General features: G+C 35.9%; 113 protein-coding genes and 1 pseudogene (2 of these 114 cut by a window edge). 16 read left to right on the top strand and 98 right to left on the bottom strand.

Annotated features, from left to right (window positions below):
* Both C1724_RS05685 and C1724_RS05680 read right to left on the bottom strand, forming a co-directional pair.
* Positions 1–904: the 5' portion of a MerR family transcriptional regulator gene (locus C1724_RS05685; RefSeq protein ID WP_102345744.1), read on the bottom strand. It extends 29 nt beyond the left edge of the window; only the first 904 of its 933 coding nucleotides appear in the window; it begins with the start codon at positions 902–904; its stop codon lies beyond the left edge, outside the window.
* A 49-nt stretch (positions 905–953) separates the two neighbouring features.
* Entirely contained in the window at positions 954–1,355 is a 402-nt protein-coding gene (locus C1724_RS05680) for a hypothetical protein (protein WP_102345743.1), read from the bottom strand.
* Between the two features lie 203 nt (positions 1,356–1,558).
* Between C1724_RS05680 and C1724_RS05675 the strand changes: the two genes are divergently transcribed.
* From C1724_RS05675 to cotJC, 3 genes are read left to right on the top strand one after another with little or no spacing between them, the layout of a single operon-like run.
* Positions 1,559–1,795, top strand: a complete 237-nt coding sequence (locus tag C1724_RS05675) for a spore coat associated protein CotJA (protein WP_102345742.1) — start codon at positions 1,559–1,561, stop codon at positions 1,793–1,795.
* Positions 1,788–2,051, top strand: coding sequence for a spore coat protein CotJB (locus C1724_RS05670; RefSeq protein ID WP_102345741.1), 264 nt, complete (start codon positions 1,788–1,790; stop codon positions 2,049–2,051). Before C1724_RS05675 ends, C1724_RS05670 begins: the two co-directional genes overlap by 8 nt.
* A gap of 48 nt (positions 2,052–2,099) precedes the next feature.
* A complete protein-coding gene (gene cotJC, locus C1724_RS05665) occupies positions 2,100–2,669 on the top strand; it encodes a spore coat protein CotJC (RefSeq protein ID WP_102345740.1) in 570 nt (189 codons plus the stop codon).
* A 49-nt stretch (positions 2,670–2,718) separates the two neighbouring features.
* Here cotJC and C1724_RS05660 read toward each other — a convergent pair whose 3' ends face one another.
* The 5 genes from C1724_RS05660 to C1724_RS05640 all read right to left on the bottom strand — a co-directional run bounded on the left by C1724_RS05660 (position 2,719) and on the right by C1724_RS05640 (position 7,183).
* Entirely contained in the window at positions 2,719–3,156 is a 438-nt protein-coding gene (locus C1724_RS05660; protein ID WP_102345739.1) for a DUF2663 family protein, read from the bottom strand.
* Positions 3,157–3,281: 125 nt separating this feature from the next.
* The gene (locus C1724_RS05655; RefSeq protein WP_102345738.1) at positions 3,282–3,992 is read right to left on the bottom strand and encodes a LysM peptidoglycan-binding domain-containing protein; all 711 of its coding nucleotides are present in this window, start codon (positions 3,990–3,992) and stop codon (positions 3,282–3,284) included.
* 5 nt (positions 3,993–3,997) lie between these two features.
* Positions 3,998–4,594 (bottom strand): CPBP family intramembrane glutamic endopeptidase, encoded by a 597-nt coding sequence (locus C1724_RS05650; RefSeq protein ID WP_102345737.1) that lies wholly within the window; start codon positions 4,592–4,594, stop codon positions 3,998–4,000.
* Positions 4,587–6,134 (bottom strand): RecQ family ATP-dependent DNA helicase, encoded by a 1,548-nt coding sequence (locus C1724_RS05645; RefSeq protein ID WP_102345736.1) that lies wholly within the window; start codon positions 6,132–6,134, stop codon positions 4,587–4,589. The genes C1724_RS05650 and C1724_RS05645 overlap by 8 nt, the downstream gene beginning before the upstream one ends.
* Complete coding sequence (locus C1724_RS05640) at positions 6,134–7,183, bottom strand: helix-turn-helix domain-containing protein (RefSeq protein ID WP_102345735.1); 1,050 nt, start codon at positions 7,181–7,183, stop codon at positions 6,134–6,136. The genes C1724_RS05645 and C1724_RS05640 overlap by 1 nt, the downstream gene beginning before the upstream one ends.
* A 219-nt stretch (positions 7,184–7,402) precedes the next feature.
* Here C1724_RS05640 and C1724_RS05635 point away from each other — a divergent pair, with 219 nt between their 5' ends.
* A complete protein-coding gene (locus tag C1724_RS05635) occupies positions 7,403–7,651 on the top strand; it encodes a ferredoxin (RefSeq protein WP_102345734.1) in 249 nt (82 codons plus the stop codon).
* Positions 7,652–8,052: 401 nt separating this feature from the next.
* On the opposite strand, the gene C1724_RS05630 is transcribed toward C1724_RS05635, so the two are convergent.
* The 17 genes from C1724_RS05630 to C1724_RS05550 all read right to left on the bottom strand — a co-directional run bounded on the left by C1724_RS05630 (position 8,053) and on the right by C1724_RS05550 (position 23,608).
* Positions 8,053–9,282 (bottom strand): GerMN domain-containing protein, encoded by a 1,230-nt coding sequence (locus tag C1724_RS05630; protein ID WP_102345733.1) that lies wholly within the window; start codon positions 9,280–9,282, stop codon positions 8,053–8,055.
* Positions 9,275–9,808, bottom strand: coding sequence for an RNA polymerase sigma factor SigX (gene sigX / locus C1724_RS05625; RefSeq protein WP_102345732.1), 534 nt, complete (start codon positions 9,806–9,808; stop codon positions 9,275–9,277). Before sigX ends, C1724_RS05630 begins: the two co-directional genes overlap by 8 nt.
* A gap of 231 nt (positions 9,809–10,039) precedes the next feature.
* The gene (locus C1724_RS05620; RefSeq protein ID WP_374703441.1) at positions 10,040–11,821 is read right to left on the bottom strand and encodes an ATP-binding protein; all 1,782 of its coding nucleotides are present in this window, start codon (positions 11,819–11,821) and stop codon (positions 10,040–10,042) included.
* Positions 11,822–11,823: 2 nt separating this feature from the next.
* Positions 11,824–12,543 (bottom strand): response regulator, encoded by a 720-nt coding sequence (locus C1724_RS05615; protein ID WP_102345730.1) that lies wholly within the window; start codon positions 12,541–12,543, stop codon positions 11,824–11,826.
* 74 nt (positions 12,544–12,617) lie between these two features.
* Complete coding sequence (ccsA, locus tag C1724_RS05610) at positions 12,618–13,802, bottom strand: cytochrome c biogenesis protein CcsA (protein ID WP_102345729.1); 1,185 nt, start codon at positions 13,800–13,802, stop codon at positions 12,618–12,620.
* A gap of 15 nt (positions 13,803–13,817) precedes the next feature.
* Positions 13,818–15,407 carry a cytochrome c biogenesis protein ResB gene (gene resB / locus C1724_RS05605; protein ID WP_102345728.1) on the bottom strand — a complete coding sequence of 530 codons (1,590 nt, stop codon included), beginning with the start codon at positions 15,405–15,407 and terminating at the stop codon, positions 13,818–13,820.
* Positions 15,408–15,423: 16 nt separating this feature from the next.
* Complete coding sequence (gene resA, locus C1724_RS05600; RefSeq protein WP_102345727.1) at positions 15,424–15,945, bottom strand: thiol-disulfide oxidoreductase ResA; 522 nt, start codon at positions 15,943–15,945, stop codon at positions 15,424–15,426.
* A 60-nt stretch (positions 15,946–16,005) separates the two neighbouring features.
* A complete protein-coding gene (locus C1724_RS05595; RefSeq protein ID WP_102345726.1) occupies positions 16,006–16,740 on the bottom strand; it encodes a pseudouridine synthase in 735 nt (244 codons plus the stop codon).
* 138 nt (positions 16,741–16,878) lie between these two features.
* Entirely contained in the window at positions 16,879–17,409 is a 531-nt protein-coding gene (locus tag C1724_RS05590; RefSeq protein ID WP_102345725.1) for a spore maturation protein, read from the bottom strand.
* The gene (locus C1724_RS05585; protein WP_102345724.1) at positions 17,406–18,005 is read right to left on the bottom strand and encodes a nucleoside recognition domain-containing protein; all 600 of its coding nucleotides are present in this window, start codon (positions 18,003–18,005) and stop codon (positions 17,406–17,408) included. Before C1724_RS05585 ends, C1724_RS05590 begins: the two co-directional genes overlap by 4 nt.
* Entirely contained in the window at positions 17,998–19,149 is a 1,152-nt protein-coding gene (locus C1724_RS05580) for a D-alanyl-D-alanine carboxypeptidase family protein (protein WP_102345723.1), read from the bottom strand. The genes C1724_RS05585 and C1724_RS05580 overlap by 8 nt, the downstream gene beginning before the upstream one ends.
* A 161-nt stretch (positions 19,150–19,310) precedes the next feature.
* Positions 19,311–20,207: a superoxide dismutase gene (locus C1724_RS05575; RefSeq protein WP_102345722.1), complete on the bottom strand. Its 897-nt coding sequence runs from the start codon at positions 20,205–20,207 to the stop codon at positions 19,311–19,313.
* Positions 20,208–20,320: 113 nt separating this feature from the next.
* Positions 20,321–20,812 (bottom strand): DUF3907 family protein, encoded by a 492-nt coding sequence (locus C1724_RS05570; RefSeq protein WP_102345721.1) that lies wholly within the window; start codon positions 20,810–20,812, stop codon positions 20,321–20,323.
* A gap of 157 nt (positions 20,813–20,969) precedes the next feature.
* Entirely contained in the window at positions 20,970–21,383 is a 414-nt protein-coding gene (locus tag C1724_RS05565; RefSeq protein ID WP_102345720.1) for a hypothetical protein, read from the bottom strand.
* Between the two features lie 90 nt (positions 21,384–21,473).
* On the bottom strand, positions 21,474–22,061 hold the full coding sequence (scpB, locus tag C1724_RS05560) for an SMC-Scp complex subunit ScpB (RefSeq protein ID WP_102345719.1): 588 nt from the start codon (positions 22,059–22,061) through the stop codon (positions 21,474–21,476).
* Positions 22,051–22,818 (bottom strand): segregation/condensation protein A, encoded by a 768-nt coding sequence (locus C1724_RS05555; RefSeq protein ID WP_180994126.1) that lies wholly within the window; start codon positions 22,816–22,818, stop codon positions 22,051–22,053. The genes scpB and C1724_RS05555 overlap by 11 nt, the downstream gene beginning before the upstream one ends.
* 91 nt (positions 22,819–22,909) lie before the next feature.
* Positions 22,910–23,608: a nucleotidyltransferase domain-containing protein gene (locus C1724_RS05550; RefSeq protein ID WP_102345717.1), complete on the bottom strand. Its 699-nt coding sequence runs from the start codon at positions 23,606–23,608 to the stop codon at positions 22,910–22,912.
* Positions 23,609–23,755: 147 nt separating this feature from the next.
* On the opposite strand from C1724_RS05550, the gene C1724_RS05545 reads away from it, so the two are divergent.
* Both C1724_RS05545 and C1724_RS05540 read left to right on the top strand, forming a co-directional pair.
* Positions 23,756–23,851, top strand: a complete 96-nt coding sequence (locus C1724_RS05545) for a YjcZ family sporulation protein (protein WP_102345716.1) — start codon at positions 23,756–23,758, stop codon at positions 23,849–23,851.
* A gap of 153 nt (positions 23,852–24,004) precedes the next feature.
* Positions 24,005–24,523, top strand: a complete 519-nt coding sequence (locus tag C1724_RS05540) for a DUF309 domain-containing protein (protein WP_102345715.1) — start codon at positions 24,005–24,007, stop codon at positions 24,521–24,523.
* 94 nt (positions 24,524–24,617) lie between these two features.
* Here the strand turns inward: C1724_RS05540 and C1724_RS05535 are convergent, their stop codons facing one another.
* From C1724_RS05535 to C1724_RS05430, 22 genes are all read right to left on the bottom strand, one after another.
* Entirely contained in the window at positions 24,618–24,959 is a 342-nt protein-coding gene (locus C1724_RS05535) for a GNAT family N-acetyltransferase (protein WP_102345714.1), read from the bottom strand.
* Positions 24,960–25,152: 193 nt separating this feature from the next.
* A complete protein-coding gene (locus C1724_RS05530) occupies positions 25,153–26,073 on the bottom strand; it encodes an S-layer homology domain-containing protein (protein ID WP_102345713.1) in 921 nt (306 codons plus the stop codon).
* Between the two features lie 156 nt (positions 26,074–26,229).
* On the bottom strand, positions 26,230–26,664 hold the full coding sequence (locus tag C1724_RS05525; RefSeq protein ID WP_102345712.1) for a peptidylprolyl isomerase: 435 nt from the start codon (positions 26,662–26,664) through the stop codon (positions 26,230–26,232).
* A gap of 136 nt (positions 26,665–26,800) precedes the next feature.
* Positions 26,801–27,259 carry a C40 family peptidase gene (locus C1724_RS05520; protein ID WP_258000281.1) on the bottom strand — a complete coding sequence of 153 codons (459 nt, stop codon included), beginning with the start codon at positions 27,257–27,259 and terminating at the stop codon, positions 26,801–26,803.
* 191 nt (positions 27,260–27,450) lie between these two features.
* Positions 27,451–29,106, bottom strand: coding sequence for a glutamine--tRNA ligase/YqeY domain fusion protein (locus C1724_RS05515; RefSeq protein WP_102345711.1), 1,656 nt, complete (start codon positions 29,104–29,106; stop codon positions 27,451–27,453).
* 177 nt (positions 29,107–29,283) lie between these two features.
* The gene (gene lysA, locus C1724_RS05510; RefSeq protein ID WP_102345710.1) at positions 29,284–30,603 is read right to left on the bottom strand and encodes a diaminopimelate decarboxylase; all 1,320 of its coding nucleotides are present in this window, start codon (positions 30,601–30,603) and stop codon (positions 29,284–29,286) included.
* A gap of 244 nt (positions 30,604–30,847) precedes the next feature.
* Positions 30,848–32,350, bottom strand: coding sequence for a spore germination protein (locus tag C1724_RS05505; protein WP_102345709.1), 1,503 nt, complete (start codon positions 32,348–32,350; stop codon positions 30,848–30,850).
* Positions 32,331–32,906, bottom strand: a complete 576-nt coding sequence (locus C1724_RS05500; protein ID WP_102345708.1) for a stage V sporulation protein AE — start codon at positions 32,904–32,906, stop codon at positions 32,331–32,333. Before C1724_RS05500 ends, C1724_RS05505 begins: the two co-directional genes overlap by 20 nt.
* Before the next feature lie 12 nt (positions 32,907–32,918).
* Positions 32,919–33,269, bottom strand: coding sequence for a stage V sporulation protein AE (spoVAE, locus tag C1724_RS05495; RefSeq protein WP_102345707.1), 351 nt, complete (start codon positions 33,267–33,269; stop codon positions 32,919–32,921).
* A gap of 2 nt (positions 33,270–33,271) precedes the next feature.
* Entirely contained in the window at positions 33,272–34,279 is a 1,008-nt protein-coding gene (gene spoVAD, locus C1724_RS05490) for a stage V sporulation protein AD (protein WP_102345706.1), read from the bottom strand.
* A 13-nt stretch (positions 34,280–34,292) separates the two neighbouring features.
* The gene (gene spoVAC, locus C1724_RS05485; RefSeq protein WP_102345705.1) at positions 34,293–34,751 is read right to left on the bottom strand and encodes a stage V sporulation protein AC; all 459 of its coding nucleotides are present in this window, start codon (positions 34,749–34,751) and stop codon (positions 34,293–34,295) included.
* A gap of 21 nt (positions 34,752–34,772) precedes the next feature.
* Complete coding sequence (locus C1724_RS05480; protein ID WP_374703440.1) at positions 34,773–35,186, bottom strand: stage V sporulation protein AB; 414 nt, start codon at positions 35,184–35,186, stop codon at positions 34,773–34,775.
* Positions 35,187–35,190: 4 nt separating this feature from the next.
* Entirely contained in the window at positions 35,191–35,814 is a 624-nt protein-coding gene (locus tag C1724_RS05475; protein WP_102345703.1) for a stage V sporulation protein AA, read from the bottom strand.
* A 175-nt stretch (positions 35,815–35,989) separates the two neighbouring features.
* On the bottom strand, positions 35,990–36,745 hold the full coding sequence (gene sigF, locus C1724_RS05470) for an RNA polymerase sporulation sigma factor SigF (protein WP_102345702.1): 756 nt from the start codon (positions 36,743–36,745) through the stop codon (positions 35,990–35,992).
* Between the two features lie 12 nt (positions 36,746–36,757).
* Positions 36,758–37,198: an anti-sigma F factor gene (gene spoIIAB, locus C1724_RS05465; RefSeq protein ID WP_102345701.1), complete on the bottom strand. Its 441-nt coding sequence runs from the start codon at positions 37,196–37,198 to the stop codon at positions 36,758–36,760.
* The gene (spoIIAA, locus tag C1724_RS05460; RefSeq protein WP_102345700.1) at positions 37,199–37,549 is read right to left on the bottom strand and encodes an anti-sigma F factor antagonist; all 351 of its coding nucleotides are present in this window, start codon (positions 37,547–37,549) and stop codon (positions 37,199–37,201) included.
* Between the two features lie 105 nt (positions 37,550–37,654).
* On the bottom strand, positions 37,655–38,821 hold the full coding sequence (locus tag C1724_RS05455) for a D-alanyl-D-alanine carboxypeptidase family protein (protein WP_102345699.1): 1,167 nt from the start codon (positions 38,819–38,821) through the stop codon (positions 37,655–37,657).
* A gap of 460 nt (positions 38,822–39,281) precedes the next feature.
* The gene (locus C1724_RS05450) at positions 39,282–40,583 is read right to left on the bottom strand and encodes a pyrimidine-nucleoside phosphorylase (protein ID WP_102345698.1); all 1,302 of its coding nucleotides are present in this window, start codon (positions 40,581–40,583) and stop codon (positions 39,282–39,284) included.
* A gap of 109 nt (positions 40,584–40,692) precedes the next feature.
* The gene (locus C1724_RS05445) at positions 40,693–41,511 is read right to left on the bottom strand and encodes a purine-nucleoside phosphorylase (RefSeq protein ID WP_102345697.1); all 819 of its coding nucleotides are present in this window, start codon (positions 41,509–41,511) and stop codon (positions 40,693–40,695) included.
* 16 nt (positions 41,512–41,527) lie between these two features.
* Positions 41,528–42,712, bottom strand: coding sequence for a phosphopentomutase (deoB, locus tag C1724_RS05440; protein ID WP_102345696.1), 1,185 nt, complete (start codon positions 42,710–42,712; stop codon positions 41,528–41,530).
* A gap of 138 nt (positions 42,713–42,850) precedes the next feature.
* A complete protein-coding gene (xerD, locus tag C1724_RS05435; protein ID WP_102345695.1) occupies positions 42,851–43,741 on the bottom strand; it encodes a site-specific tyrosine recombinase XerD in 891 nt (296 codons plus the stop codon).
* 50 nt (positions 43,742–43,791) lie between these two features.
* Complete coding sequence (locus C1724_RS05430; protein WP_102345694.1) at positions 43,792–44,019, bottom strand: YqzK family protein; 228 nt, start codon at positions 44,017–44,019, stop codon at positions 43,792–43,794.
* 232 nt (positions 44,020–44,251) lie between these two features.
* Here C1724_RS05430 and C1724_RS05425 point away from each other — a divergent pair, with 232 nt between their 5' ends.
* The gene (locus C1724_RS05425; RefSeq protein WP_102345693.1) at positions 44,252–45,604 is read left to right on the top strand and encodes a hypothetical protein; all 1,353 of its coding nucleotides are present in this window, start codon (positions 44,252–44,254) and stop codon (positions 45,602–45,604) included.
* A 109-nt stretch (positions 45,605–45,713) separates the two neighbouring features.
* Here the strand turns inward: C1724_RS05425 and C1724_RS05420 are convergent, their stop codons facing one another.
* From C1724_RS05420 to C1724_RS05395, 6 genes are all read right to left on the bottom strand, one after another.
* The gene (locus C1724_RS05420) at positions 45,714–47,102 is read right to left on the bottom strand and encodes a glycine--tRNA ligase (protein WP_102345692.1); all 1,389 of its coding nucleotides are present in this window, start codon (positions 47,100–47,102) and stop codon (positions 45,714–45,716) included.
* A gap of 498 nt (positions 47,103–47,600) precedes the next feature.
* On the bottom strand, positions 47,601–49,751 hold the full coding sequence (locus tag C1724_RS05415) for a peptidoglycan D,D-transpeptidase FtsI family protein (protein WP_102345691.1): 2,151 nt from the start codon (positions 49,749–49,751) through the stop codon (positions 47,601–47,603).
* Between the two features lie 165 nt (positions 49,752–49,916).
* On the bottom strand, positions 49,917–50,381 hold the full coding sequence (fur, locus tag C1724_RS05410; RefSeq protein WP_102345690.1) for a ferric iron uptake transcriptional regulator: 465 nt from the start codon (positions 50,379–50,381) through the stop codon (positions 49,917–49,919).
* Positions 50,382–50,479: 98 nt separating this feature from the next.
* Positions 50,480–51,121 (bottom strand): stage II sporulation protein M, encoded by a 642-nt coding sequence (spoIIM, locus tag C1724_RS05405; RefSeq protein ID WP_102345689.1) that lies wholly within the window; start codon positions 51,119–51,121, stop codon positions 50,480–50,482.
* A gap of 184 nt (positions 51,122–51,305) precedes the next feature.
* Entirely contained in the window at positions 51,306–52,502 is a 1,197-nt protein-coding gene (locus C1724_RS05400) for an endonuclease Q family protein (RefSeq protein ID WP_102345688.1), read from the bottom strand.
* Positions 52,499–53,053 carry an NUDIX hydrolase gene (locus tag C1724_RS05395; RefSeq protein WP_102345687.1) on the bottom strand — a complete coding sequence of 185 codons (555 nt, stop codon included), beginning with the start codon at positions 53,051–53,053 and terminating at the stop codon, positions 52,499–52,501. Before C1724_RS05395 ends, C1724_RS05400 begins: the two co-directional genes overlap by 4 nt.
* Positions 53,054–53,155: 102 nt before the next feature.
* Here C1724_RS05395 and mciZ point away from each other — a divergent pair, with 102 nt between their 5' ends.
* The 3 genes from mciZ to C1724_RS05385 all read left to right on the top strand — a co-directional run bounded on the left by mciZ (position 53,156) and on the right by C1724_RS05385 (position 54,639).
* Complete coding sequence (gene mciZ / locus C1724_RS05390) at positions 53,156–53,416, top strand: Z-ring formation inhibitor MciZ (protein WP_102345686.1); 261 nt, start codon at positions 53,156–53,158, stop codon at positions 53,414–53,416.
* 73 nt (positions 53,417–53,489) lie between these two features.
* The gene (locus tag C1724_RS25445; protein ID WP_180994125.1) at positions 53,490–53,645 is read left to right on the top strand and encodes a hypothetical protein; all 156 of its coding nucleotides are present in this window, start codon (positions 53,490–53,492) and stop codon (positions 53,643–53,645) included.
* Positions 53,646–53,718: 73 nt separating this feature from the next.
* On the top strand, positions 53,719–54,639 hold the full coding sequence (locus C1724_RS05385; protein WP_102345685.1) for an aldo/keto reductase: 921 nt from the start codon (positions 53,719–53,721) through the stop codon (positions 54,637–54,639).
* A 48-nt stretch (positions 54,640–54,687) separates the two neighbouring features.
* Here the strand turns inward: C1724_RS05385 and C1724_RS05380 are convergent, their stop codons facing one another.
* From C1724_RS05380 to C1724_RS05345, 9 genes and pseudogenes are all read right to left on the bottom strand, one after another.
* Positions 54,688–55,878: a M14 family metallopeptidase gene (locus tag C1724_RS05380; protein ID WP_102345684.1), complete on the bottom strand. Its 1,191-nt coding sequence runs from the start codon at positions 55,876–55,878 to the stop codon at positions 54,688–54,690.
* Between the two features lie 93 nt (positions 55,879–55,971).
* Positions 55,972–56,232, bottom strand: coding sequence for a DUF3886 domain-containing protein (locus tag C1724_RS05375; protein WP_102345683.1), 261 nt, complete (start codon positions 56,230–56,232; stop codon positions 55,972–55,974).
* A 101-nt stretch (positions 56,233–56,333) separates the two neighbouring features.
* The gene (locus C1724_RS05370) at positions 56,334–57,524 is read right to left on the bottom strand and encodes an acetyl-CoA C-acetyltransferase (RefSeq protein ID WP_102345682.1); all 1,191 of its coding nucleotides are present in this window, start codon (positions 57,522–57,524) and stop codon (positions 56,334–56,336) included.
* A 243-nt stretch (positions 57,525–57,767) separates the two neighbouring features.
* On the bottom strand, positions 57,768–59,027 hold the full coding sequence (locus C1724_RS05365; protein WP_102345681.1) for a Y-family DNA polymerase: 1,260 nt from the start codon (positions 59,025–59,027) through the stop codon (positions 57,768–57,770).
* A gap of 203 nt (positions 59,028–59,230) precedes the next feature.
* Positions 59,231–59,971 (bottom strand): 3-oxoacyl-ACP reductase FabG, encoded by a 741-nt coding sequence (gene fabG, locus C1724_RS05360; protein ID WP_102345680.1) that lies wholly within the window; start codon positions 59,969–59,971, stop codon positions 59,231–59,233.
* Between the two features lie 114 nt (positions 59,972–60,085).
* Positions 60,086–60,706: a methyl-accepting chemotaxis protein gene (locus C1724_RS26315; protein WP_374703439.1), complete on the bottom strand. Its 621-nt coding sequence runs from the start codon at positions 60,704–60,706 to the stop codon at positions 60,086–60,088.
* 477 nt (positions 60,707–61,183) lie between these two features.
* A pseudogene (locus C1724_RS26310) lies at positions 61,184–62,374 on the bottom strand (ammonium transporter); the annotation flags it as partial.
* Between the two features lie 159 nt (positions 62,375–62,533).
* Positions 62,534–63,331 (bottom strand): SDR family NAD(P)-dependent oxidoreductase, encoded by a 798-nt coding sequence (locus tag C1724_RS05350; protein WP_102346745.1) that lies wholly within the window; start codon positions 63,329–63,331, stop codon positions 62,534–62,536.
* 23 nt (positions 63,332–63,354) lie between these two features.
* Positions 63,355–64,335: an MBL fold metallo-hydrolase gene (locus C1724_RS05345; RefSeq protein WP_102345678.1), complete on the bottom strand. Its 981-nt coding sequence runs from the start codon at positions 64,333–64,335 to the stop codon at positions 63,355–63,357.
* Between the two features lie 348 nt (positions 64,336–64,683).
* On the opposite strand from C1724_RS05345, the gene proI reads away from it, so the two are divergent.
* Both proI and C1724_RS05335 read left to right on the top strand, forming a co-directional pair.
* The gene (gene proI / locus C1724_RS05340) at positions 64,684–65,529 is read left to right on the top strand and encodes a pyrroline-5-carboxylate reductase ProI (RefSeq protein WP_102345677.1); all 846 of its coding nucleotides are present in this window, start codon (positions 64,684–64,686) and stop codon (positions 65,527–65,529) included.
* A 136-nt stretch (positions 65,530–65,665) separates the two neighbouring features.
* Entirely contained in the window at positions 65,666–66,805 is a 1,140-nt protein-coding gene (locus C1724_RS05335; protein ID WP_102345676.1) for a glycosyltransferase, read from the top strand.
* Positions 66,806–66,879: 74 nt separating this feature from the next.
* Here C1724_RS05335 and namA read toward each other — a convergent pair whose 3' ends face one another.
* Positions 66,880–67,896: an NADPH dehydrogenase NamA gene (gene namA / locus C1724_RS05330; protein ID WP_102345675.1), complete on the bottom strand. Its 1,017-nt coding sequence runs from the start codon at positions 67,894–67,896 to the stop codon at positions 66,880–66,882.
* A gap of 712 nt (positions 67,897–68,608) precedes the next feature.
* On the opposite strand from namA, the gene C1724_RS05325 reads away from it, so the two are divergent.
* Together C1724_RS05325 and C1724_RS05320 are read left to right on the top strand one after the other, a co-directional pair.
* Entirely contained in the window at positions 68,609–69,622 is a 1,014-nt protein-coding gene (locus C1724_RS05325; protein WP_102345674.1) for a 2-oxoacid:acceptor oxidoreductase family protein, read from the top strand.
* Between the two features lies 1 nt (position 69,623).
* Positions 69,624–71,918: a thiamine pyrophosphate-dependent enzyme gene (locus C1724_RS05320; RefSeq protein WP_102345673.1), complete on the top strand. Its 2,295-nt coding sequence runs from the start codon at positions 69,624–69,626 to the stop codon at positions 71,916–71,918.
* Between the two features lie 1,035 nt (positions 71,919–72,953).
* Here C1724_RS05320 and rnz read toward each other — a convergent pair.
* The 5 genes from rnz to mce all read right to left on the bottom strand — a co-directional run bounded on the left by rnz (position 72,954) and on the right by mce (position 78,546).
* Positions 72,954–73,877: a ribonuclease Z gene (gene rnz, locus C1724_RS05315; RefSeq protein WP_102345672.1), complete on the bottom strand. Its 924-nt coding sequence runs from the start codon at positions 73,875–73,877 to the stop codon at positions 72,954–72,956.
* Between the two features lie 2 nt (positions 73,878–73,879).
* Positions 73,880–75,163 (bottom strand): DNA polymerase IV, encoded by a 1,284-nt coding sequence (locus tag C1724_RS05310; protein ID WP_102345671.1) that lies wholly within the window; start codon positions 75,161–75,163, stop codon positions 73,880–73,882.
* Positions 75,164–75,324: 161 nt separating this feature from the next.
* Positions 75,325–76,443 carry a M20/M25/M40 family metallo-hydrolase gene (locus C1724_RS05305; RefSeq protein ID WP_102346744.1) on the bottom strand — a complete coding sequence of 373 codons (1,119 nt, stop codon included), beginning with the start codon at positions 76,441–76,443 and terminating at the stop codon, positions 75,325–75,327.
* A 130-nt stretch (positions 76,444–76,573) separates the two neighbouring features.
* Complete coding sequence (locus C1724_RS05300) at positions 76,574–78,124, bottom strand: acyl-CoA carboxylase subunit beta (protein WP_102345670.1); 1,551 nt, start codon at positions 78,122–78,124, stop codon at positions 76,574–76,576.
* 5 nt (positions 78,125–78,129) lie between these two features.
* Positions 78,130–78,546 carry a methylmalonyl-CoA epimerase gene (gene mce, locus C1724_RS05295; RefSeq protein WP_102345669.1) on the bottom strand — a complete coding sequence of 139 codons (417 nt, stop codon included), beginning with the start codon at positions 78,544–78,546 and terminating at the stop codon, positions 78,130–78,132.
* A 238-nt stretch (positions 78,547–78,784) separates the two neighbouring features.
* On the opposite strand from mce, the gene prli42 reads away from it, so the two are divergent.
* Entirely contained in the window at positions 78,785–78,877 is a 93-nt protein-coding gene (prli42, locus tag C1724_RS25440) for a stressosome-associated protein Prli42 (protein ID WP_180994124.1), read from the top strand.
* A gap of 75 nt (positions 78,878–78,952) precedes the next feature.
* Here the strand turns inward: prli42 and C1724_RS05290 are convergent, their stop codons facing one another.
* The 13 genes from C1724_RS05290 to C1724_RS05230 all read right to left on the bottom strand — a co-directional run bounded on the left by C1724_RS05290 (position 78,953) and on the right by C1724_RS05230 (position 96,835).
* Positions 78,953–79,462: a L,D-transpeptidase gene (locus C1724_RS05290; protein ID WP_102345668.1), complete on the bottom strand. Its 510-nt coding sequence runs from the start codon at positions 79,460–79,462 to the stop codon at positions 78,953–78,955.
* 51 nt (positions 79,463–79,513) lie between these two features.
* Complete coding sequence (locus tag C1724_RS05285; protein WP_102345667.1) at positions 79,514–80,470, bottom strand: aromatic acid exporter family protein; 957 nt, start codon at positions 80,468–80,470, stop codon at positions 79,514–79,516.
* A gap of 144 nt (positions 80,471–80,614) precedes the next feature.
* A complete protein-coding gene (locus C1724_RS05280) occupies positions 80,615–81,046 on the bottom strand; it encodes a BrxA/BrxB family bacilliredoxin (RefSeq protein WP_102345666.1) in 432 nt (143 codons plus the stop codon).
* 318 nt (positions 81,047–81,364) lie between these two features.
* Complete coding sequence (gene meaB / locus C1724_RS05275) at positions 81,365–82,486, bottom strand: methylmalonyl Co-A mutase-associated GTPase MeaB (protein ID WP_102345665.1); 1,122 nt, start codon at positions 82,484–82,486, stop codon at positions 81,365–81,367.
* 4 nt (positions 82,487–82,490) lie between these two features.
* Positions 82,491–84,686: a methylmalonyl-CoA mutase gene (gene scpA / locus C1724_RS05270; RefSeq protein ID WP_102345664.1), complete on the bottom strand. Its 2,196-nt coding sequence runs from the start codon at positions 84,684–84,686 to the stop codon at positions 82,491–82,493.
* A complete protein-coding gene (locus C1724_RS05265) occupies positions 84,686–86,827 on the bottom strand; it encodes a methylmalonyl-CoA mutase family protein (protein WP_102345663.1) in 2,142 nt (713 codons plus the stop codon). The genes scpA and C1724_RS05265 overlap by 1 nt, the downstream gene beginning before the upstream one ends.
* Positions 86,828–87,071: 244 nt before the next feature.
* Positions 87,072–88,358, bottom strand: coding sequence for a dihydrolipoamide acetyltransferase family protein (locus tag C1724_RS05260; RefSeq protein WP_102345662.1), 1,287 nt, complete (start codon positions 88,356–88,358; stop codon positions 87,072–87,074).
* A gap of 59 nt (positions 88,359–88,417) precedes the next feature.
* A complete protein-coding gene (locus C1724_RS05255) occupies positions 88,418–89,401 on the bottom strand; it encodes an alpha-ketoacid dehydrogenase subunit beta (RefSeq protein WP_102345661.1) in 984 nt (327 codons plus the stop codon).
* 12 nt (positions 89,402–89,413) lie between these two features.
* Entirely contained in the window at positions 89,414–90,406 is a 993-nt protein-coding gene (locus C1724_RS05250; RefSeq protein ID WP_102345660.1) for a thiamine pyrophosphate-dependent dehydrogenase E1 component subunit alpha, read from the bottom strand.
* A 42-nt stretch (positions 90,407–90,448) separates the two neighbouring features.
* A complete protein-coding gene (gene lpdA / locus C1724_RS05245; RefSeq protein ID WP_102345659.1) occupies positions 90,449–91,870 on the bottom strand; it encodes a dihydrolipoyl dehydrogenase in 1,422 nt (473 codons plus the stop codon).
* A 32-nt stretch (positions 91,871–91,902) separates the two neighbouring features.
* Positions 91,903–92,997: a butyrate kinase gene (gene buk, locus C1724_RS05240; RefSeq protein ID WP_374703422.1), complete on the bottom strand. Its 1,095-nt coding sequence runs from the start codon at positions 92,995–92,997 to the stop codon at positions 91,903–91,905.
* A gap of 26 nt (positions 92,998–93,023) precedes the next feature.
* Positions 93,024–94,124: a branched-chain amino acid dehydrogenase gene (gene bcd / locus C1724_RS05235; protein WP_102345657.1), complete on the bottom strand. Its 1,101-nt coding sequence runs from the start codon at positions 94,122–94,124 to the stop codon at positions 93,024–93,026.
* A 638-nt stretch (positions 94,125–94,762) separates the two neighbouring features.
* Positions 94,763–96,835, bottom strand: coding sequence for a sigma-54 interaction domain-containing protein (locus C1724_RS05230; RefSeq protein ID WP_102345656.1), 2,073 nt, complete (start codon positions 96,833–96,835; stop codon positions 94,763–94,765).
* 155 nt (positions 96,836–96,990) lie between these two features.
* Between C1724_RS05230 and C1724_RS05225 the strand changes: the two genes are divergently transcribed.
* Entirely contained in the window at positions 96,991–97,224 is a 234-nt protein-coding gene (locus C1724_RS05225; RefSeq protein ID WP_102345655.1) for a DUF2627 domain-containing protein, read from the top strand.
* A 100-nt stretch (positions 97,225–97,324) separates the two neighbouring features.
* Here C1724_RS05225 and C1724_RS05220 read toward each other — a convergent pair whose 3' ends face one another.
* From C1724_RS05220 to C1724_RS05135, 18 genes are all read right to left on the bottom strand, one after another.
* Entirely contained in the window at positions 97,325–98,719 is a 1,395-nt protein-coding gene (locus tag C1724_RS05220; protein WP_102345654.1) for an aspartate kinase, read from the bottom strand.
* Positions 98,720–98,851: 132 nt separating this feature from the next.
* The gene (locus C1724_RS05215) at positions 98,852–99,313 is read right to left on the bottom strand and encodes an SRPBCC family protein (protein ID WP_102345653.1); all 462 of its coding nucleotides are present in this window, start codon (positions 99,311–99,313) and stop codon (positions 98,852–98,854) included.
* Positions 99,314–99,470: 157 nt separating this feature from the next.
* Positions 99,471–100,265, bottom strand: coding sequence for a sporulation transcription factor Spo0A (spo0A, locus tag C1724_RS05210; RefSeq protein ID WP_142386519.1), 795 nt, complete (start codon positions 100,263–100,265; stop codon positions 99,471–99,473).
* Between the two features lie 285 nt (positions 100,266–100,550).
* Positions 100,551–101,849, bottom strand: coding sequence for a SpoIVB peptidase (gene spoIVB / locus C1724_RS05205; protein WP_102345651.1), 1,299 nt, complete (start codon positions 101,847–101,849; stop codon positions 100,551–100,553).
* 141 nt (positions 101,850–101,990) lie between these two features.
* Entirely contained in the window at positions 101,991–103,730 is a 1,740-nt protein-coding gene (gene recN / locus C1724_RS05200) for a DNA repair protein RecN (RefSeq protein ID WP_102345650.1), read from the bottom strand.
* Between the two features lie 16 nt (positions 103,731–103,746).
* On the bottom strand, positions 103,747–104,196 hold the full coding sequence (ahrC, locus tag C1724_RS05195) for a transcriptional regulator AhrC/ArgR (protein ID WP_102345649.1): 450 nt from the start codon (positions 104,194–104,196) through the stop codon (positions 103,747–103,749).
* A gap of 264 nt (positions 104,197–104,460) precedes the next feature.
* Entirely contained in the window at positions 104,461–105,276 is an 816-nt protein-coding gene (locus C1724_RS05190) for a TlyA family RNA methyltransferase (protein WP_102345648.1), read from the bottom strand.
* Positions 105,277–105,280: 4 nt separating this feature from the next.
* On the bottom strand, positions 105,281–107,185 hold the full coding sequence (gene dxs, locus C1724_RS05185) for a 1-deoxy-D-xylulose-5-phosphate synthase (protein WP_102345647.1): 1,905 nt from the start codon (positions 107,183–107,185) through the stop codon (positions 105,281–105,283).
* A gap of 29 nt (positions 107,186–107,214) precedes the next feature.
* A complete protein-coding gene (locus tag C1724_RS05180) occupies positions 107,215–107,814 on the bottom strand; it encodes a hypothetical protein (protein WP_102345646.1) in 600 nt (199 codons plus the stop codon).
* A 760-nt stretch (positions 107,815–108,574) separates the two neighbouring features.
* The gene (locus C1724_RS05175) at positions 108,575–109,459 is read right to left on the bottom strand and encodes a polyprenyl synthetase family protein (RefSeq protein WP_102345645.1); all 885 of its coding nucleotides are present in this window, start codon (positions 109,457–109,459) and stop codon (positions 108,575–108,577) included.
* Positions 109,459–109,698 (bottom strand): exodeoxyribonuclease VII small subunit, encoded by a 240-nt coding sequence (locus C1724_RS05170; RefSeq protein WP_102345644.1) that lies wholly within the window; start codon positions 109,696–109,698, stop codon positions 109,459–109,461. Before C1724_RS05170 ends, C1724_RS05175 begins: the two co-directional genes overlap by 1 nt.
* A complete protein-coding gene (gene xseA / locus C1724_RS05165) occupies positions 109,695–111,047 on the bottom strand; it encodes an exodeoxyribonuclease VII large subunit (RefSeq protein ID WP_102345643.1) in 1,353 nt (450 codons plus the stop codon). Before xseA ends, C1724_RS05170 begins: the two co-directional genes overlap by 4 nt.
* Complete coding sequence (folD, locus tag C1724_RS05160) at positions 111,044–111,907, bottom strand: bifunctional methylenetetrahydrofolate dehydrogenase/methenyltetrahydrofolate cyclohydrolase FolD (RefSeq protein ID WP_102345642.1); 864 nt, start codon at positions 111,905–111,907, stop codon at positions 111,044–111,046. The genes xseA and folD overlap by 4 nt, the downstream gene beginning before the upstream one ends.
* The gene (gene nusB, locus C1724_RS05155; RefSeq protein ID WP_102345641.1) at positions 111,907–112,314 is read right to left on the bottom strand and encodes a transcription antitermination factor NusB; all 408 of its coding nucleotides are present in this window, start codon (positions 112,312–112,314) and stop codon (positions 111,907–111,909) included. Before nusB ends, folD begins: the two co-directional genes overlap by 1 nt.
* A 320-nt stretch (positions 112,315–112,634) precedes the next feature.
* On the bottom strand, positions 112,635–113,036 hold the full coding sequence (locus C1724_RS05150; protein WP_102345640.1) for an Asp23/Gls24 family envelope stress response protein: 402 nt from the start codon (positions 113,034–113,036) through the stop codon (positions 112,635–112,637).
* Positions 113,037–113,077: 41 nt separating this feature from the next.
* Positions 113,078–114,439 carry an acetyl-CoA carboxylase biotin carboxylase subunit gene (gene accC / locus C1724_RS05145; RefSeq protein ID WP_102345639.1) on the bottom strand — a complete coding sequence of 454 codons (1,362 nt, stop codon included), beginning with the start codon at positions 114,437–114,439 and terminating at the stop codon, positions 113,078–113,080.
* A gap of 13 nt (positions 114,440–114,452) precedes the next feature.
* Complete coding sequence (accB, locus tag C1724_RS05140) at positions 114,453–114,968, bottom strand: acetyl-CoA carboxylase biotin carboxyl carrier protein (RefSeq protein ID WP_102345638.1); 516 nt, start codon at positions 114,966–114,968, stop codon at positions 114,453–114,455.
* A gap of 325 nt (positions 114,969–115,293) precedes the next feature.
* Positions 115,294–115,343, bottom strand: partial view of a SpoIIIAH-like family protein gene (locus tag C1724_RS05135; protein ID WP_102345637.1) — the final stretch only. The gene runs 520 nt beyond the window's last position; the window shows 50 of its 570 coding nt (coding positions 521–570); its start codon lies off the right edge, out of view — the gene reads right to left on this strand; the stop codon is at positions 115,294–115,296.

Raw genomic sequence — 115,343 nt, 5'->3', positions numbered from 1 at the left:
GAGACCAATTTTCCCATTCATCTATAGAATAACCAATTTTTTCACAACTGTAATTATAATATGTTTGTTCATCATGGTTATTAAAAAGATGACTTACAACTGCTACGTTAAGTGGCGCATCCACTCTATCTTTTTGAATTGTTGAAGTAAAACTTAAACTTTCTTTAATGTTGTGATTCTTCATACAGATGATAAACAAAAAATTAGGATTAACTTCCTCCAAAACTAAATGTAAATCACCACTAGTAATATGGGCTCCTAAATTGATTACATTATAACCTTTCTTTTTTAAAAAAACAGAAAGGATTAATAATCCATTTTCATCCTCTTCTCCAGGCCCACATACGGTTATTATTTTAGGTGCATCTTTTTCGTTTGTATATGCATGACCTATAGTACCTATTCGTGATCTTAATATTGTCGAAACAAAATTACCATGTGCTGTTGTGATTTCCCTTTTGGCTTGTTGATCCCAAATATCTCTTAATGTTTTAAATATAATATCAATCAAAACGGTTTCAACCGTATATAAACAAAAAGCCTGATTTAAAAGCCGATTGGCTTCGAATTCATTAAAGTCTAACATCATATTTAATAAATCTCTCTGTAAAGCACTAAGCGGATGGTCTTTATTTATAGGGTTTATTAATTGACTGTTTATTTGTTCAATTGTGTTATTTTCAAGTATAGTAACCGCTTGACCGACCGTAAATCCTTCCTCAATTTTTTTTGTAAGCCATTTTAATATTTTAATGTGTTGGTCGGTATATACCCGATGTCCTGCTTCATTTCTTTTTGGTGCTATGATATTATATCTCCGTTCCCACGCTCTTAAAGTACCTGGCTGAATTCCAACCAATTTAGAAACAGCCTTCATATTATATTTTTCGTCTTCAAGTGTCATTGAATTAACTCCAATCTTCTGCCTTTCTGTTTAGTTGGTGAGATATTTATTAATCTCCATCCCCACCACTTTTCAAATATTTATCGACACGATTTAATTCAACTGAAATCATACCATATAATAATGAAATTAATAATATTTCTGTTGTAATCCAAAAGGATTTACTATACATGAAAGCAATACAGAGGAGACTACTATAATTCACAATTAGTTTATATGTTGGTTTCTCTTTCTTTGTAATCCAATCATATGTTTGTTTAATGATTCCTCTAATAAAAGAAGAAAAACCAATAATTGAAATGAAAAAGCAAAATGTTCCGATAAAAAATGCTATCGGATTAATAATTATACTTGAAAAAAAGTAAGCTAGACTTTGATAATCTAGAGATTGTAAGGTTGTTATACTAGCTAATCCACAACCAAAGCTTATTAACCATTTTAGAATCAACATCTACACCCCTCCTTATATCGGTGTATGAATTTCGTGGGCAAAAGATGTTTGTCTAGCTAACTTTTATAAAACAAATTCATCTATAAAAAAATGTCATAAGACAACTCCGGCTATCCATAAAATTAAATGACCTTACATGTCAATCGCATTATCCTTATATGAGACAAGACATGTTAAGCAGATCAATAAAGGGAGGAACTTAAATGTTTACTCTACGGAAAAATTGGTATCCTTATGTTGGTCCTTTTGACCCTTGTCGACCTATAACTGTAAAACAGTATGCTACACCACCTCAACTATATATAGGCTTTCAACCTCCTGGTTTACAGCAATTTTCACCAAGAGAAGCACTTTTTGCCGGAACGTTATGGCCTGCGTTCTACGATCCTTATTTTAATCCGTATGAACAAAAAATGAGGGAGGGTAACAAAGATGCATAAACAACTTCCACAACAATACTATACTTTGTTAGAAGAACTACAAGCTGTGGATTTTGTCCTAGTAGAATTAACGCTTTATCTAGATACGCACCCCCAAGATCTTCAAGCAATTGAACAATTCAACCAATGCGCACATCAACGAAAACAAATTGCTAAGCAATTTGAAATGCAATTTGGACCACTTCTCCAATTTGGACACAGTTATACAAACTGTCCATGGACGTGGAATGATTCACCATGGCCTTGGCAGGTTTAACTTAGCTCTATATCCGTTAGTAAAAAAGTATGAAGGAGGCGCCAACAGATGTGGATTTATGAGAAAAAACTTCAATATCCCGTTAAGGTCAGTACTTGTAATCCTACGCTTGCAAAATACTTAATTGAACAGTACGGTGGAGCAGATGGAGAACTTGCGGCAGCGTTACGCTATTTGAACCAACGCTACACGATACCAGATAAGGTCATTGGATTATTAACAGATATTGGTACTGAGGAATTTGCACATCTTGAAATGATTGCAACAATGGTTTATAAACTAACAAAAGATGCGACACCAGAACAAATGAAAGCAGCTGGACTAGGAGCACATTATGCGGATCATGACAGCGCCTTATTCTATCATAATGCAGCTGGAGTTCCTTTTACTGCTACGTATATTCAAGCTAAGGGAGATCCGATAACCGATCTTTATGAGGATATTGCTGCGGAAGAAAAAGCGCGCGCCACTTATCAATGGTTAATTAATATGTCTGATGACCCTGATATTAATGATTCACTCCGTTTCTTACGCGAACGGGAAGTCATCCATTCACAACGATTTAGAGAAGCTGTTGAAATACTTAAGGAAGAACGCGATAAAAAGAAATTCTTTTAAAGTTCATTTTAACAGCATAGTAGCAGTCCGAGCTGCTTGCTATGCTGCTTTAATTTTCATAATATAAATTAATATCGAATTTTTCTTTAATTTCTTTAATAAAAAGATGTCGTTGCTCCCAACCATATTCTTTAGGCCAAAGTTCTTCTAATCTTCGAATCACTTCACACCGAAGGTTATTATATTCTTTTTCAGCTTTGTCTGTTTCTTTTTTCACAAATTTTAAACGCTGATATATAGTAACAATAATAACAATAAAAAAATAATGGTAGCTGTTATTAATTAAGTTAGATACCATCAAATTATATTGATTCCAATAAGGAATAAAAGTATAGATGGTTAAGTAACCAAGAAATCCAACTGCAATACAAAAATAAATCCAGTTGTATATCAACACGTCCTTTTCACGTTTGTCAAGTTTTCTTCTAAGGTCTTTTAATTCATCGATAATAACCATCCCAACAGAATCTAAATAATAACCTTTCATATAGCCACCTTCTTATACAGTCAGTCCTATTATCACACCTATATATATTCACTTGTCCATAACAATAGAACACAAAATCTGTCTATACCAAAAAGAGCTTAAGGTGCTGAACCTTAAGCTCTACATTATTTTGAGTTAGTTGGAATTTTCAGACGTTGGCCTGAATATACCGTACCATCTGAATTTAACTTATTAACTTTTTTTATGATTTGCTCACCAGATCTGCTCTTAAAGTATTTCATTGAAATTCGATACAATGTTTCATCAGGTTGTACAACATGAATGATATACTGAGGTTCACTTGGCTTTTTATCTTTTATAACCTGTTCCACATTAGCTATATTTTGATTTTCATTGCTTTCTGGTCCTTCTAAAGTTTTCACAGAAGATGTGTCGACTTGCGTTTCTTGTTTTATTGGATTATCTTCGATCGTGTTAGGCTCAGCATTACCCTCCACATTAGGCTTTTCTAAAATAAATTCATCCACTACTCTATGTGGTTGATTTTCACCTTCGTTCTTAAATTCAATGATGTCAATAGTTTCGTTTTTAACTTGACTAACTTGATTTGTTGGCTGAACTGTACCTTTCCAATAATGATAACCTGGAACCAATACAACTATTAATAAAAAAATAAAAGCGAGCAGGCGAACGATTGGAAATCTAATTTTAAACTTCGTTTTTTTATCATTTTTTTTCCGATGAATCTCGCGGCGTGGTGGGAGTTTAGGAGAACTTGTCTTTTCTTCCGTTATTTCTTGTTTTATTATTTGTTCTTTCTTCATTTGCTTTCTTAACTTACCCGCTTGGTCACTTGAACCTTTTTTTGATAACATTGGGATCACCTCGATATGGAAACATCTCGTAAATATTGAATTCTAATTATTAATGCAAATACAAAATCAATCAAAAAGTGTGCAAAAATAGTAACCCAAAGATTATTTGTTACTATATAAATCCACCCAATAAAAAAACTGAGCCCCACTACAATAGTAAACAACAACCATTTATATAAATAACGAATGTGTAAAATTGCAAAAATAATACTTGCTGTTATGTATCCAAAATGAGTTTGGATAACACCACGGAAAAAAATTTCTTCAGTGAAAGCTACAACTAAAGAAATAATAAATATACTCCAAACCGGTCGCTGTTGAAATACTTTCTCATTAATACCGCCATCATCATACATATTTTTAGGAACAAATTTCATTAATGTATAGTCTATTATAATTACTATAATAGCACTTCCTCCACCATATAGGAGAATTTCTTTTATATCCCATTTCCATATTTGTTGAAATGCATGTAAATCTTCAAATAGAAAATATCCCATTATGCCTGCTAAAACAAGAATTATTGCTTGGGTTAAATAAAGGTGTACAAGTACTTCGGTATCTTTCATATTCTTAATAAGATCTGATTGTTTCCTAACCATGATACCTTTCCTCACTTTTTCTAAAGATTAATTTAAGCTCTTTTTCCCAAGTGCTAAATTCAATCTTTTTTTGCTGCATACCTTTATGCGGAGATATTCCGTATAGTTCAATTTGAATTCCGCAATTATCACAGCATTGAGTTTGTTTTGTTTTAAGCTTTTGATTAAAATATTCCAATAGAGAGGCTCTACGACAGTTCTCGGTTACGATCCAGTGTCTGAAAGCTAGTAAGTCCTGTTCCTTTGAGCGAATTCTGTCCATGATATTATGAATTAATTTGTTTTTAATGTGTTGGAAGTTACAGTTTTTATTTATCTGGTCGTTAATAATTACTTTTCTCTCTTCCAACTGATATTTTATATACCTACTTTTTATTTCTGAAATTCCAAACAATTGCATTAAGTCTTGTTCGAAAGATTTACAATTATATGTTTTTTGCTGGTCAGCCAGTTGTTTTAAGAAATCGAAAACAATATTTATTTCATTTTCCTTGGGTAAATCTATATCAATGAGATTCCTAGCCATTTCATGATCTTCGGTACAATATAACAGCAGTGCTATACTGGCGTTCCCATCTCTACCCGCTCTCCCTATTTCCTGAATATAGGACTCCAGATGTGAAGGATAATGGAAGTGCACTACATAGCGAACATTCGCTTTGTTTATACCCATTCCAAACGCATTCGTACAACAAATAACATCTAGTTGACCTTCGATAAATTGCTGTTGAATTAATAGTCTATTCTCATTCTCTAAGCCCCCATGATAATATGCCACCCGTTGGATACCTTGTTCCTGTAACAAATGGCTCATTTTTTCCGCCCATAAACGGCTTGAAAAATAAATAATACCCGGCCCTTGTAAGGTTTTAACATAATGTATCGTTTGGCTTATTTTCTGATCGAAAGTTTCTACTTGTTCAACATGTAGAGCTATATTAGGACGGTCAATTGAAAAAATATGTTCTTGAACTTCCTCAAGCCTTAATTGTGCAATAATGTCATCCAAAACCGCCCTCGTCGCTGTAGCTGTTAATGCTAGGCACGGTGGATTCCCTAGCCTATTTTTAACTTCATATAGTTTTAAATAATCTGTTCTAAATTCATGTCCCCACTGGGATATACAATGTGCTTCATCTATTACAAACAAACTTACCTTAATTGCTTGAAGTGCTAAAATAACCTCATGTGATTGCAGTATTTCCGGTGAGACATAGATGTAACGATACTTACCAAGAGTTTTTAACACCTGGCCTCTTCTTTGAAAGGACAAAAAACTGTTCAAACCTACAACTCTCTTTTCACCAAGTGATTTAAGCTGCTGCACTTGATCCTCCATTAACGATAATAAAGGAGAAACAATTATAACCGAACCTTCCACTACCATACCCGGGAGCTGATAACAAATTGATTTCCCAGCACCGGTTGGTAACAGTGCTACTACATTGTGTCCAGCTAGGATATCCTGAATAATTTCTTCTTGTCCTTCTCTAAAAGAGGAATAACCGAATTTTTGAAGTAGAACTTGTTGTAGATTCATTAAAAATTCCCCCTTGCTAAAGTTAAACGAATTTGAAAATAACTAGCCCGATGGTTTAACGCGTCCTTTATTGGTTTCAGTCTCTTTGTATTTAATTCCTGTATTTTATTAATAATTTCTTCTTGCAAATTAGGATCGACATACTGGTCAATACTAAAATTTCCAATTTCAGAGGCAATCTCAACCAAATGGTCTTCAATGGTGCTTAGTTTCAATTGCCTAATTGTCATAATGTCCGATAAAGATTTACCCTGTAGCAATAGTTGATAAGTCTTTTGTGATGAATGAGTTAACACAGTATAAGATTTTTCCTGCTCAGTAAATTTGTATAGTTCAGGAAACATAGTAGGAGTTTCTTCTATTCGACCTAAGATATAATGAATTGCTGATTGAAATAGAATCCATGCATAATCCTCATCAATGCTATACTGAGAGCTGATTTGATCAAAAGTATATCCTACTCTATGTGCCCCTGTTAAATGCAATACAAAAATAGTAGAAACCATCGATGGGAGACTTTTTAAAATGGTCTCTGTTTCATTGTAAAGAATGACTGATTGCTGTATCCGGTCCTCTCTCTTTTTTAAATAGCGTTTCACCCACTCTTGAATTTCTTCATCATTAATAATCGGTATAAATGACTTCTTTTCATGTAATAGGCAAGAGAGAGATTGTATTGTTAATGAATATCGTTTCCAAAACTGAAAAGATGCCCTGCTATATTTCCAACCGTTTAAATAGTCAGGTATCGAAAAAAGTTCATGGTTTTCTTCAAGATATTGGTAACCGGTTTCTGTCAAAACATATGTATCTTTATTAATAGCTATAATCAATCCCATAGCAACAAGTTGTTCAGCTACACTGGTAATATCTTCTTTTGATAAATATTGCATAGATTGAAAAAGATAACTTATGTTGAATAGCTTTGCGTCTTGAATAGTTTGAGACGATCTCTTTCCTTGAAGTAGGTGGTAAATCCCAAAGATTGACCTTTCTCCCTGTATTTGTGAAATACATTTAAGTATAATATATTGCCGAAAACGTTTCATGTTTTCGTTTCCTTTCTTTCAGTCTGATTTTATTTTATCAAAATAATTGACAACCTGATGTTTATTTTTAAAATTTAAGGGTATGAAATAATTGTAACACCTATTAAAAGGGTTTAACTTTGTATTTTTCTATTGAAAAGTTAGACAAAGCGATTTACAATGTTTATGAGTTCTTTAAAATATAACCAAAAGGTTATAAATTTCCGGGAGGTAATTTTCATGGCAAAATATACTATTGTTGACAAAGAAACTTGTATCGCATGTGGTGCATGTGGAGCAGCAGCACCTGATATTTATGATTACGACGATGAAGGTATTGCGTTTGTAACACTTGATGACAACAAAGGAATTGTTGAAATTCCAGACGTATTAGAAGATGATATGATGGATGCTTTTGAAGGCTGTCCAACAGATTCAATCAAAGTTGCTGATGAGCCATTTGATGGTGACGCAAATAAATTCGAATAATACTATTACATAAACCTCTCAAAATGCTTGAGAGGTTTTTTTTATACAATAAAGTAAAATGCCAAACACTGTCCATTTATTAAAGTTATCAAGATAGTACGTTTTTAAGGGGCTTTAGAAATCATATATCCTTTGTAATTCGGTTGAATAAGCCTTTTGTGATTATTTAGTATAGTCGAGAACACTTTCTATGGTCAGCACCTTAAAAGCTCCGTATAAGGCTTATACAGGTATTTAGAAACCCTTTACCTAATAGATCATGACAGGATTGCTTAAACGTATATTTCTTAAAAAAAACAAAAATAATACGCTTTTTTTCTCAGATATTAAATAACGAAAAAAAGCCTCTTTTAATAGTAATTACACTAATAAGAGGCTTTTTTACTATATTGATTACATACTTATCTTACGTATGGCATCGGATTCACAGCTAGTGGTACTTGAATTGGCTCGGTTAATAAATACGGTCCGATACTATCTGCTGGTGAATTTTTAAATTCTACATTCGTATATCCGTACTCTTTTGCTGTCATTAATATTGCTTCAATCATCAAAATGTCATTTACATCATTTTTTAACTGACTACCAGATGAAAATTCTACTGTTGCAGTATTTGTTGAATCATCCGTTTCGACATTCTCGAAATTGATATCATCTGAAATCGCTGGTCTTAATTGTGAATCGATTTCAACTGGAACTTTCATTGTTTCAATCGCTTGCTTAAAATTATCTACTGTTTGTTTTAGCGGAACAAGATATATATAATTAGATTCAAATGGCTGATAAATAAAGTAAGCATCCTTTTCTTCTTCATTATCGATCTGTAATTCCTTTATTTCCCCATAGTTACCAAGCATAATGCCCGGTTGACCTGCTGTCCGTAACTCCACCAAATCATAGTCAAGTTGACTAAAGGTTTCCTTTATCGTAGCTAAGAATATGTTTTCCATAGCGGAGCCATTGCCATATGGATGATCTGCAGGTACATCAAGAATAACTTTTTTAATTCCCCCCGATACCTCTTCTTCTGCAAGTGAAGTATTAGTAAGAATATAAGAAGACAGCCCCCATTCGTCTTCGTGAAGATATTCATAAATGTTTTCAACCTTACTCAGTCTAGATGTATCATCTTTAGGAATTTGAAAACTAATCGGAACTACAAATTGCGCGTTTTTGTCTGGTAATGCAATTGTTATTACCTCTTCATTATCATTAGCAACATTTATAACTCGTGATTCAGGCGGTGCCATTCTTAGCATACCCATGTTTTCTTCGGCTGACATTATTCCAAACTGTTCTTGCGGTAAATCAGGTTCTACTGTACTTTGAGAAGCGGTATCATTATTACGTTCTATACCTGTCTTTTCCATCGAACTTTCTTGATTGTAAAGAAAAGACGGTGAAACGAGCGCAATTAATATTATAGCAGCAATTGATGCTATCACCGGAAGAATCCATGGCTTTCTTTTAGTTAAGGTTTTTTTAGATTTAACTTCGTCTGCCAATTCTTCTTCTTGTAAGCGTGAGGATATACGTGCAAATAATTCATCAGGATCTTGGCGATCAGTGATCCTAGGCATATTTTTGAGTAGTTCTTCGAGCTGTTTTTCATCAAATGTAGATTTACCCATGGAAAATACCCTCCTTTGCATATATTTCCTCCATCAGCGATTTCAATACTTTTAGACCGCGATGCTGTGTCGTCTTTACCTTACTTTCCGTCCATCCTAAAACTTCTGCCGTTTCAGCTATCGAGAAGGATTGTATATAACGAAGGATTAGGACTAATTTTTGGTCAACGCTACATTTTTCTATACACTTATACATGATATGAATTTGCTCATTTTGAATAGCGACATCTTCTGGTAATGGTGAGTGATCCTTTAGAATGTGCTGAACTGTGTCTTCATCAATTGCATGTCCATGTGCCGTTCGTTTTTGTTTTCGAAACCAATCTATAGCAACATGTCTTGCGATTGAAAATAACCATGTTTTTTCACTACTTCTTCCCTCGAACCGATCGTATGATTGAAGAACCTTTATATATACTTCTTGAACGAGATCCTCTGCTTGTTCTCTACTTTTTACCATATAAAAAAGAAACTGAAAAAGGTCATGATGATACTGATCATAAAACCTTCGAAAAAGATCTTGCATAACGGTTTTACCCCTCCCGTTCTATTTTTAGTCGTTTTTAAATAAAAAAAAGTTACAAAACCAAAATTGCATATAATTCCCAGCATAAAAGATTTTACTATACAATACGTAATAACAAAAGTGAAAACTAAAAAACTATTATAAACTAAAGTACAATAGAAAAAGCTCATCCTGTAGATGAGCTAAATAAATAAGTTGTTTCCAAAAAAATTCTCGCTACTTTTCATAGTTTTAAGATCTAGGAATGAAGAATGTAAAACTTGTACCTTCACTATACTTGCTATGAACAGCAATATGTCCATGATGGGCTTCAATAATATTTTTTACTATCGCTAAGCCTAGGCCAGTACCAGCCCGCCCTCTAGTTCTAGCTTTATCTGCCTTATAAAAACGTTCAAATACAAAAGGTAAATCCTCTTCAGGAATACCAGAACCAGTATCTTGGACAGTTATTTGCACACCATCATTTAATGATTCTACAATTATAGAGACGGATCCATTCTTATTAGAATGACGAATTGCATTATCAATTAAATTCGTCAAAACCTGTTCAATCCGGTCTACATCCATAGAAACCATATCCTCTTTATTGGAGATCTCAAGTATAAGATCAACACCTTCATCTTTAGCCACACCTTGAAACTTGCGAATAATTCTTTCAAAATATTCAAGGACTGAAACATTTTCTATTTGAAGCTCAATATGCCCTGATTCCATTCTTGCTAAATCAAGAAGTTCGTTTACTAAACGTCCCATTCTTAAGGACTCATCTAATATGATCTGTGCTATTTCTCGTTTCTCTTCTTCACTGCTTGCGATATCATCCACAATCGCCTCACTATATCCTTGCAACATAGAAATCGGTGTTCGCAGTTCATGAGAGACATTGGCGATAAAATCTTCACGTAGTTTATCAAGTCTTCTTTCCTCTGTCATATCACGAAGCACGGCTACTGCCCCTCTTACAGCTTGTTGATCATATAATGGGGTCATTAAAATCACCCAACTGCGCCCTTGGGCGCTAATTTCAACAACCTGTTCTCTTTCGGTTAAGATAACTTTTTCTAAAATCCCCTTCATTTCATGTGGCAAGGTTTGACTTTCTACTATTTTCATATTTAGTTCATAATAGAACGCTTCAAGCATCCGTTTAGCGGGAGGATTTGAAATAAGAATATCACCATTCCTATTCATTGTGAGCACACCATCAGCCATACTGCTTAAAATACTTGATAACTGTTCTTTTTCCTGATTTAGTGCAAGTATATGATATTCCAATTGTCTTCCCATTCGATTAAAAGCAAGTGCAAGCTCACCAATTTCATCATGGGTTAGTATAGGAACTTTCGAATTAAATTTTCCCTTCGCCATTTGAAAAGCTGCTTCGCGCATCGTTCTTAATGGCGCTGTGATTCTAGTGGAAAGAAAAAATGCAAATATAGTAGTTAAAATGATAGCAATCCCTGCACTTAGCAGTATAATTTTTGTCGTTTGTTTTGATGTTTGACTTACCACATCTAATGATTGGTATATATAGACTGCACCGGTTTTATCTATAGCTCTACTCATCGGAACACCTACGATGATGATTTCGTTGTAAATCTCATCATCCTGTACCATAACATTAGGTGGGTAACCCATTTTACTAACCGTCCGTCTCTCAGATATAACCTGAGATAAAGTTTCATCCTCAAGAAGAAAATCAATAGGTAAATCAGCCAACTTTTGATCGTTAGATGAAAACCAATAATCACCTTGTTCATCTATAATCAATACCTTTGTAGATGGATCAATTATTTCAGAAACGATTGAAAAGGCTAATTCACGCTCTTCATATTCTTCCATAATAGCTGAAATTTTCGTAGCTGCCTGTGTGAGTTGTTGTTCTGCATTACTAACATTCAAAGTTTCAAAAAACTCGAGTAGAAGAACCGTCAAAATGAATAAAACTAAAGATACTAATAATAGAATAGTAATCCATAACTTACCAACTACACTTCTCAAAAACCACAGCATTATTCAGGAACAACCTCAAATTTATAGCCGACACCCCAAACAGTAACAATCATTTTTGCAGCATTTACAGAAACTTTATTTAGTTTCTCTCTTAATCGTTTGACATGCGTATCAACGGTACGCAGATCTCCGAAAAACTCATAATGCCAGACTTCCTTTAATAATTGTTCACGGTCAAATACTTTATCTGGAGCTTTTGCTAAGAAATATAATAATTCATACTCTTTTGGCGTTAAACTAACATCTTTACCATCTGCCGTTACCCTATGTGCATCATTATCGATAGAGAGGTGTGGGAAGACGATAATATCCTTAGTAGATGTTTCTGTTTGTAAAAATTTAGTTGGGGAGGATCTCCGTAGTAAAGCCTTCACACGTAATACTACTTCGCGAGGACTAAATGGTTTCACGATATAATCATCAGTTCCTACCTCAAAACCTTGGACACGGTTCGTTTCTTCACCTTTCGCAGTCAACATAATAATAGGCGTAGCTTTTTTTTCTCGTAGTTGCCTACAAACTTCAATCCCATCCAATCCCGGCATCATAAGATCTAGCAGAATTAAATCATAATCCTCGGAGATCGCTTTTGCAAGTGCCTGTTCTCCATTCTCCGCTTCTTCAATAATATACTCTTCTCTTTCTAGGTACATTTTCAATAGGCGTCTGATTCTCTCCTCGTCATCTACTACTAAAATCTTTGAACTCGTATTTTCCATCTAAAACTCCCCCTAAGATGTAAATAATTACAAACCTATACTCAACAATATTATGACATAAAATATAAATATTATTAAGATGCATATGAATGAAGGCCGGCAATTACTAAGTTAACAGCTACTAAGTTAAACATAATAATGGCAAAACCCACAACCGCTAACCATGCCGATTTTTCACCATGCCAGCCTTTTGAAAGACGTAAGTGTAAAAACGCAGCATAAAAGAGCCATGTTATCAGTGCCCAGACTTCTTTAGGATCCCAACCCCAAAACCTTGTCCAGGCTACTTGTGCCCATATCATCGCAAATATCAAAGCTCCTAACGAGAATATCGGAAACCCGATCGTAACAGACCTGTAGCTTATCTCGTCTACTAATTCAGGATTGACACCCTTTAGTAACGGTTGAATCGCTGCAGCTATTCTTTTCCTTAGTAATAATCGCACTAAGCCATAAAGGATTAATCCGGAAAACAATGACCATACTAATGTATTAAACTTCTTTGGAGCATTCGCTCCATTCATCCAAGATGGCGTTTCAAACACAGGACCAAATCCTTCAGACAGCATCTCTCCATCCATAGGACCTGCTATTGCTGGCATATTATAGACAATTTCAGCTTCACTACCTGTTTCATTTATCCACTTAAACGAAACCTCATAATCTGCACCCTTAAATGCAGTTGTAACAATCACAAACCCAATGACGCTTAATATTCCATATAAGATGCATTCCAGCCAGAATGTCTTTCTAGTTGCTTTTGTTTGGTCAACTTGATGAATTAAATAAATCAACCCAGCAACAAAACTTATAGCTAATACAGCTTCACCCAGCGCTGCTGTTGTAACATGAATATATAACCAATGACTTTGCAATGCTGGAATAAGCGGTGAAATTTCACGTGAAAACATACTTGCATAAGCGATAATTAACACTGCTACTGGCATCGCAAAAACACCGATTAATGTGTTTTTATATAAGAAATAAATTAAAATATAGGAAAGAACAAGCATCATTCCAAAGAAAGTAGTGTATTCAAATAGATTACTAACTGGGGCATGTCCACCTGCAATCCATCTTATGATAAAATACCCTACTTGTGCTATAAAACCGATAATGGTAACAGTAATTCCAAGCTTTTCCCACTTATTCGTGTTTGATTTTGACTGTTTATCACGAATAGAAGCAGCGAAAAAGACAGTTGCTACCAAGTACAAAACAAAGGCAGTATATAATAAATTACTACTTAATTGCACCAACCTAGTTCATCCTCCTTACTTTCCTTTTTCATTTTCTTCAATTGATTTTAGTAGCGTCGTCCCTTCAAAAATAGTAGCTAGATCTTTTTTTAGACCAAACCAATTTTTATTGGTATGACCTGCCACCCAGATCTCATTATTTACTTTTTGAATCCAGATACGACGGTGATTCCAGTACATTCCTTGAATCACACCAATCATAAAGATAATTCCACCGACTACGATAATCCCTAAAGTACGATCTAATCTGACTGTTAATCCAGTTGCATTTCGTGTTTCCATAGCTTTAAAGGCCATTTTATACTTGTTTTCCCCAAATGGCTCTGCTGTATTTCGAATGCCAACAAAGCTGACTTCACCTTCAGGTATGGATGGTGAAAACATTTTAAAAATAAAAGCTGGATTGTTTGGTAATCTATTTCGTGTTGCCGGATTTCCTTCTTCATCAAAATAGAAGTTTGGAAAATAACTCATAATCTCTACCTTATATCCTTTACCTATATCGTATACAGATTCAGGGTCTTCAAGATTAATATCAACATCTCCAACAGCTTTATTTGTTTCTTTTTCAGTAAGACTAAAGCTCATTCGAAAAAACTCGTTTAACTTATAATCCACTTGATACAAAGCAAAATCATCAAACTTGATTGGTTCGTTGACTCGTATTTTATGTTCTTTTACTTCTTTTAGCTCAGGAGTTGTACCTGGTATTGGTTCATCAATCCGTTCATATAGAACTGCATTCGTTTGGTAGTTTTTCGGCATTCCCATTCCGACATTAACATTATCCTTTTCGTCATACACTTCCATAATAAATTCTTCATTTTTCAGATAGTACTTTCCCTCTGTACCTGGCACCGGCTTAGTTTCTCCCTCACGCAGCCATAAAACGTCATCAATATACATACCAGGAAAGAAACGGAGCATAGCTCCAATTAAAAAGATGATCAAGCCGATATGATTGACATAGGGTCCCCATCTAGAAAAACGGCCCTTCTCTGCAAGAATATTGCCATTTTCTTCACGAACATTATATCTCTTCTTTTTTAGTTCCTCGACCCATTGCTTAGGTGCCTCTTCACCAATTGAGAGGGTTGCAAATAAGCGCTGTCTTTTTAAGAAGTTCGGGTGTCTAGTAACACCTTGTTTTTTTAGTGCTCTATATAGCGGAATAACCCGATCAAGTGAACAGATCACAAGGGAAATGGCGATGGATGCTACCATAATCATAAACCACCAAGAACCATATAAGTTATGGAAGCCAAGCTGATAATATAGTTTACCTAAGATTCCATACTCTTGTTCATAAAATACATCCGGTGTTATAGTTGGTGGTATGTACATTTCTTGTGGAAACAGCGTTCCAAGGGCTGATGCTAATAATGTTATTACGATCAGCCATACACCAACCTTAACGGAAGAAAAGAAATTCCAAATACTATCAACGAAAGTTTTTTTATAAGTTTGGGAACGTCTAGCACTTCCCTCATATCTCATATCTAATAAGCTTTCATTCTCATTATTATCAAATGATTTCCCACATGATTCGCAGAAAACCGTTCCATGTGGATTTACATGTCCACACTCACATTTTACCTTATTCATGATGAGCCCCCATACCCTATGGTTTAATTCTTTCCATATGATTCATAATGGCTTCTTCTGTCAGAGAACCTGTGATAATATCTATAATTTCCCCATTCTTATCAACCAAAAGGGTTGTTGGTAATGGGTTTATACCATACGTCTCCAATACCTCCGTATTAGAATCCATTAAAACTGGGAAACTTAATCCTTTTCGATTCACAAAATTTTCGACTGCAAGATTAGATTCCCCAACATTAACCGCCAGAATCTCTACCCCTTTGTCTTTATATTGATGGTACATGTTTTCCATATATGGCATTTCTTCCTCACAAGGTGGACACCATGTAGCCCAAAAGTTTAGAAACACGCCTTTACCGCGAAGACTATCGAACTCTATCGGCTCTCCAGATAAATCATTTAGTATAAAATTCGGAGCCTGATCCCCTATGCCAACCAACTCTTTTTCAGTAAAAAAGTTAGTATATAGTGTAAATCCTAGTGCACCAAGTAAGATGAGTAGAATAACCGAACGAATAACAGATCGATTTTTTTTCATATAACCCTCTCCCCGTTGAATCTATTGTTAAGTATAACACTTAACATTATTTACATAGTGTTATATATGTGAATGTTGTGTGACAGCTAAATTTCTTAATTGTTTTACTTCATGTGGTGTTAATTCCCGAGAATCCCCCGGAGATAGACCGCTTAGATCTAGAAAGCCATATCGTTCTCTTTTTAATTTTTGGACTTTAAATCCTATAGCTTCAAACATTCTTCGAACTTGCCGATTTCTTCCTTCATGAATCGTAATTTGAACAATAGATGTACTTTTCTTTTTGTCCACCGAAAGGATTTTCACTTTCGCAGGAGCTGTTTTTCCGTCTTCTAAATGAACTCCCTTTTCTAGCTTTCGAAGTTGTTCACGAGTAGGAATTCCATTGACTTTTGCTACATAGAGCTTGTCTATATTATATTTAGGATGCATTAGAATATTAGCAAACTCTCCATCATTCGTAAGCAATAGTAGACCGGATGTATGATAATCTAATCTGCCAATTGGAAAAATACGTCTCTTTTCTTCTGGAAAAAACTCTGTTACAACCTTTCTATTTTTATCATCTGTAACAGCAGAAATGACTTCCCTCGGTTTATAGAATAAATAATACACAGGTTCTTCCCTTGTAATTGGTATTCCTTCAACTTCAACTCTGTCCTTGGAAGATACTTTTGTACCAAGCTCCTTCACAACTTTTCCATTTACCGTTACTTTACCTTCAATGATTAATTGTTCTGCTTTTCTTCTAGATGTTACCCCAGATTGCGCAATTACTTTTTGTAAACGTTCCATTTTTTCACCTCAGAATCCATCTTACTTCTATCATACCCAATTCTCAAGCTACAAGTTCAATATTATTCATAAAAGAGAATTGTTTATCTTTTTGTAATTTTTCAAAAATAAAAACGTTGTGAATTATTTTCACAACGTTTATCCAAATACTAAAGTTACTACAATAATTGAAGCAATGAAAGCTACAAAGTCAGCTAGCAATCCTACCTTCAAAGCATCACCCATTTTTCGAATTCCAACTGCTCCGAAGTAGACTGTCAGTACGTATAAAGTCGTATCAGTACTTCCTTGCATTGTTGATGCTAATCGTCCAATGAAAGAATCCGGTCCATGAGTAGCTATTAAATCAGATGTCATTCCCAAAGCTGCATTACCTGAGATAGAACGAATTATTGCTAACGGTACTACATCTGCAGGTACTCCTAAACTTAATAGTGCCGGACGAATAAGATCAATGAAAAAGTCCAATGCACCTGAAGCGCGGAATACAGTTATCGCTACTAGCATCCCTACTAAATAAGGAATAATTGAAAAAGCAATCTGAATCCCTTCTTTCCCACCTTCAACAAACATTTCGTAAGTAGGAACCCTTTTTAAAGTGCCATATACTAATATAAACCCGATCAAAACAGGAATCAACCAAAGTGAAATTAATGATATAACTGTCATCTTCGGTTTCCTCCTTTCTTAACTCTTCGATAATACAGATACCTGTCTATTAAAATAGCCCCTGTTGTAGAAATCAATGTAGCTACCAAAGTTGTTCCAACAATATCGGTTGGGTTTTGAGAGCCATAATTCATGCGAATAGCAATAATTGTCGTTGGAATTAATGTTAAGCTCGATGTATTTATCGCAAGAAAGGTGATCATGGATCGGCTAGCTGTATTTTTATCGCCATTTAACTTCTTTAATTGTTCCATAGCCTTAATTCCCATAGGTGTCGCAGCATTTCCTAAACCAAATAAGTTCGAAATCATATTTGATAATATATATCCCATAGCTGGATGATCCTTTGGCACCTCCGGAAAAAGTCTTACTACTAGCGGTTGAAAAATCCGTGCCAATTTTGTTAGCAAACCTGCCTCTTGAGCTATTCTCATTAGGCCTAACCAAAAAACTAAAATACTTATTAAGCCTATACAAATTGTGACGGCTTCTTTTGCACCTTCAAAGATTGCGGCATTAACTTCTTCAATCGTACCATTTATAATCGCGAAAATAATACCAATAACGGTCATAGATACCCAAATGACATTAACCATTTAATCGTACTCCAATCATAGAGAGAAAAAAGTCTTTAATGGTCGAAAACCACGTTTCTTCGTTAACACGTCCATTTTCATCATAATAAATCGGTAGTACTCCTATTTCTTTATTTTTCAAGGAGATGCTTACTTTACCAACAGGGCTTGGAATATCTTCTACCTCTCTCCAATTTGAATTCGGTTTTATTAACGAGATTTCTACCTTTACTAAGTTTTTTTCATCACTTTTCAAAGGAAATAAGAAATCCCGTTTAACCACTAACTTCCCTTTATAAAAATCATCTTTTATTGAATGGAGTAACCCTTTAGGCATGAGCTTTACCATTTCATATTCCGCAAATCCCCATTCAAACATTGCGATATGATCATTCCAATCATCAGGTCCATTCAGTGTGACCGCTATCAGTTTTTGATCATCTTTTTCAGCTGTTGATACTAATGTTCGCTTCGCGCGTTTCGTATAACCGGTCTTCCCACCTGTAGAATATTCATAAAGACTTGTTAGGAGTTTGTTTTTGTTTTTCCATACGCGATCCCATTTCTCCCCTGGATTTGGAGCACGATGAACTTTTGTTCCTGATATTTTTTGATATAGTTCGCTTTCCATTGCATATTTCGTTAACAATGCCATATCATATGCAGTTGAGTAGTGGTTTTCATGGTCGTCCAACCCATGGGGATTAGCAAAATTAGTATTCCTCATACCTATTTCCCGCGCTTTTTGATTCATTAAGAATACAAATCCGTCCACACTACCACCCACATATTCTGCAATAGCGACAGCGGCATCATTACCTGAACGTAACATTAAACCATATACTAAATCTTCTAATTTAATTTTCTCATTTTCTTTTAAATATATTGAAGATCCCTCTGTATACACCGCATTTTTACTAACCCGAACAATTTCGTCCATTTTTCCTGATTCAATCGCTAAGATTGCTGTCATGATCTTAGTAATACTTGCTATTCTCATCACTTTATTACCCGACTTTTCATATAAAACTCGACCTGTTTCCTGGTCCATTAAAATGGCAGTTTGCGAGGAAACTTGTGAAAAAGCAGATCCCTGTATCGGAAAATTCGTCAGACATAAAACAAGTATAATATGTAAAAGGATTACCTTTTTCAATGCAAGCATTTCAACTTCACGTCCCTTACTTGTTGTTAGTACAAGTTTATGCAGGACATGGTTGGTTATGACAAAGAAACTAAAGAGGACATCGCATTACATACAGTAATCAAAGAAGGGTTATTTCAACCTATCCGATAGAGGGATCTCATAGAGATCCCTCAATTGGTTTAATACGGTTCCCACTTTAGTTTTCTAGCATTCTGAAACCGGTAATAAACGTGGTCCCAATTCACAACATTCCACCAGTTTTCAATGTATTTGCTACGCTCGTTTTGATATTGTAAATAATAAGCATGCTCCCATACATCAAGAACTAACAATGGAATAGTATCCCATTGGGTATAATGTTGATGTTTCTCGGATTGTAATATTTCTAATCTTCTTGATCTTGGTGACCATACTAAAATAGCCCAACCTACTCCTTCCACCTTATTGGCAGCTTCACTAAAGTGAGTTTTAAAGTCATCGAAACTACCAAAATCCACATTAATTTGTTTTAATAATGAACCCTGTGGACTACCACCACCATTCGGGCTCATATTCTTCCAAAATATGGTATGCAGATAATGACCAGAGCCATTAAATGCTGCTTCACGTTCCCAATGTTTAATTAGATCATAATTCCCTTTATCTCTTGCTTCTTTCATCTTTTTTTCGGCTTTATTTAATCCATCAACATAGCTTTGGTGATGTTTATCATGGTGAAGTCTCATAATTTCTTCAGAAATATAAGGCTCTAGCGCATCGTATGAATATGGTAATGGTGGTAACGTATGTCCACCTGGCTTGACTTTTTGGTCAGCCAGACGATTTTCTTGATGTAGATAACGTTGTTGTAGATCCTCGTAAATTGTTCTTGTCTGTTCTTGAATTTCTGTCATTTTCTCTTCATCAAGCATAGATTGGTCTTGCAAATTTTCTAACTCGAAGATTAATTGATCAATTTGTTGTTTCCAGTTTAAAAATGATTCATCTTTTATATTATTTTCTTTTAATAATTGGTCAACCACACTAGACCATTCTTTAACATCCATAAGGTATTTATGATGTTCATTTATTGCCATTTTTAGACTCCTTCCAGGTTTAATCGGTTTATATTATGATTAATATTTGGAATTGTTAATAACTAATAAATAAAAAAGCACAATGGTAAGCCATTGCGCTTTTTTATTTAAGATTATTTACTTTGAACGATTTTAGTTTTATAGTCTGTTTCATAATACTCTAATTCTTCACGAATTTCTTGAAAACTTTTTTCTAGAGATCTAATTAAATCCTGGATAGATTCCGGTACAACTTCACGAAATTTAATCGAGTTTTTACCTGTATATGCACTTCTACTATCCTCATACCATTTATCTAAACGAGGTGAATAAAACTCTTGGATGCAATGATGGTGCACCCAATATAACATTTTTTCAGCAGCGCCATTGCGAAATGTTTCACTGTTTAATATAACTTTACTACCGTCTAGGCCTTCTTCACAGAACACACAAAGCCTTCGGAGGCTAGAAAGTAATGCAGTGTAATATTCTTCGGTTCCCTCAGGCTTTTCTGTCTTTAATGTATCTAAAGTAGTATTATTTAGGAAACCTCCAATTTTACTTACGGCTTCCTCTAAAAAGTCTTGTACTTTTCTACTCTGAGATTGAACTAAACTATTACTCATGACATTCCTCCACTATGAGTTTTAGAAATAAATTCATTTTCTAATATCCAAATAATGATTTCTGATTTTTCTAATTATACTATAAAATAATAGTACGCAAAGGGGAATTTGTTTTTTTTTATCAATTAATTACTTTAATTAATATTTGTATGTAATTTTACGGTTGTTTGATAAATTGCAGCGGAGAGCGCAACTCATATCCTCCGTTTTTTATAGCTTTGAGAACTTCTGGTAACTTCTCATAGTCGATTCCATCACACAACTTTAAGAGCTCAATCTTATCATTAATATAAACTCTTTTTCGATTTCTAAAATCAGGATTTTTGAGCATACATACAAGACCTATTATATCCTTAAAGAAAATTTCCTTGCCTTCCACTTTAAAAAGTGGATCTTCTAAGAATGGAACAAACTCCGAAAAGGTTTCATCAAAATAACGAAGGTAAAGAAGATGGAAAGTCTTCTCGATTCCGTTCTCTTCAAAAGTAACATCTGAACGATTAAAAAAATCTTCTGACGTATTTGGCTGTGCTTTTTCTAGTTCATATCCAACCACTTCTTTTATAATCATCCTCGCACACTCACCTCATCAATTAACACCTTTAATAATTTAAGACCAATATTAGTTTAACATATTAACAATAGAAATCCCACGTTGATATTACTCATCTTGAAAAGTTTCTTGGAATTTTTCATAAAACAGGTCCGCTTCCTCTTGAACCTCAGTTTCGTCAATTTTTTCAGGCAATGGTGGCAGTTCTTGCAATGCCTTTAGACCAAAATATTCTAAAAAAGATTTTGTAGTTCCATAGAGGATTGCTCTTCCAGTCCCTTCAGCCCGCCCAACCTCTCTTATCAAAGATTTAGATAATAAAGTTGCTAAAGGGCGGTCAGTCTTAACACCTCTAATTTCTTCTATTTCAGCTCTTGTTATTGGTTGTTTATAGGCTATAATTGCTAATGTTTCTAATGCAGCTTGTGACAACGTTGAGGTAGTAGGTGACTCAACCAACCGCTGAAAGTAAGGAGCATGTTCTCGTTTAGTAGTGAGTTGATATACACCAGCTACCTCAACAATATCAATTCCCCGATCAGAATTAGAGTATGTTCTTTTTAATTCTTCTAACAACTCGACTGCAACTAATTCACTTATTTGCAGGACATCTGCTAGCTGTGATATTTCTATTCCTTCGTCACCTACTACGAATAATAATCCTTCGGCCACAGCCTTCATTTGATCAAGATTCATAATTCACTGCCCTTTCATTGCTGTAAATAAAAATATCTTCAAAATTCTTTTCCTGTTCGCACTTGATTGCATTTTTTTTCATTAATTCCAGGATGGCTAGAAACGAAACAACAATGTGGCTACGGTCATTAATCGGAAACAACGAATAAAAATTCATCCTTCCATTTGCCTGATCCAACTCTTTTAGTATTTCCTCCATCCTTTGCCTAATTGGAATTTCTTGTCGTTGTATTTTAGTCATTTTAGGCTCTTTTAATTTCTTCTTTTTCAACAAATGTTGTAAAGCACTTAACATATCATATAATGAAACATCAGATATGGGGTTTTCGCTTTGATCAGAAATGTAGGGAGCTAAATTACCAGGCGGTCTCGTGTATAGCTGACTCCGTTCTTTTTCATATTCCTTTAGTTGTATCGCCGCTTCTTTATATTTTCTATACTCTAAAAGTCTGCGCATTAACTCATCTCTAGGATCTTCTTCTAGCTCTTCAGAGTCATAACCCAATTCCTCCGCAATCGTATCTTCAGACTTTGGTAATAACATCTTACTCTTAATTGCCAAAAGAGTTGCAGCCATGACAAGATACTCACTTGCGATATCAAGTTGTAGCTCTTGCATGGCATGTATATAAAGTAAGTATTGCTCGGTTATTTGTGCCATTGGGATATCATAAATATCTATTTCATAGCGATTAATTAAATGTAAAAGTAAGTCTAAAGGTCCTTCAAACGCATCTATCTTTACGTTATATTCCATCTGCATCCCACCAACAAATATTCTCTATAGCAAATTTCAAACTAAATTTATAATAGCAAAAAATGAGCAATTTCTATAGGTGGAAAAAAATTCATTGTCGATAACCGTTGAAAAGTCTGCCACCATATGGTTTTAGAATCATATCAATATATTCAATTAATAAGTGTTTCTTTCTACCTTTATAGTACTCATTAAATCGATTGAAAAATTCAGTTGCCTGCTGTTCATCATATTGCCTAAAGGCTCGAGCAAGCCATTTTCCCTGTCCTGTCCATTTTTGATTTGTCCGCAAAATAAATTCATGAACCAATTCTGCTAGCTTATTTGTAATAAAAAGCGATTCCGTTTCATCCTCCGAACCAATTAAATCTTCCAAGGAATCTGTAATCATATAACGTGAATAATTAATTTGATCTTCAGTCCAAGGTAACGGTCCATCTATAAGCCTTAATTTCGCTTCAGCTTGGAGCTGTCTCGCCATTTCTCCACCTTTAAGAATGATACCTTCAGCGCACATTCGTGGTAGTATGGGATTTCCGAGTAAGCAATCTCCTTCATAAAAAGTATAAAAGCTTTCTATATTATAAACAAATGTTTCGATTGGCCACCCGAATTTTTCAAAACAATTCCTGCTCATAGTATTTTCAGTTTCATCAATAATTAGAATATCAAGGTCAGAACTAGAAGTAGATTGTTCCCTAACTACGCTGCCTGCTAATATCACAATTGAACTGTTTGGATAAATTTCTTCTATAAAACGGTTAGCAGCATCTAATGGTTTTAATTTCATTAAAACTCCTCCCTCCATTGGATAATTTATGTAAATCGCCTAATTTGGTGAATTTTTAGTAATTCCCTGATACCTGCCTATACAGGAACTATTAATTTTCATATGTTAATACCGTAAGCTATAAAAACATGAAGGAGGATGTTATAAATGAGTGGAACTGCAGGTTTTGGATATGGCGGAGGTTTCGCGTTAATTGTTGTATTGTTCATTTTGTTAATTATCGTTGGAGCTGCTTGGTTTTAAAATGTGAAAAGTAATGAAGAAGTGCCTATTTCGGGCACTTCTTCTATTTTATTTATGTTTTAAAAGTAGAATTTTTGCACATTACCCTATTTTCCACTATCATGGTTTTATATTTAACAAATGAGAACAGGGAAAAAGGAGTGGAATATAGCTATGTATCCAAAAGCATATATAGACTATCTCGTTTTTTTTCATGGACCACGTGATTATTTCGAATGTCATGAAGTCCTTGAAGAATATTGGAAACAAGATGGAAACCAAATTCGCAACTCATTTTGGGTTGGCCTTATCCAAGTGGCCGTTGCACTTTACCACCAAAGAAACGGAAATATGAACGGAGCCCAAAGAACCTTGACTAAAGCTATCTCGATCTTAAATAGAAATATTAACATACTTAATGAATATGGAATCAACAAGCAGTTTATTAATAAATTGGAAAAAAGGCTTTATGAAATTAAAAGCCATACAGCTTATTACAGTTTTAATATTCCAATAGATGACCAAGTACTTCTTAATACATGTCAGAAAATTTGCGAGGAATTAGGTTATAAGTGGGGAAGTGCAAGTGATTTGTACAACGAATCATTAGTGCACAAACACCGTCTCCGCGATCGCACAGAAATAATAAAAGAACGGGAAAAACAAAAGAAATTACGGGAAGAAAAACAGTAAACGGGGAAATAAATAATTCTTTTACTTTGATTGGCCAGGAAGAAACAACAGAACCCATAAAATTACGAGTGGGTTCGTTGTTGGTTTTAATTATTTATTTACATTTATTGAAAAAGTGTATGGTGTATTCATCTGGAATAATATCTACTTCATTTCCCAAAAGTTCACGTAATTCTGTTAACATTTTTTTACCTTTTCCTTGGCCGCGATAAGACGGATTAACACTCACATGTTTAAGGGTAGCAGTTTGTTCTTCTAACCTAATTCCGACTATACCAATAATATCCTCTTCTTTATATAGAAATAGCTGCCAATTCTCCCCATTTTCATATAATTTTATTGTTTGTTGAAGATTTTTGATATCTTTTTCAGCAGGCATGAAAGAGAGTAAGCCCATGGCAAGTTTTTCATAACTCTTTTTATAACGTATCAACATATGAATCCCTCATTATTAATTGATCATTACAGCATATGAAATAATACTATTATTGCTAACCAAAATTTTACCCGATTCAACAATTGTAATCAATGGTTAATTTTTATCTTGATCACATCTACATACTAAACATTATTATAAAAACAGCTAAGCAAATGGCTTAGCTGTTTGTTTTAAAACTTTTTTAATGATTTTAAGTGGCAGGTGTTGTTGCAGTGTCATCTGCTGCTTCTGTTCCACCTGTTGTATCTTCAGCCGCTGTGTCGTCTGCTGCTTCCGTTCCACCTGTTGTATCTTCAGCCGCTGTGTCGTCTGCTGTTTCCGTTCCACCTGTTGTATCTTCAGTCGCTGTGTCGTCTGCTGCTTCTGTTCCACCTGTTGTATCTTCAGCTGTTTCTACTACTATATAGCCCTGTCTAATTAACTTCATGAGTGTGGCCGCTACTTCAGCGCGAGTTATTCCACGGTCAGGTTCGAATTTACCACCACCCACACCAGTCATCATTCCATAATCTCGGATAGCTTTGATATCATCTGCAGCCCAGTTACCTTCGATATCAGTGAAATCTGTTTGATTTCCTGCTAATCCTGTTTCTTGCTCTTGACTTAAATTACCTTCCTCAGCTGCTTGTTCAGCATCTTCTGCAGCTTCCTCTGCATCTTCAGCCGCTTCTTCTGCATCTTCTGCAGCTTGTTGTGCCTCTTCTACTGCATCAGTATCTTCTGTTGTATCTGTTCCTGTTGTATCTGTTCCCGTTGTATCTGTTCCTGTTGTATCTGTTCCTGTTGTATCTGTTCCCGTTGTATCTGTTCCCGTTGTATCTGTTCCCGTTGTATCTGTTCCCGTTGTATCTGTTCCTGTTGTATCTGTTCCTGTTGTATCTGTTCCCGTTGTATCTGTTCCTGTTGTATCTGTTCCTGTTGTATCTGTTCCTGTTGTATCATCTGCAGTATTTACTCTCAACAAGCCAAAGTTATTGTCGTTATTTTCATATCCTACAGGACTTATACCATTGTTAGTATCTCTACCAGCCTCATCATTTGCTGCCCCACATCCTGCTAAACCACCTGCTACGATTACTGTTGAAACTATAGTGAGTAATTTCTTGTTCAATTTTAATTCCCCCTTTCACTAACTATAATTTGATTTTTAGTGCATTTATATAACTGTCAGTTATAGTTAAAAAAATAGTTAAATCTTCTTTAAAAGGGAAATATATTAAGGTAAAAAAAAACTCTTATCATAAAAATGATAAGAGTTTAAAGTGATTTATTCTTCCCAAACCTTTACTTCCTTCATCACGTCACCTTGACGGATTCTTAACACAGTATCCATACCTTCAATAACTTGTCCAAAAACTGTATGAACCCCATCTAAGTGTGGTTGTGATTCATGGACAATAAAAAATTGGCTGCCGCCTGTATCTTTTCCTGCGTGGGCCATTGATAATGCACCAGCTACATGCTTATGAGGATTTCCTTCAGTTTCACATTTGATTGTATAGCCAGGACCACCAGTTCCGTTTCCAACTGGACAACCACCTTGCGCAACAAAACCTTGAATTACACGATGGAAAGTTAGACCGTCATAGTATCCTTCCTTAGCGAGTTTTTCAAAATTTTCTACAGTTCCTGGTGCCTCATTTGGAAAAAGTTCGATAACGATTTTTTCCCCATTTTCAAATTCAATTGACGCTTTTTTCATTGTATGTATACCTCCTAAATGTATTCCATTCTATTCTACACTATTTATCATAAAAATAAAAAAATGGAATGTTCATTTCCATAGATCGACATTTTACGGAAAACTAAAGTAGAGCTTTTGCCCTACTTTTTATGTATTATTCAAGAATTCGTTTTGCACCGATATAGCGGGAACCCCAATAATACGGATCATTTATACTAGAAATCATAACACCTTTAGAAGAAGATGCGTGGATGAACTCGTTATTCCCTGTATAAATACCTACATGAGAGATCCTAGAACCTGATGTATTAAAAAAAACTAAATCTCCTTTTTTTAACTCCGCCTTTTCTACACTGGTACCTTGCTTATAGAGAGTTGCAGCTTGTCGTTCAGTATTGATACCGTTTTCAGTTTCAAAGACATAATTCACAAAGCCTGAACAATCAAATCCACTTGGTGAGCTCCCTGCTGTTTTATAAGGCACTCCTATGTATGTTTTAGCACTTTCTATTACCTCTTCGACCATATTGGTTTCTTCTTTTGCCGCCATAGCTGTTGTACTAAAAACACTAGTAAGAATTAAGATTACAAATGTAGCTAGGACTTTCTTCACTATTTCACCTCCCGTAGTTATGACTAATTTTTTTCAATAATCATATATTTCTACAAAAGCTCGAAAATTCCTGTCGATAAATTTACAAAAATGATTTTTTAATCGTTTTGTAACATTTTTGTAAATAAAATGGAAAAACAAAATGACCACTGACATTTCTTGTCAGTGGTCATCGCTTATTATCAGTTATTTTACAATTTAAATGAGCTTTTTAATGAAACAATTTCGTTAAATACGAGCTTTTCATCAGTTGTATACTTCGGATCAACATTAAAATAGCCATGTCTAAAAAATTGAAATTTATCATGTGGCTTAGCATCAGACATGTTAGGTTCAACAAAACCATTAAGTATTTGGAGTGAATTAGGATTTACATAATCCAAAAATGTTTTATCCTCTTCTTGCTCTTCATCCAAAATAAATGGCTCATATATTCTAAATTCCGCGGCTTTAGCATGAGTTGCATCAACCCAATGAAGCGTTCCCTTTACTTTACGACCAGTAAACCCAGTCCCACTCTTCGTTTCAGGATCATATGTACAATGAATCTCAATAACGTTACCATTTTCATCTTTAATGAAATCATGGCATTTAATAAAATAAGCATGCTTTAAGCGTACTTCGTTGTCCGGAAATAATCGGAAATACTTTTTCGGTGGATTTTCCATAAAATCCTCTTGCTCAATATATATTTCTCTCGAAAAAGGAATTTTCCGAAAGCCCATTTCAGGATTTTCAGGATTTATCTCAGCATTTAACCATTCTACCTGTCCTTCAGGATAATTAGTTATAATAACTTTTAATGGTCGAATGACTCCCATTGTTCTAGGAGCTTTTAGTTTCAAATCTTCGCGAACAAAGTGTTCAAGCATTTGAGCATCAACCGTACTATAGCTCCGTGCAACCCCAATTTCGCGACAAAATGCTCGAATTGATTCAGGCGTATATCCTTTTCTTCTTAGCCCTGAGATTGTAGGCATTCGTGGATCATCCCATCCATCCGCATAGCCTTGATCAACTAACAGTTTTAATTTACGTTTGCTCATTACCGTATTAGTTATGTTTAACCGTGCAAACTCAATTTGTTTTGGAACCTTTTCCATTTCACATTCAGCGACAACCCAATCATATAATGGCCGATGATCTTCAAACTCTAATGTACAAATAGAATGTGTAACACCTTCAATCGCATCTTCAAGTGGATGAGCAAAGTCATACATCGGGTAAATACACCACTTATCTCCTGTGTTATGATGTGATGAATGGCTAATCCGATATAGTACCGGATCTCTCAAATTAATATTTGGGGAGGACATATCAATTTTTGCCCGAAGAACTTTTTCCCCATCTTTAAATTCACCATTTCTCATTCTTTGAAATAAGTCTAGGTTTTCTTCTACAGTTCGATTACGATACTTGCTTTCTGTACCTGGTTCTTTAAGCGTACCACGCATTTGACGGATTTCTTCTGGTGAAGAATCATCCACATATGCCTTTCCTTTTTTAATAAGAATGATTGCTCGTTCAAACATCTCTTCAAAATAATCCGATGCAAAAAATAAATTGTCCCAATCATAACCTAACCACTTGACATCCTCTTTAATGGACTCTACATATTCTGTATCTTCCTTTAATGGATTAGTGTCGTCAAACCGCAAATTAGTTTTCCCTTTAAATTCGTCTGCTAATTCAAAATTTAATACAATGGATTTAGCATGACCGATATGTAAATAACCGTTTGGCTCAGGTGGAAATCGTGTAATGATTCCATCATAATTCCCGCCTTTAAGATCCTCAATCACTATATTTTTGATGAAGTTTGATGAGGTTTGTTTATTTTCTTCCATTATACTCAACCTTTCTAAACCCTATATGATGTTATTATTTATAACATAAATTTTCATGCTTTTCCATGTTTAATCATATTAGTCAATAATTTAGTATAAAACAGTTGACAATACTCTATACAAAAATATGAACATTATTTCCAAATAAAAACGGCTGCTACTGCAGCCGTCTGCTAATTAATTATTAACTTTCGTTTTTAAAGGAAGATCTAATCGAATTATATCTTCATATGTCTCCCGTTTAACTACTAATTGCACTTCTCCGTTTTCAACAAACACTACTGCAGGTCTTGCAATTCGATTGTAATTGTTAGCCATGGAATAACCGTAAGCACCTGTACATGATACAGCTAACAAATCTCCTGGCATCGCTTTTGGCAGCGGCAAATCCCAAATTAGCATATCTCCTGATTCACAGCATTTTCCTGCAATTGAAACAGTTTCTTCAACCGGATCATTTGCACGGTTTGCTAACATTGCCTCATATTTCGCTTGATACAAAGCAGGTCTCAGATTATCACTCATTCCACCATCAACAGCTAAATATTTTCTAACATTCGGAATATCTTTATTTGACCCCACTGAATAAAGAGTTGTTCCTGCATCAGCCACAATAGAACGACCAGGTTCGATCCAAATCTCAGGCATTTCAATCTTAAGATTATTAACATGCGATTTTACCTTATCAATAATTGCAGATACATACTGTTCAGGCTGGATAGGATCATCCTCTTCTGTATAACGAATTCCGAAACCACCGCCTAAGTTTAATACTTTTGGAACATAATTTAGCTCACTAAACCATTTCTCTATAGCAGAAAAAATTTTATCAACTGCCAGAATAAAGCCGGTTGTTTCAAAAATTTGCGAACCAATATGGCTATGAATACCTAAAAGTTCTATATGTGGGGATTTTCTTGCTATCTCAATTGCTTTCTCAACTTGACCACTTGTTAAATCAAAACCAAATTTAGAATCTTCTTGTCCTGTCATTATATAATCATGGGTATGGGCTTCAATTCCTGGAGAAATTCTCAATAATACCGATACCGTTTTTCCGAACTCTTTACCTACTTGTTCTAACAAAGTAAGTTCATAAAAGTTATCCGCTACAAAACAACCAATTCCAGCTTGTACGCCCATCCTAATTTCTTCAATACTTTTATTATTTCCATGAAAATGAATACGTTCACTAGGAAAGTTGGCAGCTAAAGCAGTAAATAATTCCCCACCAGAGACAACATCTAAACTTAGCCCTTCTTCTTCCACGAGCTGTATCATTGCAATTGTTGAAAAAGCTTTACTTGCGTATGCTACTTGAGCCTTAACCTCATGTCTTTCAAAGGTTTGTTTAAATGCTCTAGCTCTCTTTTTCATTAATTCTACATCATATATAAATAAGGGCGTACCATATTCTTTAGCTAAATATACTGTGTCTATTCCACCGATTTCTAGATGTCCTTGATCATTTATGCGACTAGTTCCATGCAAATACATATTTTCCCCTCATTTCAAAATATTAGAAAAACTTGACTGATTACGTTTGTTCTTCTTATACCTTAGTCTCTTTTAAGTTTATAAAGTATAAAATACGACATTTGCCAGCTAGCAAATGTCGTATTTTATTACATGAAAATGTAGTTTGATCCTTAAATTATGTTCAATACTGTTTATACTAGTTACATTAAATTTATCATAGGACATCTATTGTTGCAATAGACATATCAACTACTAGTACGGATTAGTTTAATACAGGCTTTCTTGAAGGCTGTTTTTTCTTGTTCCGAGGATGCGTAATTTGCGGTCTAGTTCTATTTACAGGTACTGATACTCGGAAAAGAATCTGTATTACAGCATGAAGATCAAATGGCAAAAATGGCCATAGATAAGGTGTATTTAATGAGCGAATAGAAACTAAGAACAGGATATAAAGGGTTAATCCAATTACAAATCCTGGAACCCCAAATAAAAATACTGCCAAAAGTAAAAATAGGTTTGCCTGTTTATTAGCGACACTAAGCTCATAACTTGGCGTAGCAAACGAACCTATCGCTGCAACAGCTACATATAAAATGACTTCTGCTGAGAATAAACCGACATCAATGGCGATTTGACCTATTAACGCTGCAGCAATTAAACCCATTGCAGTTGACAATGGTGTAGGTGTATGAATGGCAGCCATCCGGAGCATATCGATCCCTAAGTTTGCGATAATAATTTGCAAAATTAGCGGAACATTATAATCATCCTCATTTGGGCCAATAAAATTTAATGCATCTGGCAATAGACCTTGATTCTGCACAAACAAATACCATAAAGGAACAAGGAAGAGCGAAGCAATAATGCCGAAAAATCGAACCCATCTTAAAAACATCCCAACGGCAGGTGTTTGTCGATATTCCTCAGCATGCTGTACATGATGAAATAATGTAGTTGGCGTAATGATTACACTTGGAGAAGTGTCTACCATGATAATCACATGCCCCTCCAAAATATGAGTGGCAGCTACATCTGGTCTTTCTGTATAACGTACCAGAGGATATGGATTCCAGCCTTGCTTTACTAAAAATTCCTCAATTGTTTTATCTGCCATTGGAATTCCATCAATTTCAATGGCTTTTATTTCTTTTTTAATGATTTCAATTAGTTCAGGATTGGCTACATCTTGTAAATAAGCGATACATATATCTGTTTTAGAACGTTCTCCGACTTGGAAAATTTCGTGGCGGAGCCTTTCATCACGGATGCGTCTACGTGTCAATGCAGTGTTTTCTATGATATTCTCTGTATATCCGTCTCTAGCACCTCTAATAACTTTTTCAGTATCTGGCTCCTGTGGAGATCGACCTGGATAACTCCTAACATCAACAATAAAACAGGTATTCTCACCTTCAACCATAATAATTATTAAGCCTGATAATAATTGGTCAACTACCTTGTCCATATCCTTGCCTATTTCAACTTGTTGATGAATTAATCTATTTTCAATTACATCTTTAGCATTTGACTCATAACTTTTTTCTTTATCATTGATTTCAACAATTTCTTTAAGCAATTGAATAATAAAGGACGTATCACATAGTCCATTTAAAAAATATATATGAACATTCTTTTTTAAGACCTTTATTTTCCGAACACCTAAATCAAAACTTGTTCCAATACCTATTCGATCTTTTAGGTATTCTTCATTTTCGACTACGATTGGTGAAATACACCTTTTATCTTTATTCACTTGAGTTGTCATTAAAACCACTCCTCTCTAATATCAACTCAACAGCTTGCAATGTTATAGGACATCCTTTCTCGAGTGAATCATATCTTGACATTTTTCCGATATCACCCACACCGATAACTATCGGTATATTTAGTTGATCTAGCACATAGACGGTATCGCCGTTTATTCGTCCAATTTCAATATCAGGCAATCCACTTTTATCAACCCCGAATTCGGTAAGGTTACCGTCGCGATCTATGGAAACATCTACACGTGTCCATTCCGCATACCTTGTTTTAGATGCAACTGCAATGACACCTAACACTTCAATATCTGGATGTGTTGCAACATATTTTAAAGCCCTTTCACCACTTCCTTCCCCAGTTAAACCACTGTCATCGAACATCAAAAATACAGGTTCGTCAATTGTTTTCTTCGCAAGTCTAACCATTTCACTGCCACTCATCGTTGTTGGATTGCCTGCCGATTGGGAAATACAATGTCCCCCTACTTTTTTCGCGGCATTTAATACAGCATGATGTGCATATTCATCTCCATCTGTAACTAAAATAACTTTTCTTTTCATTTGATATCACCTTTATCCCTTAGGTTGGAAGATGAGCGCTACTAAATAGGCAAATAAAATGGCTGAAGAAATACCAGCAGAAGTTAATTGAAAAATACCCATGCCGATCCCAATAAATCCGTGTTCTTCCGCCGATGCCATTGCACCATGTAATAATGAATGGCCAAAGCTAGAAATTGGAATGGTGGCACCTGCACCCGCAAAGTCGATTAATTTATCATATAAACCAAATCCATCTAATATTGCACCTGCTACTACAAATGAGGTCATTACGTGTGCAGGAGTTAGTTTGAATTTGTCTAATAATAACTGGCCAATTAAACAAATTAATCCACCAACAATAAAAGCAATGATATAATCCACTTTTACTCAACCCTTTCAAGCACAACACCGTGGGCTATCGTTGGAATAGTCTCTTTCTGCTGAATCATAATCGGGCTTAAAAGCGCACCCGTTGCAATCACTAAAACACGTTTTAAATGCCCTTCTTTAAGTTGTTGAATGATGTGCCCATACGTAACCACTGCTGAGCAAGCACACCCACTTCCTCCCGCAAATACTTCCTGATCAGATCTATATACCATTAATCCACAGTCGTTATAGTTTTTATGAATATCAAATCCTTCACGAAACATCATTTCCTTTAAAATAGGTGCTCCTACCCCAGATAAGTCACCAGTAACAATTAGATCATAATCTCTAGGGGTTTTACCTAAATCACGGAAATGACTTATCATGGTATCAGCTGCAGCCGGTGCCATTGCTGATCCCATATCAAACGGATTACCAATTCCGTAGTCAGTTACTCTTCCGATCGTTGCTGCAGTTATTTTAACCGGTCCTTTTTCTTTGCCGATTAATATTGCACCCGCACCAGTCACTGTAAATGTAGCTGTATTAGGCTTTTGACCCCCATATTCTGTTGGGTATCTAAATTGGCGTTCAGCTGTCGCGTTGTGGCTACTAACCGCGGCTAAAGCTCTATTTGCAAAACCTCCATCAATAAGTGTAGAGGCCACGGCTAATGTTTCCATTGATGTTGAACAGGCACCAAACATACATAAAAACGGTATTTTATTCTCTCTTGCAACATAATTGGAGGTAACATTTTGATTTAATAAATCACCAGCCAGAAAAAAATCAACATCTGTTGCACTAAGATTTACTTTTTCTAAACATAACCGAATCGAGTCTTCCATTAATTTTCGCTCAGCTCGTTCCCAATTTTTTTCACCACAATGCAAATCATCATACTTCACATCAAAGGTATGTGCTAATGGCCCCTCCGATTCTTTTGGACCAACTGCGGTTCCTGTGGAATACACATAGATTTCATTTTGAAACAACCAAGATTGTTTTCCAATTAACCTCATTTTCAATCATCCTTTATGATAGTAAAAGTTTTATTGAATAACGAAGAAAGCCAATCAAAGTTGCAGCTACTACCCCGTAGACAATGACAGATCCCGCTAACTTAAACATGTTCGTTGCAATCCCTAATACTAGACCTTCACTTTTGTGTTCAAGTGCAGCACTAGTCATAGAATTAGCAAATCCAGTGACTGGAACCAATGATCCTGCACCTGCGAATTGACCGATTTTATCATAGACTCCAAGTCCAGTTAATAAAGAAGCAATAATAATTAGCGTAGCTACTGTTGGGTTGCCAGCACTTTTTTCGGTAAAATCAAAAAATGTCATATAGAAATTCTGAATACCTTGACCTAGCATACAAATAAAACCACCAACTAAAAACGCTTTTAGACCATTTTGCAAGTATGGAGTCGCAGGCTGGAAAGGCTTAATTTGCGATTTATAATTCTCTTTGGATATTTTTTCATTCACCTTTTTATGCCTCCCTTAAAGTTAATCTAAAAGATCGACAAAATAAATCCAGTGAAACATTGATCCTAAAATCTTCCCAAAAACAATAGCCATAATAAGAACAACTATTTTATCCTGAACCCCAATTCTTTTGGCTAATATCGGAAATACATTGACGACTTCGGTAATCGCAGCTGCTAGCATGCCTACGAAGATACCATCTACTAAACCAATCGGCATGACGAGCATTGGTGAAAATCTAAAAATAATTTCATCTAAACTAAGCCAACTAAAAAACGCTGCTCCTACTACTACACTCCACTCATAGGAACGAATATATTTCATTGTCTTTGTTAATTGCATTAACCTTGGTATAATTCCAAGCACCGTTAGAAAAGCTACAAATCCTGATCCAACAGCTATCCCACCTGCGAATCCTACTGAGATAACCAACAAAATTTCAACGGTCGGGCTCAATTTTTTTCATACTTTCTTTGTTTTCTTTGATCATTACATATTGATCAAGGTCCATCTGGTACTTAAACATTTCTACTTCTAACGGACTCGGCTCTTCATTAAGTCGTTTTCGGAATAAATGATTAAAAAAAAGAATCATTCCTATTCCTAAGCCTAATGAATATGGAATTTGTAAAAGCAGAGGTTTTTCTACTTTCGTACCAGTTATAATGTAGTATAGTTCTTGATGTACCTCCTGCATGGAAACATCTTCATGAAAGTTCATAATGGTCATACCAGCACCGATAAAAAGCAATATCCATACAGATGCAAGTAATCCAATTGTAAACTGTCTTGGTTTATACATAACTTCTACAATTGACTGCGTTGGACCTATTGACTGGACATCTATTGATTCATTATAGTTTTGAATAGCTTGTATTACTCTCATAACATCAATAACAACTATATTTTGATCACTTTTACAGATTAAATGGATTGGCAATGCAGATATTTCTTTCTTTAATTGTTCAGATGTAACGATTTGTGCTAAATCACCAAGCTTTACTAAAGAATCCGGAGGAGCCTGTACACGTTGACGCATTCGGATATAGACAACTTCTTCCATTTACTACACCTCGCATTACTCAAACCAAATCCTTGTACATCTAGTATGGTTATGGCACTGTCTCCTCATGCGAATAAGAACCAACCAATAAATGGAATAAAGGAACCACAAGTCAAAGTTTTAACAATAAAAAAACACGTAATTTCTTTACTTAAGAAAATTACGTGTTTTACCATTAACCCATATGATCTTTCATTTGTTGCAGGATTTTCTTTTCTAGTCGGGAGACTTGAACTTGGGATATACCTAACCTGCCTGCTACCTCAGACTGTGTTTGATCTTTATAATATCGTAAATAAACAATCAACCGTTCTCGTTCATCTAAATCTCTAATCGCCTCTTGAAGAGCAATTTTATCAAACCATCTTGTTTCAGAATGATCAGCAATTTGGTCAAGAAGAGTAATTGGATCCCCATCATTTTCATATACTGTTTCATGAATAGAAGATGGGGTACGGCTTGCCTCTTGTGCAAGTACAACATCCTCGGGTGAAATTTCCAACTCTTCCGCTATTTCTACAACAGTGGGAGTTCGTCCAAGTTTTTTTGTTAATTCATCTTTTAACTTTCTAATTTTATTTCCTGTTTCTTTCAATGAACGACTTACTTTAACAGTTCCGTCATCCCTGATAAAACGTTGAATTTCACCAATAATCATCGGGACGGCATATGTTGAAAATTTAACATCATATGATAAATCAAATTTATCAACAGACTTAAGAAGACCAATACAACCAATTTGAAATAGGTCATCTGGTTCATAACCACGGTTAATAAACCGTTGGACAACCGACCAAACGAGACGCATGTTTTTTTGAACTATTAAGTCACGAGCAGCTTGATCTCCATCTTGGCTTTTACGAATTAGATCTTTTACCTCATGATCCTTTAAATACGTTTCTTCTTTTTGCTTTTTGACCTCCACATCCATTGGCAAATCTCCTTAATTACACAAAGCTTTGCTTTTTGCTAGATATTTGGTTAAATGAATGGTTGTACCATTATTAAATTGAGATTCAATAACCATTTCATCCATAAAGTTTTCCATAATTGTGAAACCCATCCCTGACCGTTCTAGTTCTGGTTTTGTCGTATATAAAGGCTGTCTAGCTTCATCTAAATTAGTAATACCAATACCTTGATCTTTAATGGTTATATGAACTGCTCCTTCATCTAGTGTAACTGCAATATATACCTCTCCATTTGGATCATTTTCATAACCATGAATAATTGCATTTGTAACTGCTTCCGAAACAACTGTTTTAATCTCGGTTAACTCGTCCAAAGTTGGATCTAATTGTGCAATAAATGCTGCAACAGTTACACGTGCAAAAGATTCATTTTGGCTTAATGCTGAAAATTTTAATTCCATACTATTCTTCACTTAGGCCACCCCCAATGTTTCTAGAGCATATTTCTCATCATCTACCAAACGAATGATTTTAAATAACCCAGACATTTCAAAAAGCCTTTTAACAGCTGGTGAGATAGAACAAACAAGCATCTCTCCACCTTGGCTTTGGATTTGTTTATAGCGGCCTAAGATGACACCAAGCCCAGAGCTATCCATAAAGGTTAACTCTTCTAAATTTAAAACTATATGAACGATCTTATTCTTTTCTATAGCATTTGTTACTTTTGTTCGTAATTCCTCTGCGGTGTGGTGGTCAAGTTCTCCTGTTAGTCGGATGAGCAGCACATTATTTTTAGTCTCTAAATGGATGTTCAGACTCACTTTTCATTTCCTCCTCATTGATAGTCTTAAGTGAGTCATTTCTATATCGTTTTTGCAAATTCCTGCTACATGACAAAACTAGTGTTTATTCGTTAAAATTCTTCATCAGTTTGAGTATTTAGCGAATTGTCCAATTGTTCGTTTAAACAAATTCCACCATGATGCAGCAGATACTTCTTCTGCAGCCAATAACGGGCTTTCTACAAGAACTTTATCGCCTTTTTTTAGGATAAGGACTCCTAATTCATCACCTTTAGCAATCGGTGCCTTGATATCTTTATTAATTTCAATTTCCTGTTCAATATCGTCAATGCTCTCACCCTTTTTGGTTAAAATAGAAATAGGTTCAGAGGTCACTGCATCAAGTTTACTTAGTTGGCCTTTTGAAACCTGTACTTTTGTTAACGCTTGATTTCGCTCATACATTGGGTGTGTTTGATATTGACTAAAACCATAATCTAACATTTTCGTTATTTGCGCATTTCGATCTTTAGGGGTAGGTGCCCCCATAACAACAGCAATGACACGCATTCCATTTTTCTTTGCAGTCGCTGTTAAACAATACTTTGCTTCACTTGTGTAACCAGTTTTAAGTCCGTCAACACCCGGATAAAATTTCACTAATCGATTTGTATTAACAAGCCAAAATTTCTTTTCACTATCCTGCCGTAAATAGTCTTCATAAAGACTTGTGTAGTTGGTAATACGGTCGTATTTCAACAGTTCTTTTGCAATAAGAGCCATATCTCTAGCAGTACTATAATGTTCTTCAGCAGGTAATCCTGTAGAATTTTTAAAACTAGTATTTTTTAATCCTAGCTCTTTTGCTTTATCATTCATCATTCTAATGAACTCATCAGCAGATCCAGCTAGATGTTCAGCCATAGCAACAGATGCATCATTTCCAGAAGCAATTGCGATGCCCTTTAACATTTCATCGACAGTCATTTCTTCTCCCGGTTCAAGGAAGATTTGAGATCCACCCATTGACGCTGCATATTCACTGGTCCTTACTTTGTCCTCTAATTTTATTTTACCTTGATCAAGCGCTTCCATAATAAGCAACATCGTCATAATTTTGGTCATACTTGCAGGTGGCAGTTTTTCATCTGCAGCTTTTTCATAAAGAACAGTTCCTGTATCTCTCTCAATTAAAATGGCTGAAGAAGCATTTTCAGCTAGCTGGACTTTTGATTCTTCTGCGAATCCTGTACCCACAAACATAGTAAACAGGAGTATAAAGCTAAAAACTACTTTTAATAAACGAAACATAAAATCTCCCTCCATTCATTTCTCATCCAACTGTCACCTATCATTAAAGAATCGCATTAGAAAAACACGGAATTTGCACTTTGGCCAATTACGATGCGTCTCATCTAACTCTTATTATTTTTTAAGAGACAGTAAGGTAAAGTTCATACTCGACATTTTTTCCAATTATTTCTGTTTTATACCATTTTTTCCGTTTATTTAATCTTTGGCTATAAACTTTTTAATTAAGAAAAGCGTAAGTGCATTAAATCTTGCCTAAGAGCAGCAACATCCTGCAAGAAAAGGTAAACTCATCGCCATCCTAGCTCTTATTCGGACAGGGAGCACCGGCTAATATTGCCACGTCCTTTGGCATTAGGTGAACCCGAGGGAGGTGAAAAGATATGGACAAAATTATTAACTATCAATTCTTTAAAACAAAAAAAACGGACAACCCAATTTGGGTTGTCCATCTGCTTGATTATGAAATACTACCATAAATTAATGGTGGAGCTTTGACCTTTTCAGCGGTTATTGTATAGCTATTGGTAAGGAGTTCTTTAACCTTATCAACATTTTCGTAATTGCTATAAATGGTAACAAGAGATTCACCTTTTTTTACTTCGTCGCCAATTTTTTTTCTTAATAATAGTCCAACGGCTAAATCAATTCTGTCTTCCTTGGTTGCTCTTCCTGCACCTAATAACATTGCTGCAATTCCTACCTGATCTGCAATAATTGTTGACACTGTTCCAGTTTTCTCCGCTTTTAAATCAATTTTAAACTTGGCTAGAGGAAGTTTTTGCGTATCCTCGGTAATGGATGGGTCTCCCCCTTGAGCGGCAATAAATGTTTTAAATTTTTCCAATGCAGCACCTGTTTGGATTGCTTGTTGCAGTAATTCTCTTGCCTCGTCAAGCGAATTTGCTTTCTCTGCTAAATACACCATACGGCTGCCAAGTTCGAGACATAGTTCCTCCAAATCTTTCGGACCTTTACCTTTCAATGTATCAATAGCTTCTTTTACTTCTAAAGCGTTTCCAATTGCCAAGCCAAGCGGTTGACTCATATCAGAAATGACAGCCATCGTTTTCCGCCCTACTTTTTTCCCAATCTCAACCATAGCTGTCGCAAGTTCCTTTGCAGACTCTCTTTCTTTCATAAATGCCCCAGAACCCGTTTTTACATCAAGTAAAATGGCATCTGCTCCTGCAGCGATTTTTTTACTCATAATTGAGCTAGCTATAAGTGGGATAGAATTGACAGTCGCTGTCACATCCCTAAGTCCATATAACTTTTTATCTGCCGGTGTTAAATTACCACTTTGCCCAATAACCGCGATTTTATTTTTATTGACTAGCTCTATGAACTGCTGATTACTTATTTCAACATGAAACCCTGGTACAGATTCTAATTTATCAATCGTTCCACCAGTATGTCCTAACCCACGACCTGACATTTTAGCAACCGGGACACCGACTGCGGCCACCAATGGTGCTAACACCAATGTTGTCGTATCACCGACACCTCCTGTCGAGTGCTTATCGACTTTGATCCCTTCAATTGCAGATAAGTCAATTTTATCCCCAGAATCAACGATTGCCATTGTTAATTCTGCTCGCTCATTTTCAGTCATATCTTCAAAATAGATAGCCATTGCTAAAGCGCTCATTTGATAATCAGGAATAGTCCCAGCCGTATACCCTTCAATTATGTAGCGAATTTCCTCTTGGTTTAGTTCTTTTCCATCCCGTTTTTTTTGAATCAAGTCGACCATTCTCATTTCGATAACTCCTTAATCCCCAAAATATTTTATATTGTTGCTGATTCTTATTTAACCTATGTACCTTCGCTAACTTCTTTAACATATTTTTTATAGGCCTTAATTGCATTTATATTACCTTGACTGTTTCTTTTATTAATGTTAGAAACTGCTCTTTTACTAACTCCGTTGTTTCCATTACTTCCTCGTGTGTAAGTGGTTGATCTAAAATGCCAGCGGCCATGTTTGAAATACAAGAAATCCCTAACACTTTTAGACCAGAATGCCGTGCTACAATTACCTCCGGAACCGTAGACATTCCTACTGCATCTCCCCCTAGATTTCGTAACATCCGAACTTCTGCAGGTGTTTCATAGCTGGGTCCAGTATTGGCAATATATACTCCTTCTTTTAAAGCAATGCCCAAGGATTCACCCACCTTTTTGACCTTTTGCTGCAACTCCCAATCATATGCTGAAGACATATCTGGAAATCGCACTCCCAATGCCGCTTCATTATGACCTATTAACGGGTTTTGTCCCATATTATTAATATGATCGCTAATAATCATTAAATCTCCTGGCTTAAAATCAGTATTTATACCACCTGCAGCATTAGTCACAATTAATGTTTTAACACCAATAGCTTTCATTACCCGTACAGGGAACGTTACTTTTTCAAGTGAGTATCCTTCATAAAAATGAAAACGACCTTGCATTGCAATAACTTGTATCCCTTGCAATTTACCGATTACTAATTGCCCTTTATGCCCTTCAACTGTAGAAAGTGGAAAGTTCGGGATGTCACGATATGGAATCTTAACTGGATCGTCGATTTCATCAGCTAGTACACCTAACCCTGAACCCAATATTAAACCAATTGTAGGGGGATTGTTCTTAATTTTAGTTTGAACATATTCTGCCGCTATTTTAATATGTTGTACGTTCACTGTTTCTCACCTCGTGTTATAGCCTATCTAAGAAACTGCTACCAAATTCAGGTTTCTTTACTTGAAAAATATCAGCTATAGTTGCACCAACATCTGCAAAAGTTTTACATACTGGTAATTGCTCTCCAACTTCAATTTCGTTATGGTATACAAGTAAAGGCACAAACTCTCTAGTATGATCAGTACCATGATGAACGGGATCATTTCCATGATCGGCTGTAATCATCAATAGGTCATCCTCTTTCATTGCTGCAAGTACCTCAGTTAATCGTTGGTCAAATTCCTGTAAGGCAATACCATACCCCTTTGGATCACGTCTGTGTCCATACTTAGCGTCAAAATCTACCAAATTTAAAAAACTTAAGCCCTCAAAATCCATCGCAAATGTATCCATTAAACGATCCATTCCGTCCATATTGGATACAGTTCTTAATGATTTTGTTACACCTTCACCATCAAAAATATCAGAAATTTTACCAACAGCAATAACATCAAGATTATTATCTTTTAATTCGTTCATAACCGTACGAGCAAAAGGCTTTAACGCATAGTCATGACGATTAGAAGTTCGTTCAAATTTACCTGGGGTTCCTATGAATGGACGAGCAATAATTCTTCCAACCATGTACTTCTCATCTAATGTCAACTTCCGAGCTATTTCACAAATTTTATATAACTCGTCTAATGGAACAATTTCCTCATGTGCAGCAATTTGCAATACTGAGTCTGCAGAGGTATATACAATAATATCTCCGGTTTGCATATGCTGCTCACCAAGTTCAACTAAAATTTCTGTACCTGATGCTGGCTTATTTCCTATTACTTTTCTGCCCGTTTGCTTTTCTATTTCAGCAATTAATTCTCTTGGAAATCCTTCAGGGAAAGTTCTAAATGGTTTATCAATATACAGACCCATAAGCTCCCAATGCCCAGTCATTGTGTCTTTCCCAACAGATGCTTCCTGCATCTTTGTAAAATGGGCTAGAGGTTGTTCAGCTTTTGAAATGCCTTTAATTTCTCTGATATTACTTAGGCCAAGCTTTGCCATATTAGGCATGGTTAAACCATTCATATGTTCTGCGATATGTCCAAGCGTATCCGCCCCTTTATCACCGAATTGCTCTGCATCAGGTGACTCACCGATACCAACAGAATCCATTACAATTAGAAAAACTCGTTTAAAGCGTTTGCGTTTATTCATATACTTTCAAAACCTCCTAAACTTTACAGTCGACCTATGATTACTATTCCCTTCATATACTTATAATAACGATTTTTTAATATTCGTCTGATGTCAGACCTTATTGGTTTCTAACGATGATGAATAATACCTATATAATTATGCACGCGGATGAAAACTTTTATATATATCTGTTAATCTAGTATTTGTAACCGAGGTATAAATTTCAGTTGATGCAATATTCACATGCCCTAACATTTCCTGAACGGATTTTAAATCCGCACCATTTTGCAAGAGATGTATTGCGAACGAGTGCCTTAAGGTATGTGGAGTTAATTCAGAACTAATACCAGCCACCTTAGCCAAACGTTTTAGAATTTTCCAAAAACCTTGTCTTGTTAATCTTTTTCCATGATGATTTACAAACAAAGCATTAAGCATATCTTCTTTGACTAGTTCCTGTCTAGCTGTTTCAAGATATAGGGTTAAAGCCTCACTTGCCATTCTGCCTAAAGGAATAATTCGCTCTTTATTCCCTTTTCCATTACAGCGAACATAGCCCATATTTAAATGTACATCTTCAATATTTAATGAAATAAGCTCTGTTACTCGAATCCCTGTTGCGTATAATAATTCAAGCATGGCTTTATCACGAATACTAAAAAAATCCGTACTTTTAGTAGCATTCAGTAGTTGATCCACTTCCTCTATCGTTAGAACTTGCGGTAACTTTCGCTTAACTTTTGGTGTATTCACCTGAACTGTTGGATCATGACTTGTGACTTTTTCACGAAGTAAAAATTGATGCAATGCCCGAATTGAAGAAATATTCCTTGATATCGTCGTTGTAGCTCGTCCTTTTTCTTTTAAAAAAGACAGATAATTGATGACGTGAAATTTTACTACATCGTTAATTGAAGTTTTATGTTCAATTTCTTTCAAATAATTTACATATTGAGTTAAATCTCTTCGATACGATTCAATCGTATTATTTGATAATCCCCGTTCTTCCTTTAAATAATGAAAAAAAGATTCAATATGACCGTCCATTTTATGACTCCTTGTCCGAAATAAGCAATATAAATGTTAATAAGAGTTTACTATTCTCCATTTTGATAAAAATAAATGAGTCGATCTACCCAAGATTCCTTCTGAACATATACTTCACCAGATACTTTCAAAGCGCCACCCTGCGGCTCATCGTAGCGATGATATTGTTCATATTCCTCGTTAATCCATAATATCCCATAATAAAAAATCAAAGTACAACCAGTAAAAAGAACGAAGACCTTTACTGTATCAAAAACAACCTTAATAAAAGAGCTCATTTCTCATTCCTCCAACATCTCTATATTTAAAGATATGTCAAGAACAAGAAATTTTATACATTATTACCTTAAAGTTATCTAATTTATTGGAATTTGTAAACTAGATTGAAATTTAAAAGTTTCATAGTTTTATATAATTCTTTATTATGATATGGTTTATAGGTATTCTAAAAGCTCTTTTTAAAATAGCTGTTTTTGAATAATCCTATTAAAAGAATTGGAGTTCCGAGCTATGTTATTGATGCTATACTGTATCCTTTTTTTAGCTTATTTTAGTTCACTTTTTTATGATTCATTTTATTTACAATATGGGATTGGAATACTAGCCATCCTATCATGGATTTTTTCCTTTAAAAATTCTTATAAATTATTCAGAATTATTTCGATTATCTTTATGGTAATTGGATTGGTATTCTTTGTATTAAAAGACATTAGCCTTATGCGTATACCACTATTTATGACTTCAACAATAACTATGCTTGCTATTTTATTTGTTCTGCCATTTATTAATAGCGTAATAATTATTGGTCGATATGATCGTAATGTTAATAAGCTATTAAATAGTCGCGTGAAATCTCTTAGTGAACTTTATTTTCGAAGCTCACTTGTAAGTTTTTTATTAGGTTCAATCCTTAATTTAGCTACCATACCACTAATTGATTCGGTACTGAAAAAAAATCTAAAAGATTATCCAATTAAGCTAAGAAATAAATTTATTTCTAGTTCTTTACTGCGGGGCTATGCTTTGTGTCTAATTTGGAGCCCCATGGAGATTTTGGTGGCCATTAGTATTGAAACAACTGAAACCACTTATTTAGAAATCTTACCTTGGTTATTGTTTTGTGCGTTTACACTGTTAATGATTGATTGGTTTTCTGGACAACGCTTTAATGAATATAAATTAGATGATCAGAGCAATCAAATTATTCAAATTGATTCTAAAATCTATCGAAAAATCATCCAGCTTATTATTTATCTAATTGCGTTTATTACAGTTATTATCTTTGCAAATAAATACTTAAATCTTGGTTTTTTGGCAACAGTTTCTATCGTGATCCTTCCATACTCTTTAATATGGGCACTCTCAATTAAACGGTTTAAATCTTATATTAAATATACAATCCCGATGTGGAAAGCAAGGACGTTAGGGTTAAATAGTTATATCGTATTATTTATTTCCGTTGGTTTTTTCACAACTACATTAAGCTATACCGGTTATTTAGCTTATGTTCAGAAACCAATTGAGTTATTATCTAATATTCCAATTGCATTATTTTTTACGATTCAATTCTTATTTTTAGGCTTTGCTATGATTGGTTTTCATCCTTTAGTTACGATAAGCCTATTAGCTGTTATTCTTGAAGGCATACCTACCGAAATAATTAGCCCTGTTAGTTTAGCAATAGTCCTTATTACTTCAGGTTTATCCACGGTAATGGCTGGGCCGTATAATGTCTCCGTATCACTAATGGGGACTCTACTGCAAGTTAATCCATATCGTATTTCTCTTTGGAATATAAGATATGCTTTATTATTTAGCACCATTGGGAGTTTAACTGCCTTAGTAACACTTTATATATTTTGATAAGTTAACAAATAATATTGAAAGACTAAAAAGACCAAACATATAGGATTTGGTCTTTTTAGCTATGTGCAATTGTTCTTCTCGAAGAATACTGCACCTTTATATTATTTTAAAAAACAATCTTAGATTCTAAAAATGCTTTTAGTTCGCTAATTGAAAGTCTTTGTTGCTCCATTGTATCACGGTCACGGACTGTTACCATTTGATCTTCTTTAGAATCAAAATCATATGTAATACAGAATGGTGTCCCAATTTCATCATGACGACGGTATCTTTTTCCGATAGAGCCAGACTCATCAAAGTCAACCATAAAATACTTAGCCAAGTCTTCGAATATTGCACGTGCATCATCAGACAGCTTTTTAGAAAGTGGTAAAATTGCTGCTTTAAATGGTGCAAGAGCAGGATGGAAGTGCATAACAGAACGTGAAGTGCCATCTTCTAACTCTTCTTCAGCAAAAGCATCAATTAAAAATGCAAGCGTAACTCGGTCTGCACCTAAGGATGGTTCAATACAATATGGAATGAACTTCTCATTTGTTTCTTGATCATGATAATTAAAATCCTCGCCTGAAAATTCCATATGCTGTTTTAAATCATAATCGGTACGTGAGGCAACACCCCAAAGTTCGCCCCAACCAAACGGGAATTTATACTCAATGTCTGTTGTTGCATTACTATAATGTGAAAGTTCATCCTCTGAATGTTCACGTAAACGAATATTTTCCTTAGTCATTCCTAAAGACAGCAACCAGTTTTCACAGAATTGTTGCCAAAAATCATGCCACTTTAATTCTTCACCAGGTTTACAGAAAAACTCAAGCTCCATTTGTTCAAATTCACGCGTTCTGAAGGTAAAGTTACCTGGTGTAATTTCATTACGAAAACTTTTCCCTATTTGAGCAATTCCAAATGGAAGTTTTTTTCGCATTGTTCGTTGCACATTTTTAAAATTCACAAAAATCCCTTGGGCAGTTTCTGGACGAAGAAAGATTTCATTCGCACTTGATTCGGTAACTCCTTGATGTGTTTTAAACATTAAGTTAAACTGACGAATTGATGTAAATTCTTTACTGCCGCAATCTGGGCAAGCAATGTCATGCTCTTTAATAAGTTCTTCCATTTTTTCAAATGGTAAACCATCAACCACCATTTCAATGCCTTTTTCATCTAAAGCATTCTCAATTAATTTATCTGCACGATGTCTTGCTTTACAGCTTTTACAATCAATCATCGGGTCATTAAAGTTTCCAATATGACCAGATGCTTCCCACGTTCGAGGATTCATTAAAATCGCCGCATCTAAACCGACATTATATGGAGAAGCCTGTACAAATTTTTGCCACCAAGCTCGCTTAATATTATTTTTTAGTTCAGTACCTAGTGGACCATAATCCCATGTATTAGCTAGTCCACCGTATATTTCGGAGCCTGGGAAAACAAACCCACGGTGTTTAGCGGTTGCTACAATTTGTTCCATTGTTTTTTCTACTGACATTCCTAGTGTCACTCCTTAAGTTTAAAGTTATTTAGAGAACCCACTTTATACTATCACCTAAATACTGATAATATAAAAAAACTCTCATCCCTAGGCTGCAATTTAGCCTAGGGACGAGAGTTTTAATCCCGCGGTTCCACCCTAGTTGATACATTAAGGGGCAGTTAAGATGGAAGTCTTAACCCGCTAGAACCATTATGTACCCACTTTATCAACAAACTCCAGATTGCCGTTTCACTGAGTTTCTTACTAGGCTCGCACCCTCCCTAGTTCGCTTGGAAAGAAATTCTTCAGCTACTATTTATCCTTCAACGTTTAATATTAATTTGAAGTTATCATATCAGTTTAAAAATAAGACGTCAAGCATGTCCACGCTATTTAATAAGTATCTTTATCTTTCGATTAAAAGATCCTAAAAAGCTGAACAGAATTTGACTACGTCTGCAATAAACTATGTTACATAAAAATTAGAAAGGGCTGCAAGCCCTTTCTAATTTTTTATTGACCATTAGGTATACCCATATTCCCTTCAATTAATCCTTCTTGCTGTTCTGCTTGTGGATCGACCGGTGGTTGAGTTTGTGGATTAGTTTGAATTTGAGTTGTTTCTGTTTTTGTTGTTTTCAATTCAAAATAGGCATCCATAATGCGACGGCCAATGTATTTATTAATCGCATGCTTATCCGTACCCACCCAAGGCACTACAACTGAAAAGGCTACTTCCGGATTATCAAACGGTGCGTATCCAACTAAGGTTAAATTATAAGTGTTTTTTCCATAATATTCCCGTTTAGGCCCATAGTAACGACTTTGTGCTGTTCCTGTTTTACCAGCAGGATTATATGTTGCGTCATGAAAATAGGTGTATGCTGTTCCGCCAGGCTCTTGGTACACCTGACGAAATCCTTCTTGAACACGTTTTATATATTCATCTTTCATATCAATGCGATTTAAAACCTGTGGATTAAATTGATATTGTACATTACCTAATTCTAGTTCATTGCTAGGTTGTCTAATTTCTTTGACAATTAACGGTTTCATCCGGTACCCGCCATTCGCAATTGTCGAAACATACTGAGCCATTTGCAGCGGTGTATAGCCATCGTACTGTCCAATGCTTAAAAATAGTAGTAAACCTGGCGTAAATTCTTTACCTACGATACCACTAGACTCGTTTGGTAAATCGATGCCTGTTTTAACACCTAACCCAAATTGACTAAAATAATATCTCATTGTATCGAAATATTCAGGCTGAATATTCAGTGTCTCATTTGGCCGATAGACTGCATTTGCCATATTTATGGTCGTCTTAAACATATATACGTTCGAAGACTTCCTCAATGCAGTTAGGTCGTTAATTCTCCCCATTCTTTGGTACGAGCCTGTTAATGGGGTCCCTTTTATCCTCAAAGGTTCATCGACTAAATATGTTCCAGGTTGAATCGCACCTGTTTCATAACCAGTTAATATCGTTGCGCCTTTAACTGCAGATCCCATCTCGTATTGGCTGGTCATTGTACCAATTGCATAGTCTAATAATTCACCTTTATCATTTAACATTTTACCTGCTAGCGATAAAACTTCACCAGTTTTGGGATTCATCATGACAACAAAAGCACGGTCTAATAAATAATTGTTTCCCGTTCTTTTTGCGCTCATTAATTCTTCTTCGATAATCTTTTCAACCCGCTGTTGAAGCTCCATATCTATTGTTAAAACTAGATCCTGACCTCTTTGCCCCGTTGATACGACTTCTGTTTCAGACTCAATTACTTTCCCTGATTTATTTGTTAGATATCTTACTTCTTCCTTTGTCCCTTTTAATACATCTTCATATTGCTCTTCAATGTAGCTAGAACCAATTCTATCGTTTCGATTATAACCTCGAGCTAAATAATAATCCATCTTCTCTGCAGGCAAGCCATTGGAAACATTACCTAAAATAGATTGGAATGTTGAGCCAAAAAGATATAAGCGATCCCAATTTGTCATGATATCAATACCTGGGAGTTCACTTAAGTGTTCACTTACAACAGCAAATTCTTCTTGTGGTACATTGTTTTTTACAATGTTCAAAGTTAGATCATAACCGCGGTCCAATTCGCGCTTAATTTTAAATACTTCCAACTCGTCTGGTGTAAAAACAGCTAAATCTTCTTTTGTTATCCGTTCTAGCTGTAGTGCATAAAGCTCACTATCTGTTAAGTTTTTAAGCTCTTCGTCTGTATATTTTTCTTTTGCTTTTTCTGGAAACTTAATGATCCAATAATCTTTCAAATCCCGCTCATGTTGATCTGAAATATCATCAATAGGCATGTCAATATATTGAGCCAATTTGGTTGCTACATCGAGCCGCTCTTCTTGTGATGTCCCAGGTAATCGAGAATATACAATCGCATTAACTGGTGCATTATCTACGATTGTCCTTGCCTTCCGGTCATAAATTTTTCCACGCGGTACTGGATTTTTAACAATTATGTTTTCTGTTCGCTCAAGTTCACGCTTATATTCTTCTCCATTCACAATCTGTACAACACCTAATCTTAATATCACTACAGAAAATAATAAAAAGACTGCAAAGAATAAAAAGTTTAAGCGGAATGATATATGTGATTTTTTTTTCTTTTTTGAATTATCGTGGGCAACCATTTCTATCCATCCCCCCTCTTTCATACATTGGTCAACATTAATTTATAACTGCAATTTATTAGAACAATTATAACATGTGTATCTTGGTACTTCTAGAAAAGAACGACCTTCCTCTATAAACTTGAGGAAGGTCGTTTACTATATATAAATCATTTTATAAATTCATTATGCTTTATCATTTGTTTCCTGATCTTTATGGGAACAACGACGGCAAATACCATGGAATGTTAAGCGATGATCTCTTATCTTAAAATCCCAATCTCTTTCAACAATCTTTTCTACTTCACCAAGTAAGTCTTCCTGAATTTCATCAACTGCTCCACACTCCATACAAACTAAATGGTGATGAAAATGTGCAGCTCCTTCCTTCCGTAAATCATAACGCGAAACTCCATCGCCAAAATTTATTTTATCAACAATTTTCAATTCTGTTAACAATTCTAACGTGCGGTAAACTGTTGCAAGCCCTATTTCAGGAGACTTTTCTTTTACAAGGAGATAAACATCTTCAGCACTTAGATGATCCTCTTCATGTTCTAAGAGTACTCGAACTGTAGCTTCTCGTTGTGGTGTTAATTTATAGCTCTGAGAATGTAGCTGTTTCTTTATTCTTTCTATTCGTTTCTCCATTGTAAAGAGTCCCTCCCTCAATTATCCTCTACTATTATAAATCATAATCGAAAAAGGTGTCAAATTAGAATAATACTAAATTAATGGTAATAATTATTCTAATTATATATCATCTCAACCACACTTTTCATTAAAGTAGGAGAAACATATGCTTCAAACATAGACGCTAGGCCTATTATCAATAGTATACCAGACATTAATAAAGAATATCGTACGAAATGCGGGAAAATCGGATCATTTACCTTTTTCACAAATTGTTGCCGAATCATCTTCAATGAGAATGTTATCGCTGCTGCTCCTAGAAATATAAAAGCAGGGACTAAGATAATATTTTGTGGCATTACCGATACAAAGGATAATAGGAAACCATACCACCCAATTTGATTTACTAAAAATCCAACTGTAAATCCAACAACAACCCCTTTTAAGAACAACAATATCAATATAATAGGTAAGCCAATAATTGATAATCCTAAAATCCACATAAGCCCGACATATTTTGCATAGTGCATAAAGCTTTGTTTAAACATGAGAGCTGAATTTGCAAACTCGCCATTTGACACTTGTCCAAAAAAACGACTTAAGTAGTAATATAGGTCTTCTTTTTGTAAAAAGTTAAGGCTGTTAACGATAATTGCACCAAAAATAACCCCAATTAAAAATAGTACTGTAGTAAATAAATAAATAGAAGAATTCTCCCGTAGATGAATAATGACAGAAGATTTTATTTGACGATTCATGCAACATATCCTCCTCAATAAAAACACAAGTACTTGTAGTGGTTTTATACTGTGGCAATTTGGGAAGTTACACCTTACCAACAGTACATAATTTCTACTAGCAAATCTTTTATTTTTATTCTATGAGGATTAATTGAATCTATGACTCTCTTTCTGCAAACAATTTTAATCAATAAGAACTCTTCTATTTATTTTCGGGATCTGAATTAATCACTACTTTACCGTAACGTCCACCCCCACCCGATGTCATTGATATTCTTCCTGCTCTTGCTAATAAAATCATATCTGCAACAATGCTTGGGACAATTTGTTTTAACTGCTGCTCTGGAACGTTATGGATAATATTCATATCTGTACCGAAATGGTCTCGTAACTTTTCTAATGTTTTTGGACCTAGTTTCGGAATAAAGTCTAATGGTACTTGATGTACATAAGGTGGGCGTTCAGGCTTATGAGAAACCTCAAGCTGCTTGTTGCCGGCTTTTATTTCCTGTAACCTTTCATATACCCCTTTTACAACTCGATGATGCCCACAATGAGGACAGTTTTCTTCGTTGTCCATTCGTGTAAAGCATTTTTCGCATGTTGTTCGATGATATTTTCCTAAGCGCGGATCTAGCCCATAATTTGCAACAATTCTCCGATCACCTTTTTGATGGAGAACTGACTTCAACTCGTCAAATGACGGATGTTCCATCTTCATAATTTGATATTCCCTTGCTATTTTTCCAAGTGAATGCGCATCGGAATTAGATACAAAAGTATATGAATGCAATTCTGTTATTTGATCAGCCATTTCGGTATTTGAACTAAGCCCCAACTCTATTCCATCTATATTTGAAGGATCAAACACCTCTGTTAATGACTGCTGCACTCCACTACCATATAAACTTTTATGTGGAGTAAATACATGCGCAGGTATAAACAACCCTGAACACTCTTTTACTTTTTTTTGTAGATTCATTCCGGTTTCATATAAACGCTGTGTACTTAACGTTATATTTTTCATACGTTTTGATAACCAATCACTAAAATGTTGCATTTTTTCAACGGTTGGCATGTAAGCTAACACATGTAACGGGCCATTACATTGTTGGTCATTTATTTCAATTTCCGAACCTAAGATGAGAGTAACATTTGAAAAGCGCAAGCCACCACCAGATTCAACCTGCACCTTCCCCGAATCTATTAACTCCATGAGCTCCTGCAAAACTTCAGGAACATGACAGTCGATAACTCCCACCATATCCATACCTTTAATAAAAGATGCTTCATACAGTATATTTTCCAAAGTCAACGATTTCGATCCTGTAATTTTAACAGGGCGACCTGATTTCGTTCGTCCAATGTGAATGTGTAGGTCTACGTAATAATTGTTCATAATATCCCCTGACATTTTTTTAATTGAAGATATTGGACTGCATAAACTGTTTTTGCATCATATATTTTTTTATCTTCAATTAATTTCACTGCCTCTTCAATTGACACTTCTATTAAATCTAAAAACTCATCATCATCCAAACCTCTAGAGTTATCAAGCTTTTTTAGTTGGTCGGTATAAAATATATGTACTAATTCATCAGCAAATCCGGGTGAGGTATAAAAGGATTGAATTGCTTTAATAGATTCCGATGTATATCCTGTTTCTTCTTCAAGTTCCCTTTTTGCACATTCATTTGGTTCTTCACCCGGCTCTAGTTTTCCAGCAGGAATTTCATATATGACCTGTTCTAGCGGTTTTCTAAATTGACGTACTAGAACTAGTTTCCCTTCAGAAGTAAGGGCTATAATCGCTACTGCTCCAGGATGTTTAACAATTTCTCTAGTACTTGTACTTCCATTTGGTAATTCTACTTCCTCTAAATAAATATCGATAACTCTACCTTTATAGATCGATTTCGATGATATAGTATTTTCTTTTAAATGATCCATTTTTTTTATGCACCTCTGTTCTATTTGATCTGTTTCTATCATAAAGTCTATCATACGATTCATTAATCTAGTAATTAACAGGCCCATAGGAGGTTTTTAGATATGTTAAAAGTATATGTTCAGGAAAATGGATTGAAGATGGTTGGTAAAGCTAAAGATATAATCGCAAAGCTACGAGAGTATAACAATCAACATGAGACGGTTCACGAATTCCTTTCGTATAATAATCAAAAGACAACTAAGAAATCTCCTTGCGCACTAACACATGATATGAATTCCTTTACGATTATTATGTCAAAACAAAAAGTACCAAAACTCACCAATTATTATTTACTATTTCCATCAAACAATAAACGTATGTAAGGAATGATTTTTTAGTCCTTCCTTATAGCTTAAAGCCTTGATTCATAACAATACGTACTAGGGAGACTAAATTATGAAAAAAGATTCTAACGAAAAAGTACCTATAAGCGAAAGAAAAGAATTTTTTGAAGATCGAATAAGAAGTGTGGAGTTCTCGACAGAGGTTACACCACCGACGGAGCATACTAACATGTTAAAACATGAAAAAAGACAACTAGACTCTGATTAATATATACTAAGAACATAAGTTAGGTGCTGTCTATAAAGCACCTTTTTTACTTACTACCGTTAGGGGGACAACTATGAAAAAAAATCGGTTAGGTTCGTCCGATTTATACGTTAGCGAAATAGGGCTCGGTTGTATGTCACTTAGTTCAAACGTTACAAAGGGCATTTCAATTATCCATGAGGCTCTGAAAAGGGGAGTAAATTTTTTAGATACGGCTGATCTCTATGACTACGGTCTAAATGAAGAAATAGTTGGTAAAGCCATTAAAGATCGTCGCAATGATGTAATTATTGCAACGAAGGTCGGCAATAGATGGAATGAAGATAAAAATGGCTGGTACTGGGATCCTTCTAGAGAGTATATAAAAGCAGCGGTTAAGGAAAGTCTTCGTCGTCTACATACAGATTATATTGACTTGTACCAATTGCATGGTGGAACAATTGAAGATTCAATTGATGAAACGATTGCAGCATTTGAAGAACTAAAAAAAGAGGGACTTATCCGCTACTATGGAATTTCATCGATTAGGCCCAATGTAATTAAAGAATTCATAAAAAAGTCTAATGCGGTGAGCGTCATGATGCAGTATAGTTTGCTGGACCGACGCCCTGAAGAATTTTTCACCCTACTAAAAGAAAATAACATTAGCGTTATTGCACGTGGACCTTTGGCAAAAGGCTTACTAACTGAACAGTTAGCTGAAAAGACAACGGATAAGATTATTCAAAAGGGATATCTTGATTATACTTACGATGAAATTGTAGATATTAATAAAAAAATTAGAGAACTAACTCACCCTCCCCAAACGATTACTAGTATGGGACTACAGTACCCTTTATACAATTCTACTGTAGCAACCATTATCCCTGGTGCAAGTCGTTTGGAACAATTAACTGAAAATATTAACGCTGTTACGCTGAACGAGCTATCAGAGCATCAATACAAGACTCTTCAGAGCATCACTAAAAACACAAGGTATACTCAACATCGATAAATTCTTAAACGTGCAAAAACTAATTTTTGCACGTTTGTGTTAGTTTAATTACATATATAATCCGGCTAAGAATATTCCTAACGTTTCTTCATAGATTTCTCCGAATTGGGAAATTGGTAGTGGGTTAACTCCGGTGCCTAATTCTACAGTATAACCTGGCCTTCTCCATTCCTGGATAAACCAGTCTTTATAACCGGCATAGCTATCTACAGTTTGTACTGCTCGGTAGCCACTAACTCGTGCAAATTCCTCAACGATCGTTCGTGCCTCAGGCGGCTCAAGATTTTCAAATCCCCAATAGATCACCTCACCTTGAGTGTGGAACGCTAATACACGATGAAAATTCTTTCTTCTTGTTAAATCAGCCATCGCAATTGATTCTGGTTCGGATAATGGGCTTTCTCCAGGATAATCCCGTGGAGCTGGTTGTTGTTCTTTCCGTTCTTTCTCAATCTCCCACTTCGCAGGATATTGGTTATTCAAATCAACGCCGCGAATATTTGCCTTCCATCCAGAAAAGTCTCTACTGCCATTATTAATTTCAACAACTCGACTTCTCCAAGGTTCTTGTTGTGGCGGCCCATTTAGTACTAGCTCAACACCATCCGGATTTACCATCGGAACAATTGATAAAGAAACCTGATCATAATATGGCGCCATATACAAACCACGAATAGACGTTTGGTTTGTGAGGGCTAATAAGTAATCGTTGATAAATGTCATGACAACGGGGGTTGTAATCCATTCATTCGCATGAAAAGAAGCATTATAATGCACTTTCTTATTTCCATTACCTATGTTAACTTCTGGAATAGTGCGTGACAAAACGCTATTTCCGATCCCAGGTATTCTCAAAAACGGATACACATTTTTCAATCGAGCTAAATCATCCATCATCAATGTATAATCGTAATTCTGATTACCGTTTACAAGTCTCCACGTTATCCTTAATGGAACTCTAATTACTTGACCGATCTGAAGCCGCTGTGGATTTAGATTTGGGTTAACCAAAAACAACGCGTCAAGCGCTAAACCACGATTAACGGCGATCTGCCATAGCGTATCACCGGATCTTATTTGATAATTTGTAGTAACAAACCCTGGTATTTTAATTCGTTGACCTATATATAACTGGTTCGGTTGAACATTTGGATTTGAATCTATAATTAAGCGAAGGGGGATTCGGAACAGTTGACTATAATACCAATATGAGTCCCCCTGTCTGACGGTTATTTCCATAAAAAAATAACTCCCTCCAAATTTGAAATGATGACACTCATTACAAATTTTATGATGAGGGAGTCCTAAAGATGACCTTGTAATCTAAATAAACTACTTGAATTTTTTCCAATCTAATTCACTTTCACTTAAAAGTTCTTCAAACGACTTATTTTTCTCACGAAGTCTGCGTTCTTCTCGCTTTCGTTGTTCCTCTTCCTCTTGGATTCTTAGTTCTTCAGATTTTAATTCCTTTTGCTTTTCTTTTAATTTTGCAAACACATTTTGATCTAAATGATCAAGAACACTTATTTTGTCTTCTTGTTTTGATTGTTTCTTATTGTTTCTATTATTTTGCGGTTTCTTTTTTGCCATCATTATCACCTCTATCAAAATTATAGCACGAGATGACTCTATGTATGAAATTGATGATTAGCTTAATCTACAAAATAAATAGAAACATTCAAGCTATAATATTACTCTTCGTTTTCAATAATTGTTGCTACGCCTTGGCCGCCGCCAATACATAATGTCGCAAGCCCGTAACGGTCACCTCTTCGCTTTAATTCATGAATAAGTGATACCAAAATTCTCGCACCACTTGCTCCAATTGGATGTCCTAATGCAATCGCACCGCCATTTACATTTAAAATTTCTTTATTAAAATTAAGTTCACGATCCACCGCAAGTGATTGAGCAGCAAACGCTTCATTTGCTTCAATTAAATTAATTTCATCTAACGACAGACCTGTTTTTTCTAGAGCATTTTTAACTGCTTGAACAGGACCAATCCCCATAATACTTGGATCAACCCCAGCATTTGCATTTCCGCGAATAAAAACTAGAGGCTTAAGTCCTAAACTCTCTGCTTTCTCACGACTCATTACTACAAAAGCTGCAGCACCGTCATTAATTCCTGATGCATTTCCTGCTGTTACAGTTCCATCTTTTTTAAAGGCTGGACGTAAATTAGCAAGCGTATCAACCGTAGTACCTGCTTTTACATATTCATCTGTATCGAATACGATCGGATCACCTTTACGTTGCGGAATTTCTACTGGCACAATTTCATCTTTAAATTTGCCTGCACTAATTGCAGCCGCTGCTCTTTCTTGACTTTGTGCAGCAAATGCATCTTGTTCTTCACGCGTAATACCATATTTTTCACAAAGATTTTCAGCTGTCATTCCCATATGGTAATTATTAGTTGCACACCATAAGCCGTCATTGATCATGCTATCAACAACCTTCTGATCTCCCATGCGGAATCCGTCACGAGCGTTCTTTAATAAGTATGGCGCTTGACTCATATTTTCCATACCACCAGCTACAATTACATCTGCACCCCCAACCATAATGGCCTGTGCCGCCAAATGGACAGCTTTCAAACCTGAACCACATACTTTGTTAATAGTCATTGCAGGAACTTCCTGCGGTAAATTTGCTAGCAACGCTGCTTGTCTTGCTGGGTTTTGTCCTAACCCCGCTTGTAGCACATTCCCCATAATAACTTCATCAACTTGACCCGCTTGTATATCCGCACGTTTTATTGCCTCAGCAATAACAATTGCTCCGAGTTGAGGTGCTGAAATACTTTTCAAACTACCTCCAAAACTTCCAATTCCAGTTCTAACAGCACTTACAATTACAGCCTCTTTTAATTTCATACCCTGATTTCCCCCTAGTAATTAATAACACCTAAGAAATTCGGGATATGGCATTAAATTTCCTTTTTTTCACAAAAAATATTTTTAACTAATTCAACTATTCTGTATTTTTGTAGATATTTTATAAAAGTTAATTCTTTCCTAATAATAAAAGGCACACCCTTTTTACAACCTTTAGATGGCTAGACACAGTTGTGCTAACTTAATTGAGCTGTTTTCCATTTTTATATTCAAAAGTTTTCATTAAGCTTTGTGTCCACCAACAAGCTTACTGCGCTGCCTTGCTGTTCCGGCTTTTGTATACGATACAGCACGAAGAATAGCATCTGAGCCATGTTTCTTACGAATCGCATCAACCACATAGCCCAATTCCCGTTCCTTTATTTTGTTATTTTCAAATAAGCTAAGCTGAACCATTTCGTCGTCACATATATTAGATAGTGAAACTGAAATCCTTCTAACGGTTTGATTAGCGAAATACGTATCAAATAGTGTTAAACATGTTCGATACAAGTCCATTGTAATATTAGATGGCGAATCCATTGTTTTAGAACGGTAAAATCCGCCTCCACCTTCTTCCTTACTATATCCGATGCCTAAACTCACAGTTCGACCGCATTTTTTAGCACTTCGAGCCCTTCTGGCAACCTCTTCACACATTTCTAAAATGACATGCTTAACTTCTTTAGGATCATCATAATCCCGCAGTAAAATTTGCCCACGTTCATAGCTAATTTGCCCTTTTAAAATAGGAGCTCCTACTTGTGAAAAGTCAATACCGTGGGCATGGTAATACAATTGATTCCCCATAACCCCCAATTTTTTCTCAAGTGTTTCTAATGAATAGTTTGCTAATTGTCCTACATTCATAATCCCCATTCGATTTAATGTTCGTTCTAAGCGTGAGCCAATTCCCCACATTTTACTAAGCGGTTTAACACTCCATAATTTTTCAGGTACATCTTCATACGTCCATTCTGCAATTCCAGTTTGCTTCGCTTCTAGGTCTAAGCAAAGCTTTGCAAGCAACATATTTGGACCAATTCCAATTGCACATGTTAAACTAAAGTCCTTATAAATTGCTTCTTTTATCATTTGCGCAACTTTAGTGGCATCCCCCCACAAGCGTTCTGTTCCATCTACTCGCAAAAAACTTTCATCAATACTATACGTATGAATACATTCCTTTGGAACAAATCGGTAAAATAATTTCGTGATTTCGGCCGAAATCTTCAAATAAGCGCCCATCGTTGCGTTTACAATTTTAATTTTGGGATCATTAGGGATTTCAAATAAACGATTTCCTGTTTTAATTCCGAATTCAGCTTTCATTTTCGGTGATGCTGCCAATACAATGCTTCCTTCTCGATCAGTGTCCCCTACAACAGCTAAATAGCAAGTAAGCGGATCTAAACCATTCATCACTGCAGCACAACTTGCAAAAAAGCTTTTCATGTCGATGCATAATATCTTCTCACTTTTTACTGTTGTATAAGAAACCATTTTTTCGCCCTCCACAGAACACTTGTTCTTTTATAAATATAATACGAGAACTAATGTTCTTTTGCAACTGTAAAAAAATGGCCGGTTTTTGTCATTAACAGGCCCTAACTTTTATTAACTAACTAAAGACCTAGCTCTTTTTCTATTGTCTAGCTGCAGCGCCTAGCCCCACGGGGCTGACCAAGGCGCTTGCACTTTTCTAATTACATAACGATTCCACCGTCAACATGCAGGACAATGCCGTTAACATAATCTGATTCGTCCGATGCTAAATATAAATATGCATTCGCAACATCAATTGGTTTTCCTAATCGTCTTAGCGGCACTTGCTCTTTCAATCTTTCGATTATTTTTGCGGGAATTGTCTTTGTCATATCTGTTTCAATAAATCCCGGCGCAACTGCATTTACCCTAATCCCTTTAAAACCTAATTCTTTAGCCCACGTTTTAGTTAATCCAATAACCCCGGCTTTTGTAGCTGCATAGTTTGTTTGACCAATATTACCATATACACCGCTAACAGAAGATGTATTAATAATTTTTCCATAACCCTGTTGAAGCATTGTTGGAATAACTGCTTGGGTACAGTGAAAAACACCAGATAAATTAACATCTAATACTTTTTTCCAAGCATCAGCAGTTAATTTAGATAACATTGCATCATTTGTTATTCCGGCATTGTTAATCAATATATCAATTTTCATAAACGATTGAAGCGTAGCCTGAACCATTTTTTCAACGCTATCTGGATCGGTTACATCTACTTTCAAAAATATCGCTTCGCCATCAAGTTCTTTTACTTCATGTAAAACTTGTTGAGCCTTTGTCTCATCAAAGTCTGCGATTACTACCTTCGCACCTTCTTCGGAAAATCTTAAAACGGTTTGTTTACCTAAACCATTTGCTCCACCAGTAACAATCGCAACTTTATCTGTCAATCTCACAATTTCGCCCCCCTGGCCCTAATTAAAAACACTAAATATTCAAAAAAAAATGGACCCATTTAAATATTATATTAGGAGCATAGGAATTTAGAAAAAAATTTTTTCTACTCTAGATCAGACAGCATTTGTCGTTTTAAATTGACTAACAGCCTTTTGGAGAGCAGAACTTTGTTGTTTCATTTCTTTCACGCTAACAACAATCTTATCCATAGTCTCACTGTTTATTTCCATTTGATTATGAATTGTTCCAACTTTTTGACACATTTCCCTAAAATTATCTTTCTGAATATACTTCCTATTGATCATATTGGAGGTTTCTTTATTGACTGTTTGCAGCTGACTACTAAAACTATTCATAATTTCATATACATTTTGGACTTGTCCATCCATTTTTTTTAGCTTTATTGGCATAGCTAATAATTCGCCATTCAGTTTTGTAATTGTATTAGAGAAGTCTTCTAGCTCATTATTACCTTCATAAATAGTTTTAACTGTATCAGTGATGATTGTTTTAATCTCATTTGTAGATTGCTTGGATTTAACAGCTAAGCTTTTAATTTGTTTGGCGACTACTGCAAAGCCTTTCCCATATTCTCCTGCACGAGCAGCCTCAATACCTGCATTTAAAGATAATAAATTAATTTGATCGGTAAGACCGTTTATAACATCAATTACATGAGCACTTTCACTTGAAAACTCGTTAATTTTATTAACTTTTCCTTTAAAATGATCCATTGTTCGCTTTACTTCTACATTTAACTTGGTGATTTCCATCATAAATGCTGCCACTTGGTCCATATCTTTTTTAACAGCAAAAATCTCGTTACCTACGTCCTCCATTGATGCAAATGAATCTTGTATAGTTGCAATAATCTGATTTTCAATATCAATTTCCTGTGCCAACCGTTGATCCGATTCTAAAAATACCTCATGCGTTTCCCTGATTGTATTCAATTGTTTAGAGCTACTAGCCTGTAGTATTTTTGTAAGTTCAAGCAATTCATTGGAAGATTTATTAACAAAAGCAGACTCGTATTTAACGCTTTCTATCAATTCATTAAGTGTATGTAGAAGTTTATTAAATGCTAAATTCACTTCTGTTGTATCTTCTCCCTGTTCTATTTTAAGTAATCGTGTTAAATCCCCTTGTGCCGAAGCAATTTCATCCATGGCTTGTATAGTTTCTAGCATTGCAATTTCTGCACCATGTTCCGATACATTTAAACCAACCTCTTCTTCATATTGAGTAGGTCTAATATTAATAAGTTTTTTCATAATGTAATAGATAATAAATCCAACACCAAAAGACCAAATAAAAGCTGTCGTAACTCCAATAAATTGTACCCAGACTTGATCTAACCTGGAGTTCATCGGTAATAACGAAAGATCTCCTAGCAGACCAACCGCTAATGTTCCCCACGCACCACAGACACCATGAACTGAAACTGCACCAATAGCATCATCAACTTTCAAAATTCTATCTATAAAACGTAAAGATAAAACTACTAGTAGACCACCAATGGAGCCAGCTATAAGTGCAGTTAACGCTGTTAATACATGTGCACCAGCTGTAACCGAAACAAGTCCAGCAATTATTCCATTTAATATATCATCAACAAGCGGTCTACGATTAATAAGCCAACTTATTAACATCGCCACCACACCACCTGCAGTTGCCCCCAGATGTGTATTTAATGCTATTAATGCAATAGATGAATCTCCAACAAGGGTAGAGCCTGAATTAAACCCAAACCAACCTAACCATAAAATAAACACGCCAATCGATGCTAATACAATATTAGAAGGTTTGAAATTATGAATTTCACCATTCTCTGAATATTTACCAATTCTAGGGCCAACAACAATTGCTGCAGCAAATGCAACCCAACCTCCAATGGAGTGCACAACGGTCGAGCCTGCAAAGTCTACAAAACCTAATGCAGAAAGCCACCCAGATTGATCTGTTATCCATAAATTCCCCCATGCCCAGTGCCCAAATACCGGATAAATGACTAACACAATAAAAAAAGTACCGATTAAATAAGCGCCAAATTTGACTCTTTCGGCAATTGCTCCCGAAACTATCGTTGCAGCAGTACCCGCAAAAACAATTTGAAATAATAAAAATGCCCAGTTCCAAGGATCATCGTCAATTCCTGAAAAGAAAAAAGCTCCGGAACCAAACCAACCGTTATTGGATGGACCAAACATAATCGAAAAACCAAATAACGCAAAAACGATCGTTGATACTAATAAGTCACTCACATTTTTTATTGCAACATTAATTGAATTTTTTGCCCGAACTAATCCTGCCTCTAAAGCAGTAAAACCTGCTTGCATAAAAAAAACAAGAATAGCCGCGAGTACAACCCAGACAAAATTTAGATTTAATTGAACCACCATTACAGCCTCCTCTATCCAACTTTCATGTTACACAATATAACACTTGCAGAAAAACACAGAAAGGCTTATGGTAGATTTTCTAACATTCAAAAATGAATTAGCCACTTCCCTTATCATTTCAAATAAAAAAATGATAAAGCCACTGTTACTAGTGTTTTATCATTTTTGGTTTAGCCATTTTCCCGCAATTTTCTCAGTGAACCTCGGAAAAAGATTGTGTATAATTGTTCCTGCATGCATCCATCTAGGAAGATTTAATTCCCTTTTAGGAGTTTCCATAAGTTTAATAACTTGATCTGCAACATAATCCGACGATAACATAAATTGTTTAACACTTTTGACGTAATTTCCAGATTTATCAGCAATGTTAAAAAAATTGGTTTCAATTGGTCCGGGATTAACCGCTGAAACTGATATATTTGTATTTACAAGTTCTAACCGAAGACTATTAGTAAAGCCTAAGACAGCGTGTTTTGTTGCAGAATAACCGCTTGATTTAGGTGTAGCAAGCTTACCGGCTTGAGATGCTATATTGATAATATGACCTCTATTTTGTTGAAGCATCGCTGGAAGTACTTCTTTAGTACATGCAATCAAACCAAGAACATTAACCGCAAACATCCTTTCAATATCGTCAAAGCTTGCTTCAGAAAATGACTCAAAAACACCAAAGCCAGCATTATTAAGAAGAATATCAATGTGACCTACTTCGTTATAGATTTGCTTAAACACCATCTTAACATCTTCATACTTACTAACATCAAGTTGAAAATAAATACAATTCAAATTAGCTTTATCATTAACTTCCTTACAAATGTTGTTAAGTTTTGCTTCTGAACGGGCAAGCAGGATAGGTCGCGCTCCACGATCAGCAATCTTTAATGCAATTTTTTCTCCAATTCCAGAAGAAGCCCCTGTAATAACAACTGTTTTTCCAGCAATATCCCGTTTTCCCATAAATTCACCTTTCATTTTTATTTTTAACGTACAAAAAACTTCCAAACATCCTCTGTTTTCTCGATATAAACAGCTTGTTTCTGCTCAAGAACATCAAGTTGTCCAACAGTTGCAAATATCGTTAAACCTAGTTGGTTCCTATAGCGAAGTGATGGATACAATTTTTCATTGAGTTCAAAAGCACTCATAGGTTTTTCTTTGAGCCATTCATATATGCGCTGAGCACGTTCTTCTTGCTTATTAAATTGGCTATGTATTAACATGTAAGGATCCTTAATCGCTTTTCCATGTCCTGATAACACTAATCTCATGTCAAATTGCAGGCATTTTGACAACGAATCAAGATACAAAGGTAATGATTTAGATCGCTCTGTTTCACCTGGATAAGGTGGCTCAATAAACGGATTTGGTGAAGTATTTTCAATCAATAAATCACCAGCGATCATCAACGCATTGTGTTCGTGAAATAATATGATATGACTTCCTGCGTGCCCGGGGGTTTCGTATACGTTCCACCCATGAATACCTGGAATCTCATCACCTTCCTTTACTACAGTTGTTATAAAACGGTTATTACAACTATACTCAAACGCCCCCTTCATATCATCAATAAGCGGCCAGCAAAGTTGTTCCTCAATTCCCATATTTTTAAAGAACTCTATAAAAAACAACTCATGCCTTTGAATAAATAATTCTTCCTTATGAATCCAAGGATTATTTTTATAATGCCCAATAATTTTTATATCTTTCGGCATATATTCTAACATCCCTACATGATCAGGGTGGTGATGTGTCAATACAACCTGATCAATGTCTTCTGGCTTATAACCAACCTTATCCAATAATTCACAGAATAAGCCCCAAGCAACTTTTGATTTAGGCCCGGTGTCAACTAAAGTAAGTGAATCTCCCTTTATTAAATAAACATTTACTGGCCCCACAGGGAATGGTGTAGGTAATATGAATTGATATATACCATTCATCTCAATAATCTGTGACTCCACTTGCCTTCCCCCCTTTCAATTGACTTAAATCTCTTTTATATCCCCACTTCATTAGTTTAACATTATGCAACACAGTATGCGTGTTACTAGCAGTTAAATATTCAAAAATTTTAAACTATATATTGACACAACTATTATTGTTTGTGCATAATAATTGGGAAGAAAAACATTTTGAATTTTTATGATAACAAATTTCATAATAGAATGATAAAGTTTTTTTATGTTCAGCATTATATAAATTTGGCTAACACCTGGCCTTTCCGCCTTTTAAAGAACGGAAAGGTTTTTTAATCTATTAGGAGTTTTTCTATTACAGCAATAGGGCCCTAATTTCAGGAGGAGATAAATTTGAAATCAAACCTAACCTACGCCTTTATCGGAGCGGGCTCAATGGCAGAAGCCATTGTATCTGGCATGATAAAAAGCGAAGTTTTCAACTCTAAACAATTAATCGTTACAAACCGTTCGAACATAGCTAAACTAAACTATTTCAACGAGCAATATGATGTACATGTTACTCAAAATATTGGTGATGCAGTAAAACAGGCGGATGTAATTATTTTAGCAATGAAACCTAAGGATATTACAGGTGGCTTAGATTCAATTAAGCCTTATGTCCATGAAAATCAGTTATTAATCTCCGTAATTGCAGGTGTATCTACAACTAGTATGGAAGATTTATTATCAGTTAACATTCCAATTATTCGGGCAATGCCAAACACTTCAGCAACGATTCAACAATCAGCTACCGCTCTTTCAAAAGGATTATTTGCTACTGACGAACATCAAAAAATCGCAATAACTCTTTTTGAAACAATCGGAACAGTTTCACTTGTAGAAGAAAAAGACTTACATGCGGTTACAGGCCTATCTGGCAGTGGTCCAGCTTACATTTATTATTTAATTGAATCTATGGATACAGCTGCCCAAGAACTTGGCCTCGATCCAAAGGTAGCAAGAGAGCTAATTCTTCAGACTATCATTGGGGCAGCAGAAATGTTAAAAGTATCACCTAAATCTCCCGCTACACTTAAACAAGAAGTAATGAGCCCTGGTGGAACAACAGAAGCCGGTTTAAAAGTATTAGAGCAGTATAATTATCAACAAACAATGATTGCATGCATAAAACGAGCGGCCGCGCGTTCAAATGAGCTCGGTATCGATATTGAAAATATGATTATAAAGCAAAGGTAACTAAAGGTTCGATCGATTTTAAATCGATTGGACCTTTTATTTTATAGATAAATCTCAAGATCGTAACACCTCCTAATTTCACCTTGTTTAGGGTAAGCTAATTATTAAGAGGTGAATAGCGAAAGGATGTAGCAACTTGTTTTTGTGGATACTTCTGATATTAAATATATTATTTTGGTTTATAGCCTATCTGGATGCATACACAGGCTTAAAAAAAGTTAGAAAATTGGAGTCAATTAAGTCACAAACCCACGAAGATCTCGTTTCGGTCATTATTGCAGCTCGAAACGAGGAAGACGACATAGAACAAAGTTTGCGTTCCCATTTCCAACAAACACATCCTCACATTGAATGGATCGTTGTCAATGATCGCTCTACAGATCAAACTAAATCAATTTTAGAAACGTTAAAGACAGAACATGATACATTAGAAATCATCCATATTACAGACTTACCTGTTGGATGGCTTGGAAAAAATTATGCTTTGTATCAAGGATATTTAAAATCAAATGGAAGATATTTACTGTTCACTGATGCCGACATTATTTTAAAGCCCGAGGTAATCAAACTTGCGTTAACGTACTTAAAAGAAGAAGCAATTGATCATGTAACGCTTACTCCAAATTTAAACGCAAAAGGGTTTTGGCTCCAAGCATTTGTTGCTTTTTTTCTATTTGGGTTTTCTTATTTTAAAAGACCTTGGAAAGGAAATGATGATCGCTCTAAAATTGGGATAGGAATTGGCGCGTTTAATCTACTAAGCCGCGAAGCTTATGAAAAGATTGGAACACATCAAAATATCGCAATGCGACCTGATGATGATCTCCAATTAGGTATGAAAATAAAGGAGCACAAGCTGCGGCAGCAAATCGCAACTGCTATCTCCTTAATTAACGTCTATTGGTATAGTAATTTAAAAGAAGCATTAATCGGCTTAGAAAAGAACACATTTGCCGGTCTACACTATCGAATGTACATGGTTATAATAGCAGTTGTAGGAATTGCTCTGTCACATATCTTTCCATTTATTATGCTATTTCTAGCAAACGGCTGGTTGCAATGGATTAGCATTATTGTCGTAGGGCTAATTTTTCTTTTGTATCATTTAATCATTTCAAGAATGACCGGATTTACAACAATTCATTTTATAGTATTTCCGATCACAGCACTCCTGTTTATTTACTCTATATGTCGTGCAATCTTTTTAACCTTCAAACGAGGAGGTATAGCTTGGCGCGGAACTATTTACAGTCTAAAAGAACTAAGAAAAAAATAATAGAGCAATTACCTCAAAAAAAACTGTCACCGAAAGGAAGTGACAGTTTTTTTATACTTTTAGACAGAATTTTGTTATTTCCAACCACGTTGATATTGAGTTGGGGATTGAATTTCAACGTTCAATTCTTTTGCAGCTGCATACGGCCAATACGGATTACGTAATAATTCCCTTCCAATAAAGACAAGATCAGCGCGACCATTTTTAACTATTTCCTGCGCCTGAATCCCTGAAGTAATTAATCCAACAGCGCCCGTTGGGATTCCAACCTTGTTTTTAATATTTTCACTATATGTAATTTGGTATCCTGGGAATACATCAATTGTTGCCGGCACAACACCACCTGAACTGCAATCAATTAAATCAACACCTTGTGCCTTCATCTGTTCTGCATAGACAACGTGATCTTCTACAGTTAATCCATCCGGCTGATATTCATTTGCCGAAATTCTAACAAATAATGGGCCTTCCCATACTTCTTTAATAGCGTGAATCACTTTTTTTAATAAGCGATAACGATTTTCAGAGTTTCCACCAAATTCATCCTGGCGCTTATTCGTCAAAGGTGATAAAAATTGATTAATTAAATAACCGTGCGCTGCATGAATCTCAATGCAATCAAAACCCGCTTCCTTCGCACGAGCTGCCCCTTGTTTAAAAGTTTCGATAATTCCTTCAATTTCAACTATCGTTAATTCTTTCGGGGTTTTCATCCCATTAAATGCTATAGCTGATGGAGCATAAATTTCACCATCTACAGTTGCCTTTCTCCCAGCATGTGCAAGTTGGATTCCAATGGATGAGCCACTCTGATGAACTCTATCAACAAGCTGTTTCAATCGAACAACATGGTTATCATCCCAAATCCCTAAATCCTTGCTTGAAATTCTACCTTGCGGATGAACAGCAGTTGCCTCTACGATAATTAAGCCAACTTGTCCAACAGCACGACTTTCATAATGCGTCATGTGCCAATCGGTTACAACACCATCTTCTTTATCACATGAATACATACACATCGGTGACATGACAATTCTATTTTTTAATGTCATATCTTTTAGTTTAAAAGTTGATAATAAAGAATTTACCATACTTCCACCTCTTCTAGTTCTATCTTGTTAGTTTCATTGTATCTTATTCATTTAAATTTTCCCATTAGAAAGCATATGACTTGCGCACTAGAAGGCGGATGTACTTTCTATCACTATAATACTTTAGTAAAGTTAAACAATCTTAGAATAAAAAAAAGAACAAATTGCTTAGCTCCCAAAGATCACCAGGAGCTACGCTTTTTGTACTATTATCTATTGTGTTTGACTTGGAAGTATTTGAGAGACAAATTAAGATCTGTCCATTTTTTTATCTATGACGTTCTCTTCTTTAGAAAGGTTGAGCACTGTAACAACCCCACCTAAGAACATTCCAACAAATAATATATAATCCCACATTACAACTCACCCTTTCGTTGTTGATGTAATTTATAGGATATGCGACGATATAGTAAAAAAGTACATTTTTTACAAAATAAGGTTATTTTTTTATTATATTACAAAAAAAGGGTATTTTCAAATGATAGTACCTAGTTTCATTTTTTTTGCTGTTATATTACAATTACCAATCTGTTATACAGTATTTTTGTAACAAACAATCCTTTAACATTAAGGCTTTATCACTATAAATTAAATAGTGTATTATTTATTTTTTTTATAAAGTATAACATTTGTCACAGATTTTTTATTTGATATCTTATACAATTCAATTATTGAATTGTTCAAATGGGATTAATTGTTAGGGGGGAGTTATATGTCAATTTTACCTAAAAAAAATGAATTAGGTTTTTTTGAAATTAGACTAGAATCAATCGGTGGGTTAGGTGCTAACCTAGCTGGAAAAATGTTAGCAGAAGCAGGTGTATTAGGACTAGGCCTTAACGGCTCAAATTTCTCATCCTACGGATCTGAAAAAAAAGGCTCACCCGTTAAAGGTTTCGTACGTTTTTGTGATCCAGAAACTGAAATCCGCGTTCACAGTCCTATTATGCAACCGCACGTTGTCGGTATCTTCCATGAAGCGCTTTATAAGACAGTAGATGTTGTAAGCGGTTTACAGCCTGATGGAATTGCACTAGTAAACACAACAAGGGATTTCGATGAAGTAAAAGCTGACCTTCAACTAGAGTATGGAACTCTAGCAATCATTGACGCCTTAGGAATTGCTGTTGAAGAAAAAACTAAAGTAAACACCGCTATGCTCGGTGCATTATTCCGAATTTGTGACTTCCTTGATCCAGATGCAATGAGAGACGTTATTCGTAAAACGTTTGAAAAAAAATACCCACATCTTGTTGAGCCAAATATTCGCACATTCGATCGCGGTTACAATAGCGTTCAGTTTAAAGAATATAAAGTACCGGAAGGCGCTGAAGGTAAGACTTTTTGCATTCCTGAACCACAATTAGGTTATGAAACACAACTAATGGGTGGTGTACTTACTGTGCAAGCAAATAGTATTTTCAAAGATTTAAGTGGTTCTCGTCAAGGCTTTTTGCCACATTTTGAAATAGAGCAATGTATCAACTGTGCACAATGTGATACTGTATGCCCTGACTTCTGTTTCGTATGGGATGAAGCCGAAGATAAACGTGGTCGCAAGCAGATGTTTTTAAAAGGTATAGATTATCAATACTGCAAAGGCTGTTTAAAGTGTGTTGAGGCCTGTCCAACTTCAGCATTGTCTGATGCTCGTGAAACCCTTGACTATGCCGAGAAAAACCGTGTACCGCAATATTTTCCAAGAGTTACTGAAGGGGTGATGTAGAATGGCAATCTTAGAAGGGGATTTAAAGACTACAAATAATATTGAACAAAAAATTACGTTCGAATCTGGGAATGAAATGGCTGCAATGGCTGCTGCTCAAATTAACTATCATTTAATGGGGTACTTCCCAATTACACCGTCTACAGAAGTTGCACAATTTTTGGATCAAATGAAAGCTCGGGGCGAGCATGATATTAAATTAATTGCAGCTGATGGCGAGCATGGATCAGCAGGAATTTGTTATGGCGCTGCTGTAGCAGGTGCACGTGTATTTAATGCTACAAGTGCGAATGGTTTCCTATATATGATTGAACAATTACCAGTACAATCTGGAACACGATTCCCCATGGTATTAAACCTAGTAACACGCTCGGTTAGTGGCCCGTTAGATATTCGCGGTGACCATTCAGATTTATACTATGGGTTAAATGTAGGCTGGGTGATTTTAACTGCAAGAACTCCGCAAGCGGTATATGATATGAACATTATGGCTCTAAAAATTGCGGAACATTCTGATGTCCGTTTACCGGTAATCGTTGCATATGATGGTTTCTTTACTTCACATCAAAAACGTAAAGTTTCATATTTTGCTGATCGTAAGGTTGTTCAACAATTTGTTGGCGAACGCCCTACAAACTATCCAACTGCTGTTGACCCTAGTAATCCAGTTACGATCGGCGCCCATATGAGTGGCGATGACTTTTTAAATAACCACTATCAACAATCAGAAGCTATTTATCATGCATACGATGTTTACAAGCAAGTTGCCGAAGAATATGCTGCTGTATCTGGCCGAAAATATGATGTACTAGACACATATAAAATGGAAGATGCAGAGGTTGCATTATTTTTACTTAACTCTGCAGCAGAGTCTGCTAAAGACGCCGTTGATAAACTTAGGGCTCGAGGAATTAAAGCGGGTGTTATTAGTCCAAATATTATCCGTCCATTCCCATCTGATGAAATCCGCAAGGCTTTAAAAAATGTAAAAGCATTACTTGTTGGTGAGCGTGCAGATTCTTACGGTGCAAATGGTCCTAACTTAACACACGAAATTAAATCTGCTCTTCAAGATGATAAAGATAATAAAACAATCGTTTTAAGCCGAGTCTTTGGCTTAGGTGGTAAAGACTTTTTTGAGGAAGAAGCAGGACAAATGTTTGACATGGCGCTTGATGCAATGGAAAAAGGATATGCTGAAAAACCTTTTGACTATTTTGGAATTGTGCCTGGTAAAGTTGAAAATATACTAAAACCTGCGATTATACCAATGTATGGCGATGCATTCAAGACAGGTCTAATCGAAGTCAATCCTGATCCTGAAACGAACAAGCTTAAAGTTAAGATTCCACCATTACGTACACTGACTGGCAAACCAAAACGCTTAGGTTCTGGACATGGGGCATGTCCTGGCTGTGGTATTTTCCCTGGGTTAGAATTGTTCTTTAAAGGAATCGAGGGGGATGTCGTTACATTATTCCATACAGGTTGTGGTTATGTCGTTACAACAGGCTATCCTTATACATCACACAAACAACCGATGATTCATAACTTATTCCAAAATGGTCCTGCTACATTATCAGGTACGTTGGAAGCATTTTATGAAATGAGAGATCGTGGCGAAATTGACTTTAAGGATGACGTTACGTTTGTGATGATAAGTGGCGACGGTGGTATGGACATCGGAATGGGCTCTGCAATTGGTACAGCAAACCGCAACCACAAACTGATCATTGTTGAATATGATAATGAAGGTTATATGAATACCGGATCGCAGATGTCCTACTCTACACCTTTTGGACATATGACTAGTACAACTAATGTTGGTAAGAAACAACAAGGCAAAGCTTTCCATCATAAAGATACAGCACAAATTATGGCATCTACAAATATTCCTTATATTTTCACAGGTACAGAGGCATTCCCTCAAGACCTTGTAAAAAAAGCAGCTAAAGCACAGTGGTATGCACAAAATGTTGGTATGGCCTATGGCAAGATATTAATTACTTGTCCATTAAACTGGAAATCTGAAGACCGCTTAGGTGGCACGATCATGGAAGCCGCAGTTAACTCAAACTTCTTCCCACTTTATGAAGTTGAAAATGGAGAAACAACGATCACTTATAATCCTGAAGAAAAGAATAAGAAAATTGGTTTAGCTGAATGGTTAAAATTTATGGGGAAAACAAAGCACCTTTTAAAAGAAGAAAACGCTGGTATGCTTCGTGAATTTGAAGCTGAAGTAAACCGACGTTGGAATCGATTAAAAGCTAAACATGAGAGCCCATATCTATAAAAAGAATATTCCAGTAACGTTAATTTAATCATTAGTTACTTAATAAAAGACCAAATCGAATTTGATTTGGTCTTTTATTATTATTATTATTATTATTATTATAGCAACCTAATGTTAGAGGTCAGAATCACAGTGGCTCGATTTCGACTTTTCGGCCTTGTTCTGTCAGAATTCACTGCTGTTTATGACTGATTTCGATTTTTTGGCCTTGTTCTGTCAGAATTCACTACGGATTCTGACTCGATTTCGATTTTTCGGCCTTGTTCTGTCAGAATTCACTGCTGTTTCTGACTCGATTTCGACGTTTCGGCCTTGTTCTGTCAGAATTCACTGCTGTTTCTGACTCGATTTCGGCTTTTCGGCCTTGCTCTGTCAGAATTCACTGCTGTTTCTGACTCGATTTTGATTTTTTGGCCTTGCTCTGTCAGAATTCACTGCTGTTTCTGACTCGATTCAGCTTTTTTGGCCTTGTTCTGTCAGAATTCACTGCTGTTTCTGACTCGATTTCGATTTTTCGGCCTTGTTCTGTCAGAATACAATACGGATTCTGACTCGATTTTGATTTTTCGGCCTTGTTCTGTCAGAATTCACTGCGGATTCTGACTCGATTTCGGCTTTTCGGCCTTGTTCTGTCAGAATACAATACGGATTCTGACTCGATTTCGATTTTTCGGCCTTGTTCTGTCAGAATTCACTGCTGTTTCTGACTCGATTTCGGCTTTTCGGCCTTGTTCTGTCAGAATACAATACGGATTCTGACTCGATTTCGACGTTTCGGCCTTGTTCTGTCAGAATACAATACGGATTCTGACTCGATTTCGATTTTTCGGCCTTGTTCTGTCAGAATACACTGCTGTTTCTGACTCGATTTCGATTTTTCGGCCTTGTTCTGTCAGAATACACTGCTGTTTCTGACTCGATTCCGCTATCACTACCTTGCTCTATCAGAATACACCTCGGTTTCTGACTATAGACTCCGCTTTCTACACATTGCCCTCAAATCCACCACGGATTCCGAACTAACTGCATACTTTATTACTCTCTATCAATTTTAAATTGCCAAAAATCATGGGCAATATTGGTATTTGGAAATATTCGGGTCGCTTGATCAAGAAGACCTTTCATATCTTCTTTTTGATAACGTGAACTAATATGTGTTAATATTAGTTTCTTTACATTCGCTTGCACAGCAATCTTTGCTGCTTGCGTTGTAGTCGAATGAAAATAATCATGTGCGATCTCTTCATCTTCTTGTCCAAAAGTGGCCTCATGTACGAGAACATCTACATCCTTTGCTAATTCGTAGGCATTTGAGCAAGAACGTGTATCTCCAAGTATCGCTAATTTTCTTCCACTTTTATTGGGTCCTAAAAATTCAGCCGATTTTAATACAGTACCATCATCCAAAGTAACCATTTCTTGCTTCTTTAACTGCTGATAAATTGGCCCAGGCGGTATTCCAATCTGTTTAAGTTTATCCACTTGTAAGGATCCTTTAATATCCTTTTCAACTATTTTATATCCAAAACAAGGTATTCCATGTTCTAATAATCTCACTTCTATTATAAATTGTTCATCCTCAAAAATAGTGCCTTCTTCTATTTCGTTAATCTCAATTGGATAACTTAAATGAGTTGTACTTGCTTTTAATGAAACTTGAACATATTCTTTTAGTCCTTTTGGTCCATAGATTGTTAACAGTGAGTCGCCTCCTTGAAATGAGCGGCTCCCTAACAGCCCTGGCAATCCAAATATATGGTCCCCGTGTAGGTGTGTTATAAATATTTTTTCAATTTTTCTCGGTTTTATTGTAGTATGTAAGATTTGATGTTGAGTAGCTTCACCACAATCAAATAACCAAGTTGTTCCACGTTCTTGTAATAGGTTTAATGCAATTGCAGAAACATTTCTTGCTTTAGCAGGGATGCCAGCGCCAGTGCCTAGAAAAATTAACTCCAACTTTAATCCTTCTTTCCAAACTTATAGTCTCGTAAAAAGTCTTTTTGAAAACTCGTCGTTGGCTCAATCGAACCATCTGTAATATGTTTCTTATTAGTTATTTTGTTTACTCCTTTTTTGATAATCGATTCACCGTATCTTTTTTTTAGTTTATCCATTGTATTAATTAGGGGTTCATCCTTGATTTCCTGTTCGAATGTAAATAGGGACAGCTGTTTGGTTGAATCTTTTTTCTCTTCTAAATCTTGAGCTGTAATTCCTAATAGGCGAATTGGTTCTCCGCTCCAATGCTTTTCATATAGCAACTTTGCAGATTTGAATATATCCTCTTTTTTATGGATAGCATTTTTTAGCTTTCGACTTCTCGTGATTGTTTTTCGATTATGATATCTGATCGTAAGTTGAACGTTCCATGTTAGCATTTGTTGCCTATGCATTCTTTCTTCAACAGATTTTGCTAATTTATTTAAAACCGTCTCAATGATCATTTCATCAGTTGTATCCTCAGGTAACGTCGTAGAATTTCCAATGCTTTTAAACTCGGAAACAGCATCCGGGTCTACCGAACGATTATCTTCTCCATTTGCTCGCGCTTTTAAACGTATTCCATTAATTCCTAGTAATTGTTTAAGCTGAATATCATTAGCCTTAGCAAGATTTTCAATTGTAATAACTCCTATTTTATTTAACTTTTCAGCCGTTCGTTTACCAATTCCATGCATTTCCTCAACCTTCAAAGGCCAAAGCTTTACAGGTACATCACGTTTGCGCAATACAGTAATTCCCATTGGTTTTTTCATGTCGGAGGCTGTCTTCGCTAAAAACTTATTTGGAGCTATTCCAATACTACAAGGTAAGTCTAATTCATCTTTTATTTGCTTTTGGATAATCGTTGCTATCTCTAATGGTGTACCCATTGAATAACAGTCTGTAATATCTAGATAGCCTTCATCAATGGAAACGGGTTGAACTAATGAACTATATTGTGATAATAATTGGAACATTGCTATTGAAGCTTTTCGATATTTCCCAAAATCAGGTGTCATAATAATCAAATCGGGACATAGTTTTTTTGCTTCCCAAAGGGGCATTGTTGTTTTGACACCCTTAGCCCTGGCTTCATAGCTACAAGTAACAATGATACCTCTACGTTCCTCAGGATTACCTGCTATAGCAAGAGGTTTACCCTTTAATGTTGCATCATATGACATCTCAACTGATGCATAAAAACTATTCATATCCACATGTAAAATAACTCTTCCATTTTTCGGATACATATCACGCATAATTACCACACCACATCCATTTTTAGAAAAACACATGCTTTATTAACTGCGAGTCCTCTTTAACGAAATGATTAACTCTTCACACAAGTCAAAAGCTTAATATGTAGTTATTCTTAACATAAAATAAAGGGACTATAAAATAAAGTCCCTTTTCTTTATTATTATTGTGCCACTTCATTAATGATAGCAAAAACTAGCTCTGCTGTCTTTACAAGTTCCTGAATTGGCATCTTTTCATTCGTTGTATGAATTTCTTCATAACCTACTGCTAGATTGACCGTTGGTACGCCATGGCCAACAAATATATTAGCATCGCTGCCGCCACCTGATTGTTGAAGCTTAGGAATCCGGCCAATTTTATTAACTGCCTGTTTTGCAATCTCGACAACATGGTCGCCTTCACCGTATTTAAAACCAGGATACATGACATCAATTTCAACGATCGCTTCTCCACCCATACTTTTGGCAACTGATTCAAAGGCGTCCTTCATTTTTGCTACTTGATTTTCCATTTTTTCATTTATTAATGAGCGCGCCTCCGCAAGTATCTCAACATGGTCACATACGATATTTGTTTGTGTTCCTCCTTCAAAACGGCCAATGTTCGCTGTCGTTTCTTCATCAATCCGACCTAGTGGCATTTTTGATATCGCTTTCGCTGCAATTGTAATTGCAGACACTCCTTTTTCCGGTGCAACACCTGCATGTGCAGTTTTTCCTTTAATAATTGCTTTCACTTTCGCTTGAGTAGGAGCTGCCACAATAATATTACCGACCTCGCCATCACTATCTAAAGCATAGCCGTATTTAGCAGTTAATAATGACGCATCGAGAGCTTTGGCCCCAACCAAGCCTGACTCTTCACCAACCGTAATGACAAACTGTATAGTCCCATGTTGTGTATTTTGTTCTTTTAATACTTGAATAGCCTCTAGCATCGCAGCTAATCCAGCTTTATCATCTGCACCAAGAATAGTCGTGCCATCTGTAATGATGCGATCATCTTTAATCGATGGTTTAACACTCTTACCTGGTACGACAGTATCCATATGTGATGTAAAATAAATGGTATCTACACCTTCTTTTGTTGCTGCTAGAGTACAAACTAAATTCCCTGCTCCATGTCCTGTTTCGGACGTTGTATCATCTTCGACAACATCCAATCCTAGTTTCTCAAATTTCTGCTTTAAAACTTTAGCTATTTCTGTTTCATATTTCGTTTCAGAGTCCACTTGAACTAGTTCAAGAAATTCTTTAATTAACCGTTCTCTATTTATTATCATCGCTAAACCTCCTACTAGTATCACTATGTAATTTATTATAAATCTATTTCATTATATTACCAAATAAAAACGATATATCTATGTACGATATATCGCTTAATTAATTACCGCCTGTAAATGCATCATCTTATAGGGGAATATTTCCATGCTTTTTATTTGGCCTTGTTTCCTTTTTATTCCGCAACATTTCAAGCGCTTGAATGATTTTAATTCTTGTCTCACGCGGATCAATTACGTCATCAACCATGCCACGAGAAGCTGCAACATATGGGTTTGCAAATTTTTCACGATACTCATCGATTTTCTCTTGGCGTTTTGCCTCAGGGTTATCACTTTCATTAATCTCACGAGCAAAAATAATATTTGCTGCCCCCTGAGGTCCCATTACAGCAATTTCAGCATTCGGCCAAGCTAGTACAATATCTGCGCCTATTGATTTGCTATTTAACGCTACATAAGCCCCACCATAAGCTTTTCTTAAAATAACTGTTAGTTTTGGTACAGTTGCTTCCGAATATGCATATAGGATTTTAGCTCCATGACGGATGATTCCACCATGCTCTTGTTTAATACCCGGGAAAAATCCAGTAACATCTTCAAACGTGATGATCGGAATATTAAACGAATCACAAAAACGGATGAAACGAGCTGCTTTATCTGATGAGTCGATATCTAAACCACCTGCCATTACTTTAGGTTGGTTACAAACTAAGCCCACCACCTCGCCTTTAATCCGAGCAAGTCCAATGACAACATTTTTTGCGAAACTAGATTGAATCTCCATAAAAGAATCTTTATCTACAACTTGATCTAGGACAACACGCACATCATAAGGACGAATCGCATCAAATGGAATTGCATCAGTCAATTCAGGACGATAATGATCGTCTTTTTCATTATATTCTATTATTGGTGGTTTTTCCTCATTGCTCTGTGGTAGATAGCTTAATAAACGGCGAACGTCTTGCAATACTTCCTCTTCATTATTTGCATGAAAATGAGCATTTCCACTAATAGTATTATGTACTTTAGATCCTCCTAAATTTTCAGCAGAAATTTGTTCACCAGTAACAGTTTCAATTACTTTTGGACCTGTAATAAACATTTGACTTGTTTTATCGACCATGAAAACAAAATCCGTGATTGCTGGAGAGTAGACAGCACCGCCGGCACATGGGCCCATAATAACAGAAATTTGCGGAATCACACCGGAATAAATAGAGTTTCGATAAAAGATATGCCCGTATCCATCTAGAGAAACAACTCCCTCTTGGATACGTGCACCACCTGAATCATTTAAACCAATGATAGGCGCGCGATTTTGTGCAGCAAGATCCATAATCTTTGATATTTTTTTTGCATGCATTTCACCTAGTGCACCGCCGAACACGGTAAAATCCTGAGAAAAAACAAAAACCAAACGGCCATGCACTTTACCGTAACCGGTTACAACACCTTCGCCTGGTCCCTTTGCATTTTCCATTCCAAAATCAGTGCACCGGTGTTCTATGAAAGGATCGGTTTCCACAAATGTGCCTTGATCTAAAAGCAAATCAATACGTTCCCTAGCTGTCATTTTACCTTTTTCATGTTGTTTCTCTATTCGTTCATCTCCACCACCTAGCTGCACCTCAAGACGACGATCATATAACTCATTAATTTTTTCATATATATCCATAATTCTTATTGCTCCTCCTTTTGTTGCTTTTCACAAAGTTCATAAAGGACTCCGCCAGTAGATTTTGGGTGCATGAAGGCTATTTTTGCTCCACCCGCCCCAGTTTTGGCTGCATTATTAATCATTTTTATCCCTTGTTCTTTAATTTCGTTAATTCTTTCTTCAATTGAATCTACCGCTAAAGCTATATGATGTATACCTTCTCCACGCTTTTCCAAATACCTTGCAATCGGACTGTCACTATTTAATGGCTCAAGTAACTCTATTTTGGATTCACCAACTTTTAAAAAAGCAACCTTTACACCTTCTGACGGTACTTCTTCAATACCTTGAAGTGTCAACTGTAGTGACTCTACATAAAAAGGTAATGATGCTTCTATGGAATGAACAGCAATACCAATGTGATCAATTTTTTTTACCATACCTACCTGTATCCCCTTTATCCTTTTCATTGCTATAAATTATTATTATAGTACGTGTTATTAACTTGAGCGGTCGTTCGATATCCCTTAATACATTCGTTTTTTGATCATTAAAATCCTGCTTTATACTGTGGTTTTTGCAAAATTTCATTAAATTCGACAACTGTTTTTTTTACTTGTCCTAATATTATATAGAAGGTACAATATATAGTAATAGTACTTGTGAGGGGGACGTTTTATGAACCGAAAAGCTATGAAAGTTATGATTTATTTGATGATAGGCACGATGTTATTAACCACTTTATTAGCTGGAGTTAGTTTCTTATTTTAAGCCTTATCTATTAATGTATAAAATGGTATAAATAAAAACCAACAGAATAAACTGTTGGTTTTTTTAACATAGTTGCTATCTCTGAATAGCCCCGTATTTCTTGGCGATCTGTTCAAACGATTTCTCTGAAGAAACAATTACAATCTTTGTACCAATTGGTATGTTTTCAAACAATTCTTCAACTTTTTCATTGTACATACGAATGCAGCCTTGGGTTATATAACGTCCAATGGAATCAGGATTATTATTACCGTGGACCCCGTATATTCGTCCATCAGTACCAGCTGCATCAAAGCCAATCCATCTTGTGCCTAAAGGATTTTCTTTTGACCCACCTTCAATATTTTTTTTACGGTAATATGGATTTTTTGCCTTGACTGTTATCGTAAACAATCCTTCAGGTGTTAACTCTTCAGTTACTCCAGTAGCCACACTGTATATCTCTTGTATTCTCCCTGATTCAATAAAAGCTAATTCATTTGTCTTTTTATTTACAATAATAAAAGGATCGCCTACAATCGGATTTTGACCAATCGGCCACAATGGTGATATCAACATGATTGCCATAAAGAATTTTAGGACCATGTCATGTCACCTTCCTTCTTTTTATGAATAGCTTTTACAGCCCAATGAGTTTCATACATCACTTTCCTTAAAGTTTCTTTTTATTATTAAGTATTGTTCAAGTTCAGCAAATAAATGGTATAAGGAAGCCCTTATCTCAAATTCAGTTCGATTTTTTGGCAATGACATCTCCCGAAATTCATTTTTTAGAGTTTCTAAACGAACTAAAAAAATTTCGGCTGTATTACCAGAATGAACGCTGCTACCCAGTTCATCAATAAAGCTTGCCATTATTTTTGAGTGTACCATTGTAAAATCTAATGAAGATACTAAGGATAACATTCTCTCAATAATGTCAAACTGTTTTTCCCGCATGCTGAAATAATTATAATATAAGGCGTCTTCATTTCTTATAAAATGATTTTCATTATTTCGAAGTGCTAATCCTTTAGCTTTTTTCAACGCGTTATAAGCCATTGTAATTTCCTTACCATCCCAAAGATGGTCACCCTCTGTTAAATACAATGAAATTTCTTGAAAGATTTTTTTATAACAATCTTCTACAGTCACTTGCAATTTTTTTAAGTCATTTTCGACACTTGGCATATATAAATTTGTTAAAAGCGCTACGCCTATTCCAATTGCCATGATAGCTAATTCATTCAATAAAAAAGCTAATGTGAACTGTTGAGCTATATAGAATTGAAGCAAAATAACCGAGCTACTAGCAATACCTGTTGTTATCTTTAAACGAACAGTGATTGGTATAAAAAGTATTAAAACTAACCCAATTATAAGAGGATGATAAGCAATGCCTTCAAAAAAAACAAAAGCAAACACAATCCCGATTAAACATGCAATGAATCGTTCCCAAGCATATAAAAATGACTTTTTTTTCGTAACTTGTACGCAAAGGATTGTTAATATACCAGCAGACACATAGTTCTCTAAACTAAAAAATTGAGCAATACTAATAGATGCTGCTGCACCTATAGCTGTTTTCGCTGTTCGATACCCGATTTTAAACATGGCTTTTCTCCCTAACCCATTGTTAAACAATATCTTACTATAAACGGGCAATATTGGAAAAGAATTTTGTAAATAATACATAAAAAAGCATGAAGGTTTACCATCGTTCAACGTGGGTAATCTTCATGCTTTATTTTTGTATAATTATATTTCTTTACAATGTGCATCAAATAGGTTTTGTAATTTTTGAACTACTTCTACTGGTTCAGAGCCTTCAATTTCATGACGTTCAACCATACCTACACATTTACCATCTTTCATTAAAGCAAACGAAGGTGATGAAGGTGGGTAACCTTCGAAATATGAACGTGCTTTCTCAGTCGCTTTACGGTCTTGACCAGCAAATACTGTAACCATATTGTCTGGTACTTTATCATAATGAACAGCATGTTGGGCAGCTGGACGTGCAAGACCACCTGCACAACCACAAACTGAATTAACAAGTACTAATGTTGTTCCAGATTGTTTAAAAGCCTCGTCTACTTCTTCTGGTGTTTTAAGCTCTTTAAATCCAACCGTAACCGCTTCTTTCCTAGCTTGATCAACAATATCATTCATTAAAAAATTAAAATCCATCTATTATTCACTCCTTAATTATTCACATTCTATATTTTTATAGTAACAATCCATCACCTAAGATGCAAATTTAAACACAATACAAATAGTGAAAAATAAATTAATTTTTTTGATTTTATGTTTAATACAAAATAAATAGGGAAATATAATATTAAATCTAGGCCCCATACCCCTAGACTCCCTAGATTACAGAAGGTGAGTTACCCCCATCACTCACCTTCTATTTTTTTATGTACAAAATGTAAACTTAAAAGTGCTGCAGCGTCTTAATATGATCGCCATAGCACTTTTTAGTTTATATTTGACCAGCTATAATTTCTATTTTTCATATTCTTTAAACAGGTATTGAACAGCTTTTGTAACAGGCTGTTTCCCTTCAATAACTTCAGTCTCTATTGTTGGCATAAGCCTTTTAACTTGAGGATGACTAAAAAACCGTTGTTCTAATTGCTCTTTAATCATCGAATAAATCCAATCTTTCACTTGAGATTGCCGTCGTTTCTCCAACATACCAGACTGTTTTGTAATTTCATTAAATTTTTTCATTTCCTCCCAAATGCTATCTATTCCTTTGCCATAGTATGCGGAACAAGTAAAAGCCTTCGTTATCCATCCTTCTGTAGCCGGGCGAAGGTAATGTAAAATTCGATTATATTCTTCTTTTGCAATTTGAGCAGCATCTTCATTGTCCCCATCCGCTTTATTTACTATTAAAAGGTCTGCTAATTCCATAACACCTTTTTTCATTCCCTGAAGCTCATCACCAGCCCCAGTTAGTACTAATAAAGCAAACAAATCCACCATTGAGCGAACAACAACCTCACTTTGACCGACACCAATCGTTTCTACCAAAATAATATCATAGCCTGCCGCCTCACATAACAGCATGGTTTCTCTTGTTTTTCTATTAACGCCACCTAAAGTACCACTAGATGGCGACGGTCGTATAAAAGCACGCTTATCACGAGAAAGCTTTTCCATGCGTGTTTTGTCTCCAAGTATACTGCCACCTGTTATGCTACTCGATGGGTCAACAGCCAGTACTGCCACCCGATGGCCTTGTTCACATAGGAAACATCCCAACGCTTCGATGAAGGTACTTTTACCTGCACCCGGTACACCAGTAATACCAATTCGAATAGAATTACCGGTGTAAGGGAGGATTTGATTTAAAATTTCTTGGGCTTTTTCTAGATGTTTAGAAGCATTACTTTCAACAAGTGTTATTGCACGAGCTAATATTGTTCGGTCATTATTAAGTATTCCTTTTACAACGTCTTCAATAGCCAAACCTCGCCTAGTGGTTTTCGGAGAAGTGGACGATTCTGAGTTATACGTCATTCCGTCATGCCCCCCCTCAATCCCTTTCATTACATTTGTTGTAAAGCCTTTTGTTGGTTTTTTCGGTACCCATTCAGGTCTGTTTGGATGATCAACCATTGAATTACAACACTTCCTCAACCTCATCTAAACGACGATATATTTCTTCAATTACCTTTTGAGCTGCTACCGGGATCACAGTTCCAGGCCCGAAAATAGCCGCGGCTCCTTGTTGTTTAAGATATTCATAATCTTGTGCCGGGATTACTCCACCACACACCACAATGATATCCTCTCGTCCCAACTTCTTCAACTCTTCAATAAGCTGTGGTAATAACGTTTTGTGACCAGCTGCTAAGGAACTCATACCAATTACATGTACATCATTTTCGACTGCTTGCAGAGCTGTTTCTTCGGGTGTTTGGAATAATGGACCGACATCAACATCAAAGCCTAAGTCAGCAAATGCGGTTGCAATTACTTTGGCACCTCGATCATGTCCATCTTGCCCCATTTTCGCAATCATGATCCTTGGTCTTCGCCCCTCTTGCTCCGCAAATTCATCTGCCATTTGTTTAACACGGTTAATTTCTTCCTCATTAGAAAACTCAGTCGAATAGACACCGCTTATAGAGCGAATAACTGCTTTATGACGTCCTGATATTTTTTCTACCGCATCCGAAATTTCACCAAGTGAAGCTCGAGCACGAGCAGCCTCGATTGCCAATGCTAATAAGTTCCCTTTACCTGTTTCAGCCGCTTTAGTTAGAGTTTCTAATGTTGCCTTCACCTTAGTTTCATCACGATTTGAACGTAGCTCTTTCAATCTTTCAATTTGTTGCAAGCGTACTGCAGTATTATCAACTTCTAATATATCGATTGGCTCTTCTTTTTCAAGACGATATTTATTTACGCCAATAATTGATTCTACACCTGAATCAATTTTTGCCTGACGGCGTGCCGCAGCTTCCTCAATTCTCATTTTAGGTAAACCAGTCTCAATAGCTTTTGCCATGCCCCCTAGCTTTTCAATCTCCTCGATATGCCCCCATGCCTTTTCCACTAGCTTTGCCGTCAAATACTCGACATAATAAGAACCTGCCCAAGGATCAATCACATTACAAATTCCCGTTTCATCTTGTAAGTATAATTGTGTGTTTCTTGCGATCCGTGCCGAGAAATCTGTTGGCAATGCTATAGCTTCATCTAGTGCATTTGTATGCAAAGATTGGGTATGACCGAGCGCAGCTGCCATCGCTTCAATACATGTACGTGTCACATTATTAAAAGGATCCTGTTCTGTTAAACTCCAACCTGATGTTTGCGAATGAGTGCGCAATGCCATTGATTTCGTATTTTTCGGGTCAAATTGTTTGATCATCTTAGCCCAAATTAATCGACCAGCACGCATTTTTGCAACTTCCATAAAGTAATTCATCCCGATAGCCCAGAAGAATGACAATCTAGGTGCAAATTTATCGATATCAATACCTGCCTTTAATCCAGTTCGAACATATTCAAGACCATCCGCTAATGTATAAGCCAATTCTATGTCAGCTGGCGCTCCAGCTTCTTGCATATGATAGCCTGAAATACTAATGCTATTAAATTTAGGCATATTATTTGAAGTATACTCAAAAATATCAGCAATAATTTTCATTGACATTTCCGGCGGATAAATATAAGTATTACGTACCATATATTCTTTTAAAATATCATTTTGAATCGTACCTGATAATTGTTCTGGCTTTACTCCCTGTTCCTCAGCTGTTACAATATAAAATGCCATAATTGGTAGTACAGCGCCATTCATAGTCATTGACACAGACATTTGATCAAGTGGAATTCGATCAAATAACACTTTCATATCAAGAATCGAATCAATAGCAACACCCGCTTTACCTACATCTCCTACTACCCGGGGATGGTCTGAATCGTATCCACGATGGGTTGCTAAGTCAAACGCAACAGAAAGACCTTTCTGACCTGCTGCTAAATTACGACGATAAAACGCATTGCTTTCCTCGGCGGTAGAAAATCCTGCATACTGCCGAACAGTCCATGGGCGTGTTACATACATAGTTGGATATGGGCCGCGTAAGAATGGTGCAATCCCCGGCATATAATCCATATGATCATTGCTTGCAATATCCTCTTTAGAGTACATTTGCTTAACTTTTATTTGCTCATTCGTATTAAATAACAGGTCATCAAAGGACTGATCAATTTCTTCTTCAACTTTTTGTTTCCACGTTTCCAAATCAATATTTACTGGCTCAGTTTGGAACGACAGTTTAGTGAAATCAGGCTTATGACTCATTATAGAACCCCCTTACGTTCTTGAAGTCTTGCTAATGTTGCATAACAGTTTGATTTCACATGAATAAATTCATCTACTCCTGCACTCACAAAATCATTTTCTAAATCAATACCCGGTTTACCTGCCAGCATAATATAAATATTAGGTCTATTTGCTTTAAGCTTGCTTGCAACTGCTGGCACGAATTCAGGGTACTGATCGTCTGCTCCACAAATGATCACAGTATCGGTATTTGCTGACAAGGCTGCATGAATAGCTTCATCTACTGTTTCAAAACCATTCTTTATGACAGACTCAAAGCCACCTGCCGCAAAGAAACCAGTAGCAAAGTCAGCACGCGCTTTATGCTTAGCAATTGGTCCTATATTAATAAAGAAAATTTGAGGGAATTGTCCATTTTTTTCTTTATATTGCTCAGATTTTTTTCTAAGCTGTTCAAACGGTTCCGCTGAACGTTGTGATAATAATTTCTCTAACTGACAACCCTCACAATTACTAGAAAGTGCTGAAATCATTTGACCTATAGACACACCGTTTTCGGCAGCTGCTATCAAGTAAGACATAATATTTTCATTATTATTCAATGCAGTTTTAACAGTTTCCAAGTTCTTTTTTACAAACTCCTGATTGAGCGCTTTCTTTTCTTTTAGTTCGGATACTCTAGAATCTATGAAATCACTAGCTTTCTCTTTTTCAAGGAGAGGTTTTTCTTCAATGTTTGGATACATATTTGTCCCAACAATCCGATCTTTACGATGTTCAATACTTTTCCTTTTTTGACTAGCTGTTCTGGAAACCGTTTGTTGAACTAGGCCTGTTTTTACCGACTGAAACATACCACCTGTTCTTTCAATGTCCTGAAGAATTGTCCACGCCTTTTCTGCTACTTCATTTGTTAATGATTCAATATACCAAGAGCCACCTGCAGGGTCGATAACTTGATTTAAGTAAGACTCTTCCTGTAATATTATTTGGGTATTTCGCGCAATCCTTCGTGAAAATGAATCCGCTGGACGAATAGCTTCATCGAAAGGAGAGACATGCATACTATCTGCTCCACCAACTGCTCCAGCAAAAGCTTCAGTCGTTGCGCGAAGCATATTTACATATGGATCATATACTGTTTTCGTCCAATTTGATGTTCGGGCATGGATATACATTTTTTGTGAATCTTCATTCCCACCAAAAGCCTTCACTATTTTAGACCATAACATCCTTGCTGCTCTAAGCTTTGCAATTTCCATGAATACATTTGATCCCACTGAAAAAGAAAAATAAAATTTAGATGCTACTTCATCAATCAATAAACCTCGTTTTAGCATCTCTGAAATATATTCGACTGCTGTTGCCAATACAAAGCCTAGTTCCTCAGTTGAACTTCCACCTGCATTTTGATAAGGCTCCCCTTGTACATAAATTGTCTTAATTTTAGGGGCATGCAAATTCGACCATTGAACCAATTGGGCCATCAAGTTATACATATGTTCAACTCCGAGCGGTGACTCGCCTTTAGCAATCAAGAAACCAATTGGATCTATACCAATAAGCGCTTTCATTTCGTTTGGTTTTTGTCCATTCCTTTTTAGGTAGGCTATTAATGTTGCCAGAAGGGGCGCAGTGCTAATTCCTGTTTGCATAAATAATTTATTTTTATTCAAATCAATACTTTTAAATGCTTCAGCTATATCATCAATAGTCGAAATAGGTATACCGTTTTTTCCAACTTGTTCCTGATCAACTTGATCTGAGTCTAATCCTTGTTGTGTTGCTTCATCTACAACAAGATTAATCATTGTTTGCCCTCGTGCTAAATCATTCACTAAAGCTTTATTAAACTCTTTTGGGCTTTTACCTGTTAATTCTTGAGCTATTTCCCATGGGTTTTCCACACTTTTTACTCGTGAAGTTCCACGCACATACGAACCCTCACCTGGTAAATCAGATATATGAGCAAGATTTTCTATATCCTTCCTTATATATAATGGTTTGAGCTGTATACCTTCATATGTTTTAGTAAATAACTTATTAAAGCTAGTTCCTTTCAAAGACTGTTCCGCGGTTTCCTGCCAAGCTTGCTCGGTTGGAAATGGGAATTCACAAAATGGTTTTAAATTAAATTTCTTTTCATTTTCTATTGTCATAATTTACAGTCTCCTTTACGAGACCCCTCACCCCTTTCTTTTGTTAGTTGAATACTAGATTGCTTTACTATATAGTAGCTCAAACAATCTTATGTATCAATATTCCTAAAATTTAAAATACATATTTGAAAGTTCCTTCTAAAAATATGTTTATATTTAATTAAATATTTGCTTACTCCTTATTATCTTCAAATAGTTGATCATAATAAAAAGCCGTGTGATGAATGCCCATCACACGACATAGTTAAAAAATCGGTGTATTGTCTTTAGAGATATTCTCTAAGATAGCTTTCACTCTAGCAAGGAAACGCCCACAAATTAGTCCATCTAAGACACGATGGTCGAGAGACAGGCATAGATTTACCATATCACGCGCTGCAAACATTCCACCATTCATAATAACAGGTCGTTTGACAATAGACTCTACTTGTAAGATAGCTGCTTGAGGATAATTAATGATTCCCATGGATTGAATTGAACCAAAAGATCCAGTGTTGTTAACTGTAAATGTACCACCCTGCATATCAGCTGCTGCTAACTTTCCAGTTCGGACTTTATTGGCCAATTCAGTGATTTCCCGTGCAATCCCTTTTATTGTTTTTTCGTCAGCATGTTTAATAACTGGAACAAATAAAGCATCCTCTGTTGCAACAGCTATAGAAATATTGATATTTTTTTTCTGAATAATCTTATCACCATTCCAAGATGAGTTAATCATTGGAAATTCCTTTAAAGCCTGAGCAACTGCTTTTACAAAAAAAGCGAAGTAGGTTAAGCTGTAACCTTCTTTTTCTTTAAAAGAGTCCTTAATTGCATCACGATAAGCTACTAAATTCGTTACGTCCACTTCAACCATCATCCAAGCATGAGGAATCTCTTGTGATGACCGAACCATGTTTGTCGCAATCGCCTTCCTAACTCCGGACACAGGAATAGCAATATCACCATTTTCACCAGTTATACTAGATGAAGTCTTTACATTCATTGAATCTAATGTAGGTGCTAGCGATACTTTCTCAATCTGACTTACCACTTGTGAATCTGCTTTTTCCTCACTCATAGGAATAGCAGCACCAGAGTCGATTATTTTTTGTAGATCCTTTCTTGTAATGCGCCCACCTTTTCCAGTTCCGTTAATTTGTTGTAGATTGATATTATGTTCTTGAGATAGTTTTAACACTGCTGGTGAGTATCTAGCTTTATTTGGCTGTTCATTTACATCGGTTTCATTGCTTAAAGGAATTTTTTCTGCCTTTTGATCACCATAATCACTTGGTGATTCCAGGCTGTTTTCAGTTTCGATATAACATAGCAATTCACCAACGGCCAGTGTTTCTCCTTCAGCTGCAATAATTTCCTTTATTGTACCTGAAAAGGAAGAAGGAATTTCTGCGTTCACTTTATCTGTTTGTACTTCTGCCAATGGATCATATTTATTAACAGTATCACCAGGTTTAACCAGCCAACTACTAATTGTGCCTTCAGTTACACTTTCACCTAATTGCGGCATTGTTATTTTTTCAACAGCCACCCATAAAACCTCCCTGCCTACGATTAATCTTATGATCTTGGATCATCATGTAATTTAAATTAATATTCAGCTAGTTCTCTCATTGCCTGTACTACTTTATCCGGATTTACCATAAAAAACTTTTCCATGGTTGGCGCATATGCCATTGCCGGTATATCAGGTCCAGCTAAGCGCATTATTGGTGCGTCTAAGTCAAACAAACAATGCTCTGCAATAATTGCAGCAACTTCACTTAATATACTTCCCTCTTTATTATCCTCAGTAACTAGCAGTACTTTACCGGTTTTGGATGCGGCCTCAATAATTGTCTCTTTATCTAGAGGATAGACAGTTCTTAAATCTACTATATGTGCTGAGATTCCGTCCTCAGCCAATTTCTCTGCTGCCTGTAGGGCAAAGTGTACACAAAGTCCATACGTGATAACTGTGATATCCTCGCCTTCACGTTTCACATCTGCTTTACCAATCGGCAAAACATAGTCATCTAACGGAACCTCACCCTTAATCAAACGATATGCTCGTTTATGTTCAAAAAATAGGACAGGATCATCATCCCGAATTGCAGCTTTTAATAACCCCTTCACATCATACGGGGTTGACGGCATAACAATTTTAAGCCCGGGTTGATTAGCAAAGACTGCCTCTACTGACTGTGAATGATATAAAGCACCGTGAATTCCTCCACCATATGGTGCACGAATTACCATTGGACAGTTCCAATCATTATTCGAGCGATAGCGGATCCTGGCCGCTTCTGAAATAATTTGATTTACAGCGGGCATAATAAAGTCAGCAAATTGAATTTCCGCTACCGGGCGATGACCATACATCGCAGCACCTACCCCAACACCTACAATAGCAGATTCAGCTAGCGGTGTATCAATAACACGATTTTCACCAAATTTATCATATAATCCACTTGTTGCTTTAAATACCCCACCTTTTTTCCCTACATCCTCACCTAACACAAATACTTTTTTGTCACGATCCATCTCTTCATGCAGGGCACGGGTAACAGCTTCGATATATGACATAACTGCCATTGTGATCTCCTCCTATTCTCCGTAAACGTATTTTAAAGCGTATTCGGGATCAGCATATGGAGCATTTTCCGCGTAATCAGTCGCTTCATCTACAACGGTTTGAACTTTATCAAACAGTTCCTTCTCTATTTCATCAGTTAACACGCCAACCTCTTTTAAATACGTTGCAAAAGTCACCAGTGGGTCCCTCTTTTTTGACTCTTCTACTTCTTCACGAGATCGATATGTCCGATCATCATCATCACTAGAATGAGGCGTTAAGCGATACGATATTGTTTCAATTAAGGATGGCCCTTCACCTCGACGACCTCGTTCAACTGCCCTTTTAATTGCAGCATATACAGTGAGTGGGTCATTTCCATCAACAGTTTCACCTGGCATGCCATATCCGATCGCTCGATCCGATACCTTTTCACATGCTAGCTGTTTTTCAATCGGTACTGAAATGGCATATTTATTATTTTCACACATAAAAATAACAGGTAATTTATGAACACCGGCAAAATTAGCTCCTTCATGGAAATCACCCTGATTAGAAGATCCTTCCCCAAAGGTAACAAAAGCAACCAAATCCTTATTCTCCATTTTACCTGCCAATGCTATTCCAACTGCATGCGGAACTTGTGTCGTAACAGGGGATGAACCAGTTACAATTCTGTTTTTCTTTTGACCGAAATGACCGGGCATTTGACGACCGCCGGAATTTGGGTCTTCTGCCTTTGCAAAGGCAGAAAGCATAAGTTCTTTTGCTGTCATCCCAAAAGTCAGCACAACCCCCATATCGCGATAATATGGCAATACATAATCTTTTCTGTTGTCTAGTGCAAATGCAGCACCTACTTGTGCTGCCTCTTGTCCTTGGCAAGATATTACAAACGGAATTTTTCCAGAACGATTCAACAACCACATCCGTTCATCAATTTTTCGAGCCATAACCATAGTCTCATACATTTCTAAAACAGTCTGATCACTCAATCCAAGTGCATGATGACGATTTTCCGCCATTTCTTTTCCCCCTAACTTATTGGTCATTATTAAAGGAGTTCATTAAAAATGGATAGCCTTTCCATCCACTGCTAATGCAGCTTCACCTATAGCTTCAGACAAAGATGGGTGTGGATGAATTGTTTGCGCAATTTCCCATGGAGTTGCATCTAATACATGGGCCAATCCAGCTTCAGAGATCATATCTGTTACATGTGGTCCTATCATATGAACGCCTAATAAGTCATCGGTATCTTTATCAGCTATCACCTTTACAAATCCATCTGATTCCCCATATACTAACGCTTTACCAATTGCTTTAAATGAAAATTTTCCTGTTTTAATATTATAGCCTTTTTCTTTCGCCTGTTCTTCAGTTAAACCTACACTTGCTACCTCTGGATTTGAATAAACACACTTCGACACTAGGGAATAATTGATTGGGTCAGGAAAATGTCCTGCAATATGCTCGACTGCCACTATTCCTTCATGGGAAGCAACATGTGCAAGCTGCAGACCACCAATTACATCGCCAATTGCATATATATGTGATTCTTTTGTTTGGTAAAATTTATTTACCTTTATAAAACCTTTTTCCAACTCAATACTTGTATTTTGTAGACCAATATTTTCCGAAACCGCTTGACGTCCAACAGAAACTAATAATGTATCAGCTGAAAAAGATTTTCTATCGCCCTTTCGCTCAACTTCAATAGATACCTTGCCATCTATCTCAATTGTTTCTTGTAAAACCTTTGCACTTGTTACAAGGGTAACCTTTTTCTTTTTCATAATTCTTTGCATTTCTTTTGATATTTCATGATCTTCAGTTGGTAATATTCGATCCTCATATTCAATAACCGTTACATCTGTACCAAAATCCGCTAACATTGACGCCCATTCAATTCCGATTACTCCGCCACCAACAATGATGATAGACTTTGGCAACTCCTTCATCTCCAATGCCTCATCAGATGTCATAACATATTTACCATCAATTGCTAATCCTTGTATGGTTCTTGGTTTTGATCCGGTTGCTATAATAACATTTTTAGGAATAAGCATCTCATTCTCTTCACCATTCTTCATTTCCACCGAGATCGTTCCAGGTGTTGGGGAAAATATCGATGGACCTAAGATTCGTCCGATGCCTGAATAAACATCAATTTTACCTTTTTTTATTAACTGTTCGACACCGCGATGAAGTTGATTAACAATTGCTTGTTTTCTTTCCTGAACTTTAATGAAATCCAACTGTATACCAGACGTGATTATCCCAAACTCATCACTTCGCTTGGTTGTAGCATACACTTCTGCACTTCGCAATAATGCCTTGCTGGGTATACACCCACGATGTAAACACGTTCCGCCTAGCTTATCCTTTTCAACTATCGCTGTCTTTAATCCTAATTGAGCAGCTCTAATTGCTGCAACATAACCACCTGTTCCACCGCCAAGGATGACAAGGTCATATTCAATAGCCATTAAAGTTCCCTCCTAACACTGTTAGATCTTAATTAATATTCCTTAAAAACCTCTTCGCCGTTTAATACACGTAGTGCACCCTCTGCTAAAGCCTGGAGTTCATTTTCTCCTGGCATTACAATAACATCTGCTAACGATTTAACTCTTTCAATAATCAAACTTACAAAATCCTTACCATAAGCTAGATCTCCTGTTAAAACGATAGCATCGATCCGCCCCAGTAAAACCGTACTTTGTGCACCAATTTCTTTTGCTATCTGATATGCCATCGCATCATAAATTAATTTAGCGTGTTCATCTCCTGTTAGGATTCGCCTTTCTATCTCAATAGCATCATTTGTTCCCAAATATCCAACAAGACCGCCTTGGCTAACTAGTTTATTTTCCATTTCTTGTTTAGAATATCCTGCATAACATAATTTGATGAGTTCACCAGTTGGAACTGTTCCAGCACGTTCTGGACTAAATGGCCCTTCTCCGTTCAATCCATTATTAACATCTATTACCTTACCATATCGATGACTGCCAACTGTAATGCCACCACCCATATGAGCAACAATTAATGAGCATTCCTCATACTTTTTCCCTAGCTGTTTGGCAACCTTCCTAGCTGCAGCTTTTTGATTAAGAGCATGAAAAATACTTCTCCGTTCCATTTGTGGTAAGCCTGAAATTCTTGCTATAGGCTCTAATTCATCAACAACAACAGGATCAACTATAAAAGCAGGAATATTTAAACCACTTGCAATTTCATACGCTATGATGCCACCTAAATTAGAGACATGCTGTCCAGAATATCCTTCTCTTAAATCTTCTATCATTTTTAAATTTACCGCATATGTTCCACCTTCGATCGGTCTTAGTAAACCGCCACGTCCCACAACAGCATTGAACTTTGAAATATTTATCCCTTCGTAGTCCAGCGTTTCTAAAACCATGCCTTTTCGATATTCATATTGATCTGTTATTGTATGAAAGCTACTAATGATCTCTGTTTCATGACGAATGGTCTTCTCTATAATTGATACTTCATTGTCATATACTGCAATTTTTGTTGAGCTTGAACCTGGATTTATGACAAGAATTCTATATTCATTTCGCTGCAATCTGAACCCTCCGTAAAACATGCGAATTTAGTTTTCTTATCGGTAGATTAACCGTTACGTCGGTTTAAAATATGCTTTCCATTCATTAAAAATTGACTACGGGAATTTCGCATCCTTGCAATCCGCTCCTCTGCTAATCTATCTGCAGCTTTATAAGTAGGAATACCCTCACGTTTAGAGATTTCAATAACCTTAGCGATATTGTCATAAATTAATTCAACTTTTTTCATTGCTCTTTCACGGTTATATCCATGCAATTCATCTGCAACGTTAATAACTCCTCCTGCATTAATTACATAATCAGGTGCATAGACTATTCCTAATTCGTGTAATTTATCACCATGTCGATCTTCCTTTAATTGATTATTGGCAGACCCCGCGATGACCTTTGCTTTAATTTTAGGGATGGTTTGATCATTAATAGTCGCACCTAATGCACATGGGGCATAAATATCACAATTCACCTCATAAATTTCCTTTGGATCAACCGCCTTTGCTCCAAACTCGCTAATTGCTCGCTGTACGACATTTTTATTAATATCAGTAACAATTAAATTAGCACTTTCTTCATGGAGAAAGTGGCAAAGCCTGTAGGCCACATTCCCGATACCTTGAACTGCTATCGTTTTATCCTCAAGTGAGTCCGATCCAAATGCCTCTTTTGCAGCAGCCTTCATTCCGCGATAAACGCCAAAAGCTGTTACAGGTGATGGATTCCCCGATGATCCAAACGCAGGAGAAATACCTGTCACAAAATCTGTTTCTTCGTGGATAATATCCATATCAGCCACCGTTGTGCCTACATCCTCAGCAGTAATATAACGCCCATTTAATCCTTGAATATAACGTCCGAATGCTCTAAACATGGCTTCATTTTTATCTTTTTGAGGATCACCAATAATAACCGTCTTTCCTCCACCTAAATTCAATCCTGCTGCAGCATTTTTATAAGTCATTCCTTTAGCGAGACGTAAAGCATCTTCTATTGCAGCTTCTTCAGAGTCATACGTCCACATTCTTGTACCACCCAATGCCGGACCTAAAGTTGTGTCATGGATACAAATGATAGCTTTTAAACCAGATTGATTGTCTTGGCAAAAAAGCAATTGCTCATAATCATACTTTTCCATATAATTAAAAATCTCCATTATGTTTCCTCCTTGAAGTCTTCAATTAATCACACTCTCGGCATCAGAAATGGGTATTTATGACGTATTTCTAGAGTAACCTCAGTCGAACTGAACACAATGCTAACGCTAATGAGTAGTTGTTTACTTTCAGCTGAATGTCCTATGTCAAAACGATAGAAACGCCTCTTCTACAGAATGGAGTATATCTTTTGTTCGGATTACCCTTATATTTAATTATTAAAAAATTCAATATATTGTTTAGCCAAGAGAAATTCATTTATCTTTATTTCCAAATATTGAGAAGGAAACTATGCTTTTGTACTGCAATCTTTACTGCTGTATTCCCTTTTATCCTTAGCGACTATAACGACCGAGATCTATGGATAGTATATTGCCCGGGTGATAAGTCATCTAGTTTCATTAAGCCTTAAATCCTTCCTACAATAAATCCATGCAAAGATTGTGCCAATTGAAATTAATAAGTACTTGAAAGCTAGTCCGTTCGCCGCAAATTTTTTCATTCATCGTATAGCTCCAGCCAATCATAACAATAAGGCCTTTTATAAACCCATATAAAAGCAATGAAACTATACCCATTATGTTGAAAAGATAATATCTTTCAATAAATTGCATGCACAAAAATTCATATATGAAATTTATTGCATGCTGCTATTTGCAATATCGTATTTTTCTAGTTTATAATATAGATTTCGCAATGAAATCTCTAAATCTTTTGCAGTTTGTGTTTTATTACCTTTGTTATTGTTCAGAGTAGTAACAATAATTGCCTTTTCATATTCTTCTATTAAGTTCGTTAAAGGCCGACTTTTATTTTGTGCAATACTGTACGTCAGCTGATTGTTCATTTCTTTATCTTTTGGCTGCAATAAAGGAATATGTGGAACATCTATCAAATTCTCGTTAAATTTCATATTAATAATAGCTCTACCTAAAACATTCTCTAATTCCCGAACATTTCCCGGCCAATAATAATCCGTTAAATATTGAATCGCTTCTTTCGTTAAACCTTCAACATTTCGTCCGTAATCCTGATTTATTTTATGTAATAAGTGCTGGCATAAATCTGGTATATCTTCTTTTCGTTCCCTTAATGCTGGAATTTGAATGGGCAATCTATTTATACGATAATATAAATCTTCTCTAATTGTCCCTTCAGCCATACCTTTTTCTAAATTAACATGTGTTGCCGCAATTACCCTTACATTAATAGGAATTGACTTTGTTCCTCCCACTCGTACAATCTCATTTTCCTGAAGTACCCTTAATAATTTTGCTTGGGTACTAGCTGATAATTCGCCGATTTCGTCAAGGAAAATACTTCCGTTATTTGCTTCTTCAAAAAGACCTCTTTTCCCCCCTCGTTTTGCACCTGAAAAAGCACCTTCTTCATAACCAAATAACTCACTTTCGAGCAGTGATTCTGCAATCGCTGCACAATTGACACGAATAAACTTATTAAATCTACGATCACTTGCATTGTGTATCGCATGCGCAAAGAGTTCTTTTCCTGTCCCTGATTCTCCCCTTAACAAAACCGTAGCCGGTGTTTTAGCACCCAATTTTGCTTGCTCAATGGCAAAATTCATTTCAACAGATGAACCAATTATATCCTCAAAGGTATATTTTGCTTCTAATGTTCGAATTATATGTCTTGCCCTTCTCAATTCATCTGTTAACGATTGAATTTCGGAAACATCATGGATTACGCCAACACTTCCTTTAAGAATACCATCTACAATTACCGGGGCAACATTTACAATAACATCCCGGCGATTAGGCCTTAAGCGCATTCTCACTCCACGAACCGGTTTTCTTGTCTTTAAAACTTTCAAATGCATACTTTCGCCTTCAGATATATCAGCTGTAGCAGGTTTTCCAACAATATCCTCATTTTTCAGACCAGTCAACCTTGTGTATGCAGGATTGACCATTATGCCATTGCCTTGTTCATCCACAACAGAGATCGCTTCTTCTGATGATTGTATAATTGCTTCTAGCATAGATTTTATCTCTTTTAAGTTTGTAATTTCCTCTGCAAGTTGATATATGTCAGTCATATCTTTAAATACAGCAAGCGCACCGATAACTTCCCCATTATCATTGATCATCGGGATACTAGACAGTATGATTTTCGAACCATTTTCAAGTTCCTGTTCTTGGTTAAACTCTGGCTTTTTGGTTTCTAAGACTTTATGAAGTCTACTTGCAGGAAAAAAAGATGATAGTTTATTCCCAATTACCATCCCTTGATCTACTCCCATTATTCTTTCTGCACTTTTATTAAGCAAGATAACCGTTTCGCTTTGATCAATAGCAATCATTCCATCGTACGTTGTATTTAAGATGATATCTTGAATAGTTGACTGTTTTTCTTTTTGATTAATTAAATCCTCTTTTTCCTTTAACAGCTTTGCCATAATATAGGCAACTGTACCTGGAATGATTACCATATTAGGTAAGCGACGTTTCCTTATCGCTTCAAAAACGCTATCGTCCCCTGTAGTATCAACAATAACATCTACATCTTCTGAAAAATAATCTTCCCATTTTTCCCCAGTTTGAATACCGTATTCTTTAGCAAATTTTAATCCAGGTGCATTAGGATTATGATCTACAATCGCTTTCACGTTCATATATTCAGTATCGATAAATACTTTCAATAATGCTGTACCGCCTATTCCTCCACCGATGATCAGAGAATTTTGCACGATTTTTCACTCCTAAAGTACAACTGTGCAATTTATTTCATATACTTATCATGAATGAGATATGTAAAAAAATCAAATTTTTAACCTTAAATCTTCTAGTTTTCCGTGATATACTAATGTTGTTGCGTTGCTATTTGTGTTGAAAGGATTATTATATGAATCGTATTATTGCATTATTAATAATGGTCATTCCAGGCATTGTCGCTGTTTATGGTTTTAAATTAATGCGTGACACGCTATTTGGAATATCACATTCCTTTATACCTTATTTATGGCTACAATTTTTTATAGGTTTATTTGCATTTCTATTAGGTTTAGCTTTTGTAACAGGATTTATTTTCTATCGTGATCGTAAACGAAATAAAGTTCAAAATCGATTCAAGCAATAAGTTTGTCCAGCTCCAAGTTGCTAGGTAGTGTAACTGGGACAAGTAATAATTTTGACAAAATAAGCCGTTAGCAAAAAGCTAACGGCTTATTTCAATTCAATTACTTATTCATTTCAACTACTTCAGGTATTGGTAACTCATTAAGATTTTCAAAAAACTCTTCGTATAATGCTCGAACTGCTTTAGGTGCATCCTCACTAACAACAGCAAACATCATGCTAACCTCTGATGAACCTTGGTTAATCATTTCAATATTTACACCAGATCTCGCAAACGCAGCTGTAGCTTTCGCTGATGTTCCTACAAATGATGTCATCCCTTCACCCACAACCATGATTACAGCTTGGTTATGACGAATTGAAATGGTATCTACATTCAATTCTGACTTAATTCGATTTAAAACACGCTCTTCTTTTTCAGGTGTTAACTGTTTTTCACGAAGTATAACTGACGTATCGTCAATTCCTGAAGGCATATGTTCATATGAAAGTCCTTCGTCCTCAAGAATTTGTAATAAACGACGACCAAACCCAATTTCTCTATTCATTAAATATTTACTAACATAAATACTGCAAAAACCGGAGTCACTTGCGATTCCTACAACTGGATCATTACTATAATCACGTTCAGCAACGATGAATGTACCTGGAGCACTTGGATTATTTGTATTTTTTATACAAACTGGTATACCAGCACGGAAAGCAGGAATCAATGCTTCATCATGGAAAACGGAAAAGCCAGCATAAGAAAGCTCACGCATTTCCTTATAAGTTAACTCTTTAATTTCTTTTGGATTATCAACGATATTAGGATTTGCACAATATACTGAATCAACATCAGTGAAATTCTCGTATAGTTCTGCGTCAACACCAGCTGCTAAGATAGCACCTGTAATGTCCGAACCACCTCTTGAAAACGTTACTAAATTCCCTTCTTCAGAGAAACCAAAGAAACCTGGGACTACTAATACTTCATTACGCTCTTTAAGTTTTTTTAAATTTTCATATGTTACAGGAATCACTTGTGCATTACCAGGTTCATCCGTAACAACTATCCCTGCTTCACTAGGATTCACATATGATGCTTTTACCCCAATACTATTTAAGTATTCAGCAAAAAGCTTGGCGTTATTGTCTTCCCCACTTGCCTTAAGTCTATCCATAAAACGGTCAGCATTCGAACGGTCCGATTGAACATCAGCCGTTAAACTTGCTGAAATTTCATCAATAATTGTATTTGATAAATTTAAATCAGTTGCAATTTCAGCATAACGGTTAACGATTGCATTAAATTGCTCATCATAATTTTCATTTGTTAAAGCCTTTTCACCAAGTTCAATAAGTAAATCTGTTGTTTTAGTGTCTTCTTTATAACGTTTTCCTGGGGCCGATACTACGACATATTTTCTTTGCTTATCTGCTTGGATTATATTTGCCACTTTTTTTAATTGCTCAGCACTAGCTACAGATGTTCCTCCAAATTTTGCTACCTTCATTTCTCCTAACCACCTATTTATAAAATTATTTTTATTCTATCATACTTGCGGTCATTTTTAGAGTGGAAATTAGATTTTTCTTATTTTTTTAGACTATTTCCAACGTTTACAAATTTAACCACACTACATAACTTAGAATAATTTTGCATATTGCTCATACCATTTCTCCCATTCTGGCTGACGACAGATACTTTCGCTATTTAAAAGTGCATGAATTACATCTAAACAAACATGCCAGCCAGCAAGATCTTTCGGAGTATGCATTGATACTTTATTAATTTCTTCAATTAATAATAATCTACACCCATTGTTTTTTTCTTCTAATTCAAAACGTACAAGATCTTCTCCCCAAGTAAATTCAAGCACAGAAAACACTTTCAAATTGGTAATTTTCATTTCTTCAAATGTACCATCTTGCATATCAAATTTAATAATACCACCTTCAGACAAATCGTCAATTTCTAATTCAGAAAACCATTTTTCTAACTTATCATTTTCAGTTAGCCAAGACCAAACCTCGCCCACTGAGTAATCCCAATGTCTTATAAAAGTTGCTATATACTTATTTTCCACTTTGTTAATTTGGGCTAACATTTTTTATATCCCCTTACTAATCACTAGCACTCAAAATTATTATTGCTAAATGAAAGCATAATACCACCTATAATAAATAACTTTACCCTTGAAACACAAACGCAAAACCCGATAAATCTGACTGATCTATCGGGTTCCCCATATTACAATTTTAATATTAAGATGCCATATGCTCTAATCTAAGCTTGTCAGCTACCATCGCAATAAACTCAGAGTTCGTAGGCTTGGCTTTCGACATGCTTACTGTGTAACCAAATAATGATGAAATCGAATCGATATTCCCGCGACTCCAAGCTACTTCAATCGCATGTCGAATTGCACGTTCAACGCGGCTAGCAGTTGTGTTATATTTCTTTGCAATGTCTGGATATAGAACCTTTGTAATTGATCCAAGTAATTCAATATCGTTATATACCATTGATATAGCTTCCCTTAAGTATAGGTAACCCTTAATGTGGGCTGGTACTCCAATCTCATGGATAATGCTAGTAATATTGGCATCTAGACTTTTGGTCTTTGGTTCTACAGGTGTTCTAGTAACGACAGGACGTTTAACAAATGTAGTTGATTTACCTGAAACTTGACGTATATGGTTTGCTAAATTTTCCATATCAAATGGTTTCAATATAAAATACGAAGCACCTAGCTCAACTGCCTTTGTTGTTACATCCTCTTGTCCAAAGGCTGTCAACATAATGACATTAGGAAATGACTTTTTATTTAAGTCACGCATTTTTTCCAATACCGCCAAGCCATCTAAATGTGGCATAATAATATCTAATACAAGTACGTCAGGATCATGACTTTCTAATAAATTTAGACATTCTTGGCCATTATAGGCTGTACCAATAACTTCAATATCCTCTTGATTTGTCAAATAATCTTCTAAAAGCGAAACTAGTTCGCGATTGTCATCCACTAAGCACACCTTTATTTTTTTTAACACACGAATTTCCTCCTCAGTACCAATATTCTCTACTTATATTCTAACTCATACATTCGACAATGCAATCTTAAATCCTTTAAATTTTTAAAAAATTTCATAAAAATACTGGAAAATCTTGAGTTTTCTTTAAAATGCTCTTATTTTCGACTGCATCTGTCATTAGATAACAAAATTCTACTTTTGTTGAATATTCCAAAAACTATTGAGTTTAGCTAAACCTACAAATAAGAAATCAGCTTAATATGCTTTAAATGAACTTTAAATAAAGATAAAGAGAAAAAAGCGAGTCAATTAACTCGCTTTTTTCTCTTTATCCTCTTGATCTTTTGCATAAATATTTATGCCTGCCTCATTTAACATCCATTCAATATGAACACCATAACCAGAGGTTGGATCGTTTACGAACACGTGCGTTACAGCCCCAATAATTTTCCCATCCTGTATTATCGGGCTACCGCTCATCCCTTGAACAATCCCACCAGTTTTATCCAACAATTCTTTATCGGTTATTCTAATCACCATTCCCTTAGTTGCGGGGAATTTTTGAGGTACAGTACTTGCAACTTCCACATCAAATTCTTGTACTTCATCCCCTTCAACAACCGTTAAGATCTTTGCTGGGCCTTCTTTTACCTCATGTGATAATGCAATCGGTAAAGCTTCGTCAAGCACACCATTTTTTATTCCCTTTGTTAATTCACCAAAAATACCAAATGGGCTATTTCGAGTAATATTGCCGATTACTTCTTTGTCATTTGAAAAACGTGCTAGTTTTTCACCAGGGTTTCCATTTGCACCCTTCTCAATTGAAGTAACAGTTGATCGTACTATTTGTCCATCATGTACTACTATTGGCTTTTTAGTATCCATATCAGAAATGACATGACCTAAAGCTCCATATTTTTTTGATTCAGGGTGGTAGAATGTCATTGTACCAATGCCTGCAGCTGAATCTCTTATATACAAGCCCATTCGATAATGAAACTCATTTTTAGCTTTAATAGGTGTTAATTCTGTTTCAAATTCTTTTTCGTCGCGCTTAACAAGTAACTTTAAAGAATTACCATTCTCTCCAGCTTCCTCAACAAAAGAAGCTACTTCGCTCATTTTTTTTATCGGTTGGTCATTAATTTTCATAATAATGTCACCGACTTCAATTCCAGCTACTTCCCCAGGTGATTCCTGTCCTTTTTCGGTGTCAATCAAATGATGTCCTACAACGAGAACCCCTAACGTGTTTAATTTTACCCCCAACGATTGGCCCCCTGGGATTACTTTAAAGTCTGGAAGGACTTTTATATTTACATTCTTCACAGGAAAATCTGCCATTTGTAACAGCATCTGTTCTTCACCGCTTTCTTCTCCTTTTATAGAAAGCGTATTCTCACCATGATCTGCTAGCGAGTAAATAGCATCATTATTTGATTGTGAAAAGACTGGTAAAGATGTTATAGCTGCCTCTTGTCCTTCAAATAGAATTATCTCTTTTGGAATTGAAACATATTCTTGAATTGGTTTTGAAAAGCCAATTCCAATTAAAAGAACAAGGAGAAATAAACCAACTATTTTTCTAAGCCATTCTACTTTCAATCATTTCACTCTCCTCGCTCCATCCCACACCATTTTTTTATGGCTACAGTTATCATTTTGCCCTCATCATCTTCATTTATAACTGTGCAAAATGAAAAAAGCTATCCTTCTTTGGATAGCTCTTACAGTTAAAAAATTTGATTAGCAAACGGAGGAGGTTTTTATTTGTTCTGCCAATTGTAGCAATTCACGTGCATGTTTCTTAGTAAGGTCTGTTATCTCAACACCAGAAATCATTCGACCAATTTCCTTAATTTTTTCTTCTTCATTTAATTCTTTGGTAAAAGTCCTTGTGCGGTCTCCACTGCTTTCTTTTTTTATATGAAGATGTGTATCCGCCATCGCTGCAACCTGAGGTAAATGGGTGATACATAATACTTGTGACCCTTTTGCTATTTTATAAATTTTTTCTGCCATTGCTTGTGCAACACGTCCGCTTACCCCAGTATCCACTTCATCGAATATTATAGAGGTTATCCCTTGATTTTTTGAGAAGATACTTTTTAAAGCAAGCATTATTCTAGATAACTCACCACCGGACGCTATTTTAGATAAAGCTTTTAGAGGTTCACCAGGATTAGTTGAAATTAAAAACTCAATTTTATCAATACCATTACTTAAAAATTCAATATGCTGCCCTTTATATACTAGATGGTGATCTTGTTTTTTCCCATTCACTAATGAGAAATTCACCTCAAAAATTGTTTTATCCATATGCAAATCTTTAAGCTCTTTATGAATTGCATTTTTTAACAATTGAGCAACTTCCTGGCGTTTCTTAGATAAGTGGTCTGCTTCAACAATTAAATCATTTTGAATTTCTTTAAGTTGTTGGCGTAATCTTTCCAAGTGATCTTCTCGATTCTGGATTTGATCGATTTCATCTTCTATTTGAGCGCCATATTCAAGGATTTCTTCAATTGACTGACCATATTTTTTCTTTAATATTTTAATCTCATTCAAGCGTTCTTCTATATAGTTAAGTCTTTGCGGATCAAACTCAAGCTGGTCAAGCTGGTCTCTCAAAGCATACATTGATTCTTCAAGTAAAAAATAGCTATTCGATATACTTTCAAATATTGCTTTTAATTGATTATTGAGGGAGGAAACATCTTCAAGATGACTCATGGCAAGTCCAACCCAATCCATACCTCGATGCTCACCTGAAAGAGCTTCATAACCAGCTCTTGTTGCTGTATGGATTTTTTCATAATTGGATAGCTGCAATCTTTCCTCAATAAGTGTTTCTTCTTCACCTGGCGAAAGCTCCGACTTTTTAATCTCATCCAATTGAAACTGAATTAGGTCAAGGCGATGGGCCATTTGTTGTTCATTATCGTTAAGATTTTTTAATTGTTTATTTAACTTTGAATATGTTTGATATAGCCGTTGATATTCTTCTAAAGATGAAAAAACCTCATTCGGATCATAATCATCGATTAACGATAAATGTCGATCCTCATTCATTAAATCCTGATGTTCATGCTGACCATGGATATCAATTAATGTTCGACCTACTTCTCTAAGTATGCCGAGTGTAACCAATTTACCATTAATTCTACATACACTTTTACCACTCGTTAAAATATCACGGCGAACAACAAGCATTCCATCAGAGATATCTATACCTAACTCTTCTGCTTTTTTTATACTTGTATGTTTGTCATCATCTAGTAAAAATAAAGCTTCAATTTCCGCCTTTGAGCAACCATACCGTACAAACTCAGAGGAGCCCCGACCTCCTACAACAAGACTAATTGCGTCTATAATGATTGATTTACCAGCCCCCGTTTCACCAGATAAAACCGTTAATCCTTTCTGAAAGGAAATAGATAAAGATTCAATTATTGCAAAATTTTTTATCGAAAGCTCTGCTAGCATATATAACCACACCTTTTTATAGCATTTCAATAAATCTATTAGCTATTTTTTCCGTATCTTCCGTTGTTCTACATATAATTAAAATTGTATCATCACCACAGATAGTGCCCAATACTTCATCCCAATCTAGATTATCAATTAGAGCTCCTATTGCATTGGCATTACCTGGTAAGGTTTTCATAACAAGCAAATGTCCAGCTGAATCAATTTTTACAAAAGCATCCATTAATGATCTTTTTAGTTTTTGCAATGGATTGAACCTTTGGTCCGCAGGTAAACTATATTTATATCTCCCATCTGGTAAAGGTACTTTTACAAGATGTAATTCTTTAATATCCCTAGAGACTGTAGCTTGCGTTACGTTATACCCTGCACTTTTCAGCTCGTCCACTAACTCATCCTGTGTTTCTATTTCATTATTCGAGATAAGTTCTCTAATTTTAATATGCCTTTGTCCTTTATTCATCATTTAACACCCCAATAAATGCATTTTTATATAACATAATGCAATTTTATACATGATTCTATGTTAAACGATTTAGTCCAAATTGTACATTTATTTCTGCTATATCTTGCTATACACCCTTCTTTCAAAAGATAAGATGGAACAGTTCATAATCATTTATTATACATTCCGAGATCACAAAAAAACTCCTATACCTCTAGAAAAAATTATTCAACACTCACTCAGCAATAGAAAAAGGATAACACTATGTTATCCTAAGGTAACCTACAAAGCCCGGTGTGCTTCTTCGACAATTTTTATTGGATCAATGCTTTCATCAATATTACTTTCAGCATTCTCATGCCACTTCAAGTGTAATAAAAATTCAATATTTCCTTCTCCGCCTGTAATAGGTGAATAGGTTGCATTTTTTACACTATACCCTAACGAAAGTGCAAAATCTGTTATCTCTTTTAGAACTTTAATATGAATTTTGGGATCTCTAATAATACCTTTTTTACCTACCTCATCTTTACCTGCTTCAAATTGTGGCTTTACAAGCGTTACCACATCGCTATCATTATCCAATAATGTTTTCAATACAGGTAGGATTAATTTTAACGAAATAAATGAAACATCAATTGTTGAAAAGTTTGGTTGGCCTTGGGTTAATTGATCTTTTGTTACATAGCGAAAGTTTGTCCGTTCCATAACAATTACACGCGGATCTTGCCGGAGTTTCCATGCTAACTGGTTATAGCCAACATCAAGAGCATATACTAATTTAGCACCATTTTGTAATGCGCAATCAGTAAATCCACCCGTTGATGCTCCTATATCTAAAACAATTCGATCATTAATATTGATCGCAAACACCTCAAGTGCCTTTTCAAGCTTTAAACCGCCCCTAGAAACATAGGGCATTACTTTTCCTTTTACTTCTAGAGGGGTCGCTATTTCAATTTTTATACCCGGTTTATCAATTCTTCCTTCAGGAGAATAAACAATTCCTGCCATGATCGCCCGTTTTGCTTTTTCTCTTGTTTCAAACAATCCTCTGTCTACAAGAATAACGTCTACTCTTTCTTTCTTTATACTCATTAATTTAAGCCCTTTTCTGCTTTTTAGATAATTGTTTTCTTGTTAACAAGCGTACTTTTTCCACAGCATTCGCTGTTGTTAAACCTATCTCTTCTAGTAATTTTGTAACACTTCCGTGTTCGATAAATTGATCAGGTATTCCCATTCTTGCAATATTTATATTTTTATAATCGTAATCATGAGCAAACTCTAAAACTGCACTTCCAAATCCGCCTTGCATAACTGCTTCTTCAATTGTAAGGATTGGCATGGCATTGCCCAAAATCTCATGCATCATTTTTTCATCTAATGGTTTAATAAAACGAGCGTTAACCACTTTTACACTTATTCCTTCTAATTGTAATTGTTTCGCTGCGTCCAGCGCCATTTCTATTGTTGTACCAAATGTTAAAATCGCAGCGTCGACACCTTCCTTTAATACTTCCCAGGAACCAATAGGTATTTCTTTAAGCTTTTTATCCATCGTAACACCTAATCCATTTCCTCTAGGAAAACGAAGAGCAATCGGACCCGTTTCATAATTAATTGCCGTATTAACCATATGCTGCCCTTCATTTTCATCCTTAGGCATCATAATAACTAAATTTGGAATATGTCTTAAAAAAGCAATATCAAACACACCCTGATGCGTCTCTCCATCTGCGCCTACTAAACCTGCACGATCAATACCGAAAAATACATTTAAATTTTGACGACAAACATCATGTACGACTTGGTCGTAACCGCGCTGTAAAAATGTTGAATAAATAGCCAAGAACGGTTTGAATTTTTGGGTTGCTAATCCGGCTGCCATTGTAATTGCATGTTGTTCTGCTATTCCAACATCAAAAAAACGGTCAGGAAACTCCCTAGCAAAGTCTACCAACTTTGACCCTACTGGCATAGCAGGAGTAATAGCAACTACGCGATGATCCTCCCTAGCTATTTTAAGGACTGTGTCACTTATAACCTTACTCCAGGCAGGTGCAGTATTAACCGGGGTTAGCCCTTCTCCTGATTCAATTTTATAAGGTCCTACTCCATGCCATTTACCAGTTGTATCTGTTTCTGCTGGCTGATATCCTTTTCCCTTTTTGGTAATTACATGAATTAAAACAGGACCTTTTGTCTTTTTAGCATATTGAAAATTTTCTAGAAGGTCATTGAAGTTATGCCCATCAACAGGGCCTAAATATGTAAAACCCATTTCTTCAAAGAACACACCAGAAACAAGAAGATACTTTAGACTATCTTTTAATCGCTCAGCTGTTGCAGCAACCTTCCCACCAATAGCAGGTATTTTTTTCAGTATATATTCCAATTCATCTTTAACCCATTGATATTTGCCGGCTGTTCTCAAACGTCCTAAAACATTATGAAGTGCACCAACATTAGGAGCAATCGACATTTCATTATCATTTAAGATAACGATCATGTCTTTCTTTTCGCTTCCAATATGATTTAACGCTTCCAAAGCCATTCCACCAGTTAAAGCACCATCACCAATAATAGGGATAATTATTTCATTGGAACCTTTCAAATCTCTTGCAATAGCCATTCCCATTGCACCTGAAAGTGAGGTAGAACTATGTCCAGTTTCCCATACATCATGTTCAGATTCAGAAATTTTAGGAAAGCCTGATAAACCTTTATGTTGTCGAAGGGTATTAAAGTCCGATGCCCTCCCTGTTAGGATTTTGTGAACATATGATTGATGACCAACATCCCATAGAAATTTATCCTTTGGACTATCAAACACTTTATGAAGGGCAATAGTTAATTCAACCACACCTAGATTGGGTCCTAAATGACCACCTGTTTTAGAAAGCTTTTCAATTAGGAATTGCCTAATCGACTCTGCCAATTGCTCTAATTGCTGCTCGGATAGATTTTTAATTGCTTTAGGATCTTTAAATGTTTCTAAATTCATAGAAACCCACTCACTTTCATTTCAAGACTTTAACGACTTCTTATTTTAGATTCCTTTTTTCCGGGAAGGATTTTTATATTTAATTTGTCCTCGATTAGATAAAATAGTTGTCCCACGTGAAATATAATATCAGTTGAATATTTGATAGCAATTGATTTACCAAAAGCTTTCCCTCCTACTGTTAGAGCTGCAACTATACTTGTAAATATTACAGATGTAGTGTAATGAAAGCTTGAATCTTCATTATACCCTAAACCTGTCGTTAATTGAATAAGCACTATTGCAGTAGCAGTACCACTAATTATTCCAGATATATCGCCGATTACATCATTACAAAAACTTGCAAAGCGGTCTGCATTTCTCGTAATTAACATCGCATGCTTAGCTCCATTTATTTTTTTAGAGGCCATTGCATGAAAAGGAGTTTCGTCAGCTGCCGTTGCTGCTATTCCAAGCATATCAAAGAAAATACCCACAAAAACAATAAAAAGAACAATTAACATACCAATGCCCCATTGTACACCATTTAACATAAGTGTGGATACAATTGTAAAAATAGCCGCTAACACAAATGTGATAACGGCAATACCTATACTAAAGCGTATCGATTTAGACAACAATTGTTTCATTTATATGATAAATCTCCTTATAGGTAAAAAAATAATTATTATGGCGCATAAATCCGAAGTAAAAAAATACATTGTTGTCAACTTATCATTGGTGTATTCGTCCACGATTTACCGTATGTAGTGAAGTGGTCATATAATGAGTAAAAACTGCGGCTTAGGTCCAGTAGGTTTTCCCAAGCAAGTACCTAGCGTTGCCACATTGGCGGTTTCCCTTTAAACTCACCTTAACCGTGTCACCAGCGGTTAGACTGGATTACCACTTAGTCCGCACTATAATCCCCATTATACGTCATCTAGAACAGTCTAGGAGTTTTCCTCAACAGCCTTTAACCTACTCCTAGCCTCTTTTGCAGAGAAGATTTCATATGGAATCGTCTCATAAAGTTCGAGCGGCCTACTCGGAATCTATATGCTTTAGCCATAATCCCCTCTTACTCCACTCAAGGCAGGCTACGCTGTTTGCACGCTTCCCAGCTTGCAATTACAGGTTCATACCCCATCCCATAGAATTGGTAGCTAACTTCTCCTACGCAAATGGGCCTCCGCGGAAGAAGGGTCAACGCCCACATGCCTTTGTGGATCGCCCTCCAACCTTAACTCCCAGCATCAACCCAAGGCTGGGCGCCTCAAGCCGACACAAGGAACTTCATCGATGTGCCCTTTAGCGGATTTTTAGGCCCGCCTTCAGAGTCGGTGGGCTGACTAGAATACTGCACCACTCCAAATTCATACATAATATTATCATATAATAGCGAAGTTCTCAATGATCGCGGTTTACAATATAATCTGCAATTTGTAACAAAATCTCAGAATTTATTTGGCTTTTAGCCAAGAATCTTTTCGATTCGTTTAGATGATATTCACATTTTTCTTTGGCACCCGAGAGCGTCAATAATTTTGGGTACGTACTTTTATCATTCCCAGCATCGCTTCCTACAGGCTTGCCAATTTGTGCTTCATTACCCTCAATATCCAGTATGTCATCTTTAATTTGGAATGCAAGCCCTAAATGGTTCGCAAATTGTTCCAAGTATACTAATTGTTCTTCTGTTGCTCCTGCTATAATAGCACCAGCTAACACTGGGAATATTAGTAGTTTGCCGGTTTTGTGTTCATGTATATACTGAAGATCTTCAACTGTTAATTCTTTGTTCTCACCTAATAAATCAGCTACTTGTCCACCAACCATTCCAGCTGGTCCTGCAGCAAAAGCTAATCTTGAGATTAAATTCACTTTTATTTCAGGTGATATATAGGTAGATTTAGAAATTACTTCAAATCCCTGAGTTAGTAAACCATCACCTGCCAAAATAGCAATGGCATCACCATATACTTTGTGATTGGTTGGTTTACCTCTTCTTAAATCATCATTATCCATACTTGGTAAATCATCATGAATAAGCGAGTATGTATGTATCATTTCAAGTGCACAAGCAACATCAATACCTTGTCGCTCATCTTTGTTAAACGCCTGCAATGTAGCAAAAAGTAGGATCGGCCTGATTCGTTTTCCACCAGCATCCAAGGAATAGATCATAGATTCTTTAATAATTTCAGGTGCCGAAAGATCCCTAATATAGGTTGGAAGCATTTCTTCTATCCAACTTTTCCTAGTCTTCATATATTCCTTAAAATCGAAATCCATTATTCCGTTTCGTCCTCCCCCATAATAAAAGGCTTCATTTCTCCATCCTCTTGTAATATTTGCTCCATTTGTTTTTCTACCTTAATGAGCTTATCATGACAAATTTTGGATAAAGCCATTCCTTCCTGAAAATATGCAATTGCGGCTTCTAATGGGACATCGCCCTCTTCAAGCTTTCCTACTATATTTTCTAGTTTTTCCATCGCTTCTTCGAACGTAACTTTGGTTTCTTCACTCATATATTCTCACTCTCCTCAATACCCCAAACCTGACAATCCAAATAACCATCCTTTAATTGTATCTTTAAAGGATCACCAGGTTGGACTTGTTTTACAGATTTTACTAACGTTTTCTTTTCCCTATAGGTTAAACTATAGCCTCTCTCCATAACTCTTAACGGGTTTAAGGCATTTAGCTTCGATACTTCATTACTCATTTCAAGTCTCTTTTTAGTTACAAGAGCGTTTATAAGTTTTTCCAGATCTCTTACCATTAGCTGCAGTTTTTCATTGGATCTGTGGATCTGTCCAAAAGGATGAGCCTTTTTTAGCCGTTTATTTAGCTGATCCCATCGCTCTTTTTCTGTGGTTAATTTTCGGTTGGTTTCTTTCATAAATTGTTCAAGTAGTCGGTCTAGCTCTTGTTCCTTTTGATTCAAAAGTTGTCTAGGATAGCGAAATGCATAAGACTTTTGTAAACGTTGGAGGTGCTTTTTTTCACCATTTAATTTATCTTTCATCGTTCTAAGAAGCCGTGCTTTACGCTCTTGAATTCTTTCCATTAACTCTTCGATATGCGGAACAGCTAATTCGGCAGCACCTGTTGGTGTAGGTGCCCGTAGATCGGCTACAAAATCAGCTATAGTAAAGTCTGTTTCATGACCAACAGCTGAGATAATTGGAATAGTTGATGCCGAAATTGCCCGTGCTACTATTTCCTCATTAAAAGGCCACAAATCTTCGATTGAACCTCCGCCACGTCCTACAATTAAAACGTCAAACATTCCTGTACTATTAGCCTGTTGTATAGCTTTTGCAATTGACGGCGCAGCCATTTCCCCCTGAACTAGAACAGGGAGCACGCTAATTCGGACAACCGGATAGCGTCTCTTTAATGTTATTAAGATATCACGAATCGCAGCACCTGTAGGAGATGTAATTATGCCTATACTTTGAGGATATTTTGGTATCAGTTTCTTACGTTCCTGTGCAAATAACCCTTCAAACTCTAGTTTTCTTTTTAATTCCTCATACGCTAAATAAAGGCTACCAATCCCATCCGGTTGCATATCCTTAGCGTATATTTGATATTGACCATAAGACTCATAGACCGTTACTTCTCCATTAATTAGAACTTTCATTCCATTTTCAGGCCTAAACTTTAATAACCGATTATCACTGGCAAACATAACACCTTGTATTCTTGAATTTTCGTCTTTCAAGGTGAAATACATATGCCCACGGCTATGCCACTTAAAGTTTGATAATTCACCTTTTATCCAAACATCTTGAAGATGTGGATCCGTATCAAATTTCCTTTTTAAGTAACGCGTTAAAGCAGTAACCGTTAGGAATTTTCTTTCGGTCATGAACAAACACCTTGAGTTTGTTTTGCTGCCTGGATTGTATTTTGTAATAACATTGTAATTGTTAAAGGACCAACTCCACCTGGAACCGGAGTAATATAACTTGCAACTTCTTTAGCTTCGTCAAAAATAACATCTCCACATAGTTTTCCTGTTGACTCTAAACGATTTACCCCAACATCTATGACAACAGCGCCTTCGTTTATATGATCTTTTCCAATAAAATTAGCTCTACCAACTGCAACAATTAAGATATCAGCCTGCTTTGTTATTTCACTTAAGTTTTTTGTTCTTGAATGACAATATGTAACAGTTGCATTCTCATTCAAAAATAATTGACCTACAGGTTTTCCAACAATATTACTTCTACCAACAACTACTACATGTTTACCTTCAATCTCGATATTTTGCAATTGAACCATTTTTAAAATTCCGTATGGTGTACATGGAATAAAGGCTTGTTGGCCAGTCATCATTCGTCCGACGTTTATCGGATGAAATCCATCCACATCTTTTTCCGGTATAATTCTCTCAATTACTTTCTTCTCTTCAATATGACTAGGAAGTGGTAATTGAACAAGGATACCATGGATTGAAGGATCTTCATTCAACACATCGATTTGGGCTAATAATTCATCCTCTGTAATTGTCGCTGGCTGTTCAATTAAGGTATTATATATACCTACTTCTTCACAAGCTTTTTTCTTTCCTTTTACATATGAATGCGAGGCAGGGTCGTCGCCAACTATAATTACAGCCAGTCCTGGTTTTAATCCTTTACTATTTAATACTTTAACCTCTTCTTTCATTTCTGCTCGCAATTGACTGGCAATTTCTTTACCACTTATAATTTGTGCTGTCATCATACTTCCCCCTGTTTAGATTCAAGTGTTGTTTTTATTTTTGATAGTACTCCATTAATGAATTTACTAGACTCATCATCGCCGAAACTCTTGGCTAACTCGATTGCTTCATTTATCGATACATTATGTGGTATGTCGACTTGAAACATCATTTCATATGTACTTATCCGTAAAATAGCACGATCAATATTCCCTAAACGGCTTATAGACCATTTCTCAAGATTATCTGAAATCAATTTATCAATTTCTGGTAAATGATTTATTGTTCCTAATACTAAATCATTTAAAAATGGACTCCCGTTTTCGCCTTCTAAGACATTCTCTATCGCAATATTTGGCTCAGTTTGACTCATATCAATTTGAAAGAGAGCTTGTAATGCTTTTTCTCTTGCTGTTCTTCTTTTCATCTATTAACTTCCTTTCCTTTCGGTTTCATTACACATTATAACTGATTATCGAGTCCTTTAAGCGATTATTTTCACAAACTCATGATGATTAATACAGTATGTCTTTTTCAAAATGATGCTTTTGAAGAATAAGCTATTGTGATCTAAAAAGATCATACCATAAAAAAGGCCTTTTTTTGAATTTGGGCCTTGAAACACTAATTAGAAAATATTTAAACACATTATAAAAAAAGCCAGGAAGATTATTTTCCCTGGCTTTACGTAAAATTTGAGGAATTTATTCCGACCATATACTTCTACACTTTATATTAGCATGTAGCCTAGTCTTCATGCACGTCCTCATCATTTTTTTGGTCAAATTGAATTCCAACAACATGGACATTAATTTCATTAACCTCAAGAGCTGTCATGTTTAATAATGCTTGTCGTATATTATCTTGAATCTTCTTGGCTACATCAGGGATCGAAACTCCAAACAACATGACTACATAAACATCGATCACGATTCCGTCTTCACCAAGCTCTACTTTAATGCCTTTACCGTGATTTTTTCTACCTAAACGCTCAACGACACCTGCAGCAAAATTCCCTCGCATTGATGAAACGCCATCTACTTCAGATGAAGCAAATCCAGCAATCACTTCAATAACTTCCGGGGCAATTTCAACTTTCCCAAGACTTGTAGAGTGCTCTGTCATATCAATGACTTGATTTTCAGACATTCAAACATCTCCCTTCTTACAGCCTTTTACTCCATTATTTGCTATTTCTGCTCAGTTAAATCATAAATTTCAAGAAATTTTGTATTGAAGTCCCCTTCAACAAACTTCTCATGATTTAATAATCGTAAATGGAAAGGGATGGTTGTGTCAATACCTTCTATTACAAATTCACTTAATGCACGTTTCATGCGAGCAATTGCCTCTTCACGAGTTGCTCCATATGAGATTAATTTTGCAACCATAGAATCATAAAATGGCGGAATTTTATAACCTGGGTATACAGCTGAATCAACACGGATACCAAATCCGCCTGGTGGTAGATACATTTTCACCTCGCCTGGTGATGGCATGAAGTTTTTATCAGGGTTTTCCGCGTTAATTCGGCATTCTATTGCCCAACCGGTAAAATTAACATCTTCTTGCTTAATGGTTAATTCTTCACCTGATGCAATTCTAATCATCCATTTTATCAAGTCTACTCCTGTGACTAGTTCTGTAACAGGGTGCTCAACTTGTATACGTGTATTCATTTCCATAAAATAAAATTGCTTCTTACGGTAGTCATAAATAAATTCTACAGTACCAGCACCTGAATAATGAACAGCCTGAGCTGCTTTAACAGCTGCTTCTCCCATTTCCGCTCTTAACTGTTCATCAATTGCAGGTGATGGGGTTTCTTCAAGTAATTTTTGCATTCTACGCTGTACTGTACAATCGCGTTCACCTAAGTGAATAACATTACCATAGTTATCAGCTAATATTTGAATTTCAACATGACGGAAATCTTCAATAAACTTTTCTAAATAGATACCTGGATTTCCAAAAGCAGCTGCTGCTTCTTTTTGGGTTACATTAATTCCCTTGATTAATTCCTGTTCATCCCGAGCAACACGAATCCCTTTTCCGCCGCCACCTGCTGTCGCTTTAATAATAACAGGATAACCACCAATAATTTCTTCTACAACTTTTTTAGCATCTTCAATACTTTCAACGATTCCAGTAGAACCTGGAACAACAGGTACACCAGCAGCACGCATCGTTTCACGTGCTACATCCTTAGTACCCATTTTAGTAATGGCCTCAGGACTAGGCCCCACCCATGTAACATTACTATCACGACAAAGCTCTGCAAAGTCAGCATTTTCAGCTAAAAACCCGTATCCTGGATGCACTGCTTCTGTATTGGTTAGTTTTGCAATTGTAATTAGATTCGTTTTATTTAAATAGCTGTCCTTAGATGCAACTGGTCCGATACAATATGCTTCATCCGCTAATTGTACATGAAGTGCATCTTTATCTCCTTCAGAATAGACGGCAACAGTTTCCACCCCTAGTTCTTTACAAGCTCGAATAATACGAACAGCAATTTCTCCTCGATTAGCAATAAGTAGTTTTTTTATCAATTACAGCAGCCCCCTATTCCGGCTTCACAAGAAACAATGGTTGACCATACTCAACTAGTTGACCATTTTTCACTAAAATTTCGACGATTTCCCCTTCTACTTCAGCCTCAATCTCATTAAATAATTTCATAGCTTCAACGATACAAACTACTGAAGCAGCCTTTACCTTATCACCTGTTTTAACATAATCCGCTTCATCAGGTGATGGTGCAGCATAAAACGTACCAACCATTGGTGAGACAATTTTATGTAAATTAGCATCATTGACATTTGAGCTAGCAGTCTTTTCTTCTTGTTTTGCTGTTTCTGCTTTCTGTTCTACAGGCGCAGTAGCTTTTACTTCTTGAACTGTTGCCGCTTGTACTCTTGGTGCTGCTTGTACGACCTCTGGTACGACTACTTGATTAGTAGTATAAACATTATTTTTCTTTAATTTAACCTTACCGCCGTCAGTTTCATAGGTAAGCTCATCAACATTAGATTGATCAAGTAAACGAATAAGTTCCCTAATTTCTTGAATTTTCAACAAAATACTTCCTCTCCTTATAACTTGTAAATTTATGGTAATAAATCAATAAAACCTATATTCAATAATGGAAAAAATCCATTATATACAATATACGATAGACACACTTTTAAATTCAACAACCACATAGCATATTCATAATTTTTTGACTGTTTTATTGCGAAAACCGCAATTTTTTATAGTCAGTGTCGATTCAAAAGTTAATATACGAGTGTTATGATCATGAAAAAACAGGCTATCTCTTAACAGCCTGTTTTCTTATCATACAATATAAATTTCTATTGCGAAAGCTTTAATCTAATGTACACCACCTGATTAAACTCAATGTCTACTGTACAGGTTGAAACTCTACCGCTACTCGTTTTTCACCTAATTCAT

The organism is Bacillus sp. Marseille-P3661, from assembly GCF_900240995.1.
Taxonomy (GTDB): domain Bacteria; phylum Bacillota; class Bacilli; order Bacillales; family Bacillaceae_J; genus OESV01.
The sequence above is the reverse complement of the archived record's forward strand: the minus strand, read 5'-3'. Positions and strand labels throughout refer to the sequence as shown.

Coding starts and splice junctions, on each gene's coding strand:
- C1724_RS05680 (WP_102345743.1), bottom strand. CDS start 1,355: ATGTTGATTCTAAAATGGTTAATAAGCTTTGGTTGTGGATTAGCTAGT.
- C1724_RS05675 (WP_102345742.1), top strand. CDS start 1,559: ATGTTTACTCTACGGAAAAATTGGTATCCTTATGTTGGTCCTTTTGAC.
- C1724_RS05670 (WP_102345741.1), top strand. CDS start 1,788: ATGCATAAACAACTTCCACAACAATACTATACTTTGTTAGAAGAACTA.
- cotJC (WP_102345740.1), top strand. CDS start 2,100: ATGTGGATTTATGAGAAAAAACTTCAATATCCCGTTAAGGTCAGTACT.
- C1724_RS05660 (WP_102345739.1), bottom strand. CDS start 3,156: ATGAAAGGTTATTATTTAGATTCTGTTGGGATGGTTATTATCGATGAA.
- C1724_RS05655 (WP_102345738.1), bottom strand. CDS start 3,992: ATGTTATCAAAAAAAGGTTCAAGTGACCAAGCGGGTAAGTTAAGAAAG.
- C1724_RS05650 (WP_102345737.1), bottom strand. CDS start 4,594: ATGGTTAGGAAACAATCAGATCTTATTAAGAATATGAAAGATACCGAA.
- C1724_RS05645 (WP_102345736.1), bottom strand. CDS start 6,134: ATGAATCTACAACAAGTTCTACTTCAAAAATTCGGTTATTCCTCTTTT.
- C1724_RS05640 (WP_102345735.1), bottom strand. CDS start 7,183: ATGAAACGTTTTCGGCAATATATTATACTTAAATGTATTTCACAAATA.
- C1724_RS05635 (WP_102345734.1), top strand. CDS start 7,403: ATGGCAAAATATACTATTGTTGACAAAGAAACTTGTATCGCATGTGGT.
- C1724_RS05630 (WP_102345733.1), bottom strand. CDS start 9,282: ATGGGTAAATCTACATTTGATGAAAAACAGCTCGAAGAACTACTCAAA.
- sigX (WP_102345732.1), bottom strand. CDS start 9,808: ATGCAAGATCTTTTTCGAAGGTTTTATGATCAGTATCATCATGACCTT.
- C1724_RS05615 (WP_102345730.1), bottom strand. CDS start 12,543: ATGGAAAATACGAGTTCAAAGATTTTAGTAGTAGATGACGAGGAGAGA.
- resB (WP_102345728.1), bottom strand. CDS start 15,407: ATGAATAAGGTAAAATGTGAGTGTGGACATGTAAATCCACATGGAACG.
- resA (WP_102345727.1), bottom strand. CDS start 15,945: ATGAAAAAAAATCGATCTGTTATTCGTTCGGTTATTCTACTCATCTTA.
- C1724_RS05595 (WP_102345726.1), bottom strand. CDS start 16,740: ATGGAACGTTTACAAAAAGTAATTGCGCAATCTGGGGTAACATCTAGA.
- C1724_RS05590 (WP_102345725.1), bottom strand. CDS start 17,409: ATGACAGTTATATCATTAATTTCACTTTGGTTGATTCCTGTTTTGATC.
- C1724_RS05585 (WP_102345724.1), bottom strand. CDS start 18,005: ATGGTTAATGTCATTTGGGTATCTATGACCGTTATTGGTATTATTTTC.
- C1724_RS05580 (WP_102345723.1), bottom strand. CDS start 19,149: ATGCTTGCATTGAAAAAGGTAATCCTTTTACATATTATACTTGTTTTA.
- C1724_RS05575 (WP_102345722.1), bottom strand. CDS start 20,207: ATGGCAATAAATGAACATCATAAATACCTTATGGATGTTAAAGAATGG.
- C1724_RS05570 (WP_102345721.1), bottom strand. CDS start 20,812: ATGAGTAATAGTTTAGTTCAATCTCAGAGTAGAAAAGTACAAGACTTT.
- C1724_RS05565 (WP_102345720.1), bottom strand. CDS start 21,383: ATGATTATAAAAGAAGTGGTTGGATATGAACTAGAAAAAGCACAGCCA.
- scpB (WP_102345719.1), bottom strand. CDS start 22,061: ATGAATCTTGATCAAATGAAGGCTGTGGCCGAAGGATTATTATTCGTA.
- C1724_RS05555 (WP_180994126.1), bottom strand. CDS start 22,818: ATGGAATATAACGTAAAGATAGATGCGTTTGAAGGACCTTTAGACTTA.
- C1724_RS05550 (WP_102345717.1), bottom strand. CDS start 23,608: ATGAAATTAAAACCATTAGATGCTGCTAACCGTTTTATAGAAGAAATT.
- C1724_RS05545 (WP_102345716.1), top strand. CDS start 23,756: ATGAGTGGAACTGCAGGTTTTGGATATGGCGGAGGTTTCGCGTTAATT.
- C1724_RS05540 (WP_102345715.1), top strand. CDS start 24,005: ATGTATCCAAAAGCATATATAGACTATCTCGTTTTTTTTCATGGACCA.
- C1724_RS05535 (WP_102345714.1), bottom strand. CDS start 24,959: ATGTTGATACGTTATAAAAAGAGTTATGAAAAACTTGCCATGGGCTTA.
- C1724_RS05525 (WP_102345712.1), bottom strand. CDS start 26,664: ATGAAAAAAGCGTCAATTGAATTTGAAAATGGGGAAAAAATCGTTATC.
- C1724_RS05515 (WP_102345711.1), bottom strand. CDS start 29,106: ATGGAAGAAAATAAACAAACCTCATCAAACTTCATCAAAAATATAGTG.
- lysA (WP_102345710.1), bottom strand. CDS start 30,603: ATGTATTTGCATGGAACTAGTCGCATAAATGATCAAGGACATCTAGAA.
- C1724_RS05505 (WP_102345709.1), bottom strand. CDS start 32,350: ATGACAACTCAAGTGAATAAAGATAAAAGGTGTATTTCACCAATCGTA.
- C1724_RS05500 (WP_102345708.1), bottom strand. CDS start 32,906: ATGAAAAGAAAAGTTATTTTAGTTACAGATGGAGATGAATATGCACAT.
- spoVAD (WP_102345706.1), bottom strand. CDS start 34,279: ATGAGGTTAATTGGAAAACAATCTTGGTTGTTTCAAAATGAAATCTAT.
- C1724_RS05475 (WP_102345703.1), bottom strand. CDS start 35,814: ATGGAAGAAGTTGTCTATATCCGAATGCGTCAACGTGTACAGGCTCCT.
- sigF (WP_102345702.1), bottom strand. CDS start 36,745: ATGGATGTGGAGGTCAAAAAGCAAAAAGAAGAAACGTATTTAAAGGAT.
- C1724_RS05455 (WP_102345699.1), bottom strand. CDS start 38,821: ATGTTTCGTTTATTAAAAGTAGTTTTTAGCTTTATACTCCTGTTTACT.
- C1724_RS05450 (WP_102345698.1), bottom strand. CDS start 40,583: ATGAGAATGGTCGACTTGATTCAAAAAAAACGGGATGGAAAAGAACTA.
- deoB (WP_102345696.1), bottom strand. CDS start 42,712: ATGAATAAACGCAAACGCTTTAAACGAGTTTTTCTAATTGTAATGGAT.
- xerD (WP_102345695.1), bottom strand. CDS start 43,741: ATGGACGGTCATATTGAATCTTTTTTTCATTATTTAAAGGAAGAACGG.
- C1724_RS05430 (WP_102345694.1), bottom strand. CDS start 44,019: ATGAGCTCTTTTATTAAGGTTGTTTTTGATACAGTAAAGGTCTTCGTT.
- C1724_RS05425 (WP_102345693.1), top strand. CDS start 44,252: ATGTTATTGATGCTATACTGTATCCTTTTTTTAGCTTATTTTAGTTCA.
- C1724_RS05420 (WP_102345692.1), bottom strand. CDS start 47,102: ATGTCAGTAGAAAAAACAATGGAACAAATTGTAGCAACCGCTAAACAC.
- C1724_RS05415 (WP_102345691.1), bottom strand. CDS start 49,751: ATGGTTGCCCACGATAATTCAAAAAAGAAAAAAAAATCACATATATCA.
- fur (WP_102345690.1), bottom strand. CDS start 50,381: ATGGAGAAACGAATAGAAAGAATAAAGAAACAGCTACATTCTCAGAGC.
- spoIIM (WP_102345689.1), bottom strand. CDS start 51,121: ATGAATCGTCAAATAAAATCTTCTGTCATTATTCATCTACGGGAGAAT.
- C1724_RS05400 (WP_102345688.1), bottom strand. CDS start 52,502: ATGAACAATTATTACGTAGACCTACACATTCACATTGGACGAACGAAA.
- C1724_RS05395 (WP_102345687.1), bottom strand. CDS start 53,053: ATGGATCATTTAAAAGAAAATACTATATCATCGAAATCGATCTATAAA.
- mciZ (WP_102345686.1), top strand. CDS start 53,156: ATGTTAAAAGTATATGTTCAGGAAAATGGATTGAAGATGGTTGGTAAA.
- C1724_RS25445 (WP_180994125.1), top strand. CDS start 53,490: ATGAAAAAAGATTCTAACGAAAAAGTACCTATAAGCGAAAGAAAAGAA.
- C1724_RS05385 (WP_102345685.1), top strand. CDS start 53,719: ATGAAAAAAAATCGGTTAGGTTCGTCCGATTTATACGTTAGCGAAATA.
- C1724_RS05380 (WP_102345684.1), bottom strand. CDS start 55,878: ATGGAAATAACCGTCAGACAGGGGGACTCATATTGGTATTATAGTCAA.
- C1724_RS05375 (WP_102345683.1), bottom strand. CDS start 56,232: ATGGCAAAAAAGAAACCGCAAAATAATAGAAACAATAAGAAACAATCA.
- C1724_RS05370 (WP_102345682.1), bottom strand. CDS start 57,524: ATGAAATTAAAAGAGGCTGTAATTGTAAGTGCTGTTAGAACTGGAATT.
- C1724_RS05365 (WP_102345681.1), bottom strand. CDS start 59,027: ATGGTTTCTTATACAACAGTAAAAAGTGAGAAGATATTATGCATCGAC.
- C1724_RS26315 (WP_374703439.1), bottom strand. CDS start 60,706: ATGGATCATTTTAAAGGAAAAGTTAATAAAATTAACGAGTTTTCAAGT.
- C1724_RS05350 (WP_102346745.1), bottom strand. CDS start 63,331: ATGGGAAAACGGGATATTGCTGGAAAAACAGTTGTTATTACAGGGGCT.
- namA (WP_102345675.1), bottom strand. CDS start 67,896: ATGGTAAATTCTTTATTATCAACTTTTAAACTAAAAGATATGACATTA.
- C1724_RS05325 (WP_102345674.1), top strand. CDS start 68,609: ATGTCAATTTTACCTAAAAAAAATGAATTAGGTTTTTTTGAAATTAGA.
- C1724_RS05320 (WP_102345673.1), top strand. CDS start 69,624: ATGGCAATCTTAGAAGGGGATTTAAAGACTACAAATAATATTGAACAA.
- C1724_RS05310 (WP_102345671.1), bottom strand. CDS start 75,163: ATGCGTGATATGTATCCGAAAAATGGAAGAGTTATTTTACATGTGGAT.
- C1724_RS05300 (WP_102345670.1), bottom strand. CDS start 78,124: ATGGATATATATGAAAAAATTAATGAGTTATATGATCGTCGTCTTGAG.
- mce (WP_102345669.1), bottom strand. CDS start 78,546: ATGGTAAAAAAAATTGATCACATTGGTATTGCTGTTCATTCCATAGAA.
- prli42 (WP_180994124.1), top strand. CDS start 78,785: ATGAACCGAAAAGCTATGAAAGTTATGATTTATTTGATGATAGGCACG.
- C1724_RS05290 (WP_102345668.1), bottom strand. CDS start 79,462: ATGGTCCTAAAATTCTTTATGGCAATCATGTTGATATCACCATTGTGG.
- C1724_RS05285 (WP_102345667.1), bottom strand. CDS start 80,470: ATGTTTAAAATCGGGTATCGAACAGCGAAAACAGCTATAGGTGCAGCA.
- C1724_RS05280 (WP_102345666.1), bottom strand. CDS start 81,046: ATGGATTTTAATTTTTTAATGAATGATATTGTTGATCAAGCTAGGAAA.
- meaB (WP_102345665.1), bottom strand. CDS start 82,486: ATGGTTGATCATCCAAACAGACCTGAATGGGTACCGAAAAAACCAACA.
- scpA (WP_102345664.1), bottom strand. CDS start 84,686: ATGAGTCATAAGCCTGATTTCACTAAACTGTCGTTCCAAACTGAGCCA.
- C1724_RS05265 (WP_102345663.1), bottom strand. CDS start 86,827: ATGACAATAGAAAATGAAAAGAAATTTAATTTAAAACCATTTTGTGAA.
- C1724_RS05255 (WP_102345661.1), bottom strand. CDS start 89,401: ATGGCAGTTATGTCATATATCGAAGCTGTTACCCGTGCCCTGCATGAA.
- C1724_RS05250 (WP_102345660.1), bottom strand. CDS start 90,406: ATGGCGGAAAATCGTCATCATGCACTTGGATTGAGTGATCAGACTGTT.
- lpdA (WP_102345659.1), bottom strand. CDS start 91,870: ATGGCTATTGAATATGACCTTGTCATCCTTGGCGGTGGAACAGGTGGT.
- buk (WP_374703422.1), bottom strand. CDS start 92,997: ATGTTTTACGGAGGGTTCAGATTGCAGCGAAATGAATATAGAATTCTT.
- bcd (WP_102345657.1), bottom strand. CDS start 94,124: ATGGAGATTTTTAATTATATGGAAAAGTATGATTATGAGCAATTGCTT.
- C1724_RS05225 (WP_102345655.1), top strand. CDS start 96,991: ATGAATCGTATTATTGCATTATTAATAATGGTCATTCCAGGCATTGTC.
- C1724_RS05220 (WP_102345654.1), bottom strand. CDS start 98,719: ATGAAGGTAGCAAAATTTGGAGGAACATCTGTAGCTAGTGCTGAGCAA.
- C1724_RS05215 (WP_102345653.1), bottom strand. CDS start 99,313: ATGTTAGCCCAAATTAACAAAGTGGAAAATAAGTATATAGCAACTTTT.
- recN (WP_102345650.1), bottom strand. CDS start 103,730: ATGCTAGCAGAGCTTTCGATAAAAAATTTTGCAATAATTGAATCTTTA.
- ahrC (WP_102345649.1), bottom strand. CDS start 104,196: ATGAATAAAGGACAAAGGCATATTAAAATTAGAGAACTTATCTCGAAT.
- C1724_RS05190 (WP_102345648.1), bottom strand. CDS start 105,276: ATGAGTATAAAGAAAGAAAGAGTAGACGTTATTCTTGTAGACAGAGGA.
- dxs (WP_102345647.1), bottom strand. CDS start 107,185: ATGAATTTAGAAACATTTAAAGATCCTAAAGCAATTAAAAATCTATCC.
- C1724_RS05180 (WP_102345646.1), bottom strand. CDS start 107,814: ATGAAACAATTGTTGTCTAAATCGATACGCTTTAGTATAGGTATTGCC.
- C1724_RS05175 (WP_102345645.1), bottom strand. CDS start 109,459: ATGGATTTCGATTTTAAGGAATATATGAAGACTAGGAAAAGTTGGATA.
- C1724_RS05170 (WP_102345644.1), bottom strand. CDS start 109,698: ATGAGTGAAGAAACCAAAGTTACGTTCGAAGAAGCGATGGAAAAACTA.
- xseA (WP_102345643.1), bottom strand. CDS start 111,047: ATGACCGAAAGAAAATTCCTAACGGTTACTGCTTTAACGCGTTACTTA.
- folD (WP_102345642.1), bottom strand. CDS start 111,907: ATGACAGCACAAATTATAAGTGGTAAAGAAATTGCCAGTCAATTGCGA.
- nusB (WP_102345641.1), bottom strand. CDS start 112,314: ATGAAAAGAAGAACAGCAAGAGAAAAAGCATTACAAGCTCTCTTTCAA.
- C1724_RS05150 (WP_102345640.1), bottom strand. CDS start 113,036: ATGTCTGAAAATCAAGTCATTGATATGACAGAGCACTCTACAAGTCTT.